The following is a 110,020-nucleotide window of genomic DNA, read 5'->3' on the forward strand; positions in this document are numbered from 1 at the left end:
TGGTAGTATTCCTCGGGTGCAAGCGTCACACCCCGAAGATCACCTTCCCTTACTCGGCCGCCTGCGCCAGCGGAGCCGGGTCCTTCCAGACCAGGACCGGTTTGCGCGCCGCGAGCGTCTCGTCGAGGCGTGCGCGGGGGGCGAAGTGGGGGGCGGTCTTGAGGCTAGGGTCGCCGGCTTTCGCGCGTTCGGCGACCGAGCGGAGCGCGGCGATGAACTGGTCGAGCGCCGCCTTCGACTCGGTCTCGGTCGGTTCGACCAGCATCGCGCCGTGGACGACGAGCGGGAAATACATCGTCATCGGGTGGAAGCCCTCGTCGATCAGGCCCTTGGCAATGTCGATCGTCGAGAAGCCGGCGGCAAGGCCCGAGTCCGAGAACAGCGCCTCGTGCATGCACGGACCCGACGGGCCGAACGGTGCGTCGAGCGTGTCGTCGAGGCTGCGCAGGATGTAGTTCGCGTTGAGCACCGCATCCTCCGACACCTGGCGCAGGCCGTCCGCGCCGTGGCTGAGGATGTAGGTCAGCGCACGCGTGAACATGCCCATCTGGCCGTGGAACGCTACCATGCGGCCGAAGCTGCCGGCGTGGTGCTCGTCGGCATTCTCTTCCTCGATCAGGACGAATTGGTCGCCCTGCCTCTCGACGAAGGGGAGCGGTGCGTAGGGGGTCAAAGCTTCCGAGAACACCACCGGGCCGGAACCCGGACCGCCGCCGCCGTGAGGAGTCGAGAAGGTCTTGTGCAGGTTGATGTGCATCGCGTCGATGCCGAGATCGCCCGGCCGAACGCGGCCGACGATGGCGTTGAAGTTCGCGCCGTCGCAATAGACGAAGCCGCCGGCCGCGTGCACCGCGTCGGAGATCTCGCGCATGTCGCGCTCGAACAGGCCGCACGTGTTGGGGTTGGTGATCATCACACCGGCGACGTCGGGACCAAGCCGAGCCTTCAGCGCGGCGGTGTCGACGCGGCCTTCGGCGGTGGCGGGGATATCCTCGACGCTATAGCCGGCGAACGCGGCGGTGGCGGGGTTGGTGCCGTGCGCGCTCTCGGGGACCAGGATGATCTTGCGAGCGCCTTCGCCCTTGGCTTCGAGTGCCGCGCGGATCGCGAGGATGCCGCAGAGTTCGCCGTGTGCGCCCGCCTTGGGGCTCATCGCGACCGAGGTCATGCCGGTGAGCGTGACGAGCCAGTGTGCGAGCTGGTGGATGACTTCCAATGCGCCCTGTACCGTGTCGACCGGCTGGAGCGGGTGGACGTCGGAAAACCCGGGCAGCCGCGCCATCTTCTCGTTGAGGCGCGGGTTGTGCTTCATCGTGCACGAGCCGAGCGGGAAGAAGCCGAGGTCGATGCCGTAGTTCTGGCGTGAGAGGCGGGTGTAGTGGCGGACGGTTTCGGGTTCGGAGAGACCGGGGAGGCCGATCGGCGCCTTGCGCGTCAGATCGCCGAGCATGTCGTGCGCGACGTCGCCTTCGCCGAAGTCGACGCCCGTCGTCTTCGCATCGCCGATCTCGAAGATCAGCGCTTCTTCCAGCATCAGCGCCTTGTTGCCGGTGACGCTTGTGGGAACGCCGCCGGTGCTCGCCTCGGGAGCCGTAGGGCGCCAGCCGCTCTGGTTGATGCTCATGCCAGTATCTCCCCAAGGACCGTGGATAGTGCGGACGCAAGCGTTTCGACGTCCTCCGCCGTGGTCGTCTCGGTCACGGCAACGACCAGGCCGTTGGCGAGGTCGTCATTGCCGGGATAGAGCCGGCCCAACGAGACGCCCGCGAGGATGCCGCGGTCGGCCAGCGTGCGGACGACCGGGCGGGCTTCGACGGGGAGCTTCAGCGTGAATTCGTTGAAGAAGTGCGTGTTGAGCAATTCGACGCCCGGTACCTTCGCCAGTCGGCGCGCGGCGTGGACCGCACCCGCATGGTTGAGCCCCGCAAGGCGGCGCAGGCCGGCTTCACCGAGCAGAGTCATGTGGATCGAGAAGGCCAGCGCGCAGAGGCCGGAGTTGGTGCAGATGTTCGACGTCGCCTTTTCGCGGCGGATGTGCTGCTCGCGGGTCGACAGCGTGAGGACGAAACCGCGGCGGCCGTCCGCGTCGACGGTCTCGCCGCAGAGACGGCCGGGCATCTGGCGGACGTATTTGTCCTTGCACCCGAACAGGCCGACATAAGGCCCGCCGAACTGCAGGCCGACGCCGAGCGACTGGCCTTCGCCGACGACGATGTCCGCGTCCATCTCGCCGGGCGACGTGATCGCGCCGAGCGCTACCGGCTCAGTGACAACCGCGATAAGCAGCGCCTTCTTGGCGTGGCACGCATCCGCAAGCGGGCGCAGGTCGGCGATGCGGCCGAGGATGTCGGGGTACTGGACGACGACGCACGACGTATCGTCGTCGATCTTCGCGATCAGCTGGTCGAGGTCCATGTCGGCGACCAGCTCGGGCGCGGTCGTGTCGAGCACGTCGCCGGTGAACTTGGCCATCGTGTTGGCGACCGAGACGTAATGCGGGTGGAGGCCCGACGACAGGATCGCCCTGCCCCGCTTGGTGATGCGACGCGCCATCACGATCGCTTCCCAGCACGCGGTCGAGCCGTCATACATCGAGGCGTTGGCGACGTCGGTGCCGAGCAGCCGCGCGACCTGAGTCTGGAACTCGAACAGCATCTGCAGCGTACCCTGCGCGATTTCCGGCTGGTACGGCGTGTAGGCGGTGAGGAACTCGCCGCGCTGGATCAAATGGTCGACCGACGCGGGGACGTGATGCTTGTACGCGCCGCAGCCGAGGAAGAACGGCGCTTCGCCGGCGGTGAGGTTCTTCTTGGCGAGTGCCGACATGTGGCGTTCGACCGCCATTTCGGAGGCGTGCATCGGCAGGTCGCGAACCGGGCCGTCGAGGCGCGCGGCTTCGGGGACGTCGACGAAGAGGTCGTCGATGGTCGAGGCACCGATGACGGCGAGCATTTCCGCACGGTCGGGCTTGGTCAGGGGAAGGTAGCGCATTCTAGTCTCCTCCCCTCCCGTTCACGGGAGGGGTCGGGGGAGGGAATGAGACGGGGAACGACTGTACCAGCCCCTCCCCCGACCCCTCCCGCAAGCGGGAGGGGAGCAGTTAGATTAGAGCCCTTCGACGAACGTCGCGTAGGCGGCTTCGTCCATCAGGCTGTCGAGTTCGCTCGGGTCGCTCAGCGTCAGCTTGAAGAACCAGCCGGCCGCTTCGGCGTCCGAGTTCACCAGGCTGGAGTCGTCGGTCAAAGCCGCGTTGCCCTCGGTGACGGTGCCCGAGACCGGCGAATACACGTCCGACGCGGCCTTGACCGACTCGACGACCGCGGCTTCGTCGCCCTTGCTGAGCGTCTTGCCGGCTTCGGGGACGTCGACGAACACGACGTCGCCGAGCTGGCTTTGCGCGTATTCGGAGATGCCGACGGTGCCGACGTCACCATCGACGTCGACCCATTCATGATCCTGCGTGAAGTAACGGCTCATATCACTTGGCTCCTGCGCGGACGTAGCGGTGGGGAATGAAGGGCATCGCGGTGACGGTGGCGGTGTGGACCTTGCCGCGTTGCGCGATCTCGATGCGGGTGCCGGGGGCGGCGAGCGCGAGCGGCACATAGGCCATCGCGATCGGCTTCCCGAGCGTCGGCGCGAAGCCTCCGCTGGTGAGGCGGCCGATCGTCGCGCCGGTGTCGTCGATCACCTCGGCGCCTTCGCGCGCGGGCTGGCGGCCCTCGACGATCAGGCCGACGCGCTTGGTGGCGGGGCCGTGCTCGCGCTGGGTGAGGATACGCTCGGCACCGGGGAAGTCGGCAGCCTCGCGGCGTCGCTTCGACAGCGCGAAACCGAGGTCGGCCATGACCGGCGTGATCTCGGGATCGAGGTCGTGGCCGTAGAGCGGCAGGCCGGCTTCGAGACGTAGCGAGTCGCGCGCGCCGAGGCCGATCGGCTTGATCTCGGGGAGCGCGAGCAGCGCGTCGGCGAACGCGACGGCGTGCTCGGCGGGGAGCGAGATCTCGACGCCATCTTCACCGGTATAGCCTGAGCGGCTGATCCAGAGCGGTACGTCGTTCCAGTGGAACGCGCCGGCGGTCATGAACACGAGGCCGTCGACGCCGGGGACGATCCGCGCGACCGCCTCGACCGCTTTCGGGCCCTGCACCGCGAGCAGCGCCTGGTCTTCGAGGATGTTGATCGTGACGTCGTCGGGGAGGTACTCGATAAGATAGCTAATGTCGTCGTACTTGGTTGCGCCGTTGACGACGACGTAGAAGCTGCCGCTCGCAGTCGGCGACGGGTGGAGCGGGTCGTACGCCTCGGGCTCGACGTCGGCCGCGGAGAACGGCGAGGGCTGGTCGTCTGGAAGGCGTGTGGCCATCAGGTCGTCGAGGATGCCGCCGTCCTGTGCGAGCAGCAGCGAGTAGCGCATCTTGCCCTCGCCGAGCCCTGCGATATCGCCCGGCAGGACGGTTTCGAGCGCGTGCGCGACGCCTTCGCCGGAGAAGACGAGCTGGCCCATGTGGCTCACGTCGAACAGGCCCGCCGAATCGCGCGTCCAGGCGTGTTCGGCCATGATGCCTTCATACTGGATCGGCATCTCGTAGCCGGCGAACTCGACCATCCGCGCGCCGTGCGCCCGGTGCCACGCGTCGAGCGGCAATGGCAGGATCTCCGGCTCGACGTAATCGTCGGCCTGATCGATGATGCTGGCGTAATCGCGCAGTTCAGGGTCGCTCATGCTCGGTCTCCGTCGAAGGGGCGCGCGGCACCAATGGGTGCAACGATCCGAACCCCCTCTGTCACGGGACCTGAGAGCTTTCGCGCCGGACTTGTCCAGCGCTTACCCCTTCGGTGGCCCTCGACTCACGTCAGGACGCTTTCCAGAGTGTCGATCAGCCTCGCGCGGTCTCTGGTGCCTGAGAGATTCCGGGGTGGTTGCTCCTTCGGCGGTTCCGTTGGCCCTCGAAGGACCGGAAACGCTCTCCCGCGCGGTGCCATGCCGGTTGCCCGACATCGACGCCGCGAGTTGTGACGCGACGCACAATTTTAGTCAATCGAGGGTTTGGGGTGCGGGAAGAAAACGCACGCTCGACCTAGGAAGAAAGCACCACCCCGGCGAAGGCCGGGGCCCAGTTGGAAAGGTCGTCGTAACAGCGGACCATCCGTCATTACTACCGTCCCCCAACTGGGCCCCGGCCTTCGCCGGGGTGGCGGACTTATATCGAGGTGCACGACCCGACGGTAAGCCGAATGTTATTCGACCGTCACCGACTTCGCGAGGTTGCGCGGCTGGTCGACGTCCGTGCCCTTGAGCACCGCGACGTGATACGCGAGCAACTGCACGGGCACCGCGTACACCAAAGGCGCGATCAGTGGGTGGACCTTGGGCATGGTGATCGTCGCCATGCAGCCTTCGCCGGCCGCCTGGATGCCGTCGTAATCCGAGATCAGCACGACCTTGCCGCCGCGCGCCATGACTTCCTGCATGTTGCTGACCGTCTTGTCGAACAGCGGCCCCGACGGTGCGATGACGATGACCGGGACGTGCTCGTCGATCAGCGCGATCGGGCCGTGCTTCATCTCGCCCGCGGCATAGCCCTCGGCGTGGATGTAGCTGATTTCCTTCAGCTTCAGCGCGCCCTCGAGCGCCAGCGGGTAATCGGTGCCGCGGCCGAGATACAGCACGTCGCGCGCACCGGCGATGTTGTGCGCCATCGCCTCGATCGCCTCGTCATACGCCAGCGCGCCGTTGAGTGCAGCAGGCGCCTCCGACAGATGCCGGACGATCTCGCGCTCCTGCTCCTTCGAGAGCAGCCCCTTCGCGCGCGCAAGGTTCGCAGCGAGCGCGGCCAGCACCGCCAACTGACACGTGAACGCCTTGGTCGAGGCCACGCCGATCTCCGGCCCGGCATGCGTCGGCAGCAGCAAATCCGCCTCGCGCGCCATCGAGCTGGTCGGGACGTTGACGACGACCGCGATCTTCTGGCCCTCGGCCTTCGCGTGGCGCAGCGCGGCGAGCGTGTCCGCGGTCTCGCCCGACTGCGAGATGAACAGCGCGAGGCCGCCGTCTTCCATTACCGGCGCGCGGTAGCGGAACTCCGACGCGACATCGAGGTCGACCGGCACGCGCGCGAACTGCTCGAACCAGTATTTGGCGACCATGCCGGCATAGAAGCTCGTGCCGCATGCGACGATCGTGACGCGCTTGATCGTGGACAGGTCGAACTCGGGGATCGGCAGCGAGACCTCGCCTTCCATCCGCTTGAGGTACGAGCGGAGCGTCTGCGCGACGACGATCGGCTGCTCGTAGATCTCCTTCAGCATGTAATGCTTGTGGTTGCCCTTCGAGATCACGTCGCCGGTGACGCCCGAGATGGTGATCGCGCGCTCGACCGGCGCGTTGTCGCGGTCATAGACCTGCGCGCCGTCGCGAGTCAGCACGACCCAATCGCCCTCGTCGAGATACGCGATACGCTGCGTCAACGGCGCGAGCGCGAGTGCGTCGGAGCCGAGATACATCTCGCCGTCACCGTGGCCGACGACGAGCGGCGACCCGAGGCGCGCGCCGATCAGCAAATCGGGATGCTGGCGGAACAGGATGGCGAGCGCGAACGCGCCGTGGAGGCGCGGCAGAATCTCGCGGACGGCCGATACCGGGTCCATCCCCGCCTCGACCTTCTCGCTGATCAGGTGCGCGACGACTTCGGTGTCGGTCTCGCTGGTGAACACGCGGCCGCGCGCGATCAACTCCTCGCGCAGCGGCTTGAAGTTCTCGATGATGCCGTTGTGGACCACCGCGACTTCGCCGGTCGCATGCGGATGCGCGTTGTTGGTGGTCGGACCGCCGTGCGTCGCCCAGCGCGTGTGGGCGATGCCGGTCTTGCCGGGCAGCGGATGCGCGGCGAGTTCGTTGGCGAGGTTGATGAGCTTGCCCGACGCCCGCCGCCGCTCGATCGCGCCATCGTTGTCAGTGGCGATGCCCGCCGAATCATAGCCACGATATTCGAGGCGCTTCAGGCCGTCGAGCAACCGACCCGCGACGTCTTCGCCACTCAGGATTCCAACGATACCACACATAAGCTGATGTCCGTTCGTTCAGTCGACCGAGAGGAGCTGTTCGCCCCGCGCGATGACGACATGGGTCTGGTAGTAATATTTGCCGGTCGGACGACCGTCCGTGGTGAAGTCGATCCGCACCCGGCGCGCCTCGCCGTCGACGCGGATCGTCCGCCCCTGCAATGCGGTCCCGGCGGGAGCGCCCAAACGGGCTTCGAGCTGCGCCTGTGCGATCGGCCGAACCTCGAGCGACAGGTTGCGCGGGTCGCGGTAGTCGCGTTCCGAATTGAGATAGAGGCTGGAACCCTGCGTGCCCGACGCCCGTACCGTCATCACGAAGATGCCGGGATAGCCGCCCGGGGCCAGGCCCGCGGCACGCTCGATCGCGACCATCGGACCGATCGCATCGCGGGAGACCTGCGGCGTTGCGCATCCCGCAAGTGCCACGGCCCCGAAAAGCATCAGAGTCTTCATCCGTGTTTCCTTACCAGCATTCTCTCGCGGAAGCGCTTGGCCCATCCGGGCTTGGCCATCTGCGGCGGCCGGACCAGCGCGAGGGCGTCGGCCTCGACATCCTGCGTGACCACCGACCCGGCGGCGACGATCGCACCGGCACCGATCGTGACGGGCGCGACCAGCGCCGAGTTCGAGCCGATGAACGCGCCTTCGCCGACGACGGTGCGGTATTTGAAATAGCCGTCATAGTTGCAGGTGATCGTGCCTGCGCCGATGTTCGCGCCCGCGCCGATGTCCGCGTCGCCGATATAGGTCAGGTGGCTGACCTTCGCGCCCTCGCCGATGATCGCCTTCTTCACCTCGACGAAGTTGCCGACCTTGGCGTCCGCACGCAGGTCCGCGCCGGGGCGAAGGCGAGCGAAGGGACCGACGTTGGCGCCCTTGCCGACGGTTGCGCCCTCGACATGGCTGAACGCGTGGATCGTCGCGCCGTCTTCGATGCGCACGCCGGGACCGAAGACGACGTTGGGTTCGATCACGACGTCGCGACCGAGCAGCGTGTCGTGGGAGAACCAGACGGTGCCGGGAGCGATCAGCGTCGCACCATCGGCCATGGCTTGCGCGCGGCGCGTCGCCTGCCACGCGGCTTCGACACCGGCGAGTTCACCGCGGCTGTTGACGCCGGCGACCTCGTCCGCGCCGGTTTCGATGACGGCGGACGAACGACCGTCCGCCCCTGCCAGCCCGACGATATCGGTGAGGTAATATTCACCCGCCGCATTGTCGTTGCCGAGCCGGTCGAGCAGCGCGAACAGGTCGGTCGAGCGCACCGCCATCAGCCCGGAATTGCACAATGTCACCGCGCGTTCCGCCTCCGACGCGTCCTTATACTCGACGATCCGGTCCATCCGGCCTGCAGCGTCGGCGATGACGCGACCATAGGCGCCGGGATCTGCGGGGCGAAAGCCGAGCACGACGACCGCGGGCGTGTCGTCGCCGTGCAACCGGTCGATCATCCGCTGCATCGTCGCGGCGGTTACCAAGGGCACGTCGCCGTACAGGATCAGCACGTCTCCGTCGAAACCCGCCAGTGCGGCACGTGCCTGCGCGACCGCGTGGCCGGTGCCGAGCTGCTCAGCCTGAAGCGCGGTGACGATCCCGAGCGGCGCGACCGCGGCCTCGACCTGCTCGCGGCCCGCTCCCGTCACGACGACCGTCTTCGCGGGGTGCAGCGCCGCCGCGCTCGCAGCCAGATGCAGCAGCATCGGCCGCCCCGCGATCGGGTGAAGCACCTTGTGCAGGTCCGACTTCATCCGCGTGCCCTTGCCGGCGGCAAGGATCACGACGGCGATGGGGCGATGCGGAATCGTTTGGTCGGAGGAATGCGTCGTCATGGGAGGATCGCTGCCACGAAAGCCTTGCCAATTCCATAGCGCCGCTGGCAGGCGTCATGGCAATGACGCATTTTTCATTCGATATCGTCGGTTTCGACCTCGACGGCACCCTGCTCGATACCAGCGGCGACCTGGCGGCGGCGGTCAATCACGCGCTGGCTTCGGTCGATCGCCCGGCGCTGACCGTCGAGCAGGTAAAGCCGATGATCGGCGGCGGTGCGCGGCACATGCTGAAGCAGGGGCTGACCGCGACCGGCGGGTATGACGAGGCGATGCTCGACACGCTCCATGTCAAACTGCTCGCCTATTACGAGGCGCATATCTGCGTGCTGACCAAGCCTTATCCTGGCGTGATCGCGGCCCTCGATACGCTCGCCGCGAAGAACGTTACGCTCGGCATCGTCACCAACAAGATCGAGCGGTTTGCGCGGACCGTGCTGCACGAACTCGGGCTGACCGATCGGTTCGCGTGCATCCTCGGCGGCGATACGATGGCCGAATCGAAGCCGTCGCCGATGCCCATCCACGAAATGGTACGGCTTTGTCGGAAGTCCGGGGGCGGAGAGGGACGCGCGGCGTTCGTCGGCGATTCGATCTTCGACATCCAGGCCGGGAAAGCCGCGGGGTTGCCGACGATCGCATGCAGCTTCGGCTTCCTGATGCAGCCGGTCGAGGAGCTCGGCGCGGATGCGGTAATCGACGGTTTCGGCGAGTTGGTGCCGACGCTGGAAAGGCTCGGCGCATGAACCGGACGACGCTGACGCGTGTTGCGCTGGTCGTGGCGGTGGTGTTCGCCGTGACGATGGCGCTGTTACCAAAGCCGCCGCACATGCCGATCGACCAATATGGCGACAAGTTCGGGCACATGCTCGCCTTCGCGACGATGGCGCTGCTGGCGGCGCTGTCGTTTCCGACCGCGCGACTGTTCCGGATCGGTGAACGCCTGTCGTTCCTCGGCGCGATGATCGAGGTGCTGCAATCGATCCCCTCGCTGCACCGCGACTGCGATATTCACGACTGGATCGCCGACACGCTGGCGATCACCGTGGTGTTGCTGCTGGTGTGGGTTGCGCGGCGAGGGCGCGGCGCGCGGCTCAACTAGGCCTTGCGCCACTTGGTCCAGAGGTGCCGGGCGAGCATCGTCGGCGGCATCCGGAGCCAGTGCGAGCGGACGTAGAAGGCGAGCCGCGTGGCCGGTCGGGTCGGCCGGCCCCAGCCGTCGCGCGCGGTGATGCGGCGGATGTAGAGGCGATCGATACCGGCCGGCGTGCCGTCGCCGAACAGGATATCGACCAGACGCAGCGAGCGGGCCACCGCGCGGGACAAACCGTGACGGCTTGCCTCCACCTTGAGCCCGTCGGTGCCGAACTCGTCGATCAGGCACCGTATGTCCCATAGGTTGCGCAAGCCCCCGGCGAGATCCCCGTCGGCCAAAAGATGCGCCGCCGCGTGGATCAGCATCCCGTTCGGCGACAGCGTACGCAGGCCGTTCCCAAGCGCCACGCTTCCGGCGATCAGCGCCGCCGCATCGGGCGTGATCCGCGCGGTCAGCGGCAATATGGTGTGATGAACGTCGATCATCCGGTCGCGCTCGCGGTGGATCAGCGGCGGGAGTTCGTGCATCCAGCGGCGGTAATAGGCGTCGTCATAGGGATCGGGCTTCACCCATTCCCAGCCCGCCGCGAGCAGTGCCGCCTCGACCGCGTCGATCGATGCATGTGGCACGAGGATGTCGAGGTCGCCGATCGAGCGCCCCTGCCCCGCCGAAAGCCCCGCCGCGACGAACGCGGTGCCCTTCAGCAACACGACCGGACAGTCGACTGCGGCGAGCGCCCGCCGCGCCATCTCCGCCTCCCACAGCGCAGCGCGGCGGCCCTGCTCGGCGGCGGCGCGGGCGTCGACGAGAATCGCCTTCGCTGCGTCTGGCATCGGCAGGCCATCGAGACGCAGGGCGAGCGTGCCGATCAGCTGCTCCGCCCGCGCCACCGCCAGCAGCGCCGTCCAGCCGTCCGCGTCCAGTCCGACCACGCTGCCCGGATCGGACAGCGCGCCGGCCAGAAGGCGGGCATCGGTCACAGCGCGGCCCATATTGCCTCGACCTGCTCGATAGCGCTCGCGCCGTCGGGATAGTCGACCGCGACCGAGGGCACGCCCGTGATCAGCCCGGTAAGCGCGCAAAACCCTGCCTCGCCGAGCGCGACGTAATTGGTCGAAGCCTGCGTCATCCGCACGAACGCCTCGCCCGGCGGCACCGGTCGCGTCTCCGCCTCGAAACCGTAGCGCGGAAACACCAGCAGCGCGGGCGTGGCGGGCACGTCCATCGCCGCGATCGCCCGCGCGTCGGGGACCATGTGGCGGATGTCGCCCTTCGGCGTCGCAGGCATCAACGGCCCCATCCGCGCGGTCGGCCACGCCGCCTCGGCCTCGGCGATCGCCTCGTTCTTGAGGCTGATCAGGCGCGGGAACGCGTGGATATGCCCGGTCGCGGGATCGAGCAGCGCGAACTCGTCGCCCATGAACCGCCAGCCCTTCGCCGCGAGCAGGGTCGCCAGCGTCGATTTCCCCGCGCCCGAAATGCCGGTCATCAACAGCGCCCGGCCATCACGCTCGACCGCCGACGCGTGGAGCAGCAGATACCGTCGCGCCCCCAGCGCCATCTGCAGGTTCATCGCCATCTCAGCCGCGAGCAACCCAAGCCGCAACGGCAACGGTGCGGCTTCCGGCAGCATGTAGTCGCCGCCGATCTCGACCGAGGGACGTACGAACCGCCGCCACGGCCTTCGCGCGAACAGGCGAACGGTGAAGTCGGCTATGCCGTCATCCGGCTTGGGATAGTCGCGGTACAGCGTCTCGAGTTCGGCGATCGGCGCGCGCCAGTCCGAGCCGATGCGGAAACCGACCGGACCGATGCGGACGGAGAAAGCGTGTCTCATGCGCGCTCGACGAGCCCGGCTTCGATCAGCTCCTCGAGCCGCGCTTGCAGAGAGGCCCGTGTACCGTCGGTCAGGTCATATTCCCGACCGAGCCGATCCAGCAGCGCATCGAGCGACAGCGCGCCGTCCGCGATGATCGCCAGAATCTGCGGCGCAGGTTCGGTCAGGAGATGCGTTATGCCCGATGCCCGGTGATAGACCGCTGTGAACTCGTCGAGCGGGGCGATCAGCAGGCCACAATCGGGTGGACCGCGATAGAGGTAATCGGGCACGGCCTCAGCCGCGCGGCATCTGCAACGATGCAAAGCAGGTGAAGCCGCCCTGGCCGCGCTGCAACCGGCGGATGTATTTGACATAGGCACGGCTGCGGTCCGAGTCGGTGCCGGGCAGGTTGCTGCCGTTCGCCAGCGTTCGCTTGACCTCCTCGCCCTTGAAGGCGCGTGGCGAAGGGGGGAACGCACCCTTGGTGCGGGCCGGAACGACGCTGCCGTCCGACGCGATGTAGCGCCCTGCGCGGCCGGGATCGGGGATCGGGATCTCGCAATTCATCACCGATCCTACCGTCTGCGCGAGCGCTGGTCGGATCGAGACAACCGCACCGGCGGTGACCGCGCCCAAGGCCAGCACGCGGCGGCGGCTCGGAATACGGCTCTCGCTATCCGTTGCCGGCATAGCGGCTCCGGCGGCCATCTGGCCATGACCGTCAAGGTCTTGATCGGATCGAGTATCGTCGGTCATGCTACCCCTGCTAGCCTGCAGCCCTTTCACAATCCTGAAGCGCTGACAATATCGTACGGCAAACCGTGCCGAAGCAGGACGCCGCGCGTCCCGGTTTCGCGCCATCTGTGCGTAGCCAAACCATTTTATTCGCGGCCGGAGTCATAGTATCGCGCTCCGATCGCCAGAATTTCGGCTCGTGCGCTGCGGTCTGGCCCCGGAGTCGCGAATGCCGCGTTCGTTCGGCAGAATATGATGTGAAAGATCGCCTGGAGACCGCGATGTTCCTCGATGAAACGCATAACTGGCCGCGCAAGGAGGAGCCGCAACCCGACCGGCGGCCGCCGTTTCGCCACGAGAAGGCGCTGCGGCGGGTCCTGCTTTTCTACGCGCTCGCCCTACTGTTGCTGCCGATCAGCGTCGGCAGCGCGGTCGATCTGGTCCGCTATATCTTCGACTGAACCCTATCGCCGCGTTCGTTGATATCGATCAATCGACACTTGCGGTGACGGAACGTAAGACGAACGGATGGCCCAACTCGATACCCGTGAAAAGCTCGAGATCCTCGCCGACGCGGCCAAATACGACGCGTCCTGCGCATCGTCGGGCACGACCAAGCGCAATTCGAAGGATGGCAAGGGGCTCGGATCGACCGAGGGCATGGGCATCTGCCATGCCTATGCGCCCGATGGCCGGTGCATCTCGCTGCTGAAGATCCTGCTGACCAACAGCTGCATCTTCGACTGCCATTATTGCATCAACCGCAAGAGCTCGAACGTCCGCCGCGCCCGCTTTACGGCGAAGGAAGTCGTCGATCTCACCATCGCCTTCTACAAGCGCAATTACATCGAGGGGCTGTTCCTCTCGTCGGGCATCATCGCGTCGTCGAACTACACGATGGAGCAGATGGTCGAGGTCGCGCGGTCGTTGCGCGAGGATCACCAATTTCGCGGCTATATCCACCTCAAGACGATCCCCGATGCCGATCCCGAACTGGTCCACCAGGCGGGGCTGTACGCGGACCGCGTCTCGATCAACGTCGAACTCCCGACCGCGAACGGCCTGAAGCGGCTCGCCCCCGAGAAGGACGGCGTCCGCATCGAGACCGCGATGGCCGAGGTGAAGGCCTCGATCATCGACGGCAAGGACGCCAAGGCCAAGTACAAGTCGGCGCCGCGCTATGCCCCCGCCGGCCAGTCGACCCAGATGATCGTCGGCGCGGACGCGGCGACCGACGGCGACATCGTCCGGAAGGCGTCGACCTTGTACGACCGGTTCGGCCTGCGCCGCGTCTATTATTCCGCGTTCAGTCCGATCCCGGATGCGAGCGCCGTCCTTCCCCTGCAACGCCCGCCGCTGATGCGCGAGCACCGGTTGTACCAGTCGGACTGGCTGATGCGGTTCTACGAGTTCCAGCCGCACGAGGTGGTCGCCGCCGCCGACGATGCGACCGGGATGCTGCCGCTCGACATCGACCCCAAGCTTGCGTGGGCATTGAAGTTCCGCGGATCTTTTCCGGTCGACGTCAACCGCGCGCCGCGGGAAATGCTGCTTCGTGTGCCGGGGCTCGGCGTAAAGGCGGTCAACGGCATCCTGACCAGCCGCCGGTGGCGCCGCCTGCACCTCGCGGATATCGCACGGCTGACGGTTTCGGTCGCCAAGCTCCGCCCCTTCATCATCGCCGAGGATTGGCGCCCCGTTACGCTAGCGGACAAGGCCGAACTCCGCCCCATCGTCGCACCGAAACCCAAGCAGATGGAAATGTTCGCGTGACGCTAACGCATTCCTCCCCGGCACGGGGAGGGGGACCGCGACGCGCAGCGGCGGGGTGGAGGGGGCTCACCACCACCGATACGTTCGCGGAAGCCCCCCTCCACCAGCTTCGCTGGTCCCCCTCCCCGTGCCGGGGAGGATTATGCGCGTCGTAACGCTATCCGAACCCGACGACTTCGACGGCTGGCGCGATGCAGCGCGTGGCCTGATCGCGGAGGACGTCCCCCCCGACGACGTCGTCTGGCAGGTCGGCGACGAACCGGTCGATCTGTTCGCAACCGTGGCGGAACCAGCTACAGCCCCGCCCCCCGGCGCGTTCTCCGTGCACCGCGCATTTATCGACCTAGCCCGCAGCGCGATTCTCGGCAGCGATCCGGAGCGGTTCGCGCTGCTCTACACGTTGCTCGCCCGCCTCCGTCGCGAGCCGAAACTGATCGAGGACCGCGCCGATCCGCTCGTCCGCCGGCTCGACCGGATCGCCAAGGACGTTCGCCGCGACATCCACAAGATGCGCGCGTTCCTCCGTTTCCGCGAGGTCGAGGAGGACGGCGGAACCCGCTTCGTCGCGTGGTTCGAACCCGATCACCACATCGTCCGCGCCAACGCGGCGTTCTTCGTCAACCGCTTCGCCAGCATGCGCTGGTCGATCCTGACGCCCGAAGTCTCGATCCACTGGGACGGCAAGGCGCTCAGCGAAGGCCCCGGCGCGAGCAAGGCGGATGCCCCCGACGGCGATCCGACCGAGGAAGTCTGGAAGACCTATTACGCCAGCATCTTCAATCCGGCACGCGTGAAGATCGGCGCGATGCTGAAGGAGATGCCGAAGAAATACTGGAAGAACATGCCCGAGACCGCGCTGGTGCCCGGTTTGCTGGCGGCGGCGCAGGCACGAGAGAGCGGGATGATTGCAAAGGCGCGCGACACGGTTGGCGGCAACAGCCTGATCGCATGGGAAGCGCTCCGGGACGAGGCGTCGGGGTGCACCCGCTGCCCGCTCTACAAGCCGGCAACGCAAACCGTGTTCGGCGAAGGGCCGGTCGATGCGCAGCTGATGTTCGTCGGCGAACAACCGGGTGACCAGGAGGATATCGCCGGACGTCCGTTCGTCGGGCCGGCGGGCCAGATGTTCGACAAGGCGATGGCGGAGGCTGGTGTCGACCGGTCACGCGCGTACGTCACGAACGCGGTGAAGCACTTCAAGTTCGAGCAGCGCGGGAAGCGACGCATTCACGCCAAGCCAGGCGCCGGCGAGATCGACGCATGCCGCTGGTGGATCGAGCAGGAGCAGATGTTGATCAAGCCGAAGGTGACGGTGGCGCTGGGCGCGACGGCGGCGCGGTCGCTGTTCGGCAAGGTGATGACGATCGGGCGGGAGCGCGGGCGGGCGTTGCAGTTGCCGGATGGAGGCGAGGCCTGGATCACGGTGCATCCAAGCTATCTGCTGCGGCTCCCGGATCCGGCTCAGGCTGCGGAGGAATATGCGCGGTTCGTGGAGGATCTTCGGGTTGTTGGGGGACGGATCGCCTGATCCTCCCCGGTACGGGGAGGGGGACCGCGACGCGTAGCGGCGGGGTGGAGGGGGGGCTCCACACGCGATACGCTCGGGGTGATCCCCCTCCACCAGCTGCGCTGGATAAGGATCACATCGCGTTGGGTTCTGGTCCCAAGCGGCCGGCGGGATCGTCGAGCGCTTCGATCGCGGCCATGTCTTCGTCGTCCAGCGTCAAATCGAGAGCGGCGAAATTGTCCGCGAGATGCTCGGCATCCGACGCTTTCGGGATCACCGAGAAGCCGTTTGCGAGATGCCATGCGAGAATCACCTGCGCCGCGCTGCGGCCGTGCTTGTCGGCGATCCGGACGATGGCCTCGTCCTGCAACAACGTCTTGCCCTGACCGAGCGGGCTCCAGCTCTGCGTCACGATGCCGTGCGCCTCGTGATACGCGCGCTGTTCGCGTTGTTGGAAATTCGGATGAAGTTCGATTTGGTTGACCGACGGCGTCACGCCAGTCGCGGCGACGATCGCGTCGATATGCTCGGGGAGGAAGTTCGAGACGCCGATCGACTTCGCCTTGCCGACGTCGCGCAGCGCGATCATCGCCTTCCAGGCCTCGACATACTTGTCCTGCTTCGGCACTGGCCAGTGCATCAGGTACAGGTCGACGGACTCTACGCCGAGCAGCGCCAGGCTCTCGTCCATCGCTGCCTCGGGGTCGCCCTGCCGATCGTTCCAGAGCTTGGTCGTCAGGAACGCATCCGACCCCTTGTAGCCATCGCCGACGCCGCGTTCATTGTCGTAGATCGCGGCGGTGTCGACCAGCCGGAAGCCGATATCGAGCCCGGAGCGGACGATCGCCGCTGCCTGGCTGTCGGGAATCTGCCACGTACCCATGCCGAGCTGGGGCATGGTGCGGCCGTCGTTGAGTGTGAGATCTGTCATGCCGCACCAGCGAACGAACCGCGTGCCGGTTCCGATTTAGCACTTCCCTTCGTCGCCCGGTTCGCGCAATCGACCGAGCCATGTTCGAAAAGATCCTGGCCGTGCTGGCCACCTTCACGATCGGCGTCATCTCGTCGGGTGGCTATGTCGGCATCGCCTTGCTCATGGCGATCGAGAGCGCGTGCATCCCGCTGCCGTCCGAGATCATCATGCCGTTCGCCGGCTACCTCGTCTCGACCGGGCGGTTCGACCTGTATCTCGCCGCCACCGCCGGCGCGATCGGGTGCAATCTCGGTTCGATCGTCGCCTACGAGATCGGCAAGCGCGGCGGCCGACCGATGGCCGAACGCTGGGGCAAATACCTGCTGATCGGGCCGGGCGAGCTCGATGCGGCGGACCGGTTCTTCGCGCGCTGGGGCAGCATGGCAGTGCTGATCGGGCGCCTGCTGCCGGTGATCCGCTCGTTCATCGCCTTCCCCGCCGGCGTCGCACGGATGAAGCTGGTGCCGTTCCATGTCTACACCTTCGTCGGATCGTGGCCGTGGTGCTTCGGCCTCGCCTGGGTCGGCATGAAGCTTGGCGACAAATGGGACAGCGATCCGCGCGTGAAGGCCGCCTTCCACAGCGCCGACCTGCTGATCGGCGTCGTCCTGATCGCGCTCATCGCCTTCTACATCTGGCACCGCGTGCGTGGGCTGAAGCGTCACCCTTAAGCCTCTCGGGGGTAACCGCGACGCTTCGCCAACGCCCGCAGATCGTCGTCACGGGTCGGAGCGACGTGCGCGGTCCTCCGCTTCACCGCCGCAACGATATCGGGACCGGCCTTTTCGGGCGACCCGCTGTCGAACGGTGGTGCGGGATCATATTCGAGGCTGAGCTGGACCGCCCTGGCGTGGGCCTCGCCGCGGATCATCGCGGTCAGCGTCAGCGCGAAGTCGATCCCCGCGGTGACGCCGCCGCCGGTCACGCGGTTGCGATCGACCACGGTCCGCGCATCGACCGGGATCGCACCGAACAGCGGCAGCATGTCCCGCTGCGCCCAGTGGCAGCCTGCGCGATAGCCGTCGAGCAAGCCCGCCGCCCCGAGGATCAGCGATCCGGTGCAGACGCTCGTCACCCAGGTCGCGTCGGCGCCGATCGCCTGGACCCAAGCCATCGCCTCGTCGTCGGCGATCACGGCGTTGATCCCGAACCCGCCGGGGACGCAGAGGATGTCGGCGCGCGCCACGTCGGCGAAGGTCGCGGTCGGCAGGATCGAGAAGCCGGCGTCGGTCGGCACCGGATCGAGCGTCTTCCATACGAGATCGAGCCGAGCATTGCCGAGCCGCGACAGCACCTGCGCGGGGCCCGTCAGGTCGAGCTGCGTCACGTTGGGAAACAGCAGAAAGGCGATGCGCAGGGGTTCGACCATGGAGATGTTCCTAGCGAGAGGCGCTGTGGCGGGGGTCGGCGAGAGCGCGGCTCCCGATAGTCGCAAGTCGCGGAGAACCCCGGACTATTCGATATCGATCACGCGCGGTGCCCGAGTGAAGTATAGAAAGTATAGACGCTCGCACGGTATTCTTCCCGACCGCCGACACACTTTGGCGGGCGGTTCGAAGGGTCGCGTCCGGACAGGCTGCCATCGTCATCCGCGCAGCATGTCATGCCCGATCCTTGTAGGACACCGCGGACCGTAGAAGCGCACGCGACGGTGTCAGGCAAACAGCCATGTCCCGAGCATGCGCCCGAACGGAAAGGTGAAGACGCCGGCGATCAGCAGTGCGCCGGTGACCATGCCGCGGACGCTGCTGCGGTGGCGCGCGAGATGATGCGTGCGGGCGGACCACCAGATGATCGGGACCTGGACCAACGTGAAGATCGACAGCAGGTGGATGATGCCGAAGCCGCCGCTGCTCGTTCGGATGCCGAACGACGCGAGCGCGGTGGCGAGCATGGCGACGACCCAGATCGTGCCGAGCGCGCGATGCGGGCGATCGCCGCGCTTGCGCAGGAGCATGAGCGGGGTGAGCGCCAGCGCCACGAGGATGGTGGCGAGGTGGAACCAGACGATCGTCGGGACCTCCGGCCAGTGCGAGCGGCCGCGGATCAACGCCGTGAAGACGGCGGCGAGGAGGAGGATCGCGGCGTAGGCGAGAAGCTTTTCGTAGCCGTCGGCAGCGATCGGTCGCAGGCGGGTTTTTCGTTTTCCGAGTGTCAGTGCCATTCGTTTGCCCCCTTGCATGCCCCAGGGGGAGGGTACGGGGTGCACGAGGCGGAAGCCAAGGGCATTTCGGAGCGGCGTGTGCCGGCGGCCTAGCCAACACCGCAACGGGCTCCCTTCCTTGAAGGGAGGGGTTGGGGGTGGGTCGGCCGGATCGTGCCACTGGACGGTGCCGCTTGTGGAAGCCGACCCACCCCCTGCCCCTCCCTTTCAGGGAGGGGGGAAGTTGCGGTGCTCTCGCTTGCGCGGGCTTTACGGAAGAACCGGTACTTCCGCAGCCCGCGTCTTGTTCTCCAGGCGTGATTCCTTGACGCGCTGGTTGAAGCAGCCCGAGGCGCCGCCGGGGCCGACCGCGGAACAGCTGCCGATCGTGTTGACGCCCGAGCCGGCGTCGAGCGTGGCCTGCGCCTTGGTCGCCCAGCTGGCATTCCCCAGGGGGAGGGTACGGGGTGGACGAGGCGGAAGCCAAGAGCATTTTCGGAGCGGCGTGTGCCGGCGGCCTAGCTAACACCCTAACGTACTCCCCTCCCTGGAAGGGAGGGGTTGGGGGTGGGTCGGCCGGATCGTGCCACTGGCCTTGCCGCTTGTGGAAGCCGACCCACCCCCTGCCCCTCCCTTTCAGGGAGGGGGGAAGAAGGGCGCGGCTTTGCGAAGTCCTATGGGAGGACGGGGACTTCCGCAGCCCGCGTCTTGTTCTCCAGGCGCGATTCCTTGACGCGCTGGTTGAAGCAGCCCGATGCGCCACCGGGGCCGACCGCGGAACAGCTGCCGATCGTGTTGACGCCCGAGCCTGCGTCGAGCGTGGCCTGCGCCTTGGTCGCCCAGCTGGCATTCTCCGGCGTTACGACGAACTCCCGGAGTTCTTTCGGGACGCGGTATTGTTCCTGCGCGCTGCGACGGACGCAGACGACGATTTCCTCGCCGTTCTGGTTGGTCGGGCAGCGCTCGTTCCCGAACAAGGTCAGGACGCCGTTGATCGGCGCGTTGCGCGAGACCTGTGGGGGCGCGACGACCGGCTTGGGCTTGGTCGTCGCGCCAGGCAATGCCGGGGCCTGGGCCGGTGCCTTAGCCGGCAGTTGCGCCAGCGTCGGCCCCTTGTTGGCACCCGAAACTGCGTTGGCGCCCGAAACTGGGTTGGCGCCCGAAACTGGCTGCGCGGTCTGTGCGACCGCGGGTCCGGCGACGAGCAAGGCCGCCGCAAAAAGCATCTTCATACGCATCACTCCCACGCGTTCGTTCGGCTTGTTATCGTCGCTCGGCCCTGTCCGCCGATCCGATCCGCCCGCCTAAATCCGTTTGGCGGTTGCGATCGCGACCTTGCAGCCGAGCCGGATCGCAGCACTCAATACCGGATAGCCCGGCGTTTCCTCGGCCCCCGCAGCAATCGCGGTCGCCTTGTGTTCGAGTTCCTCGGCCTGGAAATCCAGGATCGCTGCCGATAGCTCGGGATCGCTGGCGCCAAGCTGAACGAGCTGTTCCTCGTAATGCTTGTCGATCTCGGTCTCGACCGCGGCGGTGCACGCCATCGCCGCACGCGGGCTGATCGCCGCCGTGACCGCACCGAGCGCGAAGCCGGCGACCTTCCAGATCGGCTGAAGCACCGTCGGCCGCACGCGGCGCTCGACGATCATCTTGTCGAAGAACGCGCGGTGACGTTCTTCTTGCTGCGCCATGTGGTGGATCGAGCGCGACGCCGGATGACGATCGCCGAGCACCGCCAACTGGCCCGCATAGATGCGGATCGCGCCGTATTCTCCGGCCTGATCGACGCGGATCATCGAATCGGTGGCGCGCTTGGCGTCGCCTGGCTTCCAGCCGCTCATCTCGTCTTCCTCATGAGTGCGAATATGGTGAACGCACCGACGAGGGAAAAGATCGCGTTGAAGCCGGCGAGCGAAATGCCGAGGAGCTTCCACTGCGGCGAATCGCAGCGCACCATCGGCGCGTTCATGATCGCGGCGAGACGCTCGGCGGCGGTCGTGCCGGCCATCGAGACGGTCGTGGTGCAGGCGGTAAAGCCGTTCCACCAATGATATTCGACGCCGGCATGCGCCACGCCGATCAGGCCGCTGATACCGATCAGCAAACCGGCGATGATGACCAGCGTGGCGCGTAGCGAGCGCCCCGGGACCAGGAACGTCGCGCCGGCGACCAGCACCGCAGCGTAATGCGGCCAGCGCTGCCAGTGGCACATCTCGCACGGATACAGTCCGCCGAGATATTGCGAGCCGAGCGCGCCGAGCAGCAGGAATGCCGGCAGCAGCAACGCGATGGCGCGTGCGATCTCTTCGTTCTTGGTCATGCCAAGCCCGCGACGCACGCTCACTTGGTGGCTGCCTTGTTCGCGTCGGCATCAGGCTTGATCGGACGTGGCTTGGTGGCAGCCGCGACCTGCACCGGGCCACCGAGGCGCGCGACGGTCTTCAGCGCGTAATAGAGCTGGAAATCGTCGATGCCCTGTTTCTTCAACTGGTCGGGCGTCTGCGAGAAGCGCGGATCGGTCTTGGTATCCTCCTCGAGCACCGCGTTGTCGGCCTTGACCTCGTTGATCAGGTGTTTCCGGAGATCGGCCTCGCGGAACACCGGGCGCGACTTGTAGTCGGGGTCGGTGAGCTGCGGAACCTTGATGTCGGGCTCGATCCCGCCCTCCTGCACCGAGCGGCCGGACGGCGTGAAGTAGCGCGCGGTGGTCAGGCGGAGTGCGGTCTCGGGGCCGAGCTGCAACACCGTCTGGACCGAGCCCTTGCCGAAGCTGCGCTCGCCCATGATCAGCGCGCGGTGGTGATCCTGCAGCGCGCCGGCGACGATCTCGGACGCGGAGGCGGTGCCGGGATCGGTGAGGACGACGACCGGCAGGCCGTGCGCGTCGTCGCCGGGCTTGGCGTAATAGCGCTCGATATCGGTCTTCTCGCGGCCGCGCTGCGAGACGATCTCGCCGTGATCGAGGAAGGCGTCGCTGACCTCGATCGCCTGAGTCAGAAGGCCGCCGCCATTTTCGCGGAGGTCGACGACATAGCCGAGCGGGCGATGGCCGAGCGACTTGTCGATGCTCATGATCGCCGCGCGCGTGTCGGCGCCGGTGTGCTCGCTGAACGTGTTGATGTTGATGTAGCCGACGTCGCCGCGGACTTCCCACTTTACCGGCTTCTGGACGATGATCTCGCGCATCATCGTCACGTCGAGCGGCTTGTCGCGGCCCGGACGGACGAGGCCCAATGTGATCTTGCTGCCGGGCTTGCCGCGCATCTTGCCGACCGCCTCGTCGAGCGAATCGCCGTAGATCAACTTGCCGTCGATATGCGTGATGTAGTCGCCGGACTTTACGCCCGCGCGGGCGGCGGGGGAGTCCTCCTGCGGGGCGACGACCTTGATCGCGCCGTCCTCCATCTGCACCGTCAGGCCGAGGCCGCCGTAATTGCCTTCGGTCATGATCCGGAGGTTTTCGTAGTCGAGCGCGTCGACATAGCTGGAGTGCGGATCGAGGCTGGCGAGCATGCCCTGGATCGCGCCCTTGATCAGCGTCTTGTCATCGACCTTGTCGACGTAATCCGCCTTCACGCGGTTGAAGACGTCGAGGAACTGGTCGAACTCGCGGTAGGTGTCGGTGTCGACCGCGGCCATCGCGGAGGTGGCGAGCGGGATCAGTGTCAACGCGCCGACGATCGCGGTCGCGGCAAGCAACGGGGTACGCAGTATAGGACGAGGCATCGATGGTCCTGCAACCTGAGAAAAGACGTGTCGTACGGTCGTGATGGCGTAGCGTAGCGGAACGCCGGCGGCAACGCGCGCGCGGAGTGAAGGCGCGTGGGGGTTAATGGGGGCTGACTGGCGGGGCGCGCTTTCCGATCCTCCCCCGCCAGGGGGAGGTGGCTGGCGCATGCCAGACGGAGGGGGAGGAAAGGGAAACCTCTGTTCCGTGTCCTCCCCCTCCGTCACCTTCGGCGACACCTCCCCCTTGCGGGGGAGGATCAAAAGACGCCGCCCATCCTATCAGTCGATCAGCGCGATCCTATCAACGCAGCGACATCGACCGGGCGCCCCTGGCGGCGGAGTTCGACGGTGATGCGCGGGTCTTCGCGGGGGGCGGCGCCGAGCGGGGCACCCATCGCGACGTGGTCTCCGGGTTTGGCGTCAGTGGCCGCGAGGCCGGTAACGAGGCTGGTCCAGCCGTCGGCGTGGTCGATGATGATGATGACACCGTAGTCGCGGAAGCGACGCGCGTAACGGATCGTGCCGGCGGCGGGTGCGATGACGCGCGCGCGCGGGGCGGTGGCGAAGGTGAGGCCGCGCGACCGGACGCCTGAGGCCGAAACCTCGTCGAAGCCGGTGACGAGCTGGCCCGCTACCGGGGTGCGGTACACGCCACTTGGGGGTGCCGGGCGTGTGGTGCCGGGCGCGATCGGGCGTGGGATCGGGCCGGCGAGCCCAATCAGGCTGGCGGCGGTTGCCTTGGCGTTGGTGGTGGCGGCCATGCCGTCGACCAGATCGCGCGCGCGTTCGCCGAGCGCCAGCGCGCGATCGGACTCGCTGAGTGCTCCGCGGCCAAGCGTCTGGCTACGCTGGCGGTGGCGGGCTTCGAGGGTGGCCAGCGCGATGCGATCGTTCTCCAGTTGCGCGCGACCGTCGGAGAGCGCCTTGGCGGCGAGCGTGGCGCTGGCTTGCAGGCGACGGGTCTCGGCGAGTTCGACGCGGACGGCTTCGGTGCGCTGGCGAACCACGGGAAGCGCGCTGCCTAGTACCGCGCGGACATGGACGAGGTCGTCGACCGATCCCGGCTGCGCGACCGCGACGATCGTCGGGCGGCGGGCCAGCGACTCCAGCGCCGCGAGCAACCGGGCGACCGGGGCTTGTGCGCGGCCGAGCTTGGCGCGTTGATCGGACAGCAGGCGCTCGACTAGCGTTACGCGCGCGCTTGCGGTGGCTAGGTTCGCTTCGGCGGCGGTAACGCGCGCAGCGAGCGCCTCCTCTTCACGGCGCGCCTTGTCGGCGGCGTTGCGTTCCTGGGTAGCAGCGGCGGCGAGCTTGGCGGCACGCGCGGCGGCGATCGCGGCGTCACGTTTGGCCGCGACCAGGCGTTGCTGCTCGGTCGCCAGTTCGGGCGCGTCAGTCTGCGCGGTTACGCTCGCCGCCGCGAACAGCGCCGCGATCGCGAGAACGCCCCCTACCCTCATGCATCACCCTTCGCGGTGATAGGGGTGGTTGGCAAGGATGCTGGTCGCGCGGAAGAGCTGCTCGGCGAGCATCGCCCGCGCCAGCAGATGCGGCCATGTCGCACGGCCGAACGAGAACAGCAGATCCGCCTCGTCGCGCGCCGAATCATCGAAGCCGTCGGCGGCGCCGATCATGAACCGCGCCTCGCGCACGCCGTCGTCCCGCCATCGCTCGAGCTTTTGCGCGAACTGCGTCGACGACAGCGTCTCGCCCTTCTCGTCGAGCAGGATACGCTTGGTCTGCTCGCCGACGAGCGGGATCTTGCCGCCGGTGTCGGGGAGCTCGCTGACCTTGGTCGGCCAGGCGATCCGCTTGAGATAGCGGTCGACGAGCTCGGCCTCGGGCGAGCGCCCGATCCGACCGCGGGCGACGATGTGGAGCAGCACCGCCGCCTCTAGGTCGGTTTAGTCTTCGTCGGTGAAGGTCGGCACGGGCGGCGGCGCCGGTGCGTCGCCGAATGCCCACATCCGCTCGAGATTGTAGAAGCTGCGGACTTCGGGGCGGAACAGGTGGACGATGACGTCGGTCGCGTCGATCAGCACCCAGTCGGCGGTCGGCAGGCCTTCGATCTTCACCGGGCGCTTGAACTCGGCCTTGATCCGCTCGGCCAGCTTCTGCGCCATCGAGGCGACCTGGCGGGTCGAACGACCGCTGGCGATCACCATGTAATCGGCGATGCTGGTCTTGCCCGCGAGCGGGATCGAGATGGTCTCGACCGCCTGGTCGTCGTCGAGCGACGCGAGGATCAGGCGATGCAGCGCCTCAACCTCTTCGGGGTCGGTCGCGCGAGGGGCAGTAGGGGAAGTGGCCAAGTCAGCTCCTGGGTAAGGGTATCAATCCGGCAACGTGCCGGAACGGTCGGGCGGCCCAGCAACGTGCCGGAACCAGTCTGGATTCACGGCGCGCAGGCCGGTTGCGGAGGTCGGGTCGGGTCGGAAGCGCAACAGCACGAGGGCCGGCAATCTCCACGTCGTCCAGCTCTTCGCATGGTCTGTGCGCCGTTGGAAGCGCCGCAGCCAACCCATCGCGGGGGCCGCGAGGGCGCGCCCGTCATATCCCGGACGCGCGATTACCGCAATCGGAACCTCGCGGACGATCTGGCGCCAGTTCTTCCAGCGGTGGAAGTCCGCGAGATTGTCCGCGCCCATCAGCCAGATGAAGCGAATTTTCGGGTACCGCCGCTTGAGCTTGCGGATCGTATCGAGCGTGTAGCGGGTGTGCAGCCGCGCCTCGATATCGGTCGCGCGGATCGGCGCGCGGCGGGCCATTTTTCGCGCCGAGGCAAGGCGGGCGGGAAGCGGCGCCATGTCGTTCGCGGCATCCTTGAGCGGGTTGCCAGGGGATACCAGCCACCACGCCTCGTCGAGCACGAGGGCATCGATCGCCGCGAGCGTGATGCCGCGGTGGCCGCGGTGCGCGGGATTGAACGACCCGCCGAGAATGCCGACGTGGGTCATAGGAACTGCTGTCGGTCACGCGCGACGTGAATGACGCGGACAATGAACAGGTCACCGTCCGCCAACCGATAGAGCAAGATGTAAGGCGTACCTGCGACGCGCCATTTACGCAGTCGGGTATTTGGCACCGCCGGCCCCGCGCCCGGGTAATCCAACAGAAATCTGGCTGCGTTTACCGCTGAGGTGCCAACCCGGCTCGCGGTATTCGGATCAATCTTGTCGAATTCGTCATCGATTATCGCAAGATCGGCCTGCGCGTCGCGCGACCATCTCACGCCCCTCATGCAGCGTTGGCGGTCTTATGCCGTTGCGCAAACCAGGCTTCCATTTCCTCCTGCGTGAGATAATCGCCCCGCGCGATCGAATCCTCGCCGGCCTGGATGAAGTCCAGAAATTCGAGTTCCTCATCGACGCGACGCGCGATCGCTTCGGCGGCGATGGTACTAGCGTCGACGCCGCGGCGCTGCGCCAATGTCGCGAGTTTGTCGGCAACGCCGGGCTCGATCGCGATCATCAAGGTCGATGCGTTCGTCATGTCGCGAACATGCGCTTTCCACCTCTTACAATCAACCGCGCACCTGGCCGGTGCCGCGGCCGATCCATTTGTAGGTGGTGAGGCCCTCGAGCGCGACCGGGCCGCGGGCGTGGAGGCGGCCGGTGGCGATGCCGATCTCCGCGCCGAGGCCGAATTCGCCGCCATCGGCGAACTGGGTGGAGGCGTTCCAGAGGACGATCGCGCTGTCGACCGCGGTGAGGAAGCGCTCGGCGACGGTCGCATCGTCCGTGACGATCGCGTCGGTGTGGTGCGAGCCGTGGCGCGCGATGTGTGCGACCGCGCCGTCCAGCCCGTCGACGATCGCGACCGAGGCGATCGCATCGAGATATTCGGTATCCCAGTCCGCGGGATCGGCGGCCCCGATCTCCGCAACGAGGGCGCGTGCGCGTGCGTCGCCGCGCACCTCGCATCCCGTCGCCGCGAGGCTACGGATCAAGGCGGGTGCGTCCGCGTAGTCGCGATCGATCAACAGGGTTTCCATCGAGCCGCAGACGCCGGTGCGGCGCATCTTCGCATCGACGATCACGGCTTCAGCCATCGCCGGATCGGCCGATGCATGCACAAAGACATGATTGATACCGTCGAGATGCGCGAGGACGGGCACGCGCGCTTCGGCCTGGACCCGCGCCACGAGGCTCTTGCCGCCGCGGGGGATGATCAGGTCGATCATCCCATCCGCCTTCAGCATCGCGCCGACCGCAGCGCGATCGGTAGTCGGTACGAGTTGCACCGCGTCGACGGGCACCCCGCCCACCTTCAATCCTGCGACCAGTGCCGCGTGGATCGCGCGGTTGCTCTTCACCGCTTCCGACCCGCCACGCAGGATCGCTGCGTTGCCGGCCATCACGCAGAGCGCGGCGGCGTCGGCAGTGACGTTGGGACGACTCTCGTAGATGATGCCGATCACGCCGATCGGCACGCGGACGCGCGAGAGCTTGAGGCCGTTCGGACGCTCGCTCGAGTCGATCACCTGCCCGACCGGATCGGCGAGCGCCGCCACGGCTGCGACGCCGTCCGCCATCGCCGCGACCCGCGCTTCGTCGAGCCGCAACCGATCGAGCAGCGCACTCGACAGACCCGCCTCGGCCGCGCGCGTCATGTCTTCCGCGTTCGCCGCAACGATTTCAGACGATGCCGCACGGATCGACTCCGCCGCCGACGCCAGGGCCGCAGCCTTCCGCTCGGATGGCATCGCCGCGAGCACCAGCGCGGCGGAGCGCGCGCGGCGGCCCATTTCGGCAATCATTTCGGTCGGATTTTCTGCGTCGGCCATGGCCTGCGCGGTAGCATGCGAAGCCCCTCGCGCCAACGTCGCGAACTCGTTACGCTACCGATATCGCAGGGGGACGCATGACCGGGGATATCGAAGCAACGGCGGATATCGCCACGGGTACAGTCGTCGGGCACGCGTTCGAGCCGAAGGCGGGCGAAGCTCGTCACGCGTCTGCGGGCCACGGCCTGGATGATGCGCTGTGCCTGAATTGCGGGACGCGGTTGCTGGGCGAGCACTGCCACGCGTGTGGTCAATCGGCGCATGTCCATCGCTCGCTCGGCGGGATCGGGCATGAGATCGCACACGGCGTGTTCCATTTCGAAGGCAAGATATGGCGGACTTTGCCGCTGCTTGTGCTGCATCCAGGTGCGCTCACGCGGCGGTACGTCAATGGCGAGCGGGCGCGGTTCGTGTCGCCGCTGGCGCTGTTCCTGTTCACCGTCTTCCTGATGTTCGCGACGATCGGCGCGGTCGGCGGGGAAATGACGAAGGACTTTATCCGGGACGGGCGTGCCGGGAAGACGTCCGATTATGCGCGCGAGGCCGCGAGGGCTCGCGCCGCGCTGGACAAGGTCGAGGCGCAGCGGGCGGTTGCGACGCATGCCCCCGCCACATATTCGTCCGAACAGCGTGCCACCCTCGATCGGCAGGCAAGCGCGCTCCGTACCACGGTTCGCGCGCTCGGCGTCGCCGCGGCTATGCAGGAGGGAGGCGCCAACGGTACGCTGGTCGACCTGGGCGATTTCAAGACCGGCTGGGAGCGGCTGGACCACGGGATCGCCAAAGCGAACGGCAACCCGGGCCTGATGTTCTACAAGCTGCAGACCAGCGCGTATAAATACAGCTGGGGCCTGATTCCGTTATCCGTGCCGTTCATGGCGCTCCTGTTCCTGTGGCGGCGCCAGCATCATCTCTACGATCACGCAATCTTCGTGACCTATTCGCTCGCGTTCATGATGCTGTTGACGATCGTGCTGATCGTTGCGGGTGTGATCGGGGTCGCGGAGGGCTGGATCGTGATGGCGGCGATGTGCGTGCCGCCAGTCCACATGTTCGCGCAGCTTCGGGGTGCGTATTCCCTGCGGAAGTGGTCGGCGGCGTGGCGGACGGTGGCATTGCTGACGTTCGCGTTCACGGTGTTGCTGGCATTTATCGTGTTGCTGTTGCTGCATGGTCTGACGGACTGAGCGTTACCCGGTGGGTTCTGCCAACTTCCGTTCGTCCTGAGCGAAGTCGAAGCACCTTCGCGCGGGGCATGCCCTTCGACTTCGCTCAGGACGAACGGGGGAAAGAGGACATCCTCGACATCCTGAACTTCCCCACGACTCCGAACATTCTCAACGGCAGGGGTAGAGGTTCGCCAGGACGCGGGCGTAGCCGTCCTTGAGGGGGCGCTTCCGATAGCTGGCTGGGAGTTCGTTGAGGCCATCCAGCATGTCCATGATACCGACGGACTCCCCTTCGGGGACGCAGGCGATCGGTGGCTTGCCGGCGGCGGCGCGGGCGGCGCGTTCCGCCTTCAGCTGGTTGGTTGCCGCCTTGGCTTCAGCCTTCAGCGCGGGAAGGTCGGGGGACATCAGCGCCATCGGGCCCTGGTCGGGGAGCGCGTTGGCACGGGCCAGGAAGGTGCCGACGGTTATCGCCGCGCTTGCCGGCATCGCCACGCCGACCATCAGCAACGCTGCGACTACAGCCTTCGAACGCGAATACGACATGGGCGGCCTTTCCGATAAAAGACCGCCCATGGAGCTACTTAAGTGACTGTCCGGTGAACCGGATCACGCCCCCAAGGGGGTTGGCGTACCGAACGGACCAGACGGGCGCCGCGTCTTGGGGATCGACGTACCCGCACGTGGGACGGTCGACGCCTTCGCACCCGGATCCGGACGATCGAGATCCTCGCCGGCGATCAGCTTCTTGATCTCGTCGCCGGTCAGCGTCTCGAATTCGAGCAGCGCGCCGGCCACGGTGTGAAGCTGGTCGACATGATCGCTCAGCACCTGCTTGGCGCGGTCGAGACCACCTTCGACGATCCGCTTGATCTCGTCGTCGATCAACTGCGCGGTCTGGTTCGACATGCGCGATGGACGGCTCGACGAGTAACCGAGGAACGACTCACCCTCGGGCTCGCCATATTCGAGCGGTCCGACCTTGTCGGACATGCCCCAGCGCGTGACCATGTCGCGTGCCAGACCCGTGGCGTACTGAATATCGCCCGAGGCTCCGCTCGAAACCTTGTCGTAGCCGAAGATGACTTCCTCGGCGACGCGGCCACCCATCGAGACCGCGAGGTTCGCGTACATCTTGTCGCGGTGATAGCTGTACGAGTCACGCTCGGGCAGACGCATCACCATGCCCAGTGCGCGACCGCGCGGGATGATCGTCGCCTTGTGGATCGGATCCGACGCGGCCTCGTGCATCGCGACGACGGCATGACCGGCCTCATGATACGCAGTCATCCGCTTCTCGTCGTCGGTCATGACCATGCTGCGACGCTCGGCGCCCATCATGACCTTGTCCTTGGCCTCCTCGAACTCGGCCATCGCCACTAGGCGCTTGCCCTTGCGCGCCGCATGCAGCGCCGCCTCGTTGACGAGGTTGGCGAGATCGGCACCCGAGAAGCCGGGCGTACCGCGTGCGATCACGCGCGCGTCGACGTCGGGTGCGAGCGGCACCTTCTTCATGTGCACTTCGAGGATCTTGATGCGACCCTCGATATCCGGACGCGGCACGGTGACCTGGCGATCGAAACGGCCCGGACGCAGCAGCGCGGGGTCTAGCACGTCGGGACGATTGGTCGCGGCGATGATGATAATGCCTTCGTTCGCCTCGAAGCCGTCCATCTCGACCAGTAGCTGGTTCAGCGTCTGCTCGCGCTCGTCGTTACCGTTGCCGAGCCCCGCACCGCGATGACGACCGACCGCATCAATTTCGTCGATGAAGACGATGCACGGTGCGGACTTCTTCGCCTGCTCGAACATATCACGAACACGGCTCGCACCGACGCCGACGAACATTTCGACGAAGTCAGAGCCCGAGATCGTGAAGAACGGAACGCCGGCCTCACCCGCGATCGCGCGGGCGAGCAGCGTCTTGCCGGTACCCGGCGAGCCGACCAGCAGCGCGCCCTTGGGGATCTTGCCGCCGAGGCGGGCGAACTTGGTCGGGTCCTTCAGGAACTCGACGATCTCCTCGAGCTCTTCGCGAGCCTCGTCGATGCCTGCGACGTCCTGGAAGGTGACCTTGCCCTCCTTCTGCGTCAGCATCTTGGCGCGCGACTTGCCGAAGCCCATCGCGCCGGAGCCCGAATTCTTCTGCATCTGCTTCAACACGAAGAACGCGATGCCGAGGAACAGCAGGAACGGCAGCGACTGATACAGGAGCAGCGCCAGCATCGACGGGCCCTCTTCGGGCTTCGCACTGATCGACACGCCCTTCTCGCGCAGCTTCGGCACCAGCGTCGAATCCGGGATCGGGTACGACTTGAACTTCTCGCCCGAGGACAGCGTCCCCGAGATGATATCGCGCGAGATGTTGACGTCCTTGACGGTGCCCTCGTCGACCTTGTCAAGGAACGCCGAATACGCGATCGTGTTGCCAGTCGACGCGGCCGTGCGGCCATCGAACATGGTCACGAACAGCGCCAGCGCGAGCAGGATGCCGACCCAGATCAACAGGCTCTTCATCCAAGGATTGCCGCCGCCGCCGTTCTCGGGACCGCCATTGCCGGGGCCTCCGTTCCCAGGGCCCTGGGGCTTCTGCCCGCGGTTCTCGTTGTCGTTCATGGGTGCACGATACCTTTCAGCGCACAAGATAAGCGCGCGCAGGTTAATGGCAATGGAACAACGCGCGACTTGCGTTGATCAGTGTGAACGGACGGGCGCGTTACGCGGGGCTTCTCCTTGGCGGTGCCTCGCGGAAGCGCCAGACGTCGCCGCGGACGCTGGCGATGATCCCGGCTTGCGTGGTGCGCTTGCCCGCCATCAGCGAGTCGAGCAGGCTTTCGATATTGGCAGCCTCGGTCCATTCGGGCGCGACGATGCCGGCGTCGGTACGGACCGTGCCGATCGCGCGGCGGGCGAGGCGGCGGAGGATTTCGCGGGGGAGGTTCTCGACCGCGAGCTTCACCTCGCCGCCGCCGACCTTGGCGCGTTCGGTCCAGATCCAGTCGACCATCGCGCGGACGTCGGTATCGGTCTCGGCGAGCGCGGCGGCGGCGCGTGCGAGGTTGGGCGTGCCGAGCCATTCGTTCTCGTCGAGCAACCGGCGGAAGCGGGTGCGATCGTGGCGGTCGTCGTGGTTCGAGGGATCGTCGAAGAACGGCACTTCGGCACGGCGGACGATCGCGCGGAGTTCGGCGCGGCGCCAGTCGAGCAAGGGGCGGACGACCGTTACGCCGTGGACTTCGGTGCGGGCGCGGACACCGGCGAGGCCGGCTAGCCCCGACCCACGGGCGGCGCGCATGAGGAAGGTCTCGGCCTGGTCGTCGGCGTGATGGCCGGTGACGAGCGCCCCTGCCCCGATCGCGCGGGCGTGATCAGTAAGGAGAGCATAGCGCGTGGTGCGGGCCTGCGCCTGGATGCTGGCGCCGGTGATCGGCTCGCTGGGCGCGAGCGTGGCATGGGGAATGCCGAGCGTGGTGCAGTGTGCGGCGACCATCGCGGACTCCTCCACCGCTTCGAGGCGGAGGCGGTGGTCTATGCTAGCTACCGTGAAGCCGGGCGGCAGGGCCTCGTGCGCGAGGGTTAGCATCGCCATGCTGTCGGGGCCGCCGGAGACGGCGAACAGCGGGTTGGCGATATCGCTGGCGAGGCGCGCGAAGTCTGCGGCGAAGCGGCGTCCTTCTTCGGTCATGCGAAGACAGTCCTGACCTTGGAAAGGTCGCCACCCCGGCGGAGGCCGGGGCCCAATTGGGGGACCGTGATGACTGAGTGCAGCCCTTCGTTACGACGACCTTGCCAATTGGGCCCCGGCCTCCGCCGGGGGGGTGGTAAAGTGCGACGTGAGATCACGGACAGGCAGGTACGCGTGCGCACGGGAAGATGCCTTACTTGCACTTCGCCGCGCTGCGCCCGGCGGCAACCTGCCCCTTCATCGCCGACGCCATCTTGGCGCCGTAGACGTCGTTCAGCTCGTCATACACCTTGCACGCATCCGCCGGCTTGTTGAGCTTGGTCAGCGCCTGGCCCAGATACAGCAGGCTGTCCGGCGCGCGCTCGCCCTCGGGCATCTTCTTGTAATTGTCGTAGAACGCCATCGACGCGAGGCTCGGCTTGCCCTCGTCGAGATACGACCGGCCGAGCAGGTTCTGCGCATAGCTGGCGCGCTTGTTCTTCGGGTAGTCGGCGACGACCTTCTTCAGCTGCGCCTCGGCCTGCGGGTATTGCTTGGCGGCCCAGAGACGGTAGCCATACATATACTCGTCTTCCGCCGGATCGCCGGTCGAGGGCTTCTCGACCGAGACCTTGGTCGGTGTCGCCGCGCCGGGCTTGCTTGCCGCTTCGGGGCGCGTGGTCGGGCGCGAGGGGCCGCTCGACTGCCCACCCGCCTGGTCGTCGGATTCGATCGGGCCACCAGTCCCCGCCCCCGTCGCGATCGGCGCGGGGCCGGTCTCGAGCGACTTCAGACGGGCGTCGTTCGAGCGGCGATAATTGTCGAACGCATCCTGCAACTGGCGCGTGCGGTTCTGGTTCTGCTCGATCTGCTCGGTGAGCGAGGTCATCTGCTGTTCGAGCGACGTCACGCGCTGGTTGACGTCGGCGAGCGCGCTGGTCGCGGGCGAGCCGGGCCCCGGACCCTGCTCGCTCTGCGGCGCGCGCACTTCGGGCTGGAGCATCTGGCCAGCGCCACCCGGGAAGACCTTGCGCTGGACCGCGCGCATTTCGCTTTCGAGCTTGCCGACGCGGCCCTCGACATTTTGTGCCTGTACGGCGGCGGGCAGCAACGCCGCGAGGCAGACGCCGACCAGAATTGACTTACGCATGGGTCACACCCCCCGGTGATTGGTTAATCGTCCGGGTATAGCTGCACTACCCATCCTGTCGCCAGCCTTAAGACCCTGGCGCCGGTCTGCCGCCGTTACGGATTCTGCGTTGCCGTAGCGGCAGGCGGCGGGTTGGCGGCGGCGTCGAGGTTGGCGCGCTGCGTCTCGCTCAGCCGACGACGTGGCGTACGCGGGCGGTTGGCGGTACGCGACCGCTCGGACGACCGCGTCGACGTCGGCGTCGCTTCGGTCGCGGCAGGCGTCGTCTGGGGCTCGGGCGTACCGGCGATGCGCGCGGCAATCGCCGGCGCACTCACGGACACGTCCTTGATCGCGCGCTCGCCGGTGCCGAGTGCTGGCGCCGCCGAACCGTTGAGCGTCACCGCCAGCTTGTCGGCGCGACCGATGTTGATCTTCGGATCCTTGGCATCCTTCGGCACGTCGAACTTCTCGCCGGGCTTCATCGTACCGAGATACAGCGTCTTGTTGTCGGCATCGTAGACGCGCATCCACACCTCGTCCGAGGCGGTCAGCGTGACCTGGCCGTTGGCAGGCGTGGCCGGCGCAGGGACCGGTTGCGCGGTCTGCGCCGCGGGGTTCTGGGCGGCTTGATTCTGGGCGGTCTCGGCGATCGGCGTCGTGGTCGAGGCGTTGTTCGAACCGCGGAACATGTCGGTGCCGTACCACAGCCCGACCAGCACCAGCACCGCGATCGCGATCCCCAGCGCGACGATCGCGAGCCCGCGCGACGGCACGCGCGACGGATCGGTCATCTCGTACGGTTCGTATTCGGGCTTCTTGCTGCCCAGTTTCGCGACGTCGCTACGGACGATGTTGGCGATCTGCACCTCGTCGATGCCCATCGCGCGCGCATAGGCGCGGCTGAACCCGACCGCGTAGGTCGAAGACGGCAGCGTCGAATAATCGGATGCCTCGATCGCTTCAAGGTGGCGCAGCGGCACACGGGTACGCGTCGCGATATCCGCAACGGTCAGGCCCTGCGCCTCGCGCGCCTTGCGGAGAATGTCGCCAGCACGCTCTGGTTGAGCCGGTGCTGCGTTCTGGCCGGTTTCGACCTCGTCCATTCTTGTCTCCGAACACGGGCGCGTAGCGTTGCCCGCCATGGCACCCGTCTTTCAGAGGCCCTTAGCCGTGTCAACGCACCGCATGTCTTAACCGCAGCTTTCCGCCGATCAGACGATTTCGACGCCGTTTTCGGTCGCCCAGTTGGTCAGCGCACCGCGCATGTCGCGCGGCGGGTTGGCCAGCAGTCCTGCCATGTATGCGACGAGCGCAGCGCGATCGAGCGAGCGCGTCATCGCCTTGATCGGGCCGACGGCGGCGGGGGTGATCGACAGCCGCTCGATCCCGAGCCCGATGAGCGCCATCGCCTCCAGCGGACGCCCGCCCATCTCGCCGCAGACTGCCAGATCGACCGACGCCTCGCGGACCGGTGCGACCAGCCGCGCGATGAAGCGCAGGATCGACGGGCTGAGCCAGTCGTAGCGCTCGGCGAGCTTCGGGTTGGCACGATCGGCGGCGAACAGGAATTGCGTGAGGTCGTTGGTGCCGATCGACAGGAACTCGATCTTCGGCAGCAGGATGTCGAGCATTTCGGCGAGCGCCGGCACCTCCAGCATCGCGCCGTAGCGGATCGCCAGCGGCATCTTCCGTCCGCGCCCCTCGAGCCAGGTCCGCTGCGCCTCGAACAGCGCGCGCGCCTCGTCGAACTCCCACGGCTCGCTGACCATCGGGAACATCACGTTCAGCGTGCGACCGGCGGCGGCTTCTAGGAGCGCCCGCGCCTGCACCTTCATCAACCCGTCGCGCTCGAGGCCGAGGCGCAGTGCGCGCCAGCCCATCGCCGGGTTCTCTTCGTCGGAATCTTCCTTGTTCAGATACGGCAGCGCCTTGTCGCCGCCGATATCGACGGTGCGGAAGATCACCGGGCGATCGCCGGCCGCGTCGAGCACTTCGCGGTAGAGACGCTGCTGGCGCTCGCGTTGCGGCAAGGTGGCGGAGACGAGGAACTGGAACTCGGTGCGGAACAGGCCGATGCCGTCCGCGCCGGTGACGTCGAGCGCGGCGACGTCGTCGCGGAGGCCGGCATTTACCATCAGCGTGAGCCGGTGGCCGTCCTTGGTGATTGGCGGGACGTCGCGCAGTGCAGCGAACGCCGCCTTGCGCTTCTGGCGCATAGCGAGGCGCGCCTCGAACGCTTCCTCCATTGCCGCCGAGGGCCGCGCGAAGACGTTGCTCTCGGCGCTGTCGAGCAACAGCATGTCGCCTTCCGCGACGAGCCGGCGGATATCGCGGACGCGGCCGAGCACCGGAACGCCCATCGCGCGCGCGACGATCGTGACGTGCGCGGTAAGCGAGCCCTCCTCCAGGATCACGCCTTTCAGACGGCGCTTGTCGTATTCGAGCAGTTCGGCGGGGCCGAGGTTGCGCGCGATCAGGATAGTGTCCTGGCGCAGGCCCATCTGTGCGGCGGTGCCCATCTGGCCCGAGACGATGCGGAGCAGCCGGTTAGACAGGTCCTCCAGATCATGCATCCGGTCGGCGAGCAACGGATCGTCGATCTGGCGCATGCGCTGGCGGGTGCGTTGCTGGACGCGTTCGATCGCTGCCTCTGCGGTGAGCCCGGAGTCGATCGCCTCGTTGATCCGCCGCGCCCAGCCCTCGTCATAGGCGAACATCTTGTAGGTCTGGAGCACCTCGACATGCTCGCCGCCGACGCCGAATTCGGCTTCGCGAGTCATCCGGTCGATGCCTTCGCGCATCTTGTCGAACGCGGCGTAGACGCGGTGGCGCTCGGCGTCGGTATCCTCGGCGACGGTGTGCTCGATATGGATTCGCGGCTGGTGGTAGACCGCGCAGCCCGCAGCCATGCCGTCGACCAGTTTCTGGCCGGGGATCCGCATCGCCGCAGTCGACTGCGGCCGGTCCGCGCCACCGCCGGTGGTGTCGATGAGCCCGGCATTGGCGATCAGTTCGGACAGCACCATCGCGACGGTCTGCAACGCCTCGATCTCGACGTCGGCATATTTGCGACGATCCGTGTGCTGGACGGCCAGGACGCCCACCGAGCGCTCGCGACGGATGATCGGCACGCCCGCGAAGCTGTGGAAGCGGTCCTCGCCGGTCTCGGGCTTGTAGGCGAAATCGGGGTGGCTCGCGGCTTCGTCGAGGTTGAGCACCTCGACGTCCTCGGCGATCGTGCCGACGAGCCCTTCGCCGAGCGCTAGCTTGGTGACGTGGACGGCGGCCTGGTCGAGGCCGCGGGTCGCGAACAGTTCAAGCACGCCTTCGCGCAACAGGTAGATCGAGCAGACCTCGCTATCGATCGCGGTGGCGATGATGCCGACGACGGCGTTGAGCTTGGCTTGCGCGGACGTGCGCGACGCCATCACGTCGTGAAGGCTGGTGAGGATTTCGCGGGCGGAGGCGGCGGCCGAAAGGGGCATTCGGGTTGGCTATCAGATGAATGGCTTGGGTGCCACGCAACAAAAGCAGTGTCGGGGTGAAGTTCGATCGATCTGGCAGTGGGGATTCTTACAAATGAGATTGGTGCTGATCGCGGCGCGTAAATCTCATCGGCTCCGGTTGCCCCTCCCCCTTGTTCTCCCGCGAAGGCGGGAGCCCAGTCTGGGTCCCCGCCTTCGCGGGGAAACACGGTAGCGCGTACGCAACCAGTTACGCGTCGAACAGGCCGTCCTGGCTGCCGGCTGGCGGGTTGAGGCCGAGGTGCTTCCACCCTCCCGCATTCAGGAACCGACCGCGAGCGGTGCGCGCGATCAGACCCAACTGGATCAGATATGGCTCGATCACTTCCTCGATCGTGTCGCGCGGTTCGCTGAGGCCTGCCGCCAGCGTCTCCACCCCGACGGGGCCACCGCGGTAGATGTCGGCGATCATCATCAGATAGCGACGGTCCATCGCGTCGAGCCCGAGCGAATCGACCTCAAGCCGATTGAGCGCCGCATCCGCCGCCCGTGCATCTACCGTCTCATTCCCCGCGACATTGGCGAAATCGCGCACTCTTCGCAGCAATCGCCCGGCGATACGCGGCGTACCGCGGGCGCGGCGCGCGATCTCCATCGCGCCGTCCTTGGCAATACCCAGACCGAGCAGCCCCGCCGCCCGCGTGACCACCCGCTCCAGTTCCTCGACGGTGTAGAACTGCAACCGCACCGGGATGCCGAAGCGATCGCGCAGCGGCGTCGTCAGCAACCCCTGCCGCGTCGTCGCGCCGATCAGCGTGAAGCGCGGCAGGTCGATCCGCACCGATCGCGCACTAGGCCCCTCGCCGATCATCAGGTCGAGCGCACGGTCCTCCATTGCCGGATACAGCACTTCCTCGACCGCGGGCTGCAACCGGTGGATCTCGTCGATGAACAGCACGTCGCCATCCTCGAGATTGGTCAGCAGCGCGGCGAGATCGCCCGACTTGGCGATCACCGGGCCCGAGGTGGCGCGGAAGCCCACGCCCATCTCGCGCGCGACGATCTGCGCGAGCGTCGTCTTGCCGAGCCCCGGCGGCCCGAAGAACAGCACGTGGTCGAGCGCATCGCCGCGCGATTTCGCCGCCTGGATGAAGATGCGCAGGTTCTCGCGTGCGGCCTTCTGCCCGACGAATTCGTCGAGCGTCTTCGGGCGCAGCGCGGCGTCGACGTCTTCGGGACGCTTGGCGGCAGTCAGGATGCGGTCTGTATCGGTCACACCCTGCGATAGCGCGCTCGCGGTGAAGGGGGCAAGGCGGCTATGGGGCGATCATGACCAACCAAACCGCACGTCCCGACCTGTATCTGCTGGCCGGAGTCTCGCCCGCGCTGGAGGCGACGCTCGCCGAGCGCTTCACGTTGCACCGCACGAATCCGCCGGCGACGACGCGCGCGATAGTCGGTGGCGGCAGCAGCGTGGTAGATGCGGCGCTGCTCGATCGCCTTCCCGCGCTGGAGATCATCGCGATCCACGGCGTCGGGTACGACGGGATCGACCTGGCCGCGACCAGGGCGCGCGGCATCGCGGTGACGACGACGCCGGACGTGCTGACCGACGACGTCGCGGACCTGGCGATCGGACTGATGCTGGCGGTGCAGCGGCGGATCGTCGCGAACGACGGTGCGGTGCGGAGCGGCGGTTGGCAGGTGGACCTTTCCCGACGGGCCAGCGGGCGACGCATCGGTATCTTTGGGCTGGGGCGGATCGGCAAGGCGATCGCCGAGCGCGCCGCGCCGTTTGCGCGCGAACTTCACTACACGGCACGCTCCGCCAAGCCGGATTTCGCGGGCGTGTTCCATGCCGATATCGCTTCGCTCGCCGCGGCGTGCGACGTGCTGATCATTGCCGCCCCCGGTGGCGAGTCGACGTCGCATAGCGTGGATGCGGGTGTTCTTGGGGCGCTTGGCGAGGACGGTATCCTCGTCAACATCGCCCGGAGTAGCCTGGTGGACGAACCTGCGCTGGTGGCGGCGCTTCGGGCCGGGACGATCGCCGGGGCGGGGCTCGACGTGTTCGCCGACGAACCTGCGGTTCCCGACGCGCTGAAGGCGATGGATCAGGTCGTCCTGTCACCGCATCAGGGTAGCGCGACCGTCGATGGCAGGGCTGCGATGGCGGCGTTGGTGGTTGCGAACCTCGACGCGCATTTTGCCGGGAAAGCGCTGCTTACGCCGCTTTGAACCGAGCCGGATAGCGATCCTGGAGGACACGCAACAAACGTGTCGCGTGCCTCCCCCTCCGGCTGGCAAGCGCCAGCCACCTCCCCCTGGCGGGGGAGGATTGAATGATCCTACGCCTTCGACGCCTTGCGCAACGCCAGCCGGACCAGCGCATCGAGCGAAGCCCCCGGCCCCAGTTCCTCGTCCGCCGCGGCCACGGCGACGCTCGCCTCGTTCGGCCGGAACCCGAGGTTGAGCAACGCCGACACCGCATCCGCCGACGCGCCCGGTGCGGCATTGACCACCGCCGGCCCAAGCCCGAGCGCGATGCCGCCGACCTTGTCCTTTAGTTCCATTACGATCCGCTGGGCTAGCTTTGGCCCCACGCCATTCGCCCGCGCGACCATCGCCTTGTCGCCGCTCGCGATCGCCCGGCTCAGGTCGACCGGCTCCAGCGCCGACAGGATTGCGAGCGCGACGCGCGCGCCGACCCCCTGCACGCCCGTCAGCAACCGGAACCAGTCGCGCTCGTCCGCGCTGGAGAATCCCACGAGGCGTTGGAAATCCTCGCCGACCAGCAGTTCGGTGAACACCGTGCAGGCCTCGCCGATCGGCCCGAGCGCCGACAGCGTGCGCGCCGAGGCGCCGACCAGATAGCCGACGCCGCCGACGTCGATCACGGCATGGTCGATGCCGGTCGAGTCCAGCCGTCCTTTAAGATGCACGATCATTGGATCAGGCGGTAGAACATCGACGGCGCGGCGTCATCCTGTCAAAATATGGCCGTCAAAATACGGGCTTTCCCGCTCTATCGCCCGGCAAGCCGGTCAAGCGTTCGGTTGTGAACGATCCCGTTCGCCCGTCGGACGGTTCTGGACGGTCGCGGCGGTCTTCGTGGCTTCGTGCAGCGCCTGCGTCGGCGCACCGATCACCATTGCGCGGGCGCGCAGGCTGGCGCGCAGGAACACGGTGTCGGAGGCGATGAAGCGGCGCGGGGTGGTGCCGAGGAACGTGCCGGCATCGCGCAGGAAATGCGAGGCATCGAAATAGCTGCTGTCGATCTTCGAATAGTCCGCCATGCCGTCGGTCCGGATCAGGCTGATGAACGATCGCAGGAACCGCGCGCGCCGGAGCAACAGCTTTGGCGGCATGCCGAAATGCCGCGTCGCCATGCGGCGCAGTTCATGCGTCGGGATGTCGAGACGGTCCGCGACGTCCTTCATCTCGATCACGCCATCGGTGACCGTCAACGCCGTGAACGCGCGGATCAGGTCTTCGCGCGGATGCGGCACGTCGAACACGCGGGCGAACACGGTGTCGAGCAGCGGCTTGATGAGCGCATCGTCGTCGAGCGCATCGAGGCCCTCGATCAGGCGCGCGGAAAGATCCGGCCCCAGCGCGACGCCGAGCGGAACGACACGGTTATGGAAATCCCCCGCCGACCGAACGGTCAGCCGCGACCAGCCGAGCGCGCTGAGACCGATGCCGACGGCGATCCCACCCCGCGTCTCGGTACGGAACGCGCGGCTGGTCGGGCCATAGAAGCTTGCGCGTTCGAGCGGACCGAACCGGTGATTGCCGACCGAGACCGTCAACGGGCCCGCGTCGATCAACACGGAGATCATCGCCGGCGCGGGCAGATACCAGTTGAGCATCGGCGTCGGATCGTCGGACGCGTAGATCGCATAGCCCGTCAAATAGTCCGACAAGGCCTCGTCGGGCAGATCGTACCGCATCCGCATACCCGCGGGCATCGCAAACGCAGCCGGCGGCACGCTATTGCTGTTGGTGCCCCCGCGTACCTGCTCGCGCCGCATCACATTCCTTTAATTTAGATTAAAGTGGCAAAGCGCGGCGCTGCCATAGTGACGCAGGATTGGCTATCGAAACTTTCTGCCGTGGCGGCGGACGTTATACATACAAATGGTTCAAACTGGACCAAGTTTGCGAAACGTGATTGCGGTGCCAATAGTCGGACAGCCCGCTCGGTAGCGACGTCGAGTTACGGATTGTGTCACGCAGCGACATCGCTCCCCGTCGCGCGCACACGGCTCCCCATTCGCGATTGGAGTGACGTATGATCAGGCGCCCACGCCGCTGCGTCGCGCCAGAGCTGCGGCGCTGGCGACGTGATGCGCATGCGTGATCGCGACTGCCAGCGCATCCGCCGCATCCGGCCCGGCCAGCTTCGCACCCGGCAACAGCACCGCCATCATCGCCTGGATCTGCTTCTTGTCAGCGCCGCCGGTGCCGACGACGCCCTTCTTGACGGTCGAGGGGTGGTATTCGCCGATATGCAGCCCCGCCCCCGCCGCCGCTAGCAGGACGACGCCGCGCGCCTGGCCGAGCTTCAGCGTCGATTGCGCGTTGGTGTTGCCGAGCACTTCCTCGACCGCGGCGCCGTCCGGGCGTTCGGTGCGGATGACGTCGATCAACGCGTTGTAGAGCGCGGTGAGGCGGCGGGGGAGCGCCATCGACGGATCGGTCTTGATCTGGCCGTTGGCGATATGGCTCAGGCGGTTGCCATCAGCGCGTATGACGCCCCAGCCGGTGGTGCCGAGGCCGGGGTCTAGCCCTAGGATGATCACTGCCTCCCCTCCCGCAAGCGGGAGGGGACCGAGGGGTGGGCGCCCGGCCAGTCACACACGGAACGCTGCGTGTCGGAGGCGGATCGGTACCAGCCGCGAGCGGATCGCTGGAGGTGAGCGCGGGCCCACCCCCGGCCCCTCCCGCTTGCGGGAGGGGGGAAGATCAACCCAGCGACTCCATGATCTCGTCGGAGATTTCGTAATTGCCCCAGACGGTCTGCACGTCGTCGTCCTCGTCGAGCGCATCGATCAGCTTGAACAGCGTCGCTGCATCGTCCGCGTCGACCGCGACCATGACCTGCGGACGCCAGGCGAGCTTTGCACCTTCGGCCTCGCCGAGCTTGGCTTCCAATGCCTTGGCCACCTCGTGCAGGTCGCCCTGCGCGGTCCAGACCTCATGGCCATCCTCGCTCGACGTGACGTCTTCGGCGCCAGCCTCGAGCGCCGCTTCGAACACCGTGTCGGCATCGCCAGCGCTCGCCGGATACGAGATCAGCCCGACGCGGTCGAACGCGTGGCTGACCGAACCGCCCGCGCCCAGATTGCCGCCGTTCTTGCCGACCGCGACACGCACGTTGGTCGCGGTGCGGTTGCGGTTGTCGGTCAGCGCCTCGATGATCAGCGACACGCCGCCGGGACCGAAGCCCTCATAGCGGATTTCCTCGTAATTCTCGGCATCGCCGCGGCTCGCCTTGTCGATCGAGCGCTGGATGTTCTCCTTCGGCAGCGACGCCGCCTTGGCCGCGTTGACCGCCGCGCGCAGGCGCGGGTTCATGTCGACGTCGGGCAGGCCCATCTTGGCCGCGACCGTAATTTCCCGGCTGAGCTTGCTGAACGCCGACGAGCGCTTCTTGTCCTGCGCGCCCTTGCGGTACATGATATTCTTGTATTTGGAATGGCCTGCCATCGGTGCCTCTAATAGCCTGATCGGGTGGCTTTAGGACGGTGAGGCCGTTTTCGCCAGAGCGTCGATCTTCTGCTCGATCGCATCGAGGCGCGCGAGCACCAGGTGATCGATCTTGTGGTGGACGCGCAGGATGTCGAGCTCGGCGCGCAGATTGGTCTCGTAGTCGAGGCTGGCGGCGAGGCGATCCTTGGCCGATTGCCGGTTCTGGCTCATCATGATCACCGGCGCCTGAATCGCGGCGACCGTCGACAGCAGCAGGTTGAGGAAGATGTAGGGATACGGATCGAACGCGCGTCCGAAATGCGCGAGGATGTCCGAGTTCAACAGCATCCAGCCGATCAGCACCGCGGTGAACGCGATGATGAACCCCCACGACCCGCCGATCGCCGCGACGCGGTCCGACAGGCGCTCGCCGAACGTCGATCGCTCGTCGGACACGTCGGCGGCGTCTCGGCTGACCGTGGTGCCAGCCTCGATCCCTGCGAGGACGCGGCGCTCCTCGTCGTCGAGATCGCCCGGCGCCTTGCCGAGCAGTCGCTGAGAGAGATCGGCGAGCGGAGAATGTGTAGCCATATCCGGATGCCTAACCGGGATTGCGGATTATTCCAGCGCGCAAAGCAAGGCTTGCGACGGAACCCGCAAAGACTCCTTGCTCCCACACGCCCGCACCTGCCAAACGCGCGGCATGACGGTTAGCGTGAATATGGGCACCGACGGCAATGGTACTGCCGTCGGCGTCGACCTGGAGGAACTACTCGCCACCCGCCTGTTGGTGCAGGGCAATTCGGGATCGGGAAAATCGCATCTGTTGCGCCGCCTGCTCGAGCGATCGGCGGGGCATGTCCAGCAGATCGTGATCGATCCCGAGGGCGATTTCGTGACGCTCGCGGGGCCGCATGGTCACGTCGTGATCGAGGCGGGCGACTATAGCGAACGCGAGATCGCACGGATCGCGACGCGGTTGCGCGAACATCGGACGTCCGCCGTGCTGAGCCTCGAAGGGCTGGAGGTCGAGGGCCAGATGCGGTGCGCGGCGTCGTTCCTGTCGGCGCTCTTCGATGCGCCGCGCGAGCATTGGTATCCCGTGCTGGTGGTGGTCGACGAAGCGCAGATGTTCGCGCCCGTCACCGGTGGCGAAGTGTCGGAAGAGGTGCGTCGTGCGTCGCTGGCGGCGATGACAAACCTGATGTGCCGCGGGCGCAAACGCGGGCTCGCCGGCGTGATCGCGACCCAGCGACTGGCGAAACTGGCGAAGAACGTCGCGGCGGAGGCGTCGAACTTCCTGATGGGCCGCACCTTCCTCGACATCGATATGGCGCGCGCGGCCGACCTGCTGGGCATGGAGCGACGCCAAGCCGAAGCGATTCGCGATCTCCAGCGCGGCACGTTCATGGCGCTCGGGCCGGCAGTGTCGCGGCGGCCGATCACGGTGAAGATCGGCGACGTCGCAACGTCCGCGCGCAGCGGCAGCCCGAAGCTCACCCCCCTCCCCAGCGCCGCGCCGATGGACCTGCAGGACCTGCTGTCCGAGCCGGTGGTCGACGCGCCCGAACTCGGCCTGATGTTCGATTCGCGGCCGCGTCGCGTGCCGGCGGAGGAATTGCTCGACGGCATCGCCCGCCCGCCCGAGCCACGCACCGCCGCGCCGCCGCCGCCCGAGAAGACCGACGACGAGGTCGAAGCGGTCTATGCCGACGTCTTCCGCGCGATCGTCGAGGACCCGGAGTCGACGCTGCGGCCGCCATCGGTGCTGTTCCAGGATTTCCAGGTGCGCTGCCGGATGGGCGGTCTCGCCAAGCCGCCGCTCGACCTGCCCGGCTTCGTGCGTCGATTGAGCTGCGCCCGCGCCGGCATCTTCGACATGACCGACGAGGCTTGGACGGCGGCGCTCGACGTGGCGAGTGGCCTCCCCGACGACATGCTGGGGGCATTCCTGCTTGTGGCGCGTGCGGCGCGCGAGGGTGAACCCTGCCCGTCCGACGCGCGCATCGCGGCCACGTACGGCACGAGTTCGCTCGGCCGCGTGAAGCGCCTGATCGGCTACATCGAAAGCCGCGAGCTGATCGTCTGCCGCACCGATCTCGCTGGCAAGCGCTCGATCACGATCCCGGGGCTAGGCTGGACGACGCTACCAGCGGAAGCCGCCTAGCGGATCGGCGTGAACTGCGCAGATACGAACCGCCACTCCTTGCCGATCTGTCGCGCGACGAAGCCGGCGCGCAGCGCGCGTGACTGCGGCTGGCCATCCTTGCCGGGCACAGCATAAGCGATCCGCATCGTGACGACGCCGAGTGCCCCCGCCGGTCGCGCGATTGTCTCGGTGATCGTCATTGGCGGCGCGGGCTTCTTCTTGTCGGGCGCATAGAACCCGATCACGCGCTCGCGGGAATCGACCTCGCCGGCGGGCGACACTTCCTGGTATTCGGGCGCCATCATCGCGATCATCGCCGCCTGGTCGAACCGGTTGCGGACCTGGACGAACGCCTCCGCCTGCTGAGCGAGGTTGTGCGTATCGATCTCGACCGATTGCGCCGCGACGGGAGCACTGACCAACGCCGCCGCCATTCCCAGAAATACCCGCATGCTTGCCCCCGATGCAATGTTGCATAACGGCAATACACCCGACCGTCAGTCGCGGCAATGACGCTGCAAGGTGCCGAACCTAGATTGCGAAAGCGATAGCGAGACCCGCGACGACGCCGACTTGTACCATCGCGATCAGCTGGAGCCGGCCGACGAACGGTTGCTTCCGGGTCTTGTGCCGGTAGCGACCCCGCGCCCAGAACGCACCGGGGCTACCGCCGAGCGCCGCGAACCATAGCAAGCGGGACTCCGGAATGCGCCACGCGCCGGTCGACGATCGCCGCTTGTCGATCGCGAACGCAGCGACGGTGAACGCGTTGATGATCAGGAACAGGACTAACGCCGCGAAGATCGGGAGCAACATTCTCTACCGGTACAGCGGGCAGGTTAACGCGGTGCCTCTCCGCGCAGCCCGATGACGTATCGGGCGAGAGGCACCGCTGACGATCGAACGATCCTCAGATCATTCCCAACGCCTGGAGATACACCTCGAGGATCGCTTCCTCCTCCTGATATTCTTCCTTCTTCTTCTTCCGGATCGAAAGGATCTTGCGGATCGCCTTGGGGTCGTAGCCACGGCCCTTGGCTTCGGCCATCACGTCCTTGATGTCGTCCGAGATACCCTTCTTCTCTTCTTCGAGACGCTCGGCGCGCTCGATCAGCAGGCGCAGTTCGTCCGCTGCGACCGCGCCGCCGCCCATGCCGTGTTGCCGTTCGTCAGACATCGAAAATTCCCCACTCGCCGACGCCACGCGCCAGCCTAAAGCCAATCAAGAAACCCCGCGCCGATGATCGCCGTCGAATGACGTCGTGAATCAGGCCGCTGCGGGTGCGGGCCAGCGTCTAGGCGTTTACCGTGTTGGGCTCAAGCGACCGCGCGGGGGATCGTCGCGAATCAAACGCAGCCGTGCTCAGACCACCGCGTTCTTCGCGACGCTCGCCTTCATCCGTTCGAGCTGCTCAGGTGTCGCGTCGCCCTGGTGATGCGCCTTCCACTCCGCATACGGCATCCCGTAAACGGTCTCGCGGGCGGCATCCTTCGTCATGCCGCCTGCATCCTCGACCCAGTCCGACAGGCAGTTGCGGCAGAAACCGGCCAAACCCATCAGATCGACGTTCTGCGCGTCCTCGCGGTGGCGGAGATGGCGGACCAGGCGACGGAAGGCCTGCGCCGCTACGGCATCGTCGAGTGTATCGAGCGAGTCGGTTTCGGGATTCATTCATGTGCTCCGTGGTTGATCCCACGGAGATAGGGTTTAAGGCCCGTCGCGGCAAAGACCTCCCCCAGGAAACGCCGAGGAAGACGTACCGCATGACCAAGGCCATCGCACCCCGTTCGCGCAAAGTCCGCATTCTCGCGACGCTCGGCCCTGCCAGCAGCACACCCGAGATGATCGCGACGCTCTTCCGCACTGGCGCCGACGCGTTCCGAATCAACATGAGCCACGGCGATCAGCAGTCGAAGATCGCCGTGATCCAGGCGATTCGCGCGCTCGAAAAGGAGTTTGGTCGCCCTTCGACCATCCTCGCCGATCTCCAGGGGCCGAAACTGCGCGTCGGCAAGTTCGACGGCGGCCGCACCGTGCTCGAAACCGGCGCGACCTTCGTGCTCGACCGCGACCCGACGCCGGGCGACGCAACGCGTGTCGAACTGCCGCACGACGAGATCTTCGCGGCGATCGAGCCGGGCGCCCGCCTGCTGCTCGACGACGGCAAGCTGGTGCTGCGGGTCGTGTCGCATAGCCCGCGCGAGATCACGACGCGCGTCGAGGTCGGCGGCGCATTGTCGAACAGCAAGGGTCTGAACGTCCCCGACGTGGTGCTGCCGATGGCGGCGCTGACCGAGAAGGACCGCAGCGATCTGGATTTCGCGGTCGACCAGGGCGTCGACTGGATCGCGCTGTCGTTCGTCCAGCGCCCGGAAGATCTCTGGGAAGCGCGCAAGCTGATCGGCGGCAAGGCGGCGCTGATGGCGAAGATCGAGAAGCCGGCGGCGATCGAGCGGCTGGAGGAGATCGTCGAGGCCTGCGACGGCGTGATGGTCGCGCGCGGCGATCTCGGCGTCGAGCTGCCGCCGCAGCAGGTGCCGCCCTTGCAGAAGCGCATCGTCGAAGTCTCGCGCCGGATGGGCCGCCCGGTGGTGGTCGCGACGCAGATGCTCGAATCGATGATCACGTCGCCGTCGCCGACGCGGGCGGAAGTGTCCGACGTCGCAACCGCGGTGTATGACGGCGCCGACGCGATCATGCTGTCGGCGGAGAGCGCGGCGGGTGCGTGGCCGATGGAATCGGTCGCGATGATGGATGCGATCGGCGTGTCGGTCGAGGCCGATCCCGAGCATGGCGACCGCATGCACTTCACCGTGATGAAGCCCGATCCGACGACCGCGGATGCGCTCGCCGAGGCGGCGAAGAACATCGCCGCGACGGTATCGGCGGTGGCGATCATCTGCTTCACCACGTCGGGCTCGACCGCGCGCCGCATCGCGCGCGAGCGACCGTCGGTGCCGCTGCTGGTGCTGACGCCGAGCCAGGAGACCGCGCGGCGGCTCGGGCTGCTGTGGGGGACGCATGCGGTCCACACGCGCGACGTCGAGTCGTTCGAGGACATGGTGGCGAAGTCGAAGCGGATGGCGTTGCGGCATGGGATGGCGAAGGCGGGGGACCGGGTGATCGTGCTCGCGGGCGTGCCGTTCCGGACGCCTGGGTCGACCAACGTGCTGCACGTGGTGCGGATCGTCGGCGATGAGCTGAAGGGGCATCACTCGCAGGTTTGAGCTTTGCGGGCCGTAGGGGCGACGAGCCAAGGTGCTGACGGGCTGCACCTCCTTCTTCCCCCCTCCCTGGAAGGGAGGGGTCGGGGGTGGGTCGGCTTCCACACGGTCCAACGTTGGTGGCTTAAGCCCGCCAACCCACCCCCAGCCCCTCCCTTTCAGGGAAGGGAGCGAAGTGATGGAGCGGTTGGTCTGCGCGTTGTCGCGACGGTGCGGCGGTTGACGAGTATCGAACTGCCCTCGCATCGGTAGTCCGGATGCTAAAACCAATCGACGGGCATTCGCATCCCGGCACATCCCTAACCCGCCGTTCCCTCGCGAATACGGGAATCCAGGGTACCGGTGCGCTACGGTATTCAACTGGGCCCCCGCGTCCGCGGGGGAACGGCTGTCGCATGGTTCGCATCTTCCGTGCGGTTCTGACGGCCGAACACCCAGATTGCGCCACTACCAAGCCCGCCCCAACGCATCATGCCGAACTCGTTCCGCCCCCACCCTGCCGCAAGCCAACCGCGCCGGGTCGTGCGGGGCGGTGGGCCCCGGCTTCCGCCGGGGTGACGGGAGCGGGTTTGAGCCTCCTGAGTGTTCCATGACGACTTTCGGTTCGGTACGAAGCCCGCAGTCCAGGGCTCGTGTCGAACCACGACATCCCGCGCGATGGCGGCGCGGAACCGGGCAGATTTTCCCGCACGCCAATGGAGCGAAAGACCGTCCCCCAATCGCCACCACCCCGGCGAAGGCCGGGGCCCAATTGGGGGACGGTAATGACGATGCCCTCCGCTCCGTTACGACCAGTTTTCCAGTTGGACCCCGGCCTCCGCCGGGGAGGAGCCTTATCGCGCTGAATCCTGACTCTAATAGGTGTCCATCTTCAGCATCGTGTCCCGCAGATCGGCGTCACCGCATTGGCGCGTCACAACCCGATCTAGGCTAGCGCTCCGCGCCCGAATACGCGATGCCGCGCGTGACGGACCGCACGGGAGGGCGCACGGATGACACTACGCGAGAAGATCGGTTGGGGCGCACTCGCCCTGCTCGCAGCCTGCGCGCTCGCGGTCGTCGCGTTCGAGCGCGGCGAGCATGTCAACGCGCTGTGGATCGTGACCGCCGCCGTCTCCGTCCAGCTGATCGCGTACCGCTTCTACGCGCGCTACATCGCGCGGCATGTGATGGAGCTCGACCCGAGCCGCCCCACCCCGGCGCTCCGCCGCGCGGACGGCCTGGATTACGTCGCGACCGACCGCAACGTCCTGTTCGGCCACCATTTCGCTGCGATCGCCGGAGCAGGGCCGCTCGTCGGCCCCGTCCTCGCCGCGCAGATGGGCTATCTTCCCGGCACGCTCTGGATCCTCGCCGGCGTCGTACTCGCTGGCGCGGTGCAGGACTTCATGATCCTGTTCATCTCGATGCGCCGCGACGGGCGGTCGCTCGGCGAACTGATCCGCATGGAGATGGGCGCGATCCCCGGCGTGATCGCGCTGATCGGTGCGTTCGCGATCATGGTCATCATCCTCGCCGTGCTCGCGCTGATCGTCGTGCGTGCGCTCGCGGGCAGCCCGTGGGGGCTGTTCACCGTCGCCGCGACCATCCCGCTCGCGTTCCTGATGGGCATCTACACACGCTGGATCCGACCCGGAAAGGTCGGTGAAGTCTCGGTGCTCGGCGTGATCGGGCTGCTCGCCGCAATCGTCTATGGCGGCACCGTGGCCGCCTCGCCGACGCTCGCGCCGCTGTTCACGCTGACCCCGGTGCAGCTCTGCGTGCTGATGGTCGGCTATGGCGCGGTCGCCTCCGTCCTCCCGGTGTGGCTGCTGCTGGCACCGCGCGATTACCTGTCGACCTTCCTCAAGATCGGCGCGATCGTCGCGCTCGCGATCGGCATCGCGGTCGTCGCGCCGCCGCTCAAGATGCCCGCGCTCACCCCATTTATCGACGGCTCCGGCCCGGTCTGGTCGGGTGGGCTCTTCCCGTTCCTGTTCATCACGATCGCGTGCGGCGCGGTGTCGGGCTTCCACGCGCTGATCGCCAGCGGCACCACGCCGAAGCTCATCGCCAGCGAAGGCGACGCGCAGTTCATCGGTTACGGTGCGATGCTGATGGAGAGCTTCGTCGCGATCATGGCGCTGGTCGGCGCGTCGATCCTCGATCCCGGCGTGTATTTCGCGATGAACAGCCCGGCGGCGGTGGTCGGGACCGACTTCGCGACCGCTGCGACCGCGGTGACGGCGATGGGCTTCCCGATCACGCCCGAGCTGCTCGCGCAGACCGCGAAGGACGTCGGCGAGACCACGATCGTCAGCCGGACAGGCGGCGCGCCGACGCTGGCGGTGGCGATGTCGGAGATCTTCAGCCACCTCGTCGGCGGGCAGGCGATGAAGGCGTTCTGGTATCACTTCGCGATCCTGTTCGAGGCGCTGTTCATCCTCACCGCGGTCGATGCGGGCACGCGCGCCGGGCGGTTCATGCTGCAGGATCTGATCGGGCTCGCGGTGCCGTCGTTCCGCAACGCGTCGGCGATCGTTCCGGGGCTGATCGCGACCGCGCTATGTGTCGTTGCCTGGGGCTTCTTCCTGTACCAGGGCGTCACCGATCCATTGGGCGGCGTGAACACGCTGTGGCCGTTGTTCGGCATCTCGAACCAGATGCTCGCGGCGGTCGCGCTGGTGCTGGCCACCGTCGTGCTGTTCCGGATGAAGCGCCAGCGTTACGCTTGGGTGACGATCCTGCCCGCCGCGTGGTTGTGCCTGTGCACGATCACCGCCGGGCTGATGAAGCTGTTCGCGAGCGATCCGAAGGTCGGCTTCCTCGCGCACGCCTCGAAGTTCGCGGACGCGGCGGCGCGGGGTGAACTGCTCGCGCCGGCCAAGACGATGGCGGAGATGCAGCGGATCGTTCTCAACGACCGGATCGACGCGGGGCTTTGCGCGCTGTTCCTGGCTGTGGTGCTGTCGATCGTGTTCTTCGGCATCCGCACCTGTCTCGCGGCGCTGAAGATCGACCGGCCGACGGTGACCGAAGTTCCACCGCAGCTGGTGGCCGCGGAATGATCCGGACGCTTTACGCAAAGGCACGCGAGACCGCGTTGCTGATGGTCGGCGTGCCGTCCTATGCCGCGTACCGCCAGCACATGGCCGAGCGGCATCCCGAACACGCGCCGATGGACGAGCGCGCGTTTTTTCGCGACCGGCAGGAGGCGCGGTACGGCAGCAAGGGCGGGGGACGCTGCTGTTGACCGATGGGGTTTCGACGGTCGCGCGCCTCCGGGCAGCGACGGCGAGCGATCACGACGCGGTCGATGCCGGGTTTGGGCGCTACGACCTGACCGATGCGGACGACTACCGCGCGTTCCTGATCGCGCACGCCAAGGCGTTGCCGGCGGTCGAGGCTTGGCTGGCCGCTATTCCGGGACTGGCGACGGTTCGATCGCGGGGGGCGGCGCTGGCCGAGGATCTTGCCGCGTTGGGTGAGGACATGCCCGCGCCGATGACGTTCGACGTGCCGGCGAGCGCTGCCGCCGGGTGGGGCGCGATGTATGTGGTCGAGGGATCGCGGCTCGGCGGGATCATGCTGTCGCGCTCGGTGCCCGATGGGATGCCCTCGGCCTATCTCGGCGCCAAACATCTGTCGGGCGAGTGGCGCGCGTTGCTGACCGCGATCGACGGGGAGAGCGCCGACGAGGCCTGGGTCGAGCAGGCCATCGTCGGCGCAAAGGCGGCGTTCGCGCTGTATCGACGCGCGCCGGCCTGATCTCAGCGCAGGAGCTTCGGCGCTTCCTTGCGGATCATGTCCTGCACCTTGCTCGCGAACAGGCCGAGGATGCCGGGCAGGTCGACGACCGCGTGGACGTTGGTCTCGAACACCGTGACGGCGCTGGCGATCGTCTGGCCCATCGCCTGGATGGTGAAGTGCAACGTGTCGCCATCCCAGCGGTGATCGGTCACCGACCCACCCGGAATGCTGGCGCTGATCTTGTCGATCCCCCCGTCAAGCCGCGCGCGAACCGCCGCCTTGCCGAGCTGATGGGGTACGTCGACGGTGATGGGAGTGCCCATGTCTATTCCTTAAGTCGCGAAAATCATGTCGTCGTTGGCGAACGCCTTGAACTCGAGTGCGTTGCCGCTGGGATCGAGAAAGAACATCGTCGCCTGCTCGCCGGGCTCGCCCTTGAAGCGGATGTACGGCGCGATCCCGAACTGGACGCCGGCGGCGGTGACGCGTTCCGACAGCGCGGTCCAGTCGTCCATCGTCAGCACGACGCCGAAATGCGGGACCGGGACGGCGTGGCCGTCGACCGCGTTCTCGACCGCGACGGGTTTGGCGGCGGGGTCGAGGTGGGCGACGATCTGGTGGCCGAACAGGTCGAAGTCGATCCAGTGGTCGCTGGAGCGGCCTTCGCGACAGCCGAGCGTGGCGCCGTAGAAGGTGCGGGCGGCGGTGAGGTCGTGGACCGGGAAGGCCAGGTGGAAGGGGCGTAGGGTCATGGGGGGGAAGATAGGTCGGGCGATCCGGTTCGTCGAGCCGGGGGATCGCGTGGGTGCTTTCACCTACCGGGACGGTGGCCCTCTATTGTTCTCCCGCGAAGGCGGGAGCCCAGACTGGGCTCCCGCCTTCGCGGGAGAACAAGCTTTGGGCTCGTGTCCTCACAACTCTGCACCACCCCGGCGAAGGCCGGGCCCCAATTGGGGAACGTTCCTAACGGGAGGCAGCGCTTCGTTACGACCACCTTTCCAATTGGGCCCCGGCCTTCGCCGGGGTGGTGCTAGACGCCGGGAGGAGCTTTTCATCCCCCCGCCCCATCACACCGAAAACATTGCCCGCCCTTCCCCGCCACGCCATAGCGCGAGCGTGAACCGTTATCCTGCCCTCACCTGCCTCGTCCTCGGTGCGCTTGCTGCGACCGGGTTCGCTCCGCTCGATCTCTGGCCGCTGACGCTGGTTGCGTTCGCGCTGTGGATGAGGCTCGTCCACGACGCACCGACCCTGCGCGGGGCATTGTGGCGCGGTTGGGTGTTCGGGGTCGGGCATTTCACCGTGAACAACAACTGGTTCCAGCATGCGTTCGACTTCCAGGACGCGATGCCGCCGGTGCTCGGGTACTTCGCGGCAGTCGGTCTCGCGCTGTATCTGGCAGTGTTCCCGATGCTTGCAGGAGGCTTGGCGTGGCGGATCGCCCGACGGCTCGGCGCCCCCGACGCGACGTTCGTGTTCGTCTTCGCCGCGGCCTGGATCGCGACCGAGTGGCTGCGGGCGACGCTGTTCACCGGCTATGCCTGGGATCCGCTGAGCGTCGTCTGGCTCCCCGCGATTGGTGTCGCGCGGCTGTCCGCGTGGATCGGCACCTACGCCCTGTCGGGTGTGACGATCCTCGCTGCGGGCGCGCTGCTGATGCTCGCGGTACGCCGTTGGACACTACCAGCCGTCGCCCTTCCAGCGCTCGGTCTCGCAGCACTGTCCGCGCTCTGGACGAATGCGCCGCCGCCCGCTGCCGGCACGCCTCTGGTCCGCGTGGTCCAACCCGACATCGGCCAGGAAGACCGCAGCGAGACCGACGGCGAGCGCGTCCTTACCGCGCTCGAAAAGCTGTCTGGCCAAGGCGGCGCCACTCCGCGCCTCGTCGTCTGGCCCGAGGGCGTCGTGCGTGATTACGTCGAGGATGGCTATCCGTTCTACGCCTATGGCTGGTCGAGCCCGCTCTACCTCCGCCGCCGTATGGCGCGATTGCTGGGCCCCCAAGACATCCTGCTGATCGGCGGCACTGCGCTGGAGTTCAACGCGAGGGATCAAATCTCCGGCGCGGCCAATTCGGTGTTCGCGCTCGACGCGCAGGCGCGGCTGCGGGGACGGTACGACAAGGCGCACCTCGTGCCGTACGGCGAATATCTGCCGATGCCGTGGCTGCTGAAGCCGCTCGGCCTAGCGCGGCTCGTGCCCGGCGACATCGATTTCACTTCGGGCAAGGGGCCGGCGAACCTGACGCTGCCGGGCTTCGGCTCGATCGGCATGCAGATCTGCTACGAGATCATCTTCTCGGGCGAGGTCGTGGATCGCGCAAACCGGCCTCGTATCCTGTTCAATCCCTCGAACGACGCGTGGTTCGGCAAATGGGGCCCGCCGCAGCATCTCGCCCAGGCCCGGATGCGCGCGATCGAGGAAGGACTGCCGATCCTTCGCGCAACTCCCACGGGTATTTCCGCGATCATCGCTGCCGATGGTCGCCTCGTCGCGACCGTCCCGCACGAGACCGCCGGCGCGATCGAGCAGCCGATGCCGTCCGCGCTGCCGCCCACCCTGTTCTCACGCGTCGGCAACGCGATGGCGGCGATCGTTGCCCTACTCATGCTCGTTACCGCGGTTGCCCTGCGCCGTCGCCAGCGCTAGGGTCATATAAAGCTTTCCTTATATGACGCTCGCTTCAGAGCATGGCAAAGAGGCCCGCATGCGCAAGTCTTTCCTCTTCACTTCCGAATCGGTCTCCGAAGGCCATCCCGACAAGGTCGCCGACCAGATCAGCGACACGATCGTCGACCTGTTCCTCGCCAAGGACCCGCAGGCGCGGATCGCCTGCGAGACGCTGACGACCACGCAGCTCGTCGTGCTCGCCGGTGAAATCCGCGGCAAGGGCATCTACGAGAACGACCAGTGGACCGACGGCGTGCTCGAAGAGATCGAGGCGGCTGTCCGCAACACCGTCAAGGAAATCGGCTACGCGCAGTCGGGCTTCCACTGGGAGACGTTCCGCTTCGAGAACAACCTCCACGGCCAGTCCGCGCACATCGCGATGGGCGTCGACGAGAGCGGCAACAAGGACGAGGGCGCCGGCGACCAGGGCATCATGTTCGGCTACGCGACCGACGAGACCCCAGGCCTGATGCCCGCGACGCTGTATTACAGCCACAAGATCCTCGCCAAGATGGCCGAAGATCGCCACTCGGGCGCCGCGCCGTTCCTCGAGCCCGACGCCAAGAGCCAGGTCACGCTGTCGTACGAGAACGAAGTGCCGGTCGGCGCGACCGCGCTCGTCGTCTCGACGCAGCATGCGCCGGGCTATTGCGAGAAGGGCGACAACGCCGATCCCGCCAAGTACGCGGTGCTGCGCGATTACGTCATGGGCGTGTTCAAGGACGTGCTGCCCGACGGCTTCATCACCGACGAGACCGCGATCTACATCAACCCGACCGGCCAGTTCGAGATCGGTGGCCCTGACGGCGACGCCGGCGTGACCGGGCGCAAGATCATCGTCGATACGTACGGCGGCGCTGCTCCTCATGGTGGTGGTGCGTTCTCGGGCAAGGATCCGACGAAGGTCGATCGCTCGGCGGCGTATGTTGCGCGGTATCTGGCGAAGAACGTCGTTGCTGCGGGGCTTGCGCGTCGCTGCACGATCCAGCTGAGCTACGCGATCGGGATTGCCGAGCCACTGTCGGTGTATGTCGACACGCATGGCACGGGCACCGTCGAGGAAGCCAAGCTCGAGGCTGTCCTGCCGAAGCTGGTTCGCCTGACGCCGAAGGGCATTCGCGAGCACCTGAAGCTCAACGCGCCGATCTACAAGAAGACGGCAGCGTACGGGCATTTCGGTCGTGAGCCTGAGGGTGATAATTTCACTTGGGAGAAGACCGATCTGGTCGATGCGCTGAAGGCTGCCGTCGCCTGATAGCGACGTCTCTTGAGGTTACGAAAAAGCCTCCCGCGGAGCGGTCCGCGGGAGGCTTATTTTTAGCTGAGCGTCTAGTCCCTCTCCCCGTTGGGGAGAGGGAGGGAGGAGCCGCTTGGCGACGGAAGGGTGAGGGGTTTTGGTGGAGAGGGTCCGAGCCTCACTCCCCCTCACCCTCCCACCCGGCTTCGCCGTGCGGGCCCCTCCCTCTCCCCGAAGGGAGAGGGTTATCGAGGACAAAGCGCGTTCCGCTCCCCGACCTGTCCTTCGATACGCCGCTTCGACAAGCTCAGCCGCTACTCAGGACGAACGGGGGAAATCTGGGCATGCCGCTGCTCGGTCAGGATCTGCCACGCCGTCAGGAACAGCGCCGCGACCAACGGGCCGACGACGATACCGCTGAGCCCGACGACCTCGATCCCGCCCAGCGTGGTCACCAGCACGATGTAATCCGGAATTCCCGTATCACGCCCGACCAGAATCGGCCGTAGAATGTTGTCGGCCAGACCGATCACCACCACGCCCGAGACGATCACGACCACGCCCTGCCAGATCGCGCCCGTCGCGAGCAGGTACACTGCAACCGGCACCCAAACGATCGCCGGCCCAAGCGCAGGCAGCAGCGATGTCAGCGCCATCAGCAAGCCCCAGAGCAGGGCGGCAGGCACCCCGACGATCCAGAAGGTCAGGCCGCCGAGCGCACCCTGGACGAGCCCTACGATCACCGAACCCTTGATCGTCGCGCGCACCACCGCGACGAACTTGTCGACCAGCTTCACCGCCACCGAATGCTCGAACGGCAGCGCGCGGCGGATCGCAGGACCGACCTTGTCGCCGTCGCGGAGGAGGAAGAACGTCACGTACAGCCCGACGCCGAACGACAGCAGGAACGCCGCCGCATTGCGACCGATCGAGAGCGCCTGCCCGGCGATCGAGCGGACGCTGTTGCCGAGGACGGTCGACACGCGCGACTGCGCCTGTTCGAAGCTGTTGAGCCCGGCCTTGTCCAGCGCACCCTGGATGCGGTTCGGCAGTGCGTCGTGGATCTGCTGGAAATACGCACCGAAATTGATCTGGCCGCTTTGCAGCTTGGCATAGACCGAAGCGGACTGGTCGATCATCAGGCTGCCGATGAACAAGGTCGGGATGATCACCGCAACGAAGATGATCAGCAAGGTCAGCGCGGCCGCGAGATTGCGGCGGCCGGGCCAGCGCTTGAGCAGCCACTGGTACAGCGACTGGAACAGGATCGCCGCGAGCGCGCTCCACAGCAAGGCCGCCGCGAACGACGATACGACCACGCACAACGCGATCGTGATCGCCACCAGGAAGGTGATGAAGCCCCCCGTTTCCAGTCGACGCCTGTCGATCATTGCCGTGTCCCCTGTCATAATAGCGGCCGGTCGAGCCGGTCCTTTCAAAACGTCAAAGCCGCCCCCCGGTGTGTACCGGAAGGCGGCCAAGACGCCGGCGCTGGTGTGCGCCTAGACGATCAGCGGAGCTTTTCGCTGCCGTTGACCAGTGCATCCTTCTGCGCCTGCGGCATCGCCTGCGCGTTCACGTCGGCGTCGTCGATCGCGTCCGACTGGCGGTCGCCGTCCTTGCGGACTGCCTTGGCCTGGTCTTCGAGATTATCGGCAGTCGCTTCGAGTGCGTCGGCGCGGTTGTCCGCGGCCTTCTCGACCTGGCTGCCGAGCTTGTCGTCGCCCTTGCCGCCGCAAGCGGCGAGCGAGACGGCCATGGCGGCGAGCGTGACGGCGATGGAAAGCTTCTTCATGGGGATAGTCCGTTCTGGTTACGATGCGGTGGCAACCGTCACGCGGGCGTAACGGTTCCGCTATCCCCTTGCGCAACCTTGCGAATATCGATTTCGTCGCAACCTGTGGTCAACGGGTAACACTCGATCGCGCAATGATGCTCAGGCTTTGGCATGCTCAATCAACAAAGGCGCCTTGCTCGCCACCGCCGTCTCGACCACGGGCGCGACCCGGTCGAACACCGCACTAACAAGCGCTTCGGCGATCCAGCCGACCGCAGCACCGACGACGAGATCGGAGAGGTAATGCTTGCCGTTCACCGGTTGCGCCGCCGCGACTGCGCCGGAGATCAGCGCCGCCGGACCGCCAGCGCCACTGATATCGCGCGATGCGGCACGCGCGACCGCAACTGCGCCAGCGGTGTGGCCCGAAGGGAACGACGTCTGGTCGTGATCGTCGCTCTTGCCCGGCTCGAACCGCGCCTTGCCGTCCTCGATCGCCTTTTCGGGGCGCGTACGGTCGACCGACGCCTTGATCGCGGACTTGACGAAGGTCGCCGCCGCATGCGCCGCCAGCATCCGTACACCGCCACGGATCACGTCCGGCCTGCGCGCGATCAGGCCGATCACGACCGTGCCGATCGACGTCGCCACCAGCTGAGGCTGGTCGCCGATCTCGGCGAGGAACCCGCTCGCCTTGACCAGCGGTTCGTCGCGGTGCTCGGCGGCCTTGTGCGTCGCCTTGCGGTCCGCCTTCTCGACGGCCTTTGCGGCGTCCTTGGTCTTGCCCATCAGTTTTCGCCCTGTCCGTCCATTTCACCGCGCACCTGTGCATGCGCGAGCAAAGCGAACAACCCCGCACCGCCCAGCAAGTTGCCGAGGATCGCCGGCACCATCAGCCCGCCGAGCGCCCGAGCGATGCCGACCTTACCCGAAAACAGCAGCAGCCACGCCTCCACCGATCCGACGATCGAGTGGCTGAACGCGGCGATCGCGACGACATAGGTGATCGCGACGATCACGAGGAACGACTGTTCGCGCGCATTCGGCAGCGACCAGGCGAGGATCGCGATCATGAACCCGGCCGGGACCGCGTTGACGAACGTCGCGCCCGGCGAGAGTTCGGTGATCGCCATCGACACCTCGATCATCGCGGTACGAAGCTCGCTGCCGCCGAGCAGGCCCGCCGCGATCATCCCGCCGGCCAGCGCCGTCCCGATGAGGTTAGCACCCAGTACCACACTCCAGAGCCTCAAGGTGCGCCGCAATGCCCAGCCCGACGGCTTGGTCACCAACGGCAGCATCGCGGTGATCGTGCTCTCCGTGAACAACTGCATCCGCCCGAGGATCACGACCAGGAACCCGATTGGATAGCCAAGCGAGACGATAATCGTCCGCCACGGCGTATCCGGCAGCGCGTGGTGCAGCGCGCCTTCCGCGATCAGCGAACTGGCGATCGCCATGCCCGCGGCGAGCCCGGAGAAGAACAGCGACGACACCGGACGATCGAGCTCATCCTCACCCTCCTCGCGAACCGCCTTGTGCAGGTCCTGCGCATCGGCCGCCTTGAGATCCTCGACGTCTTCGCCGGGCGAATTGGAAGTATTCTCGACCATTACGAGCGTGCAACGGTTCGCGTCATGCTTTGCTCCGGCGCAATCGCCCGCTAGAGCGCGCGGCGATGAACGATCCTTCTGTTATCCGCCGCCTCTATGGCCGTCGCCAGGGCCACAAGCTGCGCCTCGGCCAAGCCGCGCTCGTCGAGGAAACGCTCGCCGACCTGTCGGTGCCCGAGGAAGGGCCGATCGATGCGATGACGTTGTTCGGCGACAACCGCCCGCTGCACGTCGAGATCGGCTTCGGCGCGGGCGAGCATCTGGCGGGACAGGCCGCGATGAACCCTGACGTCGGCTTCATCGGCTGCGAGCCGTTCCTCAACGGCGTCGTCGGCGCGCTGGCGCACATCCGCGATGGTGAGCTGACCAACGTGCGGCTGCACATGGGCGATGCGCTGGAGGTGATCGAGCGCCTGCCCGACGCGAGCCTCGACCGGCTGTACCTGCTGCACCCCGATCCCTGGCGGAAGGCGCGCCATGCCAAGCGCCGCATGGTCAACCACGGCCCGCTCGACACGATCGCCGCCAAGCTCAAGCCCGGCGCGGAGTTCCGGCTCGGCACCGATGATCCGACCTATTGCCGCTGGTCGATGATGATCATGAACGCGCGTCGCGATTTCGAATGGCAGGCGAAGACGCCGCATGATTTCCTGACCCGCCCCGATGACTGGCCAGAGACGCGCTACGAGCGGAAAGCGCGGCGGCAGGGCCATGAGGTCTGGTATTACCGGTACCTGCGGATCTGAAGGAACCAGCGGACGACGATGCACCTAAGCGTGTCGCGTCCTATTCGACTGACACCCGGCTCCGCTGCGGGTAGTGCGCCTATCTGGGCGGGGGCATCCGGACGTGGATGTCCGCCGCCGACGGCACGATATGCTGGGACCGCGCCATCCTCAGCCAGCCGGCACGAACCATGAATAGGGCGATCGTCGCACCGACCGTCGCACCGATCGCCGCGAGACCTATCTCGATCTTGCGAAGCGTATCGCGGTTTCGGTCTTCGACGTTCCAGACACCTTCCCACTCGTCATCGGAACGAGGGTCGGCCCGTCCCTCGTCGAAATCAGTGTCGTAGTCGCTATGCCCGGTCATCCGCAGTTCTGCCCTGCAATGGCGCGAAACCGTGTCATCCGGTCATTCCCTGCCGTCCGTTGCGGGACGTCCGTTCGCGCGTTTTTCGTCATATCGGATGTCGCGGCGGCGGAGGCCTTGGCCATCCACCGCCGCGTACGGCTTACTTGCCGCGGAGCGTGTTGATCAGCGCGATGCCGAGGACGCCGGCAACCGCTGCTGCGGTGAACGGGCGCTCCTTCGAGAACTGGCGCACGTAATCGACCAGCGGGCGGATGTTCTCTTCGACGACGTCCTTGGCCTGGCCGACGGTCTTCTGGACGGTGCCGCCCAGCTGATCCGCGACGCCTTCGCTCTTCAGCGACGTGTCGCCGGTTGCGTTGCCGAGTGCTTCCTTGGCCTTGCCGCCGAAATCGGTTGCTGCGCCTGCGAGGGTATCGGTGTTCATGAAAAGTCTCCTGTGTTAGTGTTAGAATTGAGAGTTGGGCCGCTTCGATCAGAGACGGGGGTCAGAGACGATGCGTGTCGGTAACGTCGCGGACGTCGTTACGATCCTCGAACGAACCGGATTGTTGACGGTTCACCGCGTCCGGACCGTCCGGATCACAGCGGCGATGCGGGATCGGTCAGGATACCGCAGGCAGCGGCCGCCTTGCCGACTTCGAGCGGCACCTTGGGATCCTTGACCTTACCCGACACCCGGATGAAATCGCCCACGGTCAACCGGCCAGGCGTCGTATCGCCTTCGCGCGAAGCCTTGGCCGCGCGACCGAGTTGCTGGAGCTGGCCCAGCGACAGGTTCGCTTCGAGCCGGTCGCCGACGCACTGCGACTGGGTCGGCTGGAATCCATACCCCTCGAGCGAGGTTGCGATCTTTGCCGACGGATTGACGCACGCCGCGAGCGACAGTGCGCCGATGCCGACGGTGAGAAGCCCCGCGATGCGTGCAACGCTGCAATGCTGGATCATGATGAACCCCTGTTTTCGGACGCCATGCAGTCTCCGTCCGATCGGACGCAAAACCCATATTTGCCAAACGCATAACCCGCCGTTGGCCCAATGGGTCCGCAGTATTATTGCACCAGAATAGAGTGCTTTAGTACTAGTCGAGCTTATACCACGCGGGCAATGTCGACCTCATAGGATGCGTCACGCGCGACCATCCGCGGGGGTTACGTGTTGATGGGGATGGACATCGATGACCGTGCTGCCGCTGTCGCCCGCTGGCTCGACCTGACGCGCACCATTTTGCCGGCAGTCGCACCTGCCCGCAGATGGCCAGTCAGGAACGATCACTGCTTCCAGCGCATCTTCCTCGACAATGCCTGCGAGGGCGTCTGGTACGATCATATCGCCGGACGACCTGCCTATGCCCATGCGCCTCGTGCCATCCTGGCGCGGGCGATCGCGTTGGCGGAAACGGTGCTGGCCGATGGGTCCTCGCTCGACATGCTCAACCGACGATCGCTGGCGTGGCGAAAGGCGCGGGCGGCCGCCGCACAACGGTCGAACGCGGATCAACCGACCGAGTAACGAACACTGTAACCTTCGGACATTTCGCGGACACGAGCCGACCTCAAGGGATCCGCCCGAGTGGAATACGGAAACCGCCACCAGCTCGGAGAATATAAACGTGGGTAAAACTCTTCTGACGAGTGGCGTTTTCGCCTGCTCGTTATGTGCGATCGCGTCGCCGGCATTCGCGCAATCAACAGGGACCAAGGATTTCGAAGAGATCGTCGTCACCGGCAAGGCTGGCGAGCCTGCCGTCGGCGGCGTCGTGCTGCCCGCGACATCGAAGGCGAAGGTCGGCCTGAACGCCGAGTTCATCCAGCACGAGACGCCCGGCCAGTCGATCAACGACACGATCAACATGCTGCCCGGCGTCAGTTTTCAGAACAACGATCCCTATGGTTCGGCCGGCGGCACGCTCAGCATCCGCGGGTTCGACGGAAGCCGCGTCTCGCAGATGTGGGACGGTTTCCCGCTGAACGACACCGGGAGCTATGCGATCTATGCCAACCAGCAGCTCGATCCCGAACTGATCGGCCAAGTCACCGTCAGCCTCGGCTCGACCGACGTCGACAGCCCCAGCGCATCAGCGACCGGTTCGACGATCAACTACTCGACTCGCACCCCGTCCGAGGATTTCCACGTCCGCATGGCGGGATCCACGGGCGACTATGACTTCTTCCGCGTGTTCGGCGCAGTCGATACCGGTGTGTTCACCCCATTCGGCACGCGCGCATTCTTCTCCGCGAGCAAATCGACCAACGACGTGGTGTTCACCGACGCCGGCAAGATCGACAAGACGCAGATCAACGCGAAGATCTATCAGCCGATCGGCAACAGCGGCGACTTCATCTCGGTTGCAGGGCACTACAACCGCAACATCAACAATTTCTTCGGCTCCGTCCCGCTCAGCAACGTGGGCGCGAGCGTCGGCACCGGATCGGGCAACCGCTTTCCGCAAACCAGGGACGAGCGGTTCTACGACGTGGCGAATTGCGTCAGCAGCGCGGGCGTCGCGTGCGGCGCCGGGGCGTACGACTATCGCTACAATCCATCCAAGACCGCCAACATCCGCGTGAACTCCCGCTTCACGCTGACCGACAAGCTGACCTTCACCGCCGACGCCGCCTATTCCTATACGCTCGCCAATGGCGGCGGGACGGCGACCGCATCGGAAGGCTTCGCGACGATCGGCGGCCATCAGGTCGCCGGCTATGTCGGCAGCACGCCCTATTTCGGCGGCGTCGACCTCAACGGCGACGGTGACACGAAGGACACCGTGCTGGTCAGCGCACCAAGCACGACCGAGACCAATCGCTATCTGCTCAATCTCGGGCTGCGCTACGACTTCAACGCCACGCAGACGGTCCGGGTCGGGTACAGCCTGGATTACGGGCGGCATCGCCAGACCGGCGAACTGACCACGATCGGTGCGAACAACCTGGCCTCGACGCCGTTCCCGAGCGAAGAGCCGTTACTCGATTCGACCGGTACCGCCCTGCAGAAGCGCGATCGCTTCTCCAAGGCGATCCTGAACCAGGCGTTCGGCGAATATCGTGGCCGGTTCTTCGATAGCAAGCTGACGCTGACCGCCGGTGTCCGCGCCCCGTTCTTCGAGCGCGACCTGACCAATTACTGCTTCACGACGACCGCGACCGGCGGGCTCATTTGTTCCGGGCAGAACGCCGCGACCGATGCGATCATCGCCGCCGCCAACCCGACCTACCAAGGGCCACAGCAGCGCAAATTCACGTATAACCGCGTCCTGCCAAGTGCCGGGCTGGTCTATCAGTTGACAGCGCCCCTGGCGGTGTTCGCGAACTATTCGAAGGGGATGCAGGTTCCCGGTACGGACAATCTCTACAACAGCTTCTATTATGCGGAGGGCACGACCGGTGCCGAAGGCGCCAAGCCCGAGACGACCGACAATTTCGATGCCGGGCTACGGTACCAGATGGGTCGCGTACAGGCACAGGCGTCGGGCTGGTACACGGTGTTCCATGACCGCCTCGCCTCGTCCTACGATCTCGAGACCAACACGACGATCTATCGCAACCTGGGCACGGTCCACAAATACGGCGTGGACGGCAGCGTCAGCTATCGCCCGATCGACCTCGTGACGCTGTACGCGTTCGGATCCTACCTGAAGTCGAAGATCCTCGACGATGTCCAGGCCTCCGCGACGACGACCTATCTGACCGCCGGCAAGCGGGAAGCGGGCGCGCCGACCTACACGTTCGGCGGTCGCGTCGAAGGCAATGCGGGGCCGGTCCGAGTCGGCCTGGAGGCCAAGCGTACCGGCGAGCGCTACGTCAACGACCAGAACCTGCCCGTCGTGATCTCGGGCGTCCAGGTCTATGGTGCCAAGGCGCCAGCCTATACGCTGGTCAATCTCGATGCCCGCATCTCGCTCAAGCCGCTCGGTCTCGACGACCAGACGTTCCTCCAGCTGAACATCACCAACCTGTTCGACAAGCTCTATGTCGGCGGGTTCAGCGGGACGAGCGCCACCAACTCGCTCACCTATGCGCAGATCGGCGCACCGCGCGCCGTGTCCGCCACCTTCAACATGGGCTTCTAACCACGGCCTCGTGAACGAAGCGGGGGATCGGCACGGCCGCATCCTCCGCTTCGGATCGCGACGATCGGTCCATTCGATACGCCCTAGCCGGCCAGGCACCCTCGGGGCCGCCCCTGTTCGTTCACGCTGCTGCGACGCCATCGGCATTGACGAGGTCCGGACCCACCAGCGTGCCGCGCAGACGCACGCGCTTTTCCACCAGATCGACCGGCGTGCGCTGCAACTCGAGCTGGTAGCGACCGCCATGATCCCGACGCAGATAGAAGGCGCCGCCGTCGCGGATCAGCGTACCGGTCTCGTCGATCAAAGTCCCGATGATCGTCATATGCGTTGATACTCCCCGTGGTCGAACCATGATCGACTGCCATCCGAGACGACGCACGTCGGCGAATTTCGGTCCCTCCAAAATTTTCGTGGCAGCCGGCGTGGTAGCTGATCGCACGCGCGCGACCCGGCACCAGCGTGGTTTCGTAAAAATCGTCCCGCACCGGGCACTTATCGTAGCCGATGACGGTCTTGGCGCGTTCTAAAACCCGGACGTCACTAGGTGATCTTTAATCATCCTTTGGCATAATCACCACGCCAAGGGAGGTTGCAGACCGTGTCGGTACCAGAAGCGATGTTTGAAACGATTACAACGGACTATCTCGAAACGATGCCCGCCGCGGACCGGGATGCACTCCCGTTCGGCGTCGTCGGCCTCGCGCCCGACACCGTCGTGGAGGTCTACAACGCGGCCGAGGCACGGATGGCCGGCCTGGACCAGGCTTCGGTGATCGGGGTGCCGTTTTTCGATGCGGTCGCGCAGTGCATGAACAACTTCATGGTCGCGCAGCGATTCGAGGACGAGGCGGAGATCGACGATATCATCCCGTATGTCCTGACGTTGCGGATGCGCCCCACCAAGGTTCGGCTGCGACTGCTGAAGACGGCCGGGACGGCACGCCGCTATGTGCTGATCGAACGCTAGGACAGCAGCGATGGCCGACCCGTCCAGCGAGGAGCGCCTCCTCGAATTCCTCTACGCCTGTCCCGTCGGACTGATCGAATGCGATGCCGCGGGCGAGATCGGGATGATGAACCCACACGCGATGCAGCATCTGCTGCCGCTGGCCGGGCCGCGCGACGCGAGCAACCTGTTCTCCGCGTTCGAACAGCACGCACCCGAACTCCGCAGCATGACGACCGCGTTCACGGCCGCCACGGGCCGGATCTGCGACGGACACCGGATCTTCGTCGAACTCGGCATCGGGCGCCACACCGCGCCGCCGACGGTATTGTCCTGCACGATCATGAAGCTGGCAGCCGATCGGCTGATGGTGACGCTGTCGGACATCAGCCAGCAAGTCGCACAGGAACAACGCCTTCGCCAGGCGGACACGTGGTTCGCGACGCTGCTGGACGGCGTCAACGGCTATGCGGCGCTGACGATCAACCCGGACGGCGAGATCGCATCGGCCGATACGTGCCTCACCGTCCAGACCGGCCACGACCATCACGACGTGACCGGGCATAACCTTGCCGACGTGTTGAGCACCGATGCCCCCGGCGGCGACCTGCGGCTCGACGAGCAGTTGCTGATCGCAGGCCGGGAGGGATGGCATCTTCAGGAAGGCTGGCAGCAACGCGCGGATGGCGAGCGCTATTGGTGCCAGCGGCTGGTGGTGGCGCGGTCGTCCAGCGGCGACACCCGGCCGACCAAATTTTCCGTCATCCTGCGCGACGTGCCGCGCCGCGATGCGGTGACCGAGGATCTCCGCCGGCTGCTGACGTGCGATCACCTGACCGGGGCCGCGAACCGCCGCCATTTCAGCCAAGTCTTGACGCGGGAACAAGGGCGATGGCGCGAGCTGCGCCAGCCGATGGCGCTGATCGTCCTCGACCTGGACCATTTCAAGGCCGTCAACGACACCTACGGCCATCCGCTCGGCGATACGCTGCTGTGCCGGGTCACCGAGGCGTGCAAGAACCTGATCCCGCCCTATGGCCTGCTTGCGCGGCTAGGAGGCGAGGAATTCGGCGTGCTGTTGCCGCGCTACGATCTCGACCAGTCGCTGCGGCTTGCCGAGGAGCTGTGCGCTGCGGTCGCCGCGATCGTGGTAGAAACGCCGAGAGGCGCCTTGCAGGTGACCGCGAGCCTTGGGTGTGCGACGCTCGACGAGGCCGATGGCGCGATCGACACGCTGATGACGCTCGCGGACAAGCGCCTGTACGCGGCCAAGCATGCAGGGCGGAACCAGGTGTTCCGGCCACAGTCCAACGCGGCGTGAACCAGTTTGGGCTGGCGCGTTCGGCGGTGGCCCGGATCGCCTGCGCCGTCGTCGCATCCGAAGTGCGATACCTGCGCGGCACGCACCCGACGTCGGCAATGGCATGCGAGTGGCCGGACGGATTGCCGATCGGTGACGAGGGGCTGGGGCTGGATTCGATCGAGCAACTGGGTGCGCTCGGCGCGCTGGCGGAGACGTTCGATCTCGACGACGCGCTGTTGCATGCGGGACCGCCGCAGCGGGTCGACGACTGGATCGACTGGATCATGCGGCGACACGCGACCCCTGGCGGCTCGATAACGGTTCGTACGTCGGGCTCGACCGGTGCGCCGCGTACGTGCTCGCATGCCGTGGCCGACCTGATCGAGGAAGCCGCGTGGTTCGCCGCGCGCCTTGCGGGTCGCCGGCGTGTCGTCGCCCTGGTGCCCGCCGACCATCTCTACGGGATCATCTGGACCGCGTTGCTGCCCGCATCGCTCGACGTACCGGTGGTCGCTCGAACGATCGGAGCGCCGCTCGATCTGATCGAGGGGGATCTCGTCGTCGCAGTTCCGGAACAGTGGCGCGCGCTGTCGAGGATGACCCGCTTTCCGGACGACGTGCTTGGCGTGAGTTCGGCCGGACCGTTCCAGGACGCCATCGCGGGAGAGGTGTTCGACGCCGGCCTTGCGCGGCTGATCGACGTCTATGGTTCGTCCGAGACCGGTGCGATCGCGTGGCGGGACGTTCCTGCGGCGTGTTACGAGATCATAGCGCGGTGGAACCTCGTGCCGCACGACGACGATCGCTGGCAGCTGGAGGATCGAAGCGGTCGGCGGGCGGTGCTACCGGACCATATAGACCGGACCGGACGTCGTTCGTTGCGGCTTGCCGGGCGACGCGATGGCGCCGTTCAGATCGCGGGGCACAATGTCTGGCCGGAGCGGGTGGCAGACATCCTGCGCGGTGTCGAAGGCGTGTCCGAACTAGCGGTCCGGTTGCATGCGAACGGCCGGTTAAAGGCGTTCGTCGTACCCTATGCCGGCTCGACCTCCGTCGAGTTGCAAGCCGCGCTCGAGCGGACCGCCATCGCGCGCCTGCGGGATCATGAACGTCCCCGGAGCTTTCGCTTTGGAGACAGCCTGCCTCGCAATGCCATGGGGAAGCTGGAGGACTGGTCCTAGCGAGACCGTGCCCGGCCGGCCGTAGTGCCGACCGGTGCGGGTACGACGTACCGCGAACGCTCGACGCTCAGGCTTGCGCGAAAACCTTGGTGCCGACGATGCCGACCACGGTCAGTGCCATGAAGCAGGCCTGGATGCCGCTGACCTTGTCGCCGAACAGGATGACGCCGCCGATGATGACGCCGATCGCGCCTGCTCCGGTCCAGATCGCATAGGCGGTGCCGGCGGGAAGGCCGCGCATGGCGAGCGCGAGCAGGCCCATGTTGACGAAGCTGAGGACGATCGGGACGCTCGAGGCCTGCCACGTGGCGATGGTGGCGGCCCATTTCAGGCTAAGCGCCCAGCATATTTCGGTGACGACGGCTACGGCGAGGATGAGCCAGGACATAGGTGTTCTCCAACGGGCTCAGATTGGAGACTCGGCCGCCGGAAACCCGGGAAGAGACGGCCGTCGATAATGATGTGTTGCGTGAGGGGCGTGCCCTCACCTTCCCACTGCTTTGCAGCGGGCCCCTTCCTCTCCCCGAGGGGAGAGAAGCAGGATCAGTTCAGGCGGGCGAGGCCCGAGATCGAGCGGTCGACCATCATGCGGTCGGCGGCGGCGTCGTGATGCTCGGAGATGAGGATACCGGCCGCCTTAGCCGCGGCATCGGCAGCCCGCGCACGGACTTCGGCGATCGCAGCACGCTCGGCGGCAGCGATCTTGTCCTCGGCCATCTTCGCGCGGCGGGTCATGAGGTCTTCGGCGCCCGCTTTCGCCTTGGCGATGATCGCCGCGGCTTCGTGGTGCGCGTGAGCCTTCATCGCTTCGGCTTCGACGTGCGCGGTCTTGGCCTTGGCCTCGTACTCGGTGCGGATCGCCTCGGCTTCGGCACGGAGCGCCTTGGCTTCGTCGAGCTTCGTGCGGATGCCGGCGATGCGCGTGTCGAGCATCTTGCCGATCATGCCTGGAACCTTCTTCCAGATCATCAGCAGGATGACGACGATCATCGCCACCGCAACCCAGCCGGTCGAGGTCAGGCCGAGCGCGGTCGGATCGGGCACATGCTCGACGCCACCGGGCGCGGCGGTGTGACCCTGGAGTCCCTGGTTGTCGATCGCACCTTCGGGCGCCATGCCCTCGCCGTGGATGACCTTTGCGGCCGAATCTGGATTAGCCATGCGCCGTCGTCCTGCGTACCGCGTCGCTCGCCGCATCCAGGCTGACCTGGAGGCCGGCGACCTTTGCGGCCAATTGCTGTGCTGCTTCGGCGGCGACACCCTGCAAGTTCGAGAGCGCCTCGGCCTTCGCGTTGGCTACCGCCAGATCGTGATGACCCAGACGCTCGGCGAGTTCGGCATCGGCCGCATGGACCTGCTGCTCGAACGCGGTTGCCGCGCGCTTTGCTGCTGCCGCGGTCTCGGCCTGCGCCGCAACGCGGGCCGCGTCCATTTCGGCCTGCCAGTTCGCCTGGACCGTATCGGCCTGCGCACGGGCAGCGACCGCCGCCGCCAGATCGCCCGCGATTCGGCCTTCGCGCGAGTCCACGTTGGACACGATCTTTGGCACCATTCCCTTGCCGATCCCGAAATACAGGATGCCGAAGGTGAGAAGCAGCCAGAAGATCTGCGAGGCGTAGGTAGCGGCTATCTGGGCAATCTGAGGCATTGGTCTGTCCTGCGTTAATCCGGCCGGGCGCGGTTGCCCGGCCAAATCAGCGAGTGGTTAGGCGACGAACACCAGGATGATCATGGTGACGAACGCGAGCAGGCCGAGAAGCTCGGCTGCTGCGAAACCGATGAACAGACGGCCCTGCTGGCTGTCGGCTGCGCCCGGGTTGCGGAGAGCGCCGGCGAGGAACTGGGCGAACACGTTGCCCACGCCGAGTGCCGCGAGGCCCATGCCGATCGCTGCGAGGCCGGCACCGATCATCTTTGCTGCTTGTGCGTCCATGATAAATTCCCTTTGAAAATCAGTTAAGTAATGGAAAACTTAGTGAAGATTGCCCCACTTAGTGGAGATTAACTGCGTCGTTCAGATAGACCGACGTCAGCAACGCGAAGACATATGCCTGGATCGCGGCGACCAGCAGCTCGAGCAGCGTGATCCCGACCATCAGGACGAAGCTCGGCAGGCTGACGATCGCGATGTAGCCCGCGCCGAGGTTCAGGCCATTGATGACGAACGCAGCGAGCACCTTGAGCAGGATATGCCCGGCGGTCATCGCGACGAACAGTCGCAGGCCGAGCGAGAACGGACGCACCAGGAACGACATCAGCTCGACCACGAAGATCAGCGGGATCATCAATGGCGGGGTGCCGTGCGGCACGAACAGCGAGAAGAAGTGGAAACCGTGCTTGCCGAAGCCGACGAGCAGCACGATGCCGAAGCTGATCAGCGCCAGCACGCCGGTAACGGTCATGTGGCTGGTCACGGTGAACGGATGCACGCCGGGAACGATGCCGAACGGCAGCAGCCCGATGATGTTCGCGAACAGGATGAACATGAACAGCGAAAAGACATACGGCACGAAGCGCTTGCCTTCGGGTCCGATGTTCTGCGTCAGCATGCCCGAGATGAAGCCGGTGAAACCCTCGACCGCCATCTGCCAGCGACCGGGGACGAGCTCGCGCTTCATCCCGCCGATCATGAAGGCCCACAACGCAAAGACCGTCACCACCATCCACAATGCGGAATTGGTGAACGACAGGTCGTAACCACCTACGATCCAGTGCGAGCCGAACGCCGGCTCGATCAGGAACTGGTGCATCGGATCGATCTTGCCGCCCTGTTCTGCCGCCACGTGGAATCCCTGCCGTCTTGATACGACAAACGCCCGGTTACTCCGGGCGTTCGCCTGAAATTCGAATGATCTGCCTGAACGCGACCGCTATCCCGAGGAACAGCAGCACGATCAGCCCCCAAGGGCCAGTGCCGAACCAGCGGTCTATCAACCAGCCGATCAGCGCACTGCCGACGAGACTCCCGATAAGGGCGGAGATAACGCGATTGCCTTGCGAGTATCCCCGCTCGGCGTCCGCCCCTCCCTGCCCCTTAGCGAGTGTTTCCCGAGCCTTGACCTCTCTCAATCGCTCATCGAGCGCGGAAAGTCGCGGATCTTCAACACCCTGGGGGTCCTGTCCGGGTTCGATCTCCGCCACGCACGTTCCTCCACCTGATTACGCATCGGGGAGGAAGCAAGCAGCGACGAGCGATCCCGCCAAGGCGCGGTCCGTTTAGAAAAGGGGGGGGTGCAAGTCAACCGGTGTGACACGGGCGTCATTAATGGGGCGGCGGATGGGATCGGGCCAACCCTACTTCTTCCCCCCTCCCTGGAAGGGAGGGGCCGGGGGTGGGTCGGCCGGTTGGCTCACGTCACGGATCCCAAGCAGCCTACCCACCCCCAACCCCTCCCTTGTCAGGGAGGGGAGCACTTCAGATTAAACGCAGCGCGAATCGCGCTCGGGGGCGCCGGCGGTGCGGGTCTTCCAGACGCCGTTGGGGGTCTTGTACTTCTCGCCGGGGTTGGTCTGCATGATCAGGTTGCAGCCGCTCGTGAACGCGAGTTGCTCGACCGTCGCGCCGCTCGCCTGCGCCTTTGCCGTGTACGCCGACTTGCGCTGGATATTGATGTTGTTGACCAGCGCGCGCAGGTCGCCGCTCGCTGCGCCTACAAGGCCGAGATAGCCGTCGGGCTGCTCGCCGACCTCACCACCGGCACGCGCCGCGGCGTAGGCCGGATCGCGCTGCGCGGTTGCCGCGACAGACAGGCCACCGAGAGCCGCCGCTGCGGCAACCATCATAAGGACCTTGGTCTTCATCTTAGAATATCCCCGGATTCTGCTGGATCAACGATTTCGCCTCGCCATCGAGACGATAGACCACTTCCTGCGTGACGTTGATGTTGAGGTTGATCTCGATCGGCTTGTCGGGCGCCGACACGTTGATGCAGCCCGGCAAGGCCGCCGTCAGCCCGATAATCGCGATCGTCCTCGTCATCATCTGCAAGATCGGCCTTTGCTCCAGCTTCTTCAATCCTGTTTCGGTCATGGCACGATCCTGCTTGCGGGAGGCTGAATGGTTGGAAATTTGGGTGTAGGGTTGGGCGGCGGCGGCGCGGCCTGCTGTTGCAGCAAGGCCGGCAGGTTGCGCTGGATCAGCCGCTTCGGATCGTAGAAGCTTTGCGCCGAATCGAGCAGCCCGCGGAACGGCGCCTTGATCCGGATATTGAATACGAACGGCAGTTTCTGCAGGCGCCGGACGATGAAGTTCGCCTTCGCGCCCTCGCCCTGGCTGATCCCGGCAAAGCGGACGTCCGTCACCATCTCACCCGCGAGCGGCCCGTTGAGGCCGACACGCAACGACTGGTAGCGCAGCGACTTCAGCGCACCGAACGCGATGTTCGCCCAGACGCCGAGATCCTTCTGGCTGAGGTCGCCGACATAGGCGAGCGTGCCGCCGCCCGGCCGGACGCGCATGTCGCCTCCCTCGATCCGGCCGCCGGTCTCGTCGAAGATCATCGGCAGCACGCCGTCGAAGATGCCGGTCGCATCGAGATTCTTGAAATCGAACTGCTGGAGGAACTGGTCGGCGGCCATGTTGGCGACATGGAACGTCATCCGCCGCTCGGACTGCGCGGAGAAATCGAGCAGCGTCGGATCGAGCGTCAGCGATCCACCCGCGAACGGCCAGGAGCCGCCTTCGACCTGGACGCGCGCGCCCGGCAGCGTCTGGTAGCGGATCGTGCCATCGGTGACCGGGATGCCAGGGTTGAGCGTGCGGATCGTCGCCACCTGCCCCGGCGCGCTCTGGAGGTTGAGCAGGTCGGTGAAGCGGATCTCGGTGGCGATCCCGGTGACGGGGCCGAATGCGGCGGCGAGATCGGTGCCGGCGGTACGGAACACGCCGGTGCTGGTCACGCCGTCGGGGTTCCAGGCGATATGCCCCTCGCCGCTGACCGATCCGTTGACGTCGGCGATCACGCCGAAGGTCAGCGGAGTAAGCGCGTCGGGTTGCAGCTGGTCCTTGGCGAACGCGATCGCGGGGACGTTGAGGTCGGCCTTGCCTGCACCCGCGCCGAGAGCGTGGGTCAGCGTGACGTCGGCGACCTTGGTGTTGGTGATCGGCTCGAACAGCGTGCCGGCGGCGGTGATCGTGCCGTCCACGAGCGCTAGCGTCACGGTGCGCGCGGCGAGCGGCTTGAAGCGCGGCGTCGGCGCGGCATCGGATACCCCCATCGCGCCGGTGAGATTGAGCGCGCCATTGACGAGCGTCCAGTCGCCTGCCGCCTCACCGAGCAACAGCGGCACGTTCGCGATCTGTCCCGAGCCTCCCGTGAACGCGCCCGCCACGCCCTGCCCCGTCATGCGGCCGGTGACGGTGCCGAAATCGAGTCGCGTGACACGTTCCGGCGCGCCGACCCGGGTCTGCACGCCGTCGATGGCAAAGCCGCGATCCGCCAGCCGCACGATCGCTCCCGCGGTCGCGAGCGTGATCGGGGTGGTGCCGAGTCGCCCACCCAGCTTAGCCGCGGCGATCTTCGCGCCGCCCCTGACCCGCGCGCCGTTGATCTGCACCAGCGCGCCATCGAGCGGGCACAAGGTCAGCCGCGAGGGATCGAGCACAAGCCCGGAGATCGCGAAGCGCTGGACTGCCAAAGGCACGCAACCGGTATTGACGACCAGCCGTCCACGACCGTTCCACACCGCAGACACCGGCATCGACAGGCCATCGACCCGGTTGGCGGGACCGCCCGCACCGATTGGTCCCCCGAGCGTGACACGTGTCGCGATCGAGGTTGCCCCGCCCGGAGTGGCGCTGAAGGTAACGGGCGTCAGCGCCAGTCGCGCGTCTCCCGCCGCATAGGGCGCGATGGTGGCGACGCCGCGAATCGCCGCGCCCGGTTTCACCTGCGCCAGAGACACGCGCGCGTCGGGCAAGCCACCGCCACGCATCGCGAGGACCGTGTCGAGCCGCACGCCACCATTCGGCCAGCCGAACGCGACCCCGCTCCCGCCGCCAAGCGCCACGCGCGCACCACTGGCGGAGGCCAGCGCAAGACGGGACAGCATCGCCTTGCCGCGTCCGCCATCGATCCGCACGCGAAGGTCGGCGTCTGCGGCAAATCCGTGCCCAGCCTTCTGGACGGCCTGCGTCACCGCTTTAGCCAACGGCGCGACGGGCGTCCCCGCGGCTGCCCTGCCTATTCTCGCCAGCCCGGCGAGTCGCTTCTGCGCCACCGCCGCGCCGCTCGCCTGGACGCGCCCGTCGAACGCGGTCTGCTCGCCGATCCGGTACGTGCCCACGAGCGAAACCCGCCGCGCGCCGCCTTCGGTGGTGCGAACCGTGTCGGCGGCGATGTTCGCCTTGCCGCCGGTCGCCGCCGCGGTTCCGGTGAAGTCGATCGTGCCCTCGGCACCGGCCAAAGTCGCACCCGGCGTCCGTGCCGCGCCGGTCTTGAGCGTCGCCTTGCCCTGCCAGCGATCGAGCGCGGCGGAGAGGCCGACGTCCAGATCGGCCACGATCCGCTCGGCGTGCGTCTTCCCGCAGGCCAGCCGCGACACTCGCACGGGCCCCGTGACGGTCGGTTTTGCCGCATCGATCCGTAGCTTCACCGTCGCCGCGAGCCGGTCGATCACGCACCCGCCGACATCGAGCCGCTCGCTCATCGCTGCCAACGACCCGCGAAACCCGTCGTCGAGCGTGCCCGAGCCCGCGAGCTTCAGCCCGACGATCCCCTGCGGAGTCTCCAGCCGCATACGACCATCGGCGACCGATACGTCGAGCGCCGGTAATGCGAACGGCTTGCCCGACGGCGCCGGCAGCAGTTTGTCGATCGCGCCGAGCGACACCTTCCCGTCCACCAGTCGCCCACGCAGCCGGACCTTCCCCGCGCGCACGCCCTCCAGATACGGTCCCGACAACCCGACGCCAGTCCGCGTCTCGACCCAGTCGGCGACCAGATCGGGATGCGCCGGATCGCCGATCACGACGTTGGTCAATCGCTGGCCACCCAGCGCGAGGTCCGCGATGTCGTAGCGCGCAGGCACGCCGGCCTTGGCGAGTTCGCGGTCGATGAACCCCTCGGCGATCGGCTTCCGGACCAGCCACAGCACGACGAGTCCGACGATCAGCAGCAGCGCGATCACCAGCGCAACGCGGCGGGCAGTCGCAGGACGGCGAGGATGGGCCCCGGGGTCGGCCCCCGTCTCGCTCGTCTCGCTCACCAACGCACTCCGCCATATTCGAGGTCTCTGCATAGGCGGGAGCGAGGGCGTCATGCAATTGCCCAGGGATGTGCTAGCATCGCAAAATGGCCGATCCGGACGAAGACATCGACGTCCGGGGGGACGATCTGAAGGGCCATCGTGGCCGCCTCCGCAAACGGCTGTTCGAAGGCGGCAGCGACGCGCTGCTCGACCACGAACTTATCGAATACCTGCTCGCGATCGCCATCCCCCGCGGCGACACCAAGGCGCTCGCCAAGGCGCTGATGCGCGAGTTCGGCGGGATCGGCGGAGTGCTGACCGCGGATGCCGAGGCGCTCGGCCGGGTGAAGGGCATGGGCGAAATCTCGACCGCGGCGATCAAGATCGCGCACGCCGCCGCAATCCGCCTGCTGCAATCGCACGTCAGCGACCGCCCCGTGCTCGCCAACTGGCAGGCGCTGCTCGACTATCTCCGCGCCGACATGGCGCACCACGCGATCGAGCGGTTCCGGGTGCTCCACCTCAACACCAAGAACATGCTGATTCGCGACGAGGTGATGAGCAAGGGCTCGATCGACCAGGCCGCGGTCTATGTCCGCGAGGTGATCCGGCGCGCGATCGACCTGGGCTCCGCATCGATCATCCTCGTCCACAACCACCCGAGCGGAGACCCCTCCCCCAGCCGCGCGGACATCGACATCACGCGGACCATCGCCGAGGCGGGCAAGCGGCTCGGGATCACCGTGCACGACCATATCGTGATGGGTACCGGCGGCCATGTCAGCCTGCGGGCGCAAGGGTTGATCTAGCGCAACGATATAGTCGATAAACTCGCGGCCGATCGCGTATCTTTCCGCTCGCTTCTTCGTTGTTCCATCAAAGGAATTGCATGTGGACAAGAAATTGCACGACGAAGCGTCGGACGTAACGGCCGAGCACGGACAGGTCATGGTTGACGGGCCGGACGGTGTCGCAGTGGCGTTGACGCCCGATGCCGCCGCCGAAACCTCGGATCGCTTGTTGAATGGCGCGGTAGAAGCTCAAGGCCAGATCTTAGCGAAGGCTCGCGCCGCCGAAGATCGTGTGCGCAAGTCCGATTGATCCACCGCAAGACGTGGCTCTCCGGTTTGTAGTAGCTCTTCTACCGACCGGAGACCCGATGCGCCAAATTCTCTACATGAGTTCGAGCACGATATCCGGCGACAAGGCGGATCTCGTGGGAATATTGGAGCAATCCCGGCACAACAATGCGTTCAACGGGATAACCGGGCTGTTGTGGTCGGACGGCACGCATTTCCTGCAGGTGATCGAAGGGCCGACCGTTTCCATCGACGCGACGTTCGGCCGCATCGTCAACGACGATCGTCATCACGATCTGTCGCTTCAGCACAACCTGCCGATCCATGAACGCCAGTTCGGTGCCTGGACGATGGCACACCGGCGTGCGGACGATCCGGTCGATGCGTATGATGCGCGAATGCGGCGCCTGCTCAACGGCGCGTCGCAGCGGGTGCGCGATCCGTTCCTCGCGCTGATGGCGACGGGTTCGCTCGACGGTTGACGTAACGAAGGCCGCCGGGTGGGAACCCGACGGCCTTCGTTCCGTGCGATGGGACCTTACGGACGTGGCGTTGCCGTCAGCCCTGCGACAGGAAACTCGTGACCTCAGTCTTGGTCAACGACTTGCTCTTGTCAGTATCCGCCTGCGCGAAGGCGGCGGAGACCCATTTCTTGGTCTCGGGCGCGTCCGGCTTGGTCGACGGATCGGTCTTGCTCTTCAGCGCGACCATCCAGCCGCCGAATTCCGCCGCGCTGAGCTTGCCGTCGCCGTTCTTGTCGTAGGTCGGGAACTCGGTGTCGACGACCTGTGCGACCTGGCTGCCCGTCGCCGGTTGCTCGCGCGCGGCGGACTGCATCTGCACTGCATCGGTCGGCGTACCGGATGGGGCGGCCTGTCCGACAGCAGCGCTGCTCGGCGCCGAAGTCTGCGGGGATGTCGTGGTCGTCTGTGCCAATACGGGTGCAGCAACCAGTGCCGCGCCGGCCAGCATAGCATATTTCAACATTACGTCTCTCCGGTAGTGTTCTACGCGTCTACTAAGCGACGTTACGACCATGTCCGATATATACTCGACATAGCGAACCGCTTACCAAGTCTATACGCGCCACATCGCCGGATTTATACCTCGCGACGGGTGTTTGAACCTTTTCCTGCGTCCTGCTACCGCGTTTCGCGAGTGACCGCGGGCCGAACGGCACGCGACGCACCCTACCCTTCACGCTCCCGAGGAAACCCGATGGTCCCCCGCTATTCCCGCCCCGACATGGTCGCGATCTGGACGCCCGAAGCGCGCTTCAAAATCTGGTTCGAGATCGAGGCGCACGCCACCGACGCGCTTGCCGAGCTGGGCGTGGTCCCCAAGGACGCGGCCGCCGCGATCTGGGCAAAGGGCGCGTTCGAGGTCGACCGGATCGACGAGATCGAGCGCGAGACCAAGCACGACGTCATCGCCTTCCTGACCAACGTCGCCGAGCATGTCGGGCCGGAAGCGCGCTTCATGCACCAGGGAATGACCTCGTCGGACGTGCTCGACACGTGCCTGGCCGTGCAACTGGCGAAGGCTAGCGACATCCTGATCGCCGATCTCGACGCGCTGCTGGTGGTGCTCGAACGCCGCGCGCGCGAGCACAAGATGACGCCGACGATCGGCCGCAGCCACGGCATCCACGCAGAACCCGTGACGTTCGGGCTGAAGCTGGCGCAGGCGCATGCCGAGTTCGCCCGCAACCGCGCGCGGCTGGTGGCGGCGCGCGAGGACGTCGCGACCTGCGCGATCTCGGGCGCGGTGGGGACGTTCGCGAACATCGATCCGTTCGTCGAGGAGTATGTTGCAGGCAAGCTCGGGCTGTCGGTCGAGCCGGTCTCGACGCAGGTCATCCCACGCGATCGTCATGCGATGTTCTTTGCGACGCTGGGCGTGATCGCCAGCTCGATCGAGCGGCTCGCGACCGAGGTTCGGCATTTGCAGCGGACCGAAGTGCTCGAAGTCGAGGAGTTCTTCTCGCCGGGCCAGAAGGGCTCGTCGGCGATGCCGCACAAGCGCAATCCGGTGCTGACCGAGAACCTCACCGGCCTTGCACGGATGGTGCGCGGCTACGTCACGCCGGCGATGGAGAACGTCGCGCTGTGGCACGAGCGCGACATCTCGCACTCGTCGGTCGAGCGCTATATCGGCCCGGATGCAACGATCACGCTCGACTTCGCGCTCGCGCGGCTGACCGGCGTGATGGACAAGCTGGTCGTCTACCCCGAGCGGATGTTGAAGAACCTCAACAAGATGGGCGGCCTCGTCCATTCGCAGCGCGTGCTGCTGGCGCTGACGCAGGCGGGGGTGAGCCGCGAGGACGCGTATCGGCTGGTGCAGCGCAACGCGATGAAGGTGTGGGATTCGGACGGCGCGCTGTCGTTGCTGGAGCTGCTGAAGGCGGATCCGGAGGTGACGCTGAGCGATGCCGAGCTGGAGGACAAGTTCGACCTCGGTTATCATTTGAAGCACGTCGACACGATCTTCGCCCGGGTGTTCGGCGCGGCCTGAGGACTGAGCGAAGGTTGCTCCCCTCCCTGAAAGGGAGGGGTTGGGGGTGGGTCGGCCGGCTCGAGCCACCTCCGTCTGGCGCTTGCGGAAGCCGACCCACCCCCTGCCCCTCCCTTTCAGGGAGGGGAGAGCGTTGCGGATCGGGCGATGTGACATCCAAACCACGCCAGGATGCACGCAACGCAATTGCGATTACGTGTTACAAAATTGCGACAACGCGCAACTAAGCCCATATCCCGCTTGCCGGATATTGTTCCGGCATCGGAGACCTACCCATGCGCATGTTCGAAACCGTGACCAGCACCATGCTGGCGATCGCGGCTCAAGCGCTGGTGGTCGGGGTGGTCATCACCGCCTTCTGATCCATCGGCCCGCCCGCCCCCTTCCGAGGGGGCGCGGCTAGGCCGGCAGTTATCGTCAGCCTTCCGTAGTCCAGCAAAAGCTTGGACCGTCGCGCGAAACGCGACCGGCCGAGGTTCCGCCGAAATGCGCTGTGAACACGATCGCATTGGTATCTGCCGCCAGTTCCAGCGCCTGTCGTCGCGATGTGCGCGCCGTCGCAGGATCGGCGTCGAACCGCGAGTTCCACTCAGGTCGCGACACTTGGACCGGATGATGCATGACATCACCCGAAAACAGCGCGATCGCACCGCCGCTCTTCCACAAAATACCGGCATGATGCGGACTGTGGCCCGGTAACGCGTGGAAGGTGAAGCCCGGGATCGCTTCCAGCCCGCCGATCGCGATTGGATCGGCCAATCCCGCGGCGACGATCGGCAGCACGCTGTCCTGCTGCGCAGCAAAACTGGTCCGGGACCGCTCGTCGAGATTGGCGAAGTCGGTAAAGTACGCAAGTTCGTCGGCAACCAGAACATGGCGGGCACGCGGGAACGTCGGTACCCATACGCCGTCCTGAAGCCGCGTATTCCAGCCGACATGATCGACATGGAGGTGTGTCAGCAGGACATGGGTGACGTCCTCCGGAGCGACGCCTTGCTCGGCCAGCCTCGACAGGAACGACGTATCGAGCCTGTCGAACCACGGCGAATATGGCCGGACCTTGGCATTGCCCGCGCCGGTATCGACCAAGATCGTCCGCACGCCATCTCGGATGAGCCAGCTATGAACGGGCAACGGCACCGTCCCTTCGTCCGCATCGAACGTACCAGACGGTACCGCATCGGGATGATCGCCAATCCAGTTCGCGTCCCAGTCAGGCAACAAACCCTGCGCTGGGAGCTTAGCCTGGTCGAAGTCGTCGATGCGGGTAACGGTCGCGTTTCCCACGGTAAATGTTGGGCCAGCCATGATCTCGCCTTCCTATCACTCCCCCGCGAACACGCCCTTCAGCTTGGCGAAGAAGCCCTGGCTGGCCGGGCATTCGTCGCCCGTTTCCGTCTCGCGGAACATCTCGAGCAGTTCCTTCTGGCGGTTGCTGAGACGTGTGGGGGTTTCGACGTCGATCTGGACGACTAGGTCGCCGTGGCCGCGGCCTTGCAGGACGGGCATGCCGGCGCCGCGTTGGCGGAGTTGCTTGCCCGACTGGATGCCGGCGGGGATCTTCACTTCGTGCGTGCGGCCGTCGAGGCCGGGGATCGACAGCGATCCACCCAGCGACGCGACCGTAAAGCTGATCGGCGCGCGCGCGAACAATGTCGTGCCTTCGCGCTCGAACAGATTGTGCTTGGTCACATGGAGGAAGATGTAGAGATCGCCGGACGGCGCACCGCGGGCACCCGCCTCGCCTTCGCCCGACATGCGGATGCGCGTGCCTTCGTCGACGCCGGGGGGGACGTTGATCGACAGCGTCTTGGTCTTCTCGACACGGCCTTCGCCGCGGCAATCAGGACATGGGTCGGCGATGACTTCGCCCGCGCCATTGCAGACCGGGCAGGCGCGCTCGACCACGAAGAAGCCCTGCTGCGCGCGGACTTTCCCGTGGCCACCGCAATGCTGGCAGGTCTTCGCGCGCGTCCCGGCCTTGGCGCCCGAGCCGTCGCAGGTGTCGCAAAGCGCCGAGACGTCGATCGTGATCTCTGTCGTCTTGCCGTGGAACGCTTCTTCCAAGCTGACTTCCATGTCGTAGCGCAGGTCCGCGCCGCGTCGTGCCGCAGACCGGCCGCCGCCGCGCTGTGCGCCGCCCATGAACTCGCCGAAGACGCTTTCAAAGATGTCGCTGAAGCCGCCGAAGTCCTGCGCGCCGCCACCGTGACCGCCGCCGCCACCGTTCTGGAACGCGGCGTGACCGAAGCGATCGTATGCCGCTCGCTTCTGCGGGTCCTTGAGGCACTCGTACGCCTCGCTGACCGCCTTGAACTGCGCTTCGGAATCCTTGCAGCCGGCGTTCTTGTCCGGGTGATACTTCATCGCGAGCTTGCGGTAAGACGACTTGATCGTCCCCGCATCCGCGGTCCGCTCGCATTCGAGCAGTTCGTAATAATCTGTCTGGGTACTCATAGCGGCCCTCTTAGCCCTCTCCCCTCCGGGGAGAGGGTTGGGTGAGGGGCAGTTCCGGGCGGCAACGCTCGTGGCTGCCCCTCACCCCGGCCCTCTCCCCAGAGGGGAGAGGGAGTTTCGGTTACGCCTTCGGGTTGTCGTCGACTTCCGAGAACTCGGCGTCGACGACGTCGTCGTCCTTCTTCGCCGCGTCGCCATCAGCCGACGGCGAAGCGTCCGCCTGGGCCTGCTTCTCGTAGATCGCCTGGCCGAGCTTCATCGCGACCTGGGCGAGCGCGGTGCTCTTCTCAGTCATCGCGTCCGCATCGCCGCTCTCAACCGCGGCCTTGGTCGCGTCGATCGCCGCCTGGATCTCGGTCTTCAGCGACTCGTCGACCTTGTCGCCATTATCCGCCAGCTGACGCTCGGTGGTGTGGACCAGCGACTCGGCATTGTTCTTCGCCTCGGCGCCCGCACGACGCTTCTTGTCCTCCTCGGCGAAGGTCTCGGCATCGCGGACCATCTGGTCGATGTCGTTGTCCGAAAGACCTCCGCTAGCCTGGATGCGGATCTGCTGCTCCTTGCCGGTGCCCTTGTCCTTGGCCGAGACGCTGACCAGACCATTCGCATCGATGTCGAACGTGACTTCGATCTGCGGCACGCCGCGCGGTGCGGGCGGGATGCCGACGAGATCGAAATTGCCGAGCATCTTGTTGTCGGCCGCCATCTCGCGCTCGCCCTGGAACACGCGGATCGTCACCGCGCCCTGGTTGTCGTCGGCGGTCGAATAGGTCTGCGACTTCTTGGTCGGGATCGTCGTGTTGCGATCGATCATCCGGGTGAACACGCCACCCAGCGTCTCGATGCCGAGCGACAGCGGCGTCACGTCGAGCAACAGCACGTCCTTGACGTCGCCCTGCAGCACGCCGGCCTGGATCGCGGCGCCCATCGCGACGACCTCGTCCGGGTTGACGCCGGTGTGCGGCTCCTTGCCGAAGAACTGCTTCACGACTTCACGCACGCGCGGCATGCGCGTCATGCCGCCGACCAGCACGACTTCCGAGATGTCCTCGGGCTTCAGGCCGCCGTCTGCGAGCGCCTTGCGGCAAGGCTCGAGCGTACGCTTGACCAGATCCTCGACCATCCGCTCCAGGTCGGCGCGGGTGATCGACTTCACCAGATGCTTCGGACCGTTCTGGTCCGCGGTGATGAAGGGCAGGTTGACCTCGGTCGACTGCGCCGAGCTCAGCTCGATCTTCGCCTTCTCGGCCGCTTCCTTCAGACGCTGCAGCGCCAGCTTGTCCTTGGCGAGATCGATGCCCTCGGCCTTCTTGAACTCGTCGGCGAGATACTGGACGATCTTGTTGTCGAAATCCTCACCGCCCAGGAACGTGTCGCCGTTGGTGGCCTTCACCTCGAACACGCCGTCGCCGATTTCCAGCACCGAGATGTCGAACGTGCCGCCGCCGAGATCGTAGACCGCGATCGTCTTGCCGTCCTGCTTGTCGAGGCCGTAAGCCAGCGCCGCCGCGGTCGGCTCGTTGATGATGCGCAGCACTTCGAGACCGGCGATCTGACCGGCGTCCTTGGTCGCCTGGCGCTGCGCGTCGTTGAAGTAGGCCGGCACGGTGATGACCGCCTGCGTGACCGTCTCGCCGAGATACGACTCAGCGGTTTCCTTCATCTTCTGCAGAGTGAACGCCGAGATCTGCGATGGCGAGTAATCCTTGCCACCCGCCGAGACCCAGGCGTCGCCGTTCGGGCCGCGCGAGATCTTGTACGGGACCAGCTCGGTGTCCTTCTTGGTGATCGGATCGTCGAAGCGACGGCCGATCAGGCGCTTCACCGCGAAGATGGTGTTGTCGCCGTTCGTCACTGCCTGGCGCTTGGCCGGCTGGCCGACCAGTCGCTCGCCATCCTTGGCGAACGCGACGATCGACGGCGTGGTGCGCGCGCCCTCGGAATTCTCGATGACCTTAGGCTTGCCGCCTTCCATGACGGAAACGCAGCTGTTGGTCGTGCCGAGATCGATACCGATTACTTTAGCCATGAGTTCTGATTAGCCCCTCACTTGAAACGAAAATACGAAACCGGTTCCACCCCGTTACGGCAGTGGAACCTTTCTGATGATGGGCGCGATATAGGTGGCCTCGCGCTTGCCGCAAGATTGTACCGGTCATAGGATGCGCAAGTGGTCGGGCCCGGAGAAAAGTAACCTATGCGTATCGTTTTCGGACTGGGTGTTGCCGCGATGGCACTGGCGTCGTGCTCGCCGCCCAAGGAACTGTCCGTCGACGGGGCCTGGGTGCGGCTTGGCGCGGTTACCGGCCGGCCCGCGGCGGCGTACTTCATTGTGCATGGTGGGCCTACGCCGGCGACGTTGATCTCGGCCACCACCGACGTCGCGATCAGGTCTGAGATGCACGAGACGATGGACAAGGGCGGCATGTCGACGATGGCACCGCTCGCGAAGGTCGAGATTCCGGCGAATACGGACGTGGCGTTCGCGCCGGGTGGGCGGCACGTGATGCTGTTCGACATGAATTCGGGGATCAAGCCCGCCGATCGCGTAACGCTCACGTTCGCGTTCGCAGATGGGACGCGCATCATCAACAACGCGACTGTGGTCGCGGCGGGAACCCCGGTAGGGAAGTGACCGAAGCAGGCGCAAGGCGCGGGCTTACCGAGGGGGAGACGGCGCTGGCGGAATCGGTGTTCGGGGGCGCGATCGAATACTCTCGAGTGAGCCTAGCCCGCAGCAAATGGGCGTTCTTCCAGCCGCGCGATACGGTGATGGCACCGCGGGGGTGTATCCACTTCCACCCCAAGGGCGATCTGTGGTGCGACGACTTCGCGCACGCCAATCTGACGTTGCAGGGGCTATTCGTCCACGAAATGACGCACATCTGGCAGCACCAGCGCGGCGTGTTCCTGCCCTTGGCGCGGCATCCGTGGTGTCGGTACGATTATGCGTTCCGGCCGGGCGTGGCCCTGCACCGCTACGGCATCGAGCAACAGGGCGAGATCGTGCGGCATGCCTTCCTGCTGCGCGCGGGCGCGAAGGTCGCGGGTGCACCGCCGCTCGATCAGTACGAGACGGTGCTGCCGTTCACGCCGCGGGTTTTGGTCTGAGCCGTTGATCCTCCCCTGCAAGGGGAGGTGGCGCGCAGCGACGGAAGGGTATCGCCCTATCGAGAGCGTATCACCCCTCCGTTAGCGCTACGCGCTGCCACCTACCCTTGCAGGGGAGGAACGGAAGGTTGCGTTCCAGCTACCGCCGCCGCCCCGTCGTCATTCTAGCGAAAGCGAGGATGACGAATGGTCAGAGCCAGCTACGACCATCCGGCCCGCCACACCCATATGGCGGCAACTGGCCCGGAAACCGCGCCTGCATCTTGTGGCAGCCCCAGGCACGCATCGGCCCCGGCGCATAGCCGTTCAACGCGATACCGACCTCGTCATACGGGCTCGAGCCGCGCGCGACGTACATGTACCAGCGACCGCCGAACATAACCGCCGCGGCGATGAGCACGACGCAAACGACCTGGACGATTTTCTGCATTGGGGATCCCTTTTGTAAATAAGGGCGCCCCGTTGCAGCCAACATGGATCAATTTCAACCACCGATCTGGTAGATCGAGATCCAACAGATCGGCAGAAATCGGCGGTTTAGAGCGCGTCGAAATCGATAGGTCGTGTTCTATCAAGCGCTTGCGGCGCTTCGGGCATCGGATATTTCAACCCGGTCGCGCAGTTGAAAAGTACGACCTTGTCGTCCTCGTCGACCAACCCGATATTCAGCGCCTGATGATACGCCGCCAGCGTCGCACCGCCCTCGGGGCATAGCAGCAGCCCATCCTGCTTCGCCGCCGCGTCGACCGCCTTCAAGATCGCCGGATCGCCGACCGCGAGCGCCTGCCCGCCACTTTCGCGGACCGCCCGCAGGATCAGGAAATCGCCAACCGCTTTCGGCACGCGGATGCCTGCCGCGACGGTGCTCGCGTCCTCCCAACGCTCGGCATGCTCCTCGCCCGCCTCGAACGCGCGGACGATCGGCGCACAGCCACTCGCCTGCACCGCGAACATCTTCGGGCGCTCCGAGCCGATCCAGCCGAGCTTTTCGAGTTCGTCGAACGCCTTCCACATCCCGATCAACCCGGTACCGCCACCGGTCGGGTAGAAGATTGCATCCGGCAGCTTCCACCCGAACTGTGCGGCGAGTTCGAGGCCCATCGTCTTCTTGCCCTCGATCCGATAGGGCTCCTTCAACGTCGAGAAATCGAACCAGCGGCCCTCCGCGGCGCCCTTGCCGACGATCGCGCCGCAATCGTCGATCAGGCCGTTAACCCGCCATACTCGCGCGCCCTGCATCGCGATCTCGCGGACGTTGATCTCGGGGGTGTCGTCCGGGCAGAACACGATCGTCTCGATCCCGCAGCGCGTGGCATAGGCCGCCAGCGCCGCGCCAGCATTGCCATTGGTCGGCATCGCGATCTTCGTGACGCCGAGTTCCTTGGCCATCGCGACGGCCATGACGAGCCCGCGCGCTTTAAAAGAACCGGTCGGGAGGCGGCCTTCGTCCTTCACGAGCACGTTGGGGCCGCCGGACTTGGTCAGCGGCACCAGCGGCGTCTCGATCTCGCCGAGGCTGACGATGTTGGACGTGTGGCGAACCGGCAGCAGTTCGCGCCAGCGCCACAGATCGGTCGGCCGCGCCTCGATCGTGTCACGCGAAACCGCGGACCGCACCGCGTCGAGGTCGTAGCGGACGAGCAACGGCCGCCCGGCGCGGGACAGCCCGTGAAGCTGATCCGCTTCGTACCGCTCGCCGGTGATCGAGCATTCGAGATGCGTGACGAAGGTCTGGCGATCGGTCGTGAGGTTCTGGTTCATGAACTGACTTTCAAATCCTCCCCTGCAAGGGGAGGGGGACCAGCGCAGCTGGTGGAGGGGGCGTGCCGCGTTCGTAACGCTCGACGCAGGCCCCCGGCCGCAGATGTTACTCGGGAGGATATCCCCCTCCACCACCGACCAAGCGGTCGGCGGTCCCCCTCCCCGTTCCGGGGAGGATTCAGCCGGCCTTGGCGACGCCGACCATGGCGGGACGCAGCAGGCGGTCCTTGATCATGTAGCCTGCCTGCATCTCCTGGACGATCGTCCCGGCCGGCTGGTCGCTGGGCACTTCGAGCATCGCCTGGTGCTTGTTCGGGTCGAGCATCTGGCCCTCCGCGGCGATCTTGGTGATGCCGTGGCGCTGGAACACACTTTCCAGCTCGCGACCGGTCGCTTCGAGCCCCGTGACGAGCCCCTTCATCTTGTCGTCCGCACGCAGGTCAGCCGGGATCGCCGACAGGCCGCGCGAGAGATTGTCTGCAACCGACAGCACGTCGCGCGCGAACGCCGTCGCGGCATAGGCGCGGGCGTCCTGCGCTTCCTTCTCGGCGCGGCGGCGGACGTTCTGGATCTCGGCCTGCGCGTAGAGGACGTTCTGCTTGGCTTCGGCGAGCTGGTTCTCGAGCTCGGCGACGCGGTCGTTCGAGGCCACCTCAGGTGCGGCTTCAGCGGTCTCTTCGCGCAGGTCTGCAGGCGTGTTCTGGTCGATGTCGGACATGGTTTTCCCTATAAATTGGGCCGGCTCAACCCATCAACCGGGCGAGCGTTGCAGCCGTGAAATCCACCATGGGCACGACGCGCGCATAGTTCAACCGCGTCGGGCCTATGACACCGACCACGCCAACCACCCGACCGTCCAATCCGCGGAAGGGCCTGGCGATCACCGAAGACCCTGACAACGCGAACAATTTTGTCTCCGCGCCGATGAAAATCCGCGTCGAATCTCCGGCCCGCGCGCTGTCCAAAAGCGATGCGACTTCCTGCTTTCCCTCGAGATCGTCGAGCAGGTCGCGGACCCGGTCGAGATCGGCGGCGGCGGCGGCATCGATCAGCCGCCCCTGCCCGCGCACGATCAGCACCGGGCGGCGATCGGCATCCTCGCTCCACACCGCGATCCCGCGCTCGACCAGCGTCCGCGCCGCGCCGTCGAGCGCCGCCTGCCCGTCCGCCAGCTCGCGCTCGATCCGGGTCCGTGCATCCGCCAGCGTCAGCCCGCCGAGCGTCGCCGACATGTAGTTGCCCGCCTCGATCAGCGCGGACGGCGACATGCCCTTCGGCAGCGCGATCACGCGATTTTCGACCGAGCCATCCTCGCTGACCAGTACCGCCAGCGCCTGTTCGGGCGACAGCGCGACGAACGCGATCTGGCGCAACTTCAGTTCGCGCTTGGGCACCATGACCAGCCCCGCGCAGGCCGACAGCCCGGAGAGCGCAAGCGTGGTCGCGGCGAGTGCCTCCTCGACCGGACCACCGACGCCGGCACGCGCCTCGATCGTCTGGCGCTCCTCGAACGACGGTTCCATCGCCTGCATCATGCCGTCGACGAACAGCCGCAGGCCCCGGTCGGTCGGCATGCGCCCAGCGCTGGTATGCGGGCTGGCGAGCAACCCCAAACCTTCAAGCTCCCCCATCACGCCGCGAATCGACGCGGGGGAGAGGCTCAGCCCAGTCAGCTGCGCGATCGTCTTCGACCCGACCGGCGTGCCGCTGGCGAGATAGCTGTCGACCACCGCACGAAAAATGTCGCGCGCGCGATCGGTCAGTTCGGTGACGGGGGGCGTGGCCATCGCTTTGATCTAGGCTGGCGAGCGGGAATGCGAAAGGCTAGGCAGCGGCAATTACTCACACCCCGTTCGTGTCGAGTAGGGGTCGAGCGAAGTCGAGAACCCGTATCGAGGTACATGTCCTTCGATACGCCATCTCGACACGCTCGATTGCTACTCGGGACGAACGGCAATTTGATTAGGAATATACTATGCGCCCATCCGGCCGCGCCCCAGACCAGATGCGTGCGATCACGATCGAGCCGCGCTTCACCAAGCATGCCGAGGGCTCCGTCCTGATCGGCTTCGGCGACACCAAGGTGCTCGTCACCGCCAGCGTCGAAGAGAAGGTGCCGCCGTTCATGCGCGGCAAGGGCGAAGGCTGGGTGACCGCGGAATACGGCATGCTCCCGCGCGCCACCAACACGCGCAACAACCGCGAGGCCGCCAAGGGCAAGCAGTCGGGCCGCACGCAGGAAATCCAGCGGCTGATCGGGCGTTCGCTCCGCGCCGTCGTCGACCTGAAGCTGCTCGGCGAGCTCCAGATCGTGATCGATTGCGACGTGATCCAGGCGGATGGCGGCACGCGCACCGCGTCGATCTCGGGCGGCTGGGTCGCACTACGGCTCGCGATCGACGGCTTGCTGGCAAGCGGCAAGCTGACCGCCGACCCGCTGACGCAGAAGGTCGCGGCGATCAGCTGCGGCATCTACCAGGGCAATCCGGTGCTCGACCTCGACTATATCGAGGATTCGGGCGCGGACGCGGATGCGAACTTCGTCCTGCTCGAAAACGGCAACATCGCCGAGGCGCAGGCGACCGCCGAAGGCGCGACCTATGACGAGGAGGCGCTGCTTCGCCTGCTGCGTCTCGCGCGGATCGGCTGCACGGACATCTTCGCGGCACAGGCGAAAGCCGTCACCAAGTGAGCGGCGAAGGCAAGGAACCGCAGGCGATCCGCAAGCTCCAGCCGGGCAAGCTGGTCATCGCCAGCCACAACAAGGGCAAGGTTCGCGAGATCGCCGCGTTGCTCGAAGGCCGCGGTCTCGAAGTCGTCTCGGCCGCCGAGCTCGACCTGCCCGAGCCGATCGAGACCGGCACGACCTTTTTTGCGAATGCCGAACTGAAGGCACGCTCGGCCGCCGACCTGTCGGGCTATCCCGCGCTCGCGGACGATAGCGGGCTGTGCGTCGATGCGCTGAACGGCGATCCGGGCGTCTACACGGCCGACTGGGCGGAGACGCCGAACGGTCGCGACTGGATGATGGCGATGCAGAAGGTTGAGGACGCGGTCGTCGCGAAGGGTCCGGATGCGACGCGTGGCGCGCATTTCGTCAGCGTGCTCGCGCTCGCATGGCCGGATGGTCACGTAGAATGGTTCGAGGGGCGTGCCGAGGGTACGCTCGTCTGGCCGCCGCGTGGGAATGTCGGCTTCGGGTATGACCCGGTGTTCGTGCCGCTGGGCTACGACCAGACCTATGCCGAATTGCCGCATGAGACGAAGAACGCGATCAGCCACCGGAACGAAGCGTTCAAGCTGCTCGAAGCGGCGGTCTTCTGATTTATTGATCCTCCCCCGGAAGGGGGAGGTGGCTGGCGCTTGCCAGACGGAGGGGGAGGAAGACGAAACCTCTGTTCCGTGTCCTCCCCCTCCGTCACCTGCGGTGCCACCTCCCCCTTGCGGGGGAGGATTGCAGACTAGCGAACGGTCGAACTCAAACCGGCCACGTCAGACGGCGATCAGCTGCTTCTCAGGCCACATCACCGCAGGCAAAGCCTCGAACGCCGGTTTCGCCAGCAGATACCCCTGGATATACCGCACGCCGAGACCCCGTAGCGCCTCGAACTCACCAAGAGTCTCGACCCCCTCGGCTATCACCGAAATCCCCAGCGCGGTGCACATCCGCAGCATCCCCTCGACGATCATCCGTCGCGGCAAGCTGGTGTCGATGTCGCGGATCAGTTCCATGTCGAGCTTGATGATGTCCGGCTGGAACCGCGCGAGCAAATTGAGCCCGGCATGTCCCGCGCCGAAATCGTCGAGCGCGGTGCCGAAACCCATCTTCTGGTAGGTCGCGATGATGTTCGCGACGTGCGCGGGATCGAGCATTTCCTCGTTCTCGGTGAACTCGAAGATGAGGCGATCGGTCGGCAGGCCGACCGCGCCCGCGGTCTTCAGCGTCAACTGGATGCACGCCGCCGGCGAATAGACCGCGTTCGGCAGGAAGTTGATCGACAGCCGCGCGGCCGTATCGAGCAAGCCGGCCTTCACCGAGGCCTCGATCGCGCGCACCCGGCATTGCTGATCGAACGCGTAGAGGTTCGCCGCATCGACCTGGGCCAGCACGCTCGCCGCCGACTGCCCTTCGGGGCCACGCACCAAGGCCTCGTAGGCGAAGACGGTCTCGGTCTCGATATCGACGATCGGCTGGAACGCCATCGAGAAGGCGAACGACAGGCCGGCGCCGTCACGGCAACCGGCACAACCGCCAGGACGACGAATATCGGGTTGGGGTACTGGTATCATCACAGCAGGTTAGCCGCCTATGGTTTAAAAAGTACGACCGTGACAGACACTGGCTGCCTATCCTGAATCAATAGGCGCGCTCGCCAAAGACGTTTCCGGGGGGCGAATAGCGGCACACCAGATAGTCGTCGGTCTTGTTGCTCGCCATCGCGCAACCGACCTGCGTCGAGCCGCGCCAGACGATCTGCGTGTAGTGCGCGACGTCCTCGAACTTGCCCGTACGGCTGAACCCGGGGGTCGGCTGGTTGATGAAATCGCGCTTCTCCGCGACCCAGTGGCCCATCATCTCGGTGTACGCATAGGCATAGCGCGTGCCGGTCCACAGGTTCTCGCCTTCGCGCGACATGCCTTGCGGTTGCGGCGCGTGCGCGAATTTCCGCGTGCGTGCCATCTCCTCGGCATAGGTGCGCGCGGTGGTCGCCAGCGCGTCGCTCCAGGTCAGCGGCGCCACGCCGACCGCGGCGCGAGCGGCGTTGTGGCCGTCCATCATCGCGGTCTTGAGCAGGCTCGCACCGCGCGGTGCCGGTGCCGTCGATTCGCGCGGCTCGACGACTCGCTCGGGGCCCGGCGCGCAACCTGCCAGCAACAGCGCCCCGGCGATCGCCAAACCCATCCGTGCCGTCATTGCGCTTCCTTCGGCCGCCCCGTGCGACCATATGCGCGAGATAATGCCCGTCTTCGAAACACCAAGCCCTAGCCCCCATCAAGCGGGTGATCTCGCGCTGTACGTCCATTGGCCGTTCTGCGTGTCGAAATGCCCGTATTGCGATTTCAACAGCCATGTCCGCGAAGAGGTGGACCAAGCGGCGTGGCGGGACGCACTGCTGATCGACCTCGCGCATGAGGCGCGGGTGTTGCCGGGGCGGAAATTGCAGTCGATCTTCTTCGGGGGTGGCACGCCGTCGCTGATGCCGCCGTCGACTGTCGCCGCTGTGCTGGATGCGGCGGAGAAGGCCTGGGGGTTCGCCGAGGGGATCGAGATCACGCTGGAGGCTAATCCGTCTTCGGTGGAGGCGGCGCGGTTTGGCGATCTGGCGCGCGCTGGAGTGAACCGCGTGTCGCTGGGGCTGCAATCGCTCGACGATACGGCACTGAAGTTTTTGGGGCGTGCGCATGACGTCGACGAGGGGCAAGCCGCACTGGCGACCGCGCAGAGCGTGTTTCCCCGCGTGAGTTTCGACCTGATCTATGCGCTGCCCGGCCAGCGGCTCGATGACTGGCGCGCCGAACTGGCGCGTGCGCTGAGCCTCGGGACGGAACATCTCTCGCTGTATCAGCTGACGATCGAGGCCGGCACGCGGTTCGCGACCGAGGCGCTGGCGGGGCGGATCGTGATCCCCGACGGTGATTCGGCCGCCGATCTGTTCGAGGCGACGCGCGCCGATACCGCCGCGGCTGGGCTTCCGGCGTACGAGACGTCGAACCATGCGCGGCCGGGGTCGGAAAGCCGGCATAATCTCGCTTACTGGCGGTACCAGGATTATGCCGGGATCGGGCCGGGCGCGCACGGACGACGCGGCGGGCTGGCGACGGTGCGGCGGAAGAAGCCGGAGAACTGGCTGGCCGCGATCGAGCGCAATGGCCACGGGATGGAGGTGGAGGATCCGCTGACGCCGTCGACGCGGGCTACCGAGGCTTTGCTGATGGGGTTGCGGTTGGCGGAAGGCGTGGATCTTGACCGGATAACGGGGCTGAACGCGGGCGTGGTACCGGTCGACCTGGCGGCGGTGGCTCGGCTGGAGGCGCTCGGCCTGATCGTGCATTCGCCGGGGCGGTTGCGGGTTACCGAGGCGGGTGCGCTACTCCTCGACGCGATCCTGCCGGAAATCGTAACGGCGTAAGGCATGCCCAACCAGGTCATTCCCGCGAAGGCGGGAACCCATACTGGCTAGCCGTGCGATAGGATCGCAACCGGCTGAGTATCTGGGTCCCCGCCTCCGCGGGGATGACTAATGCAGAAGGCCTTACTTCCCGAACCCGGCCGGTGCGGGCGAGACCACCGTGGTCGTGCCGGCGCGGATTTCCTTCACCTCGAGCGCGCGCTCGGCGACGTTGTCCTTGCCGAAGCGGAAGGCGCCATCGATGCCGGCGAAGCCGTCGCCGTCGCGCAGGCGGTTCACTGGGAACGGCGTGCCCGGCTTCCAGTCGCGCGCGATGCGAACCGTCAGCAGGACCGAGTCGTAACCAAGGCTCGACAGGCGGTATGGCCCTGCGCCGAACCGCGCGCGATATTTGGCGGCATATTGGCGGTACAGCGTGTCCGAAACGCTGGCGTACCACGCACCGGAGAGCGCTGGCTTGGCGGCGATCGCGGTGTCGGAGTTCCAGAGTTCGGTGCCGAGGATGCGCGTCGAAGCGCCGCTGCCACGCTTGACCATCGCCGCGGCCGAAGCCGCGGTGGCGCCACCGTCGGCGATCAGGACCGCATCATAGGGGGCTTTCGCCGCAAGCCGCGTGACGGCGCCGGAAATACCTCCGGGACCGCGCGCGTAGGTCTGGAGCGAGACAACTTGCCCGCCTGCGCCTTCGACCGCGCGGAGGAACGCGGTGGAGGCGCGCTCGCCGTACAGGCCGTTGGGGACGAGGCCGGCGAAGTTGCTGACGCCGCGCTCTTTAGCGAAGTCGACGACGCGCGCGATCGACTGGGTCGGGACATAGCCCATCAGATACGCGCCGTTGCCCGCCACGCCGAGATCGTTGGAGAAGCTCAGCACCGGAATGTTCGCGGCGCGCGCGATCGGTGCGACCGCGCGGACGTCGTCGGCGAGCAGCGGTCCGAGGATCAGCTGCGCGCCCTCGGCGATCGCGCGCTGCGCGGCGGCGGCGGCACCGGTCGCGGTGTCGTAGTTGGTGATCCGGACGCGCTGGTTCTGCGTGTCTAGCAGTGCGAGCATCGTCGCGTTGGCGATCGAGGTGCCGACACCCGCGTTGCTGCCCGACAGCGGCACGAGCAGCGCGACGCGGTTACGCTCCGCGTCGCGCGGGATGCCGGTCTCGACGCCGATGTTAGGGCGATCGACCGGACGGGTGGTCGGGCGCTGCTGCGACGGCTCGACCGGACCACGTGGGACGATCGTCTGGCACGCGCCGAGCAGGCCCGCCGCGGCAAGTATCGCCCATCGCCCGATGGTACGTGCGGATTGCCCTATCGTCGTCGCGTCTGCCATGACCGTCCCCATGAACCCTGAAACTCTTCTTGATCCCGGCCTCTACATCGTCGCGACCCCGATCGGCAATCTTGGCGATCTGTCGCCGCGCGCCGCCGACATCCTCCGCCGCGCCGACGTGATCGCGGTCGAGGACAGCCGCGTCACCGCCGGGCTGCTCCGCCACATCGGCACGAAGACGCCGATGGTGCCGTATCACGACCACAGCGCGGAAGGCGTGCGCCCGGCGCTGATCGCGCGGATGGCGACGCAGGCGGTGGCACTGGTGTCGGATGCGGGGACGCCGCTGATCTCCGATCCGGGGTTCAAGCTGGTGCGCGATGCACGGGCTGCGGGGCATCTGGTGGTGACGATCCCGGGGCCGTGCGCGGCGGTGGCGGCGCTGACGCTGGCGGGGCTGCCGACCGACCGGTTCCTGTTCGTGGGCTTCCTGCCGTCGAAGATGCACGCGCGGGCCGAGGCGATCGCGGAGGTAGCGACGATCCGCGCGACTCTGGTGATGTACGAGTCGGGGCCGCGGCTTGGGGCGTGCCTCGCGGCGCTGGCGGAAGGACTCGGCGACCGCGAGGCGGCGGTGACGCGCGAGATCAGCAAGAAGTTCGAGGAGGCGGTGACGGGAACGCTCTCGACGCTCGCCGCGCGCTATGCGGATGCGCCGCCAAGGGGGGAGATCGTGATCGTCGTCGCACCACCGGGCGAGGCTCCGCCGGCGAGTGCGGAGGACGGGGATGCCGCGCTGGTCGAGGCGTTGACGCGACTGTCGACGGGCCAGGCCGCTAGTGAGGTGGCGAAGGCTCTAGGGCTCGATCGGAAGGCGCTTTACGCGAGAGCGCTGGAATTGAAGCCGAAGGCCTGATCTCCCCTCCCGCTTGCGGGAGGGGTCGGGGGAGGGCATGCCACGGACGTGCCGCCCCCGCCCTCCCCTCACCCCTCCCGCAAGCGGAAGGGGAACACGCAGGACCGACAGGTTGCGGAAGCTACCGGCCGTCGCGGCGAGCGGCTGGCGGGGTGGTGGCTGCGCCTCAAGGGCTGGAGCATACTCGATCGCAGAGTCCGCACGCCCGCCGGAGAGGTCGACCTCGTCGCACGAAAGGGAAACCTGATTGCATTCGTCGAGGTAAAAACCCGCGCGACCGCCGCCGAACTCGACTTCGCGATCGACGAACGCCGCCTCGCGCGCGTTGCCGCAGCGGCCGAATACCTGATGCCGCGCTACGCCGGACCCGGCGACGATATCCGCGTCGACGTCATCCTGCTCGCCCCCGGCACGCGCCCGCGCCATATCGAGAATGCCTGGATCGGGTGACGCCGCCCGGTGACTTCGCGCCCGCCCGCGCCTACATGCGCTCGACCGAACAGAAGGAAGACGCATGAGCCTCACCGTCGCCGTCCAGATGGACCCGCTCGACAGCATCAACATCGCCGGCGATTCGACCTTCGCGCTGATGCTGTCCGCGCAGGACCGTGGTCATAAGCTCTTCCACTATTCCGCCGAGGACCTGAACTACCGCGACGGCAAGGTCTGGGCGAAGGCGCACCCCGTCACCGTGCAGCGCGTCGTCGGCGATCACTTCAGCGTCGGCGAGCCCGCGAACCTCGACCTCGGCGACGAAGCCGACGTCGTCCTCATGCGCCAGGATCCGCCGTTCGACCTCGGCTACATCACCGCGACGCACCTGCTCGAGCGGATCGCCGACAAGACGCTGGTCGTGAACGACCCTGCTCAGGTGCGGAACGCGCCAGAGAAGGTGTTCGTGCTCGACTATCCGCAGTTCATGCCGCCGACGCTCGTCACGCGCTCGCTCGACGAGGCACGGAAGTTTCTCGCGGAACACGGCGCGATCGTCATCAAGCCGCTGCACGGCAATGGCGGCAAGGCGATCTTCAAGGTCGAGTCGGACGGCGCGAACCTGTCGGCGCTGATGGAGGTCTTCAACATGACGTGGCGCGAGCCGCACATGGTGCAGGCGTTCCTCCCCGACGTGGCGAAGGGCGACAAGCGCATCGTGCTGATCGACGGCGAAGTCGCGGGCGCGATCAATCGGCTTCCGGGCGAGGGCGAGATCCGTTCCAACCTCGCGGTCGGCGGCTCGGCGGAGAAGTCGGTGCTGACCGACAAGGAGCGCGAGATCTGCGCGGTACTCGGGCCGGAACTGAAGAAGCGCGGGCTGTTGTTTGTTGGGATCGACGTGATCGGCGGCACCTGGCTGACCGAGATCAACGTCACGTCGCCGACCGGGATCGTCGCGATCTCGAACTTCGATGGGACCGATGTTGCGGGCATGATCTGGGATGCGATCGAGGCGAAGGTCGCGGCGCGGTAGGCGGACAGGATACCACCCCGGCGAAGGCCGGGGCCCAATTGGAAAGGTCGTAGTAACGGAGCGCCGTCCTCCGTCATGACCGTCCCCCAATTGGGCCCCGGCCTTCGCCGGGGTGGTGTGATGTCGACGGAACCCATCCGGCATCCCGGCAGTATGTGATACCCATGACCGAATTCATCCTCGATCTCATCGCCTGGGGCGGATATTTCGGTATCTTCCTGTTGATGGCGCTCGAGAATATCGTCCCCCCGGTGCCGTCCGAAGTCATCATGGGGCTCGGTGGCATGGCCGTCGCGCGCGGCGACATGAGCGTCGTGCCGCTGATCGCCTGGGGCACCGCGGGCTCGGTCGTCGGCAATTACTTCTGGTATTATATCGGCCGCAACATCGGCTACGAGCGCTTCCGCCCGTTCATCGAGCGCAACGGCCGCTGGCTGACGATGGAATGGTCGGACGTCGAGAAGATCCACCGCTTCTTCATGAAGCGCGGCGGGTGGGTAATATTCGTGTTCCGGTTCATGCCGACCTTCCGCACCGTCATCTCGCTCCCAGCGGGGATGACCCGCATGCCGATCTGGCAGTTCGTGATCTGGACCGCGGCGGGCAGCGCGATCTGGAACACCGTGCTCACCTATGCCGGCATCCTGCTCGGCTCGCACTTCGAGGAACTCGATCGCTATGTCGGGCCCGTCGCGGTGGCGACGTTCGTGGTGATCATCATCGGCTATGGCTGGCGCGTGCTGACCTGGAAGCCGAAGGGCTAGACCCCGCCATGCGGATGGGCGTTGCGATATACGTCCATCAAATGCGCCGCATCGACCTGCGTATAGACCTGCGTCGAACTCAGGCTCGCATGGCCGAGCAACTCCTGCAGCGCGCGCAGATCCGCCCCCCGCCCCAGCAAATGCGTCGCGAAACTATGGCGCAGCGCATGCGGCGTCGTCCGGTCGCCAAGCCCCAGTCGAGCCCGCGCCGACTGCACCGCGCGGCGGATCATTACCGGGGACAATGCCCCCCCTTTCGCGCCCCGAAACAGCGGTTCGTCGCGCGCAACCGGCCACGGCGTCTGCGCGGCATAGGCCTCGATCGCCGTACGAACCTGCGGCAGCAAAGGCACTACACGCGTCTTGGCACGCTTGCCCGTCACCCGGATCGTCTCGCCGAGAGGCAGGATATCGCCCCGCAACGTCAGCGCCTCGCCGATCCGCAGCCCGGCGCCGTACAACAACATCAAAACCGCCCAGTCGCGCGCGCCGATCCACGGCTCGGCGGCATCGTCGGCCACTTCCTCCGCCAGCGCGACCACCTCCGCGGGCGAGATCGGCCGCGGCACGCCCGCCTTCACGCGCGGCCCGCGCATCAGCGGTTGCTCGGCGCCTTCGTTCGCCCAGGCGAGGAACCCGCGCACCGCCGACAACTCACGCGCCGCCGACGCATTGCCCAGTCCGGCCTCCCGCCGTTGCGCCAGATAGGCCCGCAGGTCGGTTGTCGTCACCCGCACCAGCGCCCGGCGGTCGATCCGCTCCCCCCAATGCCCGACGAGGAACGCCGTCAACCGCTCCGCGGACGCCCGGTATGCCCGCACGGTATGGACCGACCGCCGACGATCGCGCGCAAGATGATCGGCCCAAAGCATCGACGGGGGCAGGACTTCGCTAGATACCATCGTTGGACAGTAACGCGTTCCTTCGGCAAAGAAAATTAACCCCCGTCACGATATTGAGTGCCATGCCCCCCGCAGATCTCCTGTCCAACATCTTTACCGATGAAACCCGGCGAGTCGCCGCGCTTCACGCGCTGGCGTTGCTCGACACCGAGCCGGAACGCGAATTCGATGCGCTGGTCTCGTTGGCGGCGGAAATGCTCGGTTGCCCGACGGCACTGATGACTCTAGTCGACAGCGATCGACTGTGGATCAAGGCGGCGGCAGGCGGCGAACGCGGCGAGATCAGCCGCGACATCGGCATGTGCGCCTACACGATCCAGAACGATGACCCGCTCGTCATCGAAGACCTCGACGCCGACCCGCGGTTTTCGAAGAACCCTCTGGTCATGGCGGAGCGGGGCGCGCGCTTTTATGCCGGCGCGGCGATCCACGCGATCGACGGCGATGGCGAACGTCACGCGGTCGGCACGATATGCGTCATCGATACGTCGCCCCGCAGTTTGAACAAGGCCGGCCGCCGCGCGCTGATGCACCTGGCGACGCTCGCGGAAGCTGCGATCGCGGCACGCTCCGCCGCGAACCAGGCGATCGCGATCGCCACCACGGCCGATCGACAAGCCGCCGCGCTCGAGCGCCAGGACCGGATCTTCCGCCAGGCGGAGCGGATGGCGGCGATGGGATCGTGGCGTACGTCGCTCGACCACGAACATATGGCGTGGTCGGACGGCGTCTTTCATATCTACGGCCTGCCGGTCGGGCCGGTGCCGGAAATGGACATTGCGATGGGCTTCTACCCGCCGCACGCCCGGGACAAGCTGACCACCGCGATGACGCTGACCCTGGAAACCGGTATGCCGTTCGACATCGAGGTCGACTTTACGACCGCGCAGGGCGAGCCGCGCCGCGTGCGCGTTCTGGGCGAGCTCGAGAACGACGCCGGGACGACGGTCGGCTTCGTCGGCGTATTCCAGGACGTGACCGAGCGGCATGCCCTCGAAACCACGTTACGGCGAACCGCCGACACTGATTCCCTGACGGGAATCGCCAACCGTGCCGCGTTCGATCGCGCGCTCGATGCGGCGATGACCCGCGCTCACGCCGATGGCACGCCGCTGTTGCTGGCATTGGTCGATCTCGACGGGTTCAAGGCGATCAACGACACGCTCGGGCATACCGCTGGCGACGACGTGCTGCGCGGCGTTGGCCGGGAATTGCAGGCGCGGTGGCTGATGGGCAGTTTCGTCGCGCGCCTTGGCGGCGATGAGTTTGCGGTGCTGATCGAGAACCCCGCGCTCGTTACGATGCCAGCGCAGATTTGCGCACGGCTGGAGGAATCGCTGCGGTTTCCCATCGCCATGAACGGGCTGGCAATGGTCAGCGCCGGGACGGTCGGCATCGCCGCTCTGGCACCCGACTGCCACTCGATCCGCGATTTCGTCCACCGCGCGGACACGGTGTTGTACCAGGCCAAGCGTGCCCGGGTTGGCGAACGCCGACGGACCGACCGACGAAGCGCTGCCTAAAACGGTTCACGCGGAGTCGATCCGTCCCCATATACCGACACGATGTCGTCCCGCGCCCGTGTCCTGATCCTCAACGCCGCCCTCGGGCCGCTCGACTACCGCGTGCCCGCTGGCATGAGCGTCGAGCCAGGGTCGGTCGTGGTCGCGCCGCTTGGGCCGCGGCAGTTGCTCGGCGTGGTGTGGGAGGCTGAACGGATGCCGTCCGACGCGGAGGTCGGCGACAACCGGTTGCGCAACCTGCTCGCCGTCGCGGACGTACCGCCCTTGGGTGCGCCGTTGCGGCGGCTGGTCGAGTGGACCGCGGATTATTACCTCGCGCCCGCGGCCTCGGTGTTGCGGATGACGCTGGCATCGACCTCGGCGCTGGAGGGTGCGCGGACGGCTGTCGAATATCGTTCCACCGGGGTGGTGCCGCCCCGCCTGACGCCCCAGCGTGAGCAGGCATTGGAGCGGATCGGTGATCGGCAGGGCCTGATCCGTGAGCTCGCCACGCTGGCGGAGGTCAGCGACGCAGTGATCCGCGGGCTGGTGAAGGTCGGCGCGATCGAGGCGGTCGAGGTGAGCATCGACGTCCCCTACCCCGTGCCCGATCCGTCGCATCACGAGCCGACGCTGTCCGAGGACCAGCGCGCAGCGGCGGATGCCTTGGTGGCGGGAGTGGCGGAGCACGCGTTCCACCCGACCTTGCTCGACGGCGTTACGGGCTCCGGCAAGACCGAGGTGTATTTCGAAGCGGTCGCGCAGGCGATCCGCGATGGTCGGCAGACGTTGGTGCTGCTCCCCGAGATCGCGCTGACCGAGCCGTTCCTCAAGCGCTTCCACGACCGCTTCGGGTGCGAGCCGATCGCGTGGCATTCGGGGCTGCGCTCGACTCAGCGGCGCAGGGCTTGGCGAGCAATCGCCAGCGGTGAGGCGCTGGTAACGGTGGGTGCACGGTCCGCATTGTTCTTGCCGTACCGCGACCTCGGGCTGATCGTCGTCGACGAGGCGCACGAGACCAGCTTCAAGCAAGAAGAGGGCGTGCATTATCACGCGCGCGACGTGGCCGTGATGCGGGGGAAGTTCGAGGGGTGTCCGGTCATCCTCGCTTCCGCGACGCCGGCGATCGAGACGCGGCAGCAGGTGGTGACCGGACGTTACGCGGAGTTGAAGCTGCCGGGCAGGTTCGGTGCGGCGGAGATGCCGACCATCGAGCCGATCGACCTGATCAAGGAACCGCCCGAGCGCGGTCGCTGGCTGGCGCCGCGTCTGGTGAAGGCGATGCAGGCGACGCTGGAGCGCGGCGAGCAGTCGCTGCTCTTCCTCAACCGGCGGGGGTATGCGCCGCTGACCTTGTGCCGGACGTGCGGGCATCGGTTCCAGTGCCCGAACTGTACCGCGTGGATGGTCGAGCACCGCCTAACGCGAAGGCTGGCGTGCCATCATTGCGGCCATGCCGAACCGACGCCGCGCGTGTGTCCGGAATGCAAGGGTGAGGATACGCTGGTTGCCTGCGGGCCGGGGGTCGAGCGGATCGCTGATGAGGTGACGGCGCTGTTCCCCGAGGCGAAGACGGCCGTGGTGACCTCGGACACGATCTGGTCGCCTGCCAAGGCGGCTGAGTTCGTCGGGCGGATGGAGGTTGGCGACATCGACATCGTCGTCGGCACGCAGCTAGTGACGAAGGGCTATCACTTCCCCAACCTGACGTTGGTGGGCGTGGTCGACGCGGACCTCGGTCTGGACGGTGGCGATCTCCGTGCGGCCGAACGCACCTTCCAGCAGATCCGGCAGGTGTCGGGGCGTGCTGGCCGTGGCGAGAAGCCGGGGCACGTGTTCATCCAGACGCACAGCCCCGGCGCGCAGGTCATGCAGGCGCTGATCACCGGCGATGCGGATGCGTTCTACGCGGCGGAGACCGACGCGCGGAAGGATGCGGGGGCGCCACCGTTCGGACGCTATGCGGCGATAGTGGTGTCGTCGGAGGACCAGTCTTGCGCGCACGATACGGCCAAGTTGGTGGGGCGAAGTGCGCCCGAGGTCGAGGGGATGCACGTCTATGGCCCCGCGCCGGCGCCGCTGGCGATGTTGCGCGGGCGGCATCGGTATCGGCTGCTGGTCCATGCGCGGCGGGCGCTGGATGTGCAGGATGTTATCCGGGAATGGCTTGGGAAGCTGGACTGGCCGTCGAGGGTTCGGGTGACGGTCGACGTCGACCCGTATAATTTCTTGTAGCGCTAGGGCTCAACCTAAGCGCGTACCAGCGCCGCAATGAGTATCATTTGCCTCGGAGAATACCACCACCCCGGCGAAGGCCGGGGCCCAGTTGGGAGGCAGCGGTGATCAGCGTTGCGCTTCCTCACCTTGACCTTTCCACCTGGGCCCCGGCCTTCGCCGGGGTGGTATTAGGTACCGAGGTAGTGTGTTCACCTGCGAAGGCGGGTGCCCAGTCTGGATCCCCGCCTTCGCGGGGAAACAATCTTCGGTCAGTTAGGTGCGCTTACTCGCCAGCGTGTTCGGCGAGGACGGTCAGGCCCTTGGCGTTGACCTCGGCGAAACCGCCCTTGATCGCGATGATCTCGGGGGTGCCGTTCTGCGTGCGGTATACCTGCACACCGCCGTCGCGGACCGTCGACATGAAGGGCGCGTGGCCTTCGAGGACGCCGAAATCGCCTTCGGTTCCGGGAACGACGACCATGTAGACCTCCTCCGAGCGGACGAGCTTTTCTGGCGTGACGAGTTCGAAATGCAGCATCTTGTTCGCCTTCTCCCTTTCCCCTGCGGGGAGAGGGTCGGGGTGAGGGGCAGTACCGGGCGAGGCGCTCGTGGCGACCCCTCACCCCAACCCTCTCCCCGGAGGGGAGAGGGAGTCAGGTCGGCTTACGCTTCCGCGGCCATTTTCTCGGCCTTGGCGACGGCTTCGTCGATGCCGCCGACCATGTAGAACGCGGCCTCGGGGAGATGATCATACTCGCCCTCGACCACCGCCTTGAACGACCGGACCGTATCCTCGAGCTGGACGAACTTGCCGCTGATGCCGGTGAAGACCTCGGCAACGTGGAACGGCTGGCTCAGGAACTTCTGGATTTTCCGCGCACGCTGGACGGTGAGCTTATCTTCTTCCGACAGCTCGTCCATGCCAAGAATCGCGATGATGTCCTGCAGCGACTTGTACTTCTGCAACGTCGACTGAACGGCGCGTGCGGTATCGTAATGCTCCTGGCCGACGACGCGTGGCTCGAGCAGACGGCTCGTCGAATCGAGCGGATCGACCGCCGGGTAGATGCCCAGCTCGGAGATCGCACGGTTGAGGTTGGTCGTCGCATCGAGATGCGCGAACGACGTTGCAGGCGCCGGATCGGTAAGATCGTCGGCCGGCACGTACACCGCCTGCACCGAGGTGATCGACCCCTTGTTGGTCGACGTGATGCGCTCCTGCAGCGCGCCCATGTCGGTCGACAGCGTCGGCTGATAGCCCACTGCCGACGGGATGCGGCCGAGCAGCGCCGAAACCTCTGCGCCAGCCTGCGTGAAGCGGAAGATGTTGTCGACGAAGAACAGCACGTCCTGGCCTTCGACGTCGCGGAAATACTCGGCGATCGTCAGGCCCGACAGCGCGACGCGTGCACGCGCGCCTGGCGGCTCGTTCATCTGGCCGAACACGAGCGCGACCTTCGAGCCCTCCGACTGCGGATTGCCGTCGGCATCCTTGGCGATGACGCCTGCGTCAAGGAACTCGTGGTACAGATCGTTGCCCTCGCGGGTACGCTCGCCGACGCCCGCGAATACCGACGTGCCGCCATGACCCTTGGCGATATTGTTGATCAGCTCCTGGATCAGCACGGTCTTGCCGACGCCGGCGCCGCCGAACAGGCCGATCTTGCCGCCCTTCGCATACGGCGCGAGCAGATCGATGACCTTGATGCCGGTGACCAGAATCGCGCTCTCGGTCGACTGGTCGACGAACAGCGGTGCCGAGGCATGGATCGGGGCGGTCGTCTCTGCGCCGACCGGACCACGCTCGTCGATCGGCTCGCCGATGACGTTGAGAATGCGGCCGAGCGTCTTCGGGCCGACCGGCACGCGGATCTGCGAGCCGGTATCGGTGACGGTCTGGCCGCGGGTCAGACCCTCGGTGGCGTCCATCGCAATCGTGCGAACGGTGTTCTCGCCGAGATGCTGCGCAACTTCGAGCACGAGCCGGTTGCCGTTGTTATCGGTTTCGAGCGCCGACAGAATGGCGGGCAAATTGTCGGGGAAATGCACGTCGACGACCGCACCGATGACCTGCGAGATGCGGCCGGTGTTGTTCGTGGCCTTGGGGGCGAGCGTGGTTCCGAGGGTCTCTGGGGCGGTTGCCATTGTCTGCTTCCTTGGACTTACTTGAGCGCTTCGGCGCCCGAGATGATTTCGACCAGCTCGGTCGTGATCGCGGCTTGGCGGGTACGGTTATACTGGATCGAGAGGCGCGTGATCATGTCGCCGGCGTTGCGCGTGGCGTTGTCCATCGCGTTCATGCGCGAGCCCTGCTCCGACGCGGCGTTTTCGAGCAGCGCACGGAAAATCTGGATCGCGACGTTGCGCGGCAGGAGATCGGCGAGGATCGCTTCCTCGTCGGGCTCGTACTCGACCACGGCTTCGGCCGGCGCACCCGGCTTGGCTTCCGCACCGGGGATCGTCGACAACGGAATCGGGATGATCTGGATACCGGTCGGGACCTGCACCAGCGCCGACACGAACTTCGCGTAGAACAGGTGCGCGACGTCGAACTGGCCTTCACCGAAGCGCTTGATCAGGTCCTCGGAGATTTCCTGCGCATCGCTGAACGCGAGCCGCTTGATCTGGCCCATCTCGTGATCGGCGAGGATATCGTTCGGGAAGAAGCGCTTGATCACGCGCCCCTTCTTGCCGGCGACGTAGAACTTCACGGTCTTGCCGGCCGCGATCAGTTCCTCGGCCTTGCGGCGCGCCGCGCGGACGATGTTGGTGTTGAACGCGCCGGCGAGGCCACGCTCCGACGTCGCAATGACGATCAGGTGGACCTGGTCCTTGCCGGTGCCCGCGAGGAGCGGCGACGCGCCCGGCGCGATGCCGACGCGCCCTGCGAGGCTCGCCATCACCGCTTCGAGCCGCTCGGCATACGGACGACCGGCGACCGCCGCGTCCTGCGCACGGCGCAGCTTCGCAGCGGCGACCATCTTCATCGCCTTGGTGATCTTCTGCGTCGACTTCACCGAGCCGATGCGGATCTTGAGGGCCTTAAGTGATGCCATCTTCTCTTCCTGCTCCCTCGCTCCTCACAGAGGAGGGTCGGATTACACGCTCTGCTCCCTCTCCCCGTCGGGGAGAGGGTCGGGGTGAGGGGCAGTTGCAAAGCGCAACGCCCGGTACAACCCCTCACCCCAACCCTCTCCCGCAGGGGAGAGGGAGTTAATCAGGCAAACGTCTTCGCGAACGCTTCGAGCGCTGCCTTCAGCTTGTCCTTCGCCTCGTTACCCAGGTCGCGGGTATCGCGGATCAGCTTCAGCACGTCGGCATGGTTCGCACGCATGTCGGCCAGCAGCGCCTGCTCGTAGCGGGTCACGTCGGCGACCGGCACCTTGTCGAGATAGCCGCTGGTGCCGGCGAAGATCGACACCGTCTGCTCTTCGAACGGCAGCGGCGAGAACTGCGCCTGCTTCAGCAGCTCGGTCAGGCGCGCGCCGCGGTTAAGCAGCTTCTGCGTCGACGCATCGAGATCCGACCCGAACTGCGCGAACGCCGCCATCTCGCGGTACTGCGCCAGCTCGAGTTTGATCGAGCCCGATACCTTCTTCATCGCCTTGGTTTGAGCGGCCGAACCGACGCGCGACACCGACAGGCCGACGTTGATCGCCGGACGCACACCCGAGAAGAACAGGTCGGTCTCGAGGAAGATCTGGCCGTCGGTGATCGAGATCACGTTGGTCGGGATGTACGCCGAAACGTCGCCCGCCTGCGTCTCGATGATCGGCAGCGCGGTCAGCGATCCGCCGCCATTCGCGTCCGACATCTTCGCCGCACGCTCGAGCAGGCGGCTGTGCAGATAGAACACGTCGCCCGGATACGCTTCACGGCCGGGAGGACGACGCAGCAGCAGCGACATCTGGCGATACGCGACCGCCTGCTTCGACAGATCGTCGTAGCAGATCAGTGCGTGCATGCCGCGATCGCGGAAATACTCGCCCATCGCGACGCCGGTGTACGGTGCGAGATACTGGAGCGGCGCAGGGTCCGACGCGGTCGCGGCGATGACGATGGTATATTCCATCGCGCCGTTCTCTTCGAGCGTCTTGACCAGCTGAGCAACGGTCGAGCGCTTCTGGCCGATCGCGACATAAACGCAATACAGCTTCTTCGACTCATCGTTGCCGGCGTTGGCGATCTTCTGGTTGATGAACGCGTCGATCGCGACGGCGGACTTGCCGGTCTGGCGATCGCCGATGATCAGCTCGCGCTGGCCACGACCGACGGGGACGAGCGCGTCGATCGCCTTGAGGCCGGTCTGGACCGGCTCGCTGACCGACTGGCGCGGGATGATGCCCGGCGCCTTCACTTCGACGCGGCTGCGCTCGGTGGTGTGGATCGGGCCCTTGCCGTCGATCGGGTTGCCGAGGCCATCGACCACGCGGCCGAGCAGCTCCTTGCCGATCGGCACGTCGACGATCGTGCCGGTGCGCTTGACGATGTCGCCTTCCTTGATCTCGGAATCGCTCCCGAAGATCACGACGCCGACGTTATCGGCCTCGAGGTTGAGCGCCATGCCCTGCACGCCGTTCGAGAATTCGACCATCTCGCCGGCCTGGACGTTGTCGAGGCCGAAGATGCGCGCGATGCCGTCGCCGACGCTCAGCACCTGGCCGGTCTCGCTGACCTGGGCCTCGGTGCCGAAATTGGCGATCTGATCCTTGATGATCTTCGAGATTTCTGCGGCGCGGATATCCATTAGCTTAGCCCTTCATCGCGTGCGCGAGAGTGTTGAGACGCGTCTTGATCGACGAATCGATCATCTGGCTGCCGACGCGGACGACGAGTCCACCCAGCAACGATGGGTCGACGCTGAGGTCGACGGAAACTTCGCGGCCGACCCGCTGGCGGAGCTGATGCTTCAGCTCGATCACCTGCTCGTCGGTCAGCGGATGCGCGGACGTCACCTCGGCCGCGATCTCGCCGCGATGCTGCGCGGCAAGTGTCCGGAATGCCTTGATGATCTTCGGCAACGCGCCCAGCCGGTGGTTCTCGGCGAGGACGCCGAGGAAGCTCTTGGTGGTCGCATCGACGCCGAGCTCGTCGGCGACTGCGGAGACCGCCTTCACCGCCGCGCCACGCGACACCATCGGGCTCACTGTCAGATTGCGGAAGTCGTCCGACTGCGCGAGCGCGTCGCGCACGTTCGCCAGGCTCGACTCGACCGCGTCGATCGTCTTCGCGTCACGCGCGAGTTCGAACAGGGCCAGCGCATAACGCCCGCCTAAGCTCGCTTGAATACCGCCGGATGTCTCCACGGAACCTCTATCCTCGCCTGCAACGAATAACCGACCCAAAGGAAGAGAGGGCGCGAAAGCACCTCTCCTGGGACGCGGCGCGGTTAGCATCGGGTTGTCGGATTGGCAACCCGGCGGGAGGGTCAGGGGGACGGGTTTGTGACTGTTTTGTCATTGATCGAGGGTTGGAAGGGCCCGACCCCACCCCTCCCTGTCATCCCCGCGCAGGCGGGGATCCATATCCTCCGAACCCGGCGCTTTCACCGCACGGCCTGCCACTATGGCTTCCCGCCTCCGCGGGAATGACGGTATTGGGCAGACGTTACGACCAATCGACGAGGACGAGAGAATGACCGGCACGATGGAAACGATGACCATGTCCGACGGCGCGACTGTCGCGGTCTATCACGCGCAGCCGACCGGCGAGCGTCGCGGCGGCCTCGTGCTAGTGCAGGAGATCTTCGGCGTAACCGACCACATCCGCGACCTCTGCGACGAGTACGCGGCCGACGGTTACGAGGTCCTCGCCCCCGCGCTGTTCGACCGCGAGCATCCCGGCTTCGAAGCGGAGTATACGGGCGAAGGCTTCGCGCGCGGCGTCGAACTCGCGCGGCAACTGCACCCGTTCGACCTGTCGCTGAAGGACGTCCAGACCTGCATCGACACGCTCGCGTCCGCCGGCCCGGTGTTCGTCGTCGGCTATTGCTATGGCGGCTCGATCGCGTGGTTCGCCTCTACCAAGCTCACCGGCGTGGCGGCGGCGAGCGGCTATTATGGCAGCATGATCCCGGCGTCGGCGGACGAGGAACCGAAGGTGCCGGTCATCCTCCACTTCGGCCGCCATGACGATCATATCCCGATGGACGGCGTCGAGCAGGTCATCGCCAAGGATTGGCCGAACGCGACGGTGTATGTCTACGAAGCGGGCCACGGCTTCAATTCGGACCGGCGGAAGGATTACCACGAGCCGAGTGCGGACCTGGCGAAGCAGCGCACGCTGGAGTTGTTCCGCGCGAATGGGGGCTGATCGACCGGCCGCATCCCGCAACCGATACCACCCCGGCGAAGGCCGGGGCCCAATTGGAAAGGTGGCAATAATTGAGGGACGCGCTCCGTTAGCAATGTCCCCCAATTGGGCCCCGGCCTTCGCCGGGGTGGTGGCTCTGATAGGGCCCACACAATAAGGCCGTCGGCACCGGTTGGCGCTAAAGACGCTAAGGCAGTCCCCGCTTCCTTGTTCTCCCGCGAAGGCGGGAGCCCAGTCTGGATCCCCGCCTTCGCGGGGAAACAACTTGGGGAGTTAAGCCCTCAAATCACTCCCCCGGAAAATCGGCTCCAAGGCTATCCGCCTTATGAGCCTCGATCTCCTTCAGCCTCTCGGCCAGCTTCTTGGTCACCGCATCATACCCCCAAGCCCCCAACACCAGGTGCCGCGGCGGGTTCGCATTCTCGGTCAGCGCAATCATAGCTTCACCAGCCCGCACCGGATCGCCCGCCTGCGTCCCGCTAACCTCGCGCGTCCCATCCAGCCGCTTGCCCGCCGTATCGGCGTAGTCCGCGATCTTCACCGGCGTCTGCTTCAGCGAACGCCCAGCCCAATCCGTCCGGAACGGCCCCGGCTCCACGCACGTCACGTCGATCCCAAGCGGCTTAACCTCCGCCAGCAACGCGTCGGACCAACCCTCGACCGCATGCTTCGACGCGGCATAATAGCCCGAGCCCGGAAATCCGACCTGACCAGCAACCGACGTGATGTTGATGATATTGCCGCTCTTTTGCGCACGCATCACCGGCAGCACGGCCCGCGTAAGCGCAAACAACCCAAACACGTTCGCATCGAACTGCGCGCGAATCTCGGACTCGACGCCCTCCTCGACCGACGCCTGATAGCCATAGCCCGCATTGTTCACGAGCACGTCGATCCGTCCGAACTTGGCCTTGGCCTGCGCGACCGCATGGTCGATCTGCGCCTGCTCCGTCACGTCGAGCGACAGTGCGAGCGCACGATCCTCGGCGCCTTCCGCCAGATCCGCGACGCGATCAGCATCCCGCGCAGTAACCACCGCACGCCAACCGCGCGCAAGCACGAGCTTAGCGAGTTCGCGACCGAAACCGGTCGAGCAGCCGGAAATGAACCAGACGGGCGTGTCGGAGGCCATGAGACATCTTTCGTTAGGGGGTATGCACGGAAGAACGGCCGGACCGCCGATTGGCTCCGCTTTGACCGCAAGCCGCGGGATGCGCGCGCGTCGCGACCGGCTATACCGGTCCAATGAGCATCGCCCCCGACACCGAAACCGCCTGGACCGCGTTCGAAGCCCGCGACCGCGCGTGGGACGGCCGGTTCGTCGTCGGCGTGAAGACCACCGGCATCTACTGCAAGCCAAGCTGCCCCGCGCGCCACCCAAAGCGCGAGAACGTCACCTTCCACCCCGATCCGCCGAGCGCCCGCGCCGCCGGCTTCCGCGCGTGCCTGCGCTGCACCCCGGACCAAGTCGGCCGCGACCGCATCGCCGTCGCCGCCGCGGTCTCGCTGCTCGAAGCCGCCGAAGACCGCCTCTCGCTAGACGAGGTCGCCGCCAGAGTCGGCTACGCGCCGCATCATTTCCACCGCCTGTTCAAGCGCGCCACCGGCGTCACCCCGGCCGCCTACGCGCGTGCGCTCCGCACCGGCCGCACGGCCAGCGCCCTATCGGAGGACTCGACCGTGACCGAAGCGATCTACGACGCCGGCTATTCCGCCCCCAGCCGCTTTTACGAAGCCGACGCGAAGCGGCTCGGCATGCCCCCCAGCGCCTGGGCACGCGGCGGCGAAGGCGTCACGATCCGCTGGACCACTGCCGGCACGAGCTTGGGCACGCTGTTCGTCGCCGCCACCGAAAAGGGCCTGTGTCGCGTATCGTTCGACGAAGACGCGGACGAACTCCATCGCCGCTTCCCTAACGCCACGATCGAACCCAGCGACGAAGCCCTCGCGGACCTGGCGGCGCAAGTCGTCGCAGCCGTGGAATCCCCCGACCGCGACCAAGACCTCCCGCTAGACGTCCGCGGCACCGCCTTCCAGGAAGCGATCTGGCAAGCCCTACGCACCATCCCGATCGGCGAAACCCGAACCTACAGCGAACTCGCGGCCCTGGCCGGCCGCCCCGCCGCGGTTCGCGCAGCCGGCACCGCATGCGGCCAAAACCCCGTATCGATCGTCATCCCCTGCCACCGCGCCCAGCGCATCGGCGGCGCGCTCGGCGGCTATGCCTACGGGCTGGACCGCAAGCGCGCGCTACTCGCGACCGAAGCTCAGCGCGCAGACTTGCAGGAATAAACCAGCTTCTCGTTCGGCAGCGGCGGCAATACCGCACGCACCGCAGCCTGCTGCCCCGCAAGCCGACCCAACGCCGCCTCATCCATGTTGCACACGTTCGGCACGACGCCCCGCGCGGTCCGCGCCGCCTCCATCCCCGCCGCCGACATCAGATAGCGCGTGTTCGAATAGACGCGCGTCGCCGGATCGAACGACAGCACGGATACGGTCTGTTCGGCATCGGGCACCAGCACGCGGTCCCACCGGCCATTCGCGCCGACATATTGCGTCTTGCCATTCACACACCCCTTCGCGCCCCAGTCGATCGGCACGTCCTCGCTCGACGAGATCGTGATCCGGCTTCGCTCCGGGATCAGCGTGCACATCAGCTTGCCGAGCGCGGCATCGGGTGTCGATAGCCGCGTCTTGGGCAGCGCGGACAGCGGCACGTCGACCTCACCGGAGGGCCGCAACACGAACACGATGATCGCGACCAGCACGCTCAGCCCACCGACGCCCAGCGCCCACACCGCCTGCCGCCGCTGGCCACGGGATTCGAGCAACCCCGCGCTCCCGATCA

General features: G+C 66.4%; 117 protein-coding genes and 1 riboswitch (1 of these 118 only partly in view). Of the genes, 38 read left to right on the forward strand and 79 right to left on the reverse strand.

The features are described 5' to 3' along the window. Window positions 1-49: 49 nt before the first annotated feature. The 7 genes from gcvPB to glmU all read right to left on the reverse strand — a co-directional run bounded on the left by gcvPB (window position 50) and on the right by glmU (window position 8,894). Window positions 50-1,624 carry an aminomethyl-transferring glycine dehydrogenase subunit GcvPB gene (gcvPB, locus tag BM244_RS14785; RefSeq protein ID WP_093399683.1) on the reverse strand — a complete coding sequence of 525 codons (1,575 nt, stop codon included), beginning with the start codon at window positions 1,622-1,624 and terminating at the stop codon, window positions 50-52. Then, window positions 1,621-2,991 carry an aminomethyl-transferring glycine dehydrogenase subunit GcvPA gene (gene gcvPA, locus BM244_RS14790; protein WP_093399684.1) on the reverse strand — a complete coding sequence of 457 codons (1,371 nt, stop codon included), beginning with the start codon at window positions 2,989-2,991 and terminating at the stop codon, window positions 1,621-1,623. Before gcvPA ends, gcvPB begins: the two co-directional genes overlap by 4 nt. 114 nt (window positions 2,992-3,105) lie before the next feature. Next, the gene (gene gcvH, locus BM244_RS14795) at window positions 3,106-3,477 is read right to left on the reverse strand and encodes a glycine cleavage system protein GcvH (protein WP_056057335.1); all 372 of its coding nucleotides are present in this window, start codon (window positions 3,475-3,477) and stop codon (window positions 3,106-3,108) included. Window position 3,478: 1 nt separating this feature from the next. Continuing rightward, the gene (gene gcvT, locus BM244_RS14800; protein WP_093399685.1) at window positions 3,479-4,726 is read right to left on the reverse strand and encodes a glycine cleavage system aminomethyltransferase GcvT; all 1,248 of its coding nucleotides are present in this window, start codon (window positions 4,724-4,726) and stop codon (window positions 3,479-3,481) included. 155 nt (window positions 4,727-4,881) lie between these two features. Next, window positions 4,882-4,985, reverse strand: a riboswitch (glycine riboswitch). Window positions 4,986-5,241: 256 nt separating this feature from the next. After that, entirely contained in the window at window positions 5,242-7,065 is a 1,824-nt protein-coding gene (glmS, locus tag BM244_RS14805; RefSeq protein WP_093399686.1) for a glutamine--fructose-6-phosphate transaminase (isomerizing), read from the reverse strand. Between the two features lie 18 nt (window positions 7,066-7,083). Then, window positions 7,084-7,518 (reverse strand): hypothetical protein, encoded by a 435-nt coding sequence (locus BM244_RS14810; protein WP_093399687.1) that lies wholly within the window; start codon window positions 7,516-7,518, stop codon window positions 7,084-7,086. Then, the gene (gene glmU, locus BM244_RS14815) at window positions 7,515-8,894 is read right to left on the reverse strand and encodes a bifunctional UDP-N-acetylglucosamine diphosphorylase/glucosamine-1-phosphate N-acetyltransferase GlmU (protein WP_093399688.1); all 1,380 of its coding nucleotides are present in this window, start codon (window positions 8,892-8,894) and stop codon (window positions 7,515-7,517) included. The genes BM244_RS14810 and glmU overlap by 4 nt, the downstream gene beginning before the upstream one ends. Window positions 8,895-8,956: 62 nt before the next feature. Here glmU and BM244_RS14820 point away from each other — a divergent pair, with 62 nt between their 5' ends. Continuing rightward, entirely contained in the window at window positions 8,957-9,640 is a 684-nt protein-coding gene (locus BM244_RS14820) for an HAD family hydrolase (protein WP_093399689.1), read from the forward strand. After that, window positions 9,637-9,996 carry a VanZ family protein gene (locus BM244_RS14825; protein WP_093399690.1) on the forward strand — a complete coding sequence of 120 codons (360 nt, stop codon included), beginning with the start codon at window positions 9,637-9,639 and terminating at the stop codon, window positions 9,994-9,996. The genes BM244_RS14820 and BM244_RS14825 overlap by 4 nt, the downstream gene beginning before the upstream one ends. Here BM244_RS14825 and BM244_RS14830 read toward each other — a convergent pair. The 4 genes from BM244_RS14830 to BM244_RS14845 are packed head-to-tail and all read right to left on the reverse strand — an operon-like array spanning window position 9,993 to window position 12,517. Next, window positions 9,993-10,982, reverse strand: a complete 990-nt coding sequence (locus tag BM244_RS14830) for a nucleotidyltransferase domain-containing protein (RefSeq protein WP_093399691.1) — start codon at window positions 10,980-10,982, stop codon at window positions 9,993-9,995. The two genes, BM244_RS14825 and BM244_RS14830, sit on opposite strands and share 4 nt — an antisense overlap. Beyond that, window positions 10,967-11,827, reverse strand: coding sequence for an HprK-related kinase A (locus BM244_RS14835; protein WP_093399692.1), 861 nt, complete (start codon window positions 11,825-11,827; stop codon window positions 10,967-10,969). The genes BM244_RS14830 and BM244_RS14835 overlap by 16 nt, the downstream gene beginning before the upstream one ends. After that, complete coding sequence (locus BM244_RS14840) at window positions 11,824-12,099, reverse strand: HPr-rel-A system PqqD family peptide chaperone (protein WP_254784464.1); 276 nt, start codon at window positions 12,097-12,099, stop codon at window positions 11,824-11,826. The genes BM244_RS14835 and BM244_RS14840 overlap by 4 nt, the downstream gene beginning before the upstream one ends. A 4-nt stretch (window positions 12,100-12,103) precedes the next feature. Further along, the gene (locus tag BM244_RS14845; RefSeq protein ID WP_175518253.1) at window positions 12,104-12,517 is read right to left on the reverse strand and encodes a hypothetical protein; all 414 of its coding nucleotides are present in this window, start codon (window positions 12,515-12,517) and stop codon (window positions 12,104-12,106) included. A 308-nt stretch (window positions 12,518-12,825) separates the two neighbouring features. Between BM244_RS14845 and BM244_RS14850 the strand changes: the two genes are divergently transcribed. The 3 genes from BM244_RS14850 (at window position 12,826) to BM244_RS14860 (ending at window position 15,845) form a co-directional block, all read left to right on the forward strand. Next, on the forward strand, window positions 12,826-13,005 hold the full coding sequence (locus tag BM244_RS14850; RefSeq protein WP_093400040.1) for a hypothetical protein: 180 nt from the start codon (window positions 12,826-12,828) through the stop codon (window positions 13,003-13,005). Window positions 13,006-13,072: 67 nt separating this feature from the next. Then, window positions 13,073-14,317 (forward strand): putative DNA modification/repair radical SAM protein, encoded by a 1,245-nt coding sequence (locus BM244_RS14855; RefSeq protein ID WP_093399694.1) that lies wholly within the window; start codon window positions 13,073-13,075, stop codon window positions 14,315-14,317. Between the two features lie 142 nt (window positions 14,318-14,459). Continuing rightward, window positions 14,460-15,845, forward strand: a complete 1,386-nt coding sequence (locus BM244_RS14860) for a UdgX family uracil-DNA binding protein (RefSeq protein ID WP_093399695.1) — start codon at window positions 14,460-14,462, stop codon at window positions 15,843-15,845. A 112-nt stretch (window positions 15,846-15,957) separates the two neighbouring features. Here the strand turns inward: BM244_RS14860 and BM244_RS14865 are convergent, their stop codons facing one another. Continuing rightward, complete coding sequence (locus BM244_RS14865) at window positions 15,958-16,755, reverse strand: aldo/keto reductase (protein WP_093399696.1); 798 nt, start codon at window positions 16,753-16,755, stop codon at window positions 15,958-15,960. A gap of 80 nt (window positions 16,756-16,835) precedes the next feature. Between BM244_RS14865 and BM244_RS14870 the strand changes: the two genes are divergently transcribed. Next, the gene (locus BM244_RS14870; RefSeq protein WP_093399697.1) at window positions 16,836-17,468 is read left to right on the forward strand and encodes a DedA family protein; all 633 of its coding nucleotides are present in this window, start codon (window positions 16,836-16,838) and stop codon (window positions 17,466-17,468) included. Here the strand turns inward: BM244_RS14870 and BM244_RS14875 are convergent. The 13 genes from BM244_RS14875 to BM244_RS14935 form a co-directional block, all read right to left on the reverse strand. Next, window positions 17,465-18,166, reverse strand: coding sequence for a DJ-1/PfpI family protein (locus tag BM244_RS14875; RefSeq protein ID WP_093399698.1), 702 nt, complete (start codon window positions 18,164-18,166; stop codon window positions 17,465-17,467). The two genes, BM244_RS14870 and BM244_RS14875, sit on opposite strands and share 4 nt — an antisense overlap. A 285-nt stretch (window positions 18,167-18,451) precedes the next feature. After that, complete coding sequence (locus BM244_RS14880) at window positions 18,452-18,961, reverse strand: DUF2306 domain-containing protein (protein WP_093399699.1); 510 nt, start codon at window positions 18,959-18,961, stop codon at window positions 18,452-18,454. Window positions 18,962-19,614: 653 nt separating this feature from the next. Continuing rightward, window positions 19,615-20,172: a hypothetical protein gene (locus BM244_RS14885; protein ID WP_093399700.1), complete on the reverse strand. Its 558-nt coding sequence runs from the start codon at window positions 20,170-20,172 to the stop codon at window positions 19,615-19,617. Window positions 20,173-20,244: 72 nt separating this feature from the next. Beyond that, window positions 20,245-20,781: a demethoxyubiquinone hydroxylase family protein gene (locus BM244_RS14890; protein ID WP_056061210.1), complete on the reverse strand. Its 537-nt coding sequence runs from the start codon at window positions 20,779-20,781 to the stop codon at window positions 20,245-20,247. Continuing rightward, window positions 20,778-21,260 (reverse strand): disulfide bond formation protein B, encoded by a 483-nt coding sequence (locus BM244_RS14895; RefSeq protein ID WP_093400041.1) that lies wholly within the window; start codon window positions 21,258-21,260, stop codon window positions 20,778-20,780. Before BM244_RS14895 ends, BM244_RS14890 begins: the two co-directional genes overlap by 4 nt. A gap of 20 nt (window positions 21,261-21,280) precedes the next feature. Beyond that, window positions 21,281-22,666, reverse strand: a complete 1,386-nt coding sequence (locus BM244_RS14900) for a S41 family peptidase (protein WP_093399701.1) — start codon at window positions 22,664-22,666, stop codon at window positions 21,281-21,283. A gap of 290 nt (window positions 22,667-22,956) precedes the next feature. After that, window positions 22,957-24,129, reverse strand: coding sequence for a murein hydrolase activator EnvC family protein (locus tag BM244_RS14905; protein ID WP_093399702.1), 1,173 nt, complete (start codon window positions 24,127-24,129; stop codon window positions 22,957-22,959). Between the two features lie 3 nt (window positions 24,130-24,132). After that, on the reverse strand, window positions 24,133-24,555 hold the full coding sequence (locus BM244_RS14910; protein WP_093399703.1) for a 23S rRNA (pseudouridine(1915)-N(3))-methyltransferase RlmH: 423 nt from the start codon (window positions 24,553-24,555) through the stop codon (window positions 24,133-24,135). Between the two features lie 18 nt (window positions 24,556-24,573). Beyond that, a complete protein-coding gene (gene rsfS / locus BM244_RS14915; protein ID WP_056061225.1) occupies window positions 24,574-24,981 on the reverse strand; it encodes a ribosome silencing factor in 408 nt (135 codons plus the stop codon). Window positions 24,982-25,002: 21 nt separating this feature from the next. After that, a complete protein-coding gene (locus BM244_RS14920) occupies window positions 25,003-25,626 on the reverse strand; it encodes a nicotinate-nucleotide adenylyltransferase (RefSeq protein WP_093399704.1) in 624 nt (207 codons plus the stop codon). After that, window positions 25,623-25,910 carry a type II toxin-antitoxin system RelE/ParE family toxin gene (locus BM244_RS23880; protein WP_093399705.1) on the reverse strand — a complete coding sequence of 96 codons (288 nt, stop codon included), beginning with the start codon at window positions 25,908-25,910 and terminating at the stop codon, window positions 25,623-25,625. The genes BM244_RS14920 and BM244_RS23880 overlap by 4 nt, the downstream gene beginning before the upstream one ends. Then, window positions 25,907-26,140: a CopG family ribbon-helix-helix protein gene (locus BM244_RS14930; RefSeq protein WP_132833367.1), complete on the reverse strand. Its 234-nt coding sequence runs from the start codon at window positions 26,138-26,140 to the stop codon at window positions 25,907-25,909. Before BM244_RS14930 ends, BM244_RS23880 begins: the two co-directional genes overlap by 4 nt. A 52-nt stretch (window positions 26,141-26,192) precedes the next feature. Beyond that, window positions 26,193-27,455: a glutamate-5-semialdehyde dehydrogenase gene (locus BM244_RS14935; protein ID WP_093399706.1), complete on the reverse strand. Its 1,263-nt coding sequence runs from the start codon at window positions 27,453-27,455 to the stop codon at window positions 26,193-26,195. A gap of 77 nt (window positions 27,456-27,532) precedes the next feature. Here BM244_RS14935 and BM244_RS14940 point away from each other — a divergent pair, with 77 nt between their 5' ends. Further along, window positions 27,533-28,642: a DUF3667 domain-containing protein gene (locus tag BM244_RS14940; protein WP_093399707.1), complete on the forward strand. Its 1,110-nt coding sequence runs from the start codon at window positions 27,533-27,535 to the stop codon at window positions 28,640-28,642. A 150-nt stretch (window positions 28,643-28,792) separates the two neighbouring features. Here BM244_RS14940 and BM244_RS14945 read toward each other — a convergent pair whose 3' ends face one another. The 7 genes from BM244_RS14945 to ruvB form a co-directional block, all read right to left on the reverse strand. Beyond that, complete coding sequence (locus BM244_RS14945) at window positions 28,793-29,170, reverse strand: hypothetical protein (protein WP_254784465.1); 378 nt, start codon at window positions 29,168-29,170, stop codon at window positions 28,793-28,795. A 63-nt stretch (window positions 29,171-29,233) separates the two neighbouring features. Further along, window positions 29,234-31,141, reverse strand: a complete 1,908-nt coding sequence (gene ftsH, locus BM244_RS14950) for an ATP-dependent zinc metalloprotease FtsH (protein ID WP_254784505.1) — start codon at window positions 31,139-31,141, stop codon at window positions 29,234-29,236. A gap of 199 nt (window positions 31,142-31,340) precedes the next feature. Then, a complete protein-coding gene (tilS, locus tag BM244_RS14955) occupies window positions 31,341-32,309 on the reverse strand; it encodes a tRNA lysidine(34) synthetase TilS (protein ID WP_093399709.1) in 969 nt (322 codons plus the stop codon). Window positions 32,310-32,502: 193 nt separating this feature from the next. Beyond that, a complete protein-coding gene (locus tag BM244_RS14960; RefSeq protein WP_093399710.1) occupies window positions 32,503-33,438 on the reverse strand; it encodes a tol-pal system YbgF family protein in 936 nt (311 codons plus the stop codon). A 95-nt stretch (window positions 33,439-33,533) separates the two neighbouring features. Next, window positions 33,534-34,523, reverse strand: a complete 990-nt coding sequence (locus tag BM244_RS14965; protein ID WP_093399711.1) for a helix-turn-helix domain-containing protein — start codon at window positions 34,521-34,523, stop codon at window positions 33,534-33,536. 108 nt (window positions 34,524-34,631) lie between these two features. After that, window positions 34,632-36,905: a phosphoenolpyruvate--protein phosphotransferase gene (gene ptsP, locus BM244_RS14970; RefSeq protein WP_093399712.1), complete on the reverse strand. Its 2,274-nt coding sequence runs from the start codon at window positions 36,903-36,905 to the stop codon at window positions 34,632-34,634. A gap of 229 nt (window positions 36,906-37,134) precedes the next feature. Further along, window positions 37,135-38,160 (reverse strand): Holliday junction branch migration DNA helicase RuvB, encoded by a 1,026-nt coding sequence (gene ruvB, locus BM244_RS14975; RefSeq protein ID WP_093399713.1) that lies wholly within the window; start codon window positions 38,158-38,160, stop codon window positions 37,135-37,137. Window positions 38,161-38,213: 53 nt separating this feature from the next. On the opposite strand from ruvB, the gene BM244_RS14980 reads away from it, so the two are divergent. Next, entirely contained in the window at window positions 38,214-39,122 is a 909-nt protein-coding gene (locus BM244_RS14980) for a 2-hydroxyacid dehydrogenase (RefSeq protein ID WP_093399714.1), read from the forward strand. Between the two features lie 110 nt (window positions 39,123-39,232). On the opposite strand, the gene ruvA is transcribed toward BM244_RS14980, so the two are convergent. The 5 genes from ruvA to BM244_RS15005 all read right to left on the reverse strand — a co-directional run bounded on the left by ruvA (window position 39,233) and on the right by BM244_RS15005 (window position 43,169). Beyond that, window positions 39,233-39,832: a Holliday junction branch migration protein RuvA gene (gene ruvA / locus BM244_RS14985; RefSeq protein ID WP_093399715.1), complete on the reverse strand. Its 600-nt coding sequence runs from the start codon at window positions 39,830-39,832 to the stop codon at window positions 39,233-39,235. A gap of 96 nt (window positions 39,833-39,928) precedes the next feature. After that, entirely contained in the window at window positions 39,929-40,918 is a 990-nt protein-coding gene (locus BM244_RS14990; protein WP_093399716.1) for a hypothetical protein, read from the reverse strand. Between the two features lie 264 nt (window positions 40,919-41,182). Next, window positions 41,183-41,689, reverse strand: a complete 507-nt coding sequence (gene ruvC / locus BM244_RS14995; protein WP_056484899.1) for a crossover junction endodeoxyribonuclease RuvC — start codon at window positions 41,687-41,689, stop codon at window positions 41,183-41,185. Window positions 41,690-41,852: 163 nt separating this feature from the next. Continuing rightward, the gene (locus tag BM244_RS15000; protein WP_093399717.1) at window positions 41,853-42,596 is read right to left on the reverse strand and encodes a YebC/PmpR family DNA-binding transcriptional regulator; all 744 of its coding nucleotides are present in this window, start codon (window positions 42,594-42,596) and stop codon (window positions 41,853-41,855) included. 30 nt (window positions 42,597-42,626) lie between these two features. Further along, a complete protein-coding gene (locus tag BM244_RS15005; RefSeq protein ID WP_093399718.1) occupies window positions 42,627-43,169 on the reverse strand; it encodes a DUF1003 domain-containing protein in 543 nt (180 codons plus the stop codon). 112 nt (window positions 43,170-43,281) lie between these two features. Here BM244_RS15005 and BM244_RS15010 point away from each other — a divergent pair, with 112 nt between their 5' ends. Continuing rightward, on the forward strand, window positions 43,282-44,745 hold the full coding sequence (locus tag BM244_RS15010) for a helicase HerA domain-containing protein (protein ID WP_056061281.1): 1,464 nt from the start codon (window positions 43,282-43,284) through the stop codon (window positions 44,743-44,745). Here BM244_RS15010 and BM244_RS15015 read toward each other — a convergent pair. From BM244_RS15015 to BM244_RS15030, 4 genes are all read right to left on the reverse strand, one after another. Further along, window positions 44,742-45,179, reverse strand: coding sequence for a nuclear transport factor 2 family protein (locus tag BM244_RS15015; RefSeq protein ID WP_093399719.1), 438 nt, complete (start codon window positions 45,177-45,179; stop codon window positions 44,742-44,744). The two genes, BM244_RS15010 and BM244_RS15015, sit on opposite strands and share 4 nt — an antisense overlap. A 79-nt stretch (window positions 45,180-45,258) precedes the next feature. Further along, window positions 45,259-45,543, reverse strand: a complete 285-nt coding sequence (locus tag BM244_RS15020) for a DUF1294 domain-containing protein (RefSeq protein ID WP_093399720.1) — start codon at window positions 45,541-45,543, stop codon at window positions 45,259-45,261. Between the two features lie 94 nt (window positions 45,544-45,637). Then, complete coding sequence (locus tag BM244_RS15025) at window positions 45,638-45,880, reverse strand: DUF2312 domain-containing protein (protein ID WP_197942503.1); 243 nt, start codon at window positions 45,878-45,880, stop codon at window positions 45,638-45,640. A gap of 210 nt (window positions 45,881-46,090) precedes the next feature. Beyond that, window positions 46,091-46,399 (reverse strand): DUF1244 domain-containing protein, encoded by a 309-nt coding sequence (locus tag BM244_RS15030; RefSeq protein ID WP_093399721.1) that lies wholly within the window; start codon window positions 46,397-46,399, stop codon window positions 46,091-46,093. A 92-nt stretch (window positions 46,400-46,491) separates the two neighbouring features. On the opposite strand from BM244_RS15030, the gene pyk reads away from it, so the two are divergent. From pyk to BM244_RS15050, 4 genes are all read left to right on the forward strand, one after another. Continuing rightward, the gene (pyk, locus tag BM244_RS15035) at window positions 46,492-47,955 is read left to right on the forward strand and encodes a pyruvate kinase (RefSeq protein ID WP_093399722.1); all 1,464 of its coding nucleotides are present in this window, start codon (window positions 46,492-46,494) and stop codon (window positions 47,953-47,955) included. Window positions 47,956-48,944: 989 nt separating this feature from the next. Then, entirely contained in the window at window positions 48,945-50,999 is a 2,055-nt protein-coding gene (locus BM244_RS15040) for a carbon starvation CstA family protein (protein ID WP_093399723.1), read from the forward strand. Continuing rightward, the gene (locus BM244_RS15045) at window positions 50,996-51,184 is read left to right on the forward strand and encodes a YbdD/YjiX family protein (protein ID WP_093399724.1); all 189 of its coding nucleotides are present in this window, start codon (window positions 50,996-50,998) and stop codon (window positions 51,182-51,184) included. Before BM244_RS15040 ends, BM244_RS15045 begins: the two co-directional genes overlap by 4 nt. After that, the gene (locus tag BM244_RS15050) at window positions 51,181-51,699 is read left to right on the forward strand and encodes a biliverdin-producing heme oxygenase (RefSeq protein ID WP_093399725.1); all 519 of its coding nucleotides are present in this window, start codon (window positions 51,181-51,183) and stop codon (window positions 51,697-51,699) included. The genes BM244_RS15045 and BM244_RS15050 overlap by 4 nt, the downstream gene beginning before the upstream one ends. Window positions 51,700-51,701: 2 nt before the next feature. On the opposite strand, the gene BM244_RS15055 is transcribed toward BM244_RS15050, so the two are convergent. Both BM244_RS15055 and BM244_RS15060 read right to left on the reverse strand, forming a co-directional pair. Next, on the reverse strand, window positions 51,702-52,004 hold the full coding sequence (locus BM244_RS15055; protein WP_093399726.1) for a polyhydroxyalkanoic acid system family protein: 303 nt from the start codon (window positions 52,002-52,004) through the stop codon (window positions 51,702-51,704). A gap of 9 nt (window positions 52,005-52,013) precedes the next feature. Continuing rightward, the gene (locus BM244_RS15060) at window positions 52,014-52,433 is read right to left on the reverse strand and encodes a VOC family protein (protein WP_056061305.1); all 420 of its coding nucleotides are present in this window, start codon (window positions 52,431-52,433) and stop codon (window positions 52,014-52,016) included. A gap of 364 nt (window positions 52,434-52,797) precedes the next feature. Between BM244_RS15060 and lnt the strand changes: the two genes are divergently transcribed. Together lnt and metK are read left to right on the forward strand one after the other, a co-directional pair. Then, entirely contained in the window at window positions 52,798-54,330 is a 1,533-nt protein-coding gene (gene lnt, locus BM244_RS15065; RefSeq protein ID WP_254784466.1) for an apolipoprotein N-acyltransferase, read from the forward strand. Window positions 54,331-54,388: 58 nt separating this feature from the next. Beyond that, window positions 54,389-55,606 carry a methionine adenosyltransferase gene (gene metK / locus BM244_RS15070; protein ID WP_093399728.1) on the forward strand — a complete coding sequence of 406 codons (1,218 nt, stop codon included), beginning with the start codon at window positions 54,389-54,391 and terminating at the stop codon, window positions 55,604-55,606. Between the two features lie 296 nt (window positions 55,607-55,902). Here metK and BM244_RS15075 read toward each other — a convergent pair whose 3' ends face one another. The 4 genes from BM244_RS15075 to BM244_RS15090 form a co-directional block, all read right to left on the reverse strand. After that, window positions 55,903-56,979, reverse strand: coding sequence for an AI-2E family transporter (locus BM244_RS15075; protein ID WP_093399729.1), 1,077 nt, complete (start codon window positions 56,977-56,979; stop codon window positions 55,903-55,905). A 119-nt stretch (window positions 56,980-57,098) separates the two neighbouring features. Beyond that, window positions 57,099-57,383, reverse strand: a complete 285-nt coding sequence (locus BM244_RS15080; protein WP_093399730.1) for a lipoprotein — start codon at window positions 57,381-57,383, stop codon at window positions 57,099-57,101. A 141-nt stretch (window positions 57,384-57,524) separates the two neighbouring features. Continuing rightward, window positions 57,525-58,154, reverse strand: coding sequence for a phosphatase PAP2 family protein (locus tag BM244_RS15085; protein ID WP_093399731.1), 630 nt, complete (start codon window positions 58,152-58,154; stop codon window positions 57,525-57,527). Further along, complete coding sequence (locus tag BM244_RS15090) at window positions 58,154-58,978, reverse strand: formate/nitrite transporter family protein (protein ID WP_093399732.1); 825 nt, start codon at window positions 58,976-58,978, stop codon at window positions 58,154-58,156. The genes BM244_RS15085 and BM244_RS15090 overlap by 1 nt, the downstream gene beginning before the upstream one ends. 65 nt (window positions 58,979-59,043) lie before the next feature. On the opposite strand from BM244_RS15090, the gene trmB reads away from it, so the two are divergent. After that, on the forward strand, window positions 59,044-59,724 hold the full coding sequence (gene trmB / locus BM244_RS15095) for a tRNA (guanosine(46)-N7)-methyltransferase TrmB (RefSeq protein WP_093399733.1): 681 nt from the start codon (window positions 59,044-59,046) through the stop codon (window positions 59,722-59,724). Between the two features lie 79 nt (window positions 59,725-59,803). On the opposite strand, the gene BM244_RS15100 is transcribed toward trmB, so the two are convergent. From BM244_RS15100 to BM244_RS15110, 3 genes are all read right to left on the reverse strand, one after another. Next, the gene (locus tag BM244_RS15100; RefSeq protein WP_093399734.1) at window positions 59,804-60,073 is read right to left on the reverse strand and encodes a hypothetical protein; all 270 of its coding nucleotides are present in this window, start codon (window positions 60,071-60,073) and stop codon (window positions 59,804-59,806) included. Window positions 60,074-60,215: 142 nt separating this feature from the next. After that, on the reverse strand, window positions 60,216-60,500 hold the full coding sequence (locus BM244_RS15105) for a CsbD family protein (RefSeq protein WP_093399735.1): 285 nt from the start codon (window positions 60,498-60,500) through the stop codon (window positions 60,216-60,218). A 155-nt stretch (window positions 60,501-60,655) separates the two neighbouring features. Next, window positions 60,656-61,021: a hypothetical protein gene (locus tag BM244_RS15110; protein WP_093399736.1), complete on the reverse strand. Its 366-nt coding sequence runs from the start codon at window positions 61,019-61,021 to the stop codon at window positions 60,656-60,658. Window positions 61,022-61,240: 219 nt separating this feature from the next. Here BM244_RS15110 and BM244_RS15115 point away from each other — a divergent pair, with 219 nt between their 5' ends. Together BM244_RS15115 and BM244_RS15120 are read left to right on the forward strand one after the other, a co-directional pair. Next, the gene (locus tag BM244_RS15115; protein WP_093399737.1) at window positions 61,241-61,585 is read left to right on the forward strand and encodes a hypothetical protein; all 345 of its coding nucleotides are present in this window, start codon (window positions 61,241-61,243) and stop codon (window positions 61,583-61,585) included. A 100-nt stretch (window positions 61,586-61,685) separates the two neighbouring features. Continuing rightward, window positions 61,686-64,145, forward strand: a complete 2,460-nt coding sequence (locus BM244_RS15120; protein WP_254784467.1) for a TonB-dependent receptor — start codon at window positions 61,686-61,688, stop codon at window positions 64,143-64,145. 121 nt (window positions 64,146-64,266) lie between these two features. Here BM244_RS15120 and BM244_RS15125 read toward each other — a convergent pair whose 3' ends face one another. Further along, entirely contained in the window at window positions 64,267-64,470 is a 204-nt protein-coding gene (locus BM244_RS15125) for a DUF5818 domain-containing protein (RefSeq protein ID WP_093399738.1), read from the reverse strand. Window positions 64,471-64,800: 330 nt separating this feature from the next. On the opposite strand from BM244_RS15125, the gene BM244_RS15130 reads away from it, so the two are divergent. Genes BM244_RS15130 through BM244_RS15140 form a run of 3 tightly spaced genes read left to right on the forward strand, consistent with a single transcriptional unit; the run spans window position 64,801 to window position 67,578 of the window. Continuing rightward, the gene (locus BM244_RS15130) at window positions 64,801-65,115 is read left to right on the forward strand and encodes a PAS domain-containing protein (protein ID WP_254784468.1); all 315 of its coding nucleotides are present in this window, start codon (window positions 64,801-64,803) and stop codon (window positions 65,113-65,115) included. Window positions 65,116-65,125: 10 nt separating this feature from the next. Further along, window positions 65,126-66,415, forward strand: coding sequence for a sensor domain-containing diguanylate cyclase (locus tag BM244_RS15135; RefSeq protein ID WP_093399739.1), 1,290 nt, complete (start codon window positions 65,126-65,128; stop codon window positions 66,413-66,415). Next, the gene (locus BM244_RS15140; protein WP_093399740.1) at window positions 66,412-67,578 is read left to right on the forward strand and encodes a class I adenylate-forming enzyme family protein; all 1,167 of its coding nucleotides are present in this window, start codon (window positions 66,412-66,414) and stop codon (window positions 67,576-67,578) included. The genes BM244_RS15135 and BM244_RS15140 overlap by 4 nt, the downstream gene beginning before the upstream one ends. A gap of 67 nt (window positions 67,579-67,645) precedes the next feature. On the opposite strand, the gene BM244_RS15145 is transcribed toward BM244_RS15140, so the two are convergent. The 9 genes from BM244_RS15145 to BM244_RS15185 all read right to left on the reverse strand — a co-directional run bounded on the left by BM244_RS15145 (window position 67,646) and on the right by BM244_RS15185 (window position 74,784). Then, window positions 67,646-67,966: a DMT family transporter gene (locus BM244_RS15145; protein ID WP_093399741.1), complete on the reverse strand. Its 321-nt coding sequence runs from the start codon at window positions 67,964-67,966 to the stop codon at window positions 67,646-67,648. A 155-nt stretch (window positions 67,967-68,121) separates the two neighbouring features. Beyond that, entirely contained in the window at window positions 68,122-68,694 is a 573-nt protein-coding gene (locus BM244_RS15150; protein WP_254784506.1) for a F0F1 ATP synthase subunit B family protein, read from the reverse strand. A gap of 37 nt (window positions 68,695-68,731) precedes the next feature. Continuing rightward, the gene (locus tag BM244_RS15155; RefSeq protein WP_093399743.1) at window positions 68,732-69,226 is read right to left on the reverse strand and encodes a F0F1 ATP synthase subunit B family protein; all 495 of its coding nucleotides are present in this window, start codon (window positions 69,224-69,226) and stop codon (window positions 68,732-68,734) included. Between the two features lie 57 nt (window positions 69,227-69,283). Further along, on the reverse strand, window positions 69,284-69,511 hold the full coding sequence (locus BM244_RS15160; RefSeq protein ID WP_055873230.1) for a F0F1 ATP synthase subunit C: 228 nt from the start codon (window positions 69,509-69,511) through the stop codon (window positions 69,284-69,286). A gap of 58 nt (window positions 69,512-69,569) precedes the next feature. After that, on the reverse strand, window positions 69,570-70,328 hold the full coding sequence (locus BM244_RS15165) for a F0F1 ATP synthase subunit A (RefSeq protein ID WP_093400045.1): 759 nt from the start codon (window positions 70,326-70,328) through the stop codon (window positions 69,570-69,572). Window positions 70,329-70,398: 70 nt separating this feature from the next. After that, window positions 70,399-70,719 carry an AtpZ/AtpI family protein gene (locus tag BM244_RS15170; RefSeq protein WP_093399744.1) on the reverse strand — a complete coding sequence of 107 codons (321 nt, stop codon included), beginning with the start codon at window positions 70,717-70,719 and terminating at the stop codon, window positions 70,399-70,401. Window positions 70,720-70,998: 279 nt separating this feature from the next. After that, on the reverse strand, window positions 70,999-71,379 hold the full coding sequence (locus tag BM244_RS15175; RefSeq protein WP_093399745.1) for a YdbL family probable chaperone protein: 381 nt from the start codon (window positions 71,377-71,379) through the stop codon (window positions 70,999-71,001). A gap of 1 nt (window position 71,380) precedes the next feature. Then, window positions 71,381-71,560 (reverse strand): YnbE family lipoprotein, encoded by a 180-nt coding sequence (locus BM244_RS15180; protein WP_082445295.1) that lies wholly within the window; start codon window positions 71,558-71,560, stop codon window positions 71,381-71,383. A gap of 44 nt (window positions 71,561-71,604) precedes the next feature. Continuing rightward, the gene (locus BM244_RS15185; RefSeq protein ID WP_254784469.1) at window positions 71,605-74,784 is read right to left on the reverse strand and encodes an intermembrane phospholipid transport YdbH family protein; all 3,180 of its coding nucleotides are present in this window, start codon (window positions 74,782-74,784) and stop codon (window positions 71,605-71,607) included. Window positions 74,785-74,870: 86 nt separating this feature from the next. Between BM244_RS15185 and radC the strand changes: the two genes are divergently transcribed. From radC to BM244_RS15200, 3 genes are all read left to right on the forward strand, one after another. Beyond that, window positions 74,871-75,575 (forward strand): RadC family protein, encoded by a 705-nt coding sequence (gene radC, locus BM244_RS15190; RefSeq protein ID WP_093399746.1) that lies wholly within the window; start codon window positions 74,871-74,873, stop codon window positions 75,573-75,575. 82 nt (window positions 75,576-75,657) lie between these two features. After that, window positions 75,658-75,867 (forward strand): hypothetical protein, encoded by a 210-nt coding sequence (locus BM244_RS15195; protein ID WP_093399747.1) that lies wholly within the window; start codon window positions 75,658-75,660, stop codon window positions 75,865-75,867. 58 nt (window positions 75,868-75,925) lie between these two features. Next, window positions 75,926-76,327 carry a BLUF domain-containing protein gene (locus tag BM244_RS15200; RefSeq protein ID WP_093399748.1) on the forward strand — a complete coding sequence of 134 codons (402 nt, stop codon included), beginning with the start codon at window positions 75,926-75,928 and terminating at the stop codon, window positions 76,325-76,327. Window positions 76,328-76,403: 76 nt separating this feature from the next. Here the strand turns inward: BM244_RS15200 and BM244_RS15205 are convergent, their stop codons facing one another. Then, window positions 76,404-76,832, reverse strand: coding sequence for an EF-hand domain-containing protein (locus BM244_RS15205; RefSeq protein ID WP_093399749.1), 429 nt, complete (start codon window positions 76,830-76,832; stop codon window positions 76,404-76,406). 231 nt (window positions 76,833-77,063) lie between these two features. On the opposite strand from BM244_RS15205, the gene purB reads away from it, so the two are divergent. After that, window positions 77,064-78,362: an adenylosuccinate lyase gene (purB, locus tag BM244_RS15210; RefSeq protein WP_093399750.1), complete on the forward strand. Its 1,299-nt coding sequence runs from the start codon at window positions 77,064-77,066 to the stop codon at window positions 78,360-78,362. A 417-nt stretch (window positions 78,363-78,779) separates the two neighbouring features. Here purB and BM244_RS15215 read toward each other — a convergent pair whose 3' ends face one another. From BM244_RS15215 to dnaK, 3 genes are all read right to left on the reverse strand, one after another. Then, on the reverse strand, window positions 78,780-79,670 hold the full coding sequence (locus BM244_RS15215; protein WP_093399751.1) for an MBL fold metallo-hydrolase: 891 nt from the start codon (window positions 79,668-79,670) through the stop codon (window positions 78,780-78,782). Between the two features lie 15 nt (window positions 79,671-79,685). Beyond that, window positions 79,686-80,819, reverse strand: a complete 1,134-nt coding sequence (gene dnaJ, locus BM244_RS15220) for a molecular chaperone DnaJ (protein ID WP_056055383.1) — start codon at window positions 80,817-80,819, stop codon at window positions 79,686-79,688. A gap of 121 nt (window positions 80,820-80,940) precedes the next feature. Further along, window positions 80,941-82,848 (reverse strand): molecular chaperone DnaK, encoded by a 1,908-nt coding sequence (gene dnaK, locus BM244_RS15225; RefSeq protein ID WP_056055380.1) that lies wholly within the window; start codon window positions 82,846-82,848, stop codon window positions 80,941-80,943. Between the two features lie 168 nt (window positions 82,849-83,016). Here dnaK and BM244_RS15230 point away from each other — a divergent pair, with 168 nt between their 5' ends. Both BM244_RS15230 and BM244_RS15235 read left to right on the forward strand, forming a co-directional pair. Beyond that, window positions 83,017-83,454, forward strand: coding sequence for a copper chaperone PCu(A)C (locus tag BM244_RS15230; RefSeq protein WP_175518221.1), 438 nt, complete (start codon window positions 83,017-83,019; stop codon window positions 83,452-83,454). Beyond that, window positions 83,451-83,930: a vgr related protein gene (locus BM244_RS15235; RefSeq protein WP_093399752.1), complete on the forward strand. Its 480-nt coding sequence runs from the start codon at window positions 83,451-83,453 to the stop codon at window positions 83,928-83,930. Before BM244_RS15230 ends, BM244_RS15235 begins: the two co-directional genes overlap by 4 nt. A 190-nt stretch (window positions 83,931-84,120) precedes the next feature. Here BM244_RS15235 and BM244_RS15240 read toward each other — a convergent pair whose 3' ends face one another. From BM244_RS15240 to hrcA, 4 genes are all read right to left on the reverse strand, one after another. Further along, window positions 84,121-84,360 carry a hypothetical protein gene (locus BM244_RS15240; RefSeq protein ID WP_093399753.1) on the reverse strand — a complete coding sequence of 80 codons (240 nt, stop codon included), beginning with the start codon at window positions 84,358-84,360 and terminating at the stop codon, window positions 84,121-84,123. A 107-nt stretch (window positions 84,361-84,467) separates the two neighbouring features. Next, window positions 84,468-85,691 (reverse strand): threonine synthase, encoded by a 1,224-nt coding sequence (locus BM244_RS15245; RefSeq protein ID WP_093399754.1) that lies wholly within the window; start codon window positions 85,689-85,691, stop codon window positions 84,468-84,470. 178 nt (window positions 85,692-85,869) lie between these two features. Beyond that, complete coding sequence (grpE, locus tag BM244_RS15250; protein ID WP_056488509.1) at window positions 85,870-86,409, reverse strand: nucleotide exchange factor GrpE; 540 nt, start codon at window positions 86,407-86,409, stop codon at window positions 85,870-85,872. Between the two features lie 25 nt (window positions 86,410-86,434). Then, window positions 86,435-87,478 carry a heat-inducible transcriptional repressor HrcA gene (gene hrcA / locus BM244_RS15255; protein WP_093399755.1) on the reverse strand — a complete coding sequence of 348 codons (1,044 nt, stop codon included), beginning with the start codon at window positions 87,476-87,478 and terminating at the stop codon, window positions 86,435-86,437. 188 nt (window positions 87,479-87,666) lie between these two features. Here hrcA and rph point away from each other — a divergent pair, with 188 nt between their 5' ends. Further along, a complete protein-coding gene (gene rph, locus BM244_RS15260; protein ID WP_093399756.1) occupies window positions 87,667-88,383 on the forward strand; it encodes a ribonuclease PH in 717 nt (238 codons plus the stop codon). Further along, a complete protein-coding gene (gene rdgB, locus BM244_RS15265) occupies window positions 88,380-89,015 on the forward strand; it encodes an RdgB/HAM1 family non-canonical purine NTP pyrophosphatase (protein WP_093399757.1) in 636 nt (211 codons plus the stop codon). The genes rph and rdgB overlap by 4 nt, the downstream gene beginning before the upstream one ends. A 168-nt stretch (window positions 89,016-89,183) precedes the next feature. Here rdgB and BM244_RS15270 read toward each other — a convergent pair whose 3' ends face one another. Next, window positions 89,184-89,894 carry an EAL domain-containing protein gene (locus tag BM244_RS15270; protein WP_093399758.1) on the reverse strand — a complete coding sequence of 237 codons (711 nt, stop codon included), beginning with the start codon at window positions 89,892-89,894 and terminating at the stop codon, window positions 89,184-89,186. Window positions 89,895-90,048: 154 nt separating this feature from the next. After that, a complete protein-coding gene (locus BM244_RS15275) occupies window positions 90,049-90,606 on the reverse strand; it encodes a CAP domain-containing protein (RefSeq protein WP_093399759.1) in 558 nt (185 codons plus the stop codon). Window positions 90,607-90,649: 43 nt separating this feature from the next. Here BM244_RS15275 and hemW point away from each other — a divergent pair, with 43 nt between their 5' ends. Next, the gene (hemW, locus tag BM244_RS15280; protein ID WP_093400048.1) at window positions 90,650-91,822 is read left to right on the forward strand and encodes a radical SAM family heme chaperone HemW; all 1,173 of its coding nucleotides are present in this window, start codon (window positions 90,650-90,652) and stop codon (window positions 91,820-91,822) included. Between the two features lie 123 nt (window positions 91,823-91,945). On the opposite strand, the gene BM244_RS15285 is transcribed toward hemW, so the two are convergent. Further along, window positions 91,946-93,148 carry a penicillin-binding protein activator gene (locus BM244_RS15285; RefSeq protein WP_093400049.1) on the reverse strand — a complete coding sequence of 401 codons (1,203 nt, stop codon included), beginning with the start codon at window positions 93,146-93,148 and terminating at the stop codon, window positions 91,946-91,948. A gap of 10 nt (window positions 93,149-93,158) precedes the next feature. Here BM244_RS15285 and rsmI point away from each other — a divergent pair, with 10 nt between their 5' ends. The 4 genes from rsmI (at window position 93,159) to BM244_RS15305 (ending at window position 96,236) form a co-directional block, all read left to right on the forward strand. After that, window positions 93,159-94,004 (forward strand): 16S rRNA (cytidine(1402)-2'-O)-methyltransferase, encoded by an 846-nt coding sequence (gene rsmI / locus BM244_RS15290; protein WP_093400050.1) that lies wholly within the window; start codon window positions 93,159-93,161, stop codon window positions 94,002-94,004. A gap of 48 nt (window positions 94,005-94,052) precedes the next feature. Further along, window positions 94,053-94,454, forward strand: a complete 402-nt coding sequence (locus BM244_RS15295; protein WP_093399760.1) for a YraN family protein — start codon at window positions 94,053-94,055, stop codon at window positions 94,452-94,454. Between the two features lie 64 nt (window positions 94,455-94,518). Next, entirely contained in the window at window positions 94,519-95,472 is a 954-nt protein-coding gene (gene gshB, locus BM244_RS15300; protein ID WP_093399761.1) for a glutathione synthase, read from the forward strand. Window positions 95,473-95,636: 164 nt separating this feature from the next. Continuing rightward, entirely contained in the window at window positions 95,637-96,236 is a 600-nt protein-coding gene (locus BM244_RS15305; RefSeq protein WP_093399762.1) for a DedA family protein, read from the forward strand. Here the strand turns inward: BM244_RS15305 and BM244_RS15310 are convergent. Further along, window positions 96,233-97,138: a tyrosine recombinase XerC gene (locus BM244_RS15310; RefSeq protein WP_254784470.1), complete on the reverse strand. Its 906-nt coding sequence runs from the start codon at window positions 97,136-97,138 to the stop codon at window positions 96,233-96,235. The genes BM244_RS15305 and BM244_RS15310 overlap by 4 nt on opposite strands. Window positions 97,139-97,200: 62 nt before the next feature. On the opposite strand from BM244_RS15310, the gene BM244_RS15315 reads away from it, so the two are divergent. Both BM244_RS15315 and BM244_RS15320 read left to right on the forward strand, forming a co-directional pair. Beyond that, complete coding sequence (locus tag BM244_RS15315; protein WP_093399764.1) at window positions 97,201-98,661, forward strand: sensor domain-containing diguanylate cyclase; 1,461 nt, start codon at window positions 97,201-97,203, stop codon at window positions 98,659-98,661. 42 nt (window positions 98,662-98,703) lie between these two features. After that, window positions 98,704-100,875, forward strand: coding sequence for a primosomal protein N' (locus tag BM244_RS15320; RefSeq protein ID WP_093399765.1), 2,172 nt, complete (start codon window positions 98,704-98,706; stop codon window positions 100,873-100,875). 265 nt (window positions 100,876-101,140) lie between these two features. Here BM244_RS15320 and BM244_RS15325 read toward each other — a convergent pair whose 3' ends face one another. The 5 genes from BM244_RS15325 to BM244_RS15345 all read right to left on the reverse strand — a co-directional run bounded on the left by BM244_RS15325 (window position 101,141) and on the right by BM244_RS15345 (window position 106,163). After that, a complete protein-coding gene (locus BM244_RS15325) occupies window positions 101,141-101,395 on the reverse strand; it encodes an ATP synthase F1 subunit epsilon (RefSeq protein ID WP_093399766.1) in 255 nt (84 codons plus the stop codon). 125 nt (window positions 101,396-101,520) lie between these two features. Beyond that, on the reverse strand, window positions 101,521-103,002 hold the full coding sequence (gene atpD, locus BM244_RS15330) for a F0F1 ATP synthase subunit beta (protein ID WP_056065176.1): 1,482 nt from the start codon (window positions 103,000-103,002) through the stop codon (window positions 101,521-101,523). A gap of 17 nt (window positions 103,003-103,019) precedes the next feature. Beyond that, window positions 103,020-103,913 carry a F0F1 ATP synthase subunit gamma gene (locus BM244_RS15335; protein ID WP_093399767.1) on the reverse strand — a complete coding sequence of 298 codons (894 nt, stop codon included), beginning with the start codon at window positions 103,911-103,913 and terminating at the stop codon, window positions 103,020-103,022. A gap of 161 nt (window positions 103,914-104,074) precedes the next feature. After that, window positions 104,075-105,604, reverse strand: coding sequence for a F0F1 ATP synthase subunit alpha (gene atpA / locus BM244_RS15340; protein ID WP_093399768.1), 1,530 nt, complete (start codon window positions 105,602-105,604; stop codon window positions 104,075-104,077). 4 nt (window positions 105,605-105,608) lie between these two features. Continuing rightward, complete coding sequence (locus tag BM244_RS15345; protein ID WP_093399769.1) at window positions 105,609-106,163, reverse strand: F0F1 ATP synthase subunit delta; 555 nt, start codon at window positions 106,161-106,163, stop codon at window positions 105,609-105,611. Window positions 106,164-106,491: 328 nt separating this feature from the next. Between BM244_RS15345 and BM244_RS15350 the strand changes: the two genes are divergently transcribed. Further along, window positions 106,492-107,169, forward strand: coding sequence for a dienelactone hydrolase family protein (locus BM244_RS15350; protein ID WP_093399770.1), 678 nt, complete (start codon window positions 106,492-106,494; stop codon window positions 107,167-107,169). Window positions 107,170-107,455: 286 nt separating this feature from the next. On the opposite strand, the gene BM244_RS15355 is transcribed toward BM244_RS15350, so the two are convergent. Continuing rightward, window positions 107,456-108,301 carry an oxidoreductase gene (locus BM244_RS15355; RefSeq protein ID WP_093399771.1) on the reverse strand — a complete coding sequence of 282 codons (846 nt, stop codon included), beginning with the start codon at window positions 108,299-108,301 and terminating at the stop codon, window positions 107,456-107,458. A 113-nt stretch (window positions 108,302-108,414) separates the two neighbouring features. Between BM244_RS15355 and ada the strand changes: the two genes are divergently transcribed. Next, a complete protein-coding gene (gene ada / locus BM244_RS15360; RefSeq protein ID WP_093399772.1) occupies window positions 108,415-109,461 on the forward strand; it encodes a bifunctional DNA-binding transcriptional regulator/O6-methylguanine-DNA methyltransferase Ada in 1,047 nt (348 codons plus the stop codon). Here ada and BM244_RS15365 read toward each other — a convergent pair. Further along, on the reverse strand, window positions 109,437-110,020 hold the end of the coding sequence (locus tag BM244_RS15365; protein ID WP_093399773.1) for a S1C family serine protease. 919 nt of this gene lie beyond the right edge of the window; only the last 584 of its 1,503 coding nucleotides appear in the window; its start codon lies off the right edge, out of view — the gene reads right to left on this strand; the stop codon is at window positions 109,437-109,439. The two genes, ada and BM244_RS15365, sit on opposite strands and share 25 nt — an antisense overlap.

Source organism: Sphingomonas sp. OK281, from assembly GCF_900115295.1.
Lineage (GTDB): Bacteria > Pseudomonadota > Alphaproteobacteria > Sphingomonadales > Sphingomonadaceae > Sphingomonas.

What these genes read in the sequence shown, in the direction of transcription:
- BM244_RS14810 (WP_093399687.1), bottom strand. Translation starts at nt 7,518, where the DNA reads ATGAAGACTCTGATGCTTTTCGGGGCCGTGGCACTTGCGGGATGCGCA.
- BM244_RS15245 (WP_093399754.1), bottom strand. Translation starts at nt 85,691, where the DNA reads ATGAACCAGAACCTCACGACCGATCGCCAGACCTTCGTCACGCATCTC.
- BM244_RS15010 (WP_056061281.1), top strand. Translation starts at nt 43,282, where the DNA reads ATGACGGTTAGCGTGAATATGGGCACCGACGGCAATGGTACTGCCGTC.
- BM244_RS15175 (WP_093399745.1), bottom strand. Translation starts at nt 71,379, where the DNA reads ATGAAGACCAAGGTCCTTATGATGGTTGCCGCAGCGGCGGCTCTCGGT.
- BM244_RS15240 (WP_093399753.1), bottom strand. Translation starts at nt 84,360, where the DNA reads ATGCAGAAAATCGTCCAGGTCGTTTGCGTCGTGCTCATCGCCGCGGCG.
- BM244_RS15165 (WP_093400045.1), bottom strand. Translation starts at nt 70,328, where the DNA reads ATGCACCAGTTCCTGATCGAGCCGGCGTTCGGCTCGCACTGGATCGTA.
- BM244_RS14890 (WP_056061210.1), bottom strand. Translation starts at nt 20,781, where the DNA reads ATGAGCGGCTGGAAGCCAGGCGACGCCAAGCGCGCCACCGATTCGATG.
- trmB (WP_093399733.1), top strand. Translation starts at nt 59,044, where the DNA reads ATGAACGATCCTTCTGTTATCCGCCGCCTCTATGGCCGTCGCCAGGGC.
- BM244_RS15000 (WP_093399717.1), bottom strand. Translation starts at nt 42,596, where the DNA reads ATGGCAGGCCATTCCAAATACAAGAATATCATGTACCGCAAGGGCGCG.
- glmS (WP_093399686.1), bottom strand. Translation starts at nt 7,065, where the DNA reads ATGTGTGGTATCGTTGGAATCCTGAGTGGCGAAGACGTCGCGGGTCGG.
- BM244_RS15090 (WP_093399732.1), bottom strand. Translation starts at nt 58,978, where the DNA reads ATGGTCGAGAATACTTCCAATTCGCCCGGCGAAGACGTCGAGGATCTC.
- BM244_RS15125 (WP_093399738.1), bottom strand. Translation starts at nt 64,470, where the DNA reads ATGACGATCATCGGGACTTTGATCGACGAGACCGGTACGCTGATCCGC.
- BM244_RS15275 (WP_093399759.1), bottom strand. Translation starts at nt 90,606, where the DNA reads ATGACGGCACGGATGGGTTTGGCGATCGCCGGGGCGCTGTTGCTGGCA.
- glmU (WP_093399688.1), bottom strand. Translation starts at nt 8,894, where the DNA reads ATGACGACGCATTCCTCCGACCAAACGATTCCGCATCGCCCCATCGCC.
- BM244_RS15130 (WP_254784468.1), top strand. Translation starts at nt 64,801, where the DNA reads ATGCCCGCCGCGGACCGGGATGCACTCCCGTTCGGCGTCGTCGGCCTC.
- BM244_RS15060 (WP_056061305.1), bottom strand. Translation starts at nt 52,433, where the DNA reads ATGACCCTACGCCCCTTCCACCTGGCCTTCCCGGTCCACGACCTCACC.
- BM244_RS15150 (WP_254784506.1), bottom strand. Translation starts at nt 68,694, where the DNA reads ATGGCGCCCGAAGGTGCGATCGACAACCAGGGACTCCAGGGTCACACC.
- BM244_RS14820 (WP_093399689.1), top strand. Translation starts at nt 8,957, where the DNA reads ATGACGCATTTTTCATTCGATATCGTCGGTTTCGACCTCGACGGCACC.
- BM244_RS15020 (WP_093399720.1), bottom strand. Translation starts at nt 45,543, where the DNA reads ATGTTGCTCCCGATCTTCGCGGCGTTAGTCCTGTTCCTGATCATCAAC.
- BM244_RS15335 (WP_093399767.1), bottom strand. Translation starts at nt 103,913, where the DNA reads ATGGCATCACTTAAGGCCCTCAAGATCCGCATCGGCTCGGTGAAGTCG.
- BM244_RS15310 (WP_254784470.1), bottom strand. Translation starts at nt 97,138, where the DNA reads ATGGTATCTAGCGAAGTCCTGCCCCCGTCGATGCTTTGGGCCGATCAT.
- BM244_RS15115 (WP_093399737.1), top strand. Translation starts at nt 61,241, where the DNA reads ATGGACATCGATGACCGTGCTGCCGCTGTCGCCCGCTGGCTCGACCTG.
- purB (WP_093399750.1), top strand. Translation starts at nt 77,064, where the DNA reads ATGGTCCCCCGCTATTCCCGCCCCGACATGGTCGCGATCTGGACGCCC.
- BM244_RS14870 (WP_093399697.1), top strand. Translation starts at nt 16,836, where the DNA reads ATGTTCGAAAAGATCCTGGCCGTGCTGGCCACCTTCACGATCGGCGTC.
- ptsP (WP_093399712.1), bottom strand. Translation starts at nt 36,905, where the DNA reads ATGCCCCTTTCGGCCGCCGCCTCCGCCCGCGAAATCCTCACCAGCCTT.
- BM244_RS15075 (WP_093399729.1), bottom strand. Translation starts at nt 56,979, where the DNA reads ATGATCGACAGGCGTCGACTGGAAACGGGGGGCTTCATCACCTTCCTG.
- BM244_RS14905 (WP_093399702.1), bottom strand. Translation starts at nt 24,129, where the DNA reads ATGAGGGTAGGGGGCGTTCTCGCGATCGCGGCGCTGTTCGCGGCGGCG.
- gcvPA (WP_093399684.1), bottom strand. Translation starts at nt 2,991, where the DNA reads ATGCGCTACCTTCCCCTGACCAAGCCCGACCGTGCGGAAATGCTCGCC.
- BM244_RS15215 (WP_093399751.1), bottom strand. Translation starts at nt 79,670, where the DNA reads ATGGCTGGCCCAACATTTACCGTGGGAAACGCGACCGTTACCCGCATC.
- BM244_RS14935 (WP_093399706.1), bottom strand. Translation starts at nt 27,455, where the DNA reads ATGGCCGACGCAGAAAATCCGACCGAAATGATTGCCGAAATGGGCCGC.
- BM244_RS14965 (WP_093399711.1), bottom strand. Translation starts at nt 34,523, where the DNA reads ATGGACGAGGTCGAAACCGGCCAGAACGCAGCACCGGCTCAACCAGAG.
- BM244_RS14980 (WP_093399714.1), top strand. Translation starts at nt 38,214, where the DNA reads ATGACCAACCAAACCGCACGTCCCGACCTGTATCTGCTGGCCGGAGTC.
- hrcA (WP_093399755.1), bottom strand. Translation starts at nt 87,478, where the DNA reads ATGGCCACGCCCCCCGTCACCGAACTGACCGATCGCGCGCGCGACATT.
- rph (WP_093399756.1), top strand. Translation starts at nt 87,667, where the DNA reads ATGCGCCCATCCGGCCGCGCCCCAGACCAGATGCGTGCGATCACGATC.
- BM244_RS15355 (WP_093399771.1), bottom strand. Translation starts at nt 108,301, where the DNA reads ATGGCCTCCGACACGCCCGTCTGGTTCATTTCCGGCTGCTCGACCGGT.
- BM244_RS14930 (WP_132833367.1), bottom strand. Translation starts at nt 26,140, where the DNA reads ATGATCGCGATCGAGCCCGGCGTTGCCGACAAACTCGCGACATTGGCG.
- BM244_RS15005 (WP_093399718.1), bottom strand. Translation starts at nt 43,169, where the DNA reads ATGGCTACACATTCTCCGCTCGCCGATCTCTCTCAGCGACTGCTCGGC.
- hemW (WP_093400048.1), top strand. Translation starts at nt 90,650, where the DNA reads ATGCCCGTCTTCGAAACACCAAGCCCTAGCCCCCATCAAGCGGGTGAT.
- BM244_RS23880 (WP_093399705.1), bottom strand. Translation starts at nt 25,910, where the DNA reads ATGAGGGGCGTGAGATGGTCGCGCGACGCGCAGGCCGATCTTGCGATA.
- BM244_RS15155 (WP_093399743.1), bottom strand. Translation starts at nt 69,226, where the DNA reads ATGCCTCAGATTGCCCAGATAGCCGCTACCTACGCCTCGCAGATCTTC.
- atpD (WP_056065176.1), bottom strand. Translation starts at nt 103,002, where the DNA reads ATGGCAACCGCCCCAGAGACCCTCGGAACCACGCTCGCCCCCAAGGCC.
- BM244_RS14830 (WP_093399691.1), bottom strand. Translation starts at nt 10,982, where the DNA reads ATGGGCCGCGCTGTGACCGATGCCCGCCTTCTGGCCGGCGCGCTGTCC.
- BM244_RS15270 (WP_093399758.1), bottom strand. Translation starts at nt 89,894, where the DNA reads ATGGCGTTCCAGCCGATCGTCGATATCGAGACCGAGACCGTCTTCGCC.
- tilS (WP_093399709.1), bottom strand. Translation starts at nt 32,309, where the DNA reads ATGACCGAAGAAGGACGCCGCTTCGCCGCAGACTTCGCGCGCCTCGCC.
- BM244_RS15100 (WP_093399734.1), bottom strand. Translation starts at nt 60,073, where the DNA reads ATGACCGGGCATAGCGACTACGACACTGATTTCGACGAGGGACGGGCC.
- BM244_RS15230 (WP_175518221.1), top strand. Translation starts at nt 83,017, where the DNA reads ATGCGTATCGTTTTCGGACTGGGTGTTGCCGCGATGGCACTGGCGTCG.
- gshB (WP_093399761.1), top strand. Translation starts at nt 94,519, where the DNA reads ATGAGCCTCACCGTCGCCGTCCAGATGGACCCGCTCGACAGCATCAAC.
- BM244_RS15285 (WP_093400049.1), bottom strand. Translation starts at nt 93,148, where the DNA reads ATGGCAGACGCGACGACGATAGGGCAATCCGCACGTACCATCGGGCGA.
- BM244_RS15160 (WP_055873230.1), bottom strand. Translation starts at nt 69,511, where the DNA reads ATGGACGCACAAGCAGCAAAGATGATCGGTGCCGGCCTCGCAGCGATC.
- BM244_RS15055 (WP_093399726.1), bottom strand. Translation starts at nt 52,004, where the DNA reads ATGGGCACTCCCATCACCGTCGACGTACCCCATCAGCTCGGCAAGGCG.
- gcvH (WP_056057335.1), bottom strand. Translation starts at nt 3,477, where the DNA reads ATGAGCCGTTACTTCACGCAGGATCATGAATGGGTCGACGTCGATGGT.
- BM244_RS15200 (WP_093399748.1), top strand. Translation starts at nt 75,926, where the DNA reads ATGCGCCAAATTCTCTACATGAGTTCGAGCACGATATCCGGCGACAAG.
- BM244_RS15085 (WP_093399731.1), bottom strand. Translation starts at nt 58,154, where the DNA reads ATGGGCAAGACCAAGGACGCCGCAAAGGCCGTCGAGAAGGCGGACCGC.
- BM244_RS15015 (WP_093399719.1), bottom strand. Translation starts at nt 45,179, where the DNA reads ATGCGGGTATTTCTGGGAATGGCGGCGGCGTTGGTCAGTGCTCCCGTC.
- gcvT (WP_093399685.1), bottom strand. Translation starts at nt 4,726, where the DNA reads ATGAGCGACCCTGAACTGCGCGATTACGCCAGCATCATCGATCAGGCC.
- BM244_RS14960 (WP_093399710.1), bottom strand. Translation starts at nt 33,438, where the DNA reads ATGCGTAAGTCAATTCTGGTCGGCGTCTGCCTCGCGGCGTTGCTGCCC.
- BM244_RS15040 (WP_093399723.1), top strand. Translation starts at nt 48,945, where the DNA reads ATGACACTACGCGAGAAGATCGGTTGGGGCGCACTCGCCCTGCTCGCA.
- ruvA (WP_093399715.1), bottom strand. Translation starts at nt 39,832, where the DNA reads ATGATCGTGCATCTTAAAGGACGGCTGGACTCGACCGGCATCGACCAT.
- BM244_RS14850 (WP_093400040.1), top strand. Translation starts at nt 12,826, where the DNA reads ATGTTCCTCGATGAAACGCATAACTGGCCGCGCAAGGAGGAGCCGCAA.
- gcvPB (WP_093399683.1), bottom strand. Translation starts at nt 1,624, where the DNA reads ATGAGCATCAACCAGAGCGGCTGGCGCCCTACGGCTCCCGAGGCGAGC.
- ada (WP_093399772.1), top strand. Translation starts at nt 108,415, where the DNA reads ATGAGCATCGCCCCCGACACCGAAACCGCCTGGACCGCGTTCGAAGCC.
- BM244_RS14990 (WP_093399716.1), bottom strand. Translation starts at nt 40,918, where the DNA reads ATGCGGCGCGAGCAGGTACGCGGGGGCACCAACAGCAATAGCGTGCCG.
- dnaJ (WP_056055383.1), bottom strand. Translation starts at nt 80,819, where the DNA reads ATGAGTACCCAGACAGATTATTACGAACTGCTCGAATGCGAGCGGACC.
- BM244_RS15315 (WP_093399764.1), top strand. Translation starts at nt 97,201, where the DNA reads ATGCCCCCCGCAGATCTCCTGTCCAACATCTTTACCGATGAAACCCGG.
- BM244_RS14825 (WP_093399690.1), top strand. Translation starts at nt 9,637, where the DNA reads ATGAACCGGACGACGCTGACGCGTGTTGCGCTGGTCGTGGCGGTGGTG.
- BM244_RS15105 (WP_093399735.1), bottom strand. Translation starts at nt 60,500, where the DNA reads ATGAACACCGATACCCTCGCAGGCGCAGCAACCGATTTCGGCGGCAAG.
- BM244_RS15305 (WP_093399762.1), top strand. Translation starts at nt 95,637, where the DNA reads ATGACCGAATTCATCCTCGATCTCATCGCCTGGGGCGGATATTTCGGT.
- BM244_RS14945 (WP_254784465.1), bottom strand. Translation starts at nt 29,170, where the DNA reads ATGTCGTATTCGCGTTCGAAGGCTGTAGTCGCAGCGTTGCTGATGGTC.
- BM244_RS15080 (WP_093399730.1), bottom strand. Translation starts at nt 57,383, where the DNA reads ATGAAGAAGCTTTCCATCGCCGTCACGCTCGCCGCCATGGCCGTCTCG.
- BM244_RS15025 (WP_197942503.1), bottom strand. Translation starts at nt 45,880, where the DNA reads ATGGGCGGCGGCGCGGTCGCAGCGGACGAACTGCGCCTGCTGATCGAG.
- BM244_RS14885 (WP_093399700.1), bottom strand. Translation starts at nt 20,172, where the DNA reads ATGAAGATGCTTTTTGCGGCGGCCTTGCTCGTCGCCGGACCCGCGGTC.
- BM244_RS15325 (WP_093399766.1), bottom strand. Translation starts at nt 101,395, where the DNA reads ATGCTGCATTTCGAACTCGTCACGCCAGAAAAGCTCGTCCGCTCGGAG.
- BM244_RS14875 (WP_093399698.1), bottom strand. Translation starts at nt 18,166, where the DNA reads ATGGTCGAACCCCTGCGCATCGCCTTTCTGCTGTTTCCCAACGTGACG.
- BM244_RS15135 (WP_093399739.1), top strand. Translation starts at nt 65,126, where the DNA reads ATGGCCGACCCGTCCAGCGAGGAGCGCCTCCTCGAATTCCTCTACGCC.
- BM244_RS15110 (WP_093399736.1), bottom strand. Translation starts at nt 61,021, where the DNA reads ATGATCCAGCATTGCAGCGTTGCACGCATCGCGGGGCTTCTCACCGTC.
- pyk (WP_093399722.1), top strand. Translation starts at nt 46,492, where the DNA reads ATGACCAAGGCCATCGCACCCCGTTCGCGCAAAGTCCGCATTCTCGCG.
- grpE (WP_056488509.1), bottom strand. Translation starts at nt 86,409, where the DNA reads ATGTCCGACATCGACCAGAACACGCCTGCAGACCTGCGCGAAGAGACC.
- BM244_RS15350 (WP_093399770.1), top strand. Translation starts at nt 106,492, where the DNA reads ATGACCGGCACGATGGAAACGATGACCATGTCCGACGGCGCGACTGTC.
- BM244_RS15320 (WP_093399765.1), top strand. Translation starts at nt 98,704, where the DNA reads ATGTCGTCCCGCGCCCGTGTCCTGATCCTCAACGCCGCCCTCGGGCCG.
- BM244_RS14880 (WP_093399699.1), bottom strand. Translation starts at nt 18,961, where the DNA reads ATGGCACTGACACTCGGAAAACGAAAAACCCGCCTGCGACCGATCGCT.
- BM244_RS14895 (WP_093400041.1), bottom strand. Translation starts at nt 21,260, where the DNA reads ATGACCAAGAACGAAGAGATCGCACGCGCCATCGCGTTGCTGCTGCCG.
- BM244_RS15045 (WP_093399724.1), top strand. Translation starts at nt 50,996, where the DNA reads ATGATCCGGACGCTTTACGCAAAGGCACGCGAGACCGCGTTGCTGATG.
- BM244_RS14835 (WP_093399692.1), bottom strand. Translation starts at nt 11,827, where the DNA reads ATGAGACACGCTTTCTCCGTCCGCATCGGTCCGGTCGGTTTCCGCATC.
- atpA (WP_093399768.1), bottom strand. Translation starts at nt 105,604, where the DNA reads ATGGATATCCGCGCCGCAGAAATCTCGAAGATCATCAAGGATCAGATC.
- BM244_RS15145 (WP_093399741.1), bottom strand. Translation starts at nt 67,966, where the DNA reads ATGTCCTGGCTCATCCTCGCCGTAGCCGTCGTCACCGAAATATGCTGG.
- BM244_RS14920 (WP_093399704.1), bottom strand. Translation starts at nt 25,626, where the DNA reads ATGACCCACGTCGGCATTCTCGGCGGGTCGTTCAATCCCGCGCACCGC.
- BM244_RS14855 (WP_093399694.1), top strand. Translation starts at nt 13,073, where the DNA reads ATGGCCCAACTCGATACCCGTGAAAAGCTCGAGATCCTCGCCGACGCG.
- BM244_RS14860 (WP_093399695.1), top strand. Translation starts at nt 14,460, where the DNA reads ATGCGCGTCGTAACGCTATCCGAACCCGACGACTTCGACGGCTGGCGC.
- BM244_RS14940 (WP_093399707.1), top strand. Translation starts at nt 27,533, where the DNA reads ATGACCGGGGATATCGAAGCAACGGCGGATATCGCCACGGGTACAGTC.
- BM244_RS15180 (WP_082445295.1), bottom strand. Translation starts at nt 71,560, where the DNA reads ATGATGACGAGGACGATCGCGATTATCGGGCTGACGGCGGCCTTGCCG.
- ftsH (WP_254784505.1), bottom strand. Translation starts at nt 31,141, where the DNA reads ATGAAGAGCCTGTTGATCTGGGTCGGCATCCTGCTCGCGCTGGCGCTG.
- dnaK (WP_056055380.1), bottom strand. Translation starts at nt 82,848, where the DNA reads ATGGCTAAAGTAATCGGTATCGATCTCGGCACGACCAACAGCTGCGTT.
- metK (WP_093399728.1), top strand. Translation starts at nt 54,389, where the DNA reads ATGCGCAAGTCTTTCCTCTTCACTTCCGAATCGGTCTCCGAAGGCCAT.
- BM244_RS14865 (WP_093399696.1), bottom strand. Translation starts at nt 16,755, where the DNA reads ATGACAGATCTCACACTCAACGACGGCCGCACCATGCCCCAGCTCGGC.
- BM244_RS15205 (WP_093399749.1), bottom strand. Translation starts at nt 76,832, where the DNA reads ATGTTGAAATATGCTATGCTGGCCGGCGCGGCACTGGTTGCTGCACCC.
- BM244_RS15030 (WP_093399721.1), bottom strand. Translation starts at nt 46,399, where the DNA reads ATGAATCCCGAAACCGACTCGCTCGATACACTCGACGATGCCGTAGCG.
- BM244_RS14845 (WP_175518253.1), bottom strand. Translation starts at nt 12,517, where the DNA reads ATGGCCGCCGGAGCCGCTATGCCGGCAACGGATAGCGAGAGCCGTATT.
- BM244_RS14900 (WP_093399701.1), bottom strand. Translation starts at nt 22,666, where the DNA reads ATGCCTCGTCCTATACTGCGTACCCCGTTGCTTGCCGCGACCGCGATC.
- radC (WP_093399746.1), top strand. Translation starts at nt 74,871, where the DNA reads ATGGCCGATCCGGACGAAGACATCGACGTCCGGGGGGACGATCTGAAG.
- rsmI (WP_093400050.1), top strand. Translation starts at nt 93,159, where the DNA reads ATGAACCCTGAAACTCTTCTTGATCCCGGCCTCTACATCGTCGCGACC.